This is a genomic window from Sphingobium sp. B10D7B (assembly GCF_025961955.1).
GTDB lineage: Bacteria > Pseudomonadota > Alphaproteobacteria > Sphingomonadales > Sphingomonadaceae > Sphingobium.
In genome coordinates, this window is the sequence record NZ_JAOQOQ010000001.1 from 733,507 (window position 1) to 848,134 (window position 114,628).

Here is a 114,628-nt window from a genome sequence, read left to right on the forward strand (position 1 = left end):
GCGCGATGGTCGAGAACAAGTCCGGGCGCTTCGCTGTGCCGGCCGGCGTTGTCATCGACGCCACCGGCGATGGCGAACTGGCGATGCGGGCGGGCGCCGCCATGCGCGGGCTGGACGAGTCCGCCACCATCGCCATGAATTACCGGATCGGCGGCGTCGCGTTCGATGCGGTGCTGGCCGGACAAGCAACATGGTCTGCCCGCCTCGCCGAGGCGAAGGCGCGGGGCGTGCTGTCGCCCGATCAGCCGGACCGACTCGTGCTCTATGGGATAACGTCAGCGGGACGGGACAGGGGCGTGGCCTATGTGCGCGGGCCTTCCATGCGGGTCGAAGGGGCGACCAGCGTCGCGCGACTGGGCGCGCAGGAGGCGCGGGCGCGGACATTGATCCGCGAGATCCTGCCGCTCCTGCGGACCCTGCCTGGACTCGAAGCGAGCTTTCTGATCGACGTCGCGGGTGCCATGCAGGCCGCGCGCCTTCGCCATGTCGTGGGCGCGCATGTGCTCGGCGTTGAGGACGTGCCCCTGAAGGAGGATAGTGTGCTCATCGATGCGGCACTGCGCGCCCGAGAGTTGAGCGGGCTGTTCGTCACGGGGCGGGCTGTCTCTGCCGATCCGCGCGCCTGGGCCGCGCTGGGCACGGGCGGATCGTTACAACTCGGCGAGCGAGCAGGCGCGCTTGCGCTTGCGCATCAGGCAGCGCGGTCCGCTGCCTGATCGCGGCAGAACTCGGCAATGGCGTCAGCGCTGAAGATTTCGTAGAAGACGCTCCCCCGGCAGCGCGGGGTGTGGGGCGGAGCGTCTTCTTTTTCATGGATCCATCGACCAACACCGATCGCGGCTCTGGCGCCCGCATGATTGCGCTGCTCAAACTGATCGGCGAGAGCGACGGGGATTGCGCGCTCAAGGATCTTGCCGCGGGCACTGGGATGCCGGCCAGCAGCGTGCATCGGCTGTTGCAGATGCTGATCCGCGGCGGGTTGGTGGAGCGGGGCGACGGCACATCCTATCGGGCCGGGCGTGAACTGTTCAGGCTGTCCGCCAACATTCTGAGCCGCAGCCATTATGTCGCGGCGGTGCGGCCTTTCCTGCGCACCCTGTGGACGGGTTGGCAGGAGACGGCGGTATTCTGCACCTATGATGCCCCCCATCACCGCGCCATCGTCTCCGAACGAATCCTCACGCCACACACGCTGCGGCATGTGCTGGAGCCCTATACCGATCTGTCGCTGACCTGGGGCTCGCTGGGCCGTGCCATTCTCGCCCATCTGGAGGCGGAGGATCTAGCGGCGGCGCTCGTGCAGAGCCCGGTGGGGCCATTGACTGGCGCCCCGACGCCGCCGCCCGAGGTGCTGGTGGAGGAACTGGCCGCCATTCGGGACCGGGGCTGCGCGATCTTCTACAGTCAGGAGGCCGATGTGGCGGGCATCGCGGCGGCGGTCTTCCGCAGTGGCAATGCGGTGATCGGATCGATCGGCCTCACGATGCCGGCCAAACGCTTCGGCACGATGGACCGCGAGCGCATGGCGAGCGACGTCATGGCGGCGGCGCGCACGCTCAGCGCTACCTTCGGTCACGCCTTCGCCAAGGCCTGACGTCCGCTCTGGCGGGGCCAAGGCGGATCGTCAGCGTTAGGCGGGATCAGGCTGGCGGGAGGTGGAAGACCTGCGCGGCATTGCGGTGGCAGATCGCCTCGCGTTCTTCTCCGTCAAGCGGCGCGTGGTTGATGAAGGTGACGGAGGGCTCCATCTCCTCATAGGGATAGTCGATCGCCCAGAGCACGCGGTCTACACCCAGTACGTCGATCGCGTAGCGCAAGGCCGGGCCATGCTCCACGCCGCTGGTGGTGATGTACACGTTGCGCTTCATGACTTCGGAGGGCTTGAGCTTGCTGCTATAGGCATCGCGCCGGCGCTCGAACCAATGGTCTGTGCGCCACAGGTGGAACGGGATGTTTTCACCCATATGGCCAATCACGATCTTGAGGTTGGGCAGCTTGTCGAACACACCGCTGAGGATCAGCCGCATGGCATGGGTGCCGGTTTCGGCAGCATAGCCCCAGATCGCCGATTGCAGGCGATGATCGCGGAACGGCTCAGCCATGCCGTCTGACGGGCAGCGGGGATGGATGTAGATTGGCCGGTCGAGCGCGGCGGCGGCCTCCAGGATCGGCATGAACTTGGGATCGTCCAGATACTCGTTATTGGTGTGCGAGTTCACGATGAAGCCGCTGAAACCCAGCTTATTGACGGCGCGCTCCATTTCCTTGGCAGCCCGGGCCGGGTCTTGCGGCGCGAAGGACGCAAGGCCGGCGAAGCGCTTCGGGTGGGCGCGGACCACTTCGGCTAGGCGATCATTGGCAAGCTCGGCCATGGCGACGGCCTGATCGGCGCGGAACATCTGCACGCCCGGCGAGGTGAGCGAAAGGATCTGCATGTCGACACCGAGGCGGTCCATTTCCGCGAGCCGCTCCGTCACGTCGCGCAGGCGTCGGGTGAGGCGATCGGGTCCACGCGAACCAAGCGGGTTAATCAGCTGCGCGTCCAGATTGGGCCATGTTCCGGTGGCAAGGGCGGCCAGCGCGTCCTGATGCTCGGCAATCGTCCAGGCTTCCTCGACGGCGATCCTTCGCGCGGGTGCCGCGGCTGGGGGCGGTCGCATCGTGCGCGCGGCTGCGGTGCCGCTCATTGCGCTCATGGCGCCGCCAGCGGCAAGTCCGCCCGCCAGAAGCTGCCGTCGATCGAACTCTGCCATTCATCCCTCCTCATTTTTCTTGGGCGGAAGCTACGGCGCCGCGGCGACAAGTCAAGTCGATAGTTCCAATATACGGAACAAGACTTCTGCAATATGGAATAAATTTGACATGCACGCCGAGCGTCGCCATGGTCCCGCCCGATAACAGCCCGAGGTACGGGCGTTCTGACATTGGAGGAGAGCGATGATGAAGAAGGCAGATCTTTTGTTGCAGGCCGCGAGCGCACTGGCGCTGGGCGCCGCAACCCTGGCGACACCCGCCATGGCGCAGAATGCCCCCGCTCCCCAACAAAGCGCTGCACAGCAGGCCGATGCCGATGACATCGTGGTGACCGCGCAGTTCCGCTCGCAGCGTCTGCAGGATGCGCCGCTGGCCATCACCGCCGTCTCCGGCGACATGCTGGAAGCGCGCAGCCAGACGAGCATCGCTCAGGTCGCCGCACAGGCACCCAACGTCAACCTTGCCGAGGCGCCGGCCACCTACGGGCCTTCGATCCAAGCGTTCATTCGTGGCGTCGGCCAGTCGGATTCGACGTTCGCGCTGGAGCCGGGCGTCGGCCTCTATGTCGATGACGTCTATTACTCGACGCTGCAGGGCTCGATGCTCGATCTGCTGGACCTCGACCGGGTGGAAATCCTGCGCGGGCCGCAGGGCACGCTTGCCGGGCAAAATTCCATCGGCGGCGCGATCAAGCTCTATTCCAAGAAGCCGGACGGTTCGGGTGGCGGCTATGTCCAGGCAACCTACGGTAGCTTCAACCGCACCGAGGTGCGCGGCGGCCTGAACCTGACCGTCGTGCCCGATCAGCTCTTCCTGCGCGTCTCCGGTGCCGGGGTGAAGAAGGACGGCTACGTCACCCGCTACGATTATCGCTGTACGCATCCGACTTCGCCGGTGCGCACCTTCGCGATTTCCGACAATTGCAAGCTCGGCACCGAGGGCGGCAAGTCCTATGTCGCCGGCCGCGGGACGTTGCGCTGGACGCCCAATGACGCGGTCGACATTTCGATCATCGGCGACATCACCCGCGATGACAGCGAGTCCGCGCCCTCCACGCTGCTCTACGTCGGCACGCTGACGGGGCCGGGGTCGAGCGCGACTGCCCCTTATGTCATCGACGGCGTCCGCTATGGTACGGCCACCGGCTCGCCCTTCATCAGCTATTCGCCCTATGGCAACTTCGCGCAGGATACGTTCACGACCAGCCCGTTCGTGAGCTATGAGAATTACCTCAACTACGCTCCGCGTGATGGCACGGCGCCTTATGCGGCGCCAGCGCGTAACTCGCTCGATACCTGGGGCCTCTCAGGCAACATCACCATCGATGTCGGCGATCTGAGCATCACCTCGATCACGGCCTATCGCAGCTACAATTCGGTGTTCACATCGGCCGAGTCCTCGCCGATCAACATCGCGCTGACGGCCAATGACGTGAACCACAATCAGTTCAGCCAGGAACTGCGCGCCAGCGGTGCGATCGGTACGCTGCTGAACTATACGGTGGGCGGCTATTATTTCGAGGGCACCAGCGACGGCGGCTCGCGCGTTCAGCTTCCCACGCTGGAATTCCGGCAGAACGACCATGTCGAATCCCAGACCATCGCCGCCTTCGCCAATGCCGAACTGCATCTGACCGAGAAGCTGACGCTGATCGGCGGCCTGCGCTACACGGACATCACCAAGAGCTTCCAATATGCGCGCAAGGGCAATCCGGGGAACATCTATGGCGGAAATGCGCCGCCGTCGCTCGCCCCGCTCGATGGGCTGGTGCGGACGTTCAAGGGCGATCGTCTCGATTATCGCGGTGTCCTCCAGTATCGCTGGACGCCCGATTTCATGACCTATGCGCAGATCGCGACGGGCTTCAAGAGTGGCGGCGCCAACCCGCGGCCGTTCTTCCCGGCGCAGGCGCTGACGCATGATCCCGAGACGCTGACCGCCTATGAAGTCGGTTTCAAGAGCGACCTGTTCGACCGGCTGCTGCGCCTGAACGTCTCCGGCTTCCTCAACAAGTATAACGACATTCTGGTCAGCGTCTCGACCTGTCCGACGGTGCCGGCCGCGCCCTGCGCATTGCCGCTCAACGCCGGCAAGGCGGATGTGAAGGGCTTCGAGGTCGAGGCGACGCTGCGCCCGGTTCGCGGCCTGCTAATCGATGCCTCGCTCGGCTATCTGGACTTCGACTACAAGTCGATTTCCGCCATCGGCCAGAGCGCCGGCATCACGCTCGATATGGACGCGCCCTTCGTACAGGAATGGCGCTGGAGCGTCGGCGGGCAGTACAAGATCGAGCTGGGTGATGCCGGCTCGCTGACCCCGCGCATCGACGTGAATTCGCAGAGCCCCTATTTCTCGACGGCGATCAACCGCGCGCCGTTCAACCAGGTGGAAGGGCGCACGATCGTGAATGCGCGCCTCACCTACCGAGATGTCGCCGAGGATTGGCAGCTGTCGCTGGAAGTCACCAACCTGACCGATCGGCTCTATTATGACGGCCTGTTCGACAATCGCGGATCGACCCAGTCCATCCAGGGGCGCCCGGCGCGTCCGCGGGAATGGGCTGTCACCATCAAGCGCAATTTCTGATAGATGATGACCCCGGCCGGTCTTGCGCCGGGGTCTTGGAAGAGGAGCTTCGAGATGAACATCCAGGTGTCTCACAAGGGGCAGGCCGCCGATCAGGCGACCGGCACGATCGTGGCGGGTCTGCCCATGCCCGAATTCAAGCGGATCACCGTCGAGCCGATCTCCGGCGCGTGCGGCTGCGAGATCAGCGGTGTGGACCTGCGGGAGCCGCTGGATGACGAGACGCTCGCCGAAGTGATGAAGGCGTTCGAGCATTTTCTGGTCATCGTGTTCCGCGACCAAGATCTGACGCCCGAGCAGCACAAGGCGTTCACGCGCTACTTCGGTCCGATCACCGAGCTGCCGCAGGCGCCGACCTACGGCGAGCATCAGGATATGCAGGAAGTGCGCCGCGAAGCGCATGAGCCGGAGAACGTCGTTCCCTCTTTCGAGCACTTCCACACGGACAGCCCGTTCCTGCTGCAGCCGCCGCTCTGCGTGGTGATGCGCGCGCTGGAAGTGCCCAAATTCGGTGGCGATACCGCCTTCTCGAACGGCTACCTCGTCTATGAGCATCTTTCCGATGCCATGAAGGAACTGCTCGACGGGCTCGAGGTCGTTTACTCAGGCAAGGAAATCTGGGCGCGCAATGAGAAGCTGCCGCCCGAGAAGCGCCTGCGCCTGCGTGAATCGCACGGGTTCAGCGAAGATGAGCTGGAGAATATCCACCCCGCGGTGCGCGTTCACCCGGTCACCGGCCGCAAGGCCCTGTTCGCGACCACGGCCTATTTCAAGCGCTTCGTCGGCTGGACGGAGGCGGAGAGCCAGGCGCTGCTCGGCTATCTCCAGAGCCTTGCCCAGCACCTGCATTATCATTGCCGCGTGAAATGGAAGAAGGACACATTGATTGTCTGGGACAATCGTTTCTTGCTTCATCGTGGCGTCCATGATTTCAAGTACGAACGTCGGCATCTCATCCGCACGACGGTCATGGGCGAGAGGCCGATCGGCCCGAAAGGCCCCAGGAAGGATTGAAATTACCCCATGAAAGTCAGTGCTGCCATCGCCAACATCCTCAAGCGTGAGGGTGTAGACGTCATTTTCGGTTATCCGCGCAACGCCGTGCTGGAGGATGCCGCCGCAATCGGCATCCGCCCGGTCATCGTCCGCCAGGAGCGGACGGGCGTTCACATGGCCGATGCGCTGTCCCGCCTGACGCGGGGCAAGCGCATGGGGGTGTTCGCCATGCAACATGGACCGGGGACGGAAAATGCCTATGGCGGGGTGGCACAGGCTTACTCCGAATCCGTGCCCGTGTTGGTGCTGCCGCAGGGCTATGCCCGCCGCATCGCTTTCGTGCCGGACAATTTCAATGCCAGCGTATCGATGCGGGATGTGACCAAACATGCCGAGCCGATCACGGTTGCGGCGGAGACGCAGAACATCATGCGCCGTGCCTTCACGCAGCTGCGCAATGGCCGTCTGCGCCCGGTGCTGGTCGAGATGCCCTGGGACGTGCTGGGCGAAGAGATCGACGCGCCCGAGAGCTATCAGCCGGTGGTCACCACCCGCTACGCCCCCGAGCCGGACGCGGTGAAGCGCGCGGCCGAGGCGCTGGTCGCCGCCAAGCGCCCGGTAATCTATGCCGGGCAGGGCGTGCATTGGGCCGAAGCCTATGACGAACTGAAGGCGCTGGCCGAACTGCTGGCTATCCCGGTTTCCACCAGCCTTGAAGGCAAAAGTGCATTCGACGAGACGCATCCACTGGCGCTCGGTTCGGGCGGTGCGGCTATTTCGGGCCAATTGCGGCATTTCCTCGATGAGGCGGACCTCATCTTCGGCATCGGCTGCAGCTTCAGCGAGACGGCGTTCGGCGTGAAGATGCCGCAGGGCAAGCGGGTGATCCATTCGACGCTCGATCCGGCTGACTTCAACAAGAACGTGCCCTGCGAGATGGCGTTGGCCGGCGACGCCAAGCTGACGCTGGGGATGCTGCTCGAGGCGTGCCGCGCGCTGGTGTCAGCGCCCCGCGACGCCGGGCCGGTGGCCGCGGAAATCGCCAAGGTCGAGAAGGAGTGGTTGGCGAACTGGCTGCCGCTGCTAGAGAGCGACGATGCGCCGATCAGCCCCTACCGCGTGCTCTGGGATCTCCAGAAGACCGTGGACGTTGCCAACACCATCATCACCCATGATGCCGGCAGCCCGCGCGATCAGCTGACGCCCTACTGGAAGTCGATCACGCCGCTCAGCTATATCGGCTGGGGCAAGTCCACGCAGCTTGGCTATGGTCTTGGCCTCGCCATGGGCGCCAAGCTCGCCTGCCCGGACAAGCTGTGCATCAACGTATGGGGTGATGCCGCCATCGGCTTTACCGGCATGGACTTCGAGACGGCGGTGCGCGAGCGCCTGCCCATCCTGTCAATCCTGCTCAACAATGAGGCCATGGCCATCGAGCTGCCGGTGATGCCGGTGGCAACCGAGCGCTATCGCGCCACGGATATCTCCGGCCATTACGCCGATTTCGCCAAGGCGCTTGGCGGCCATGGCGAGCGCGTCACGCGCCCGGAAGAGATTGTCCCGGCCATTCACCGCGCGCTGGCCGCGATCGAGGCGGGGCAACCTGCGCTGATCGAATTCATAACCGCGAAGGAAACGCGCGCGTCCCGGCTGTAAAACCGGGCGACGATAAAACTAGGCGACGATAAACTGGGAGAGATGCGATGGCCGAAACGACGGCGCCCCCGACCGGGCCTGGCTCTGGCCCTGAGGGGGGCGTGAAGGATTGGAACTTCAGCGCCGTCTACGGCCTCGGATTCCTCACACTGGTTTCGGCCTTCAACTATCTCGACCGCTCCTTGCTGGGGCTGGCACTGCCCTCCATCAAGTCGGAGATGCACGTCTCGGACACCGCCCTCGGGCTGGTGTCCGGCCTGGCCTTCCTCCTGTTCTACTCCATCCTCGGCGTACCCATTGCCTGGGCGGCGGATCGCTATAACCGGCGCAATATCATTGCTGTCGGCTTTGCCTTCTGGAGCCTGATGACGATGGTGACCGGCTGGGTGGCCAACATCTGGCAGCTCGCCATCGCGCGCTTCCTCATGGGTGCGGGCGAGGCGTGCGGCATTGCGCCGTCCAATTCGATCATATCCGACCTGTTCCGCGCGGAGCGCCGCCCGCTGGCCTTCTCGATCTTCGGCACGGCCGTCTCGATCTCATCGATCCTCTTCTTCCCTATCGTCGGCTGGGTGGGCCATGAACATGGCTGGCGCGCGATGTTCGTCGTGGCGGGCATGCCGGGCGTATTTCTGGCGCTGCTGTTCTTCCTCACCGTCAAGGAACCCGAACGCGGTGCGTCCGAAGCCAAGCGCATCGAGCGTGCGGCGCGGGAAAGCTTCAAGGCGAGCATGGCCTTTCTCGCCAAGCAGCGTGCCTATGTCTTTTTGGTCATCGGCGCCACGCTGATGGGGCTGAATGTCTTTGCCGCAAGCGTGTGGACGCCGACATTCCTGACGCGCGTCCATGGCCTGACATTGGTGGAAGTGGCTGCGACCATCGGTCCGATCCGGGGTGTGTTCGGGGTGGCCGGCGTGGTGCTGGGCGGTCTGCTGATCGACCGGTTGAGCCGCAAGGCCAGCCACTGGCGCATGACCTTGCCGGCGATCACCTGTCTGCTTGCCGCGCCTGCTGAGCTGATCTTCCTGCTCGCCGAGGATACGGCGGTTTGGCTGGCGGCTTATGCGGCCTCGGCGTTCCTCCTGCTGATCCATCAGGGCCCGGTGTTCGCGGCGGTCATGAGCGTGGCGAAGCTGAGGATGCGCGCTGTCGCAACGTCCATCCTGCTGTTCAGCGCTGCGCTGATCGGGCAGGCGCTCGGCCCGCTGGTCGTGGGCTATCTGAATGACGTGCTGCACCCCACGCTGGGTGATGTGGCCGTGCGCTATTCGATGCTGGTCATCGTCGTGACGGCGCTGTTGGCGGGGGTGATGTTCCTGCTCGCTGGGCGGTCGCTGGAGGCAGACGCGAAGCGGGCCTTGGCGGACGCCTAAGAGGCGAGAAGGGCAGACGCTCGCTCCTCGCTAGATTAGACTGCAGATCACGGACGGGAGTTGGTGGCCGGGTCAGACCCAAGGCTGCCAACTCCCGCGTCGTTTCTGATCACAGACCAGTCGCCGCTCGGCCCAACTGCGGCACCAAGCGCGCATAAGGACTGCCGATTCAGCACACGCAAGGGAAGTCGCGGTCATCCACGTTGCAGAACCCAAAAGTTGTAAATCTCAACACTGACCGCAAATCATGTGTTGCAAATCACTCGCAATATCCTAATTGGTGCGACCGACTCGCAATAGCGATCGATGACACCAACTGGGGAACGCCGCATGAGTAAATCCGCCAATCTCACTTCCTTTCTCGCGCTTGGCTGCGTCAGCGCCGTCGCGTTTGCAGCGCCGGCTGTCGCGCAGGATGGCGAGCAGGGGCGCCGTCTGGGCGGGATGACCGTGACCGAGACGGCCATCGATGAGTCCGAGATCAAGGTCGAGCGGGCGGAGTCGCCCAAATATACGCGTCCGCTGCTGGATACGCCGCAGACGGTGACGGTGATCGGCGCCAAGACGCTGCAGCAGCAGAACCTGCTCACGCTGCGCGAAGTGCTGAGCACCGTGCCCGGCATCACCTTTGGCGCCGGCGAGGGCGGCTTCGGCTATGGCGACCGCATCAACCTGCGCGGCTATTCAGCCAACAACGACATCTCGGTCGATGGTGTGCGCAGCGGCGCGATCATGAACCGCAACGAGACCTATAATATCGAGCAGGTCGAGGTCGCCAATGGCGCGAACTCGGTGTTCAGCGGCGCGGGCTCGGTTGGCGGGTCGATCAATCTAGTGACCAAGAAGCCGCTGGCGGACGACAAGATGTCGGTTCAGGCCGGCGTCGGCACGGACAATTATTATCGCGGCACCGTCGATCTCAACAAGCGCGTGAGCGACATGATCGCGGTGCGGCTGAACGCGGTCTACCACAAGAACGACGTGCCCGGCCGGGACGTGGAGTTCTACGAGCGCTGGGGTGTGGCGCCGGCTGTCACCATCGGCATCGACGGGCCGACCAGCCTGACGCTGCAATATGAGCATCTCGACGACAAGGGCATGCCGCAATACGGTTTGCGCTACTATGCGGCTCAGGGCGGCTATCTGCCCGACTTCAACCAAAGCGCTTATTACGGCTTTGCCAATGTCGACACGCAGCAGTCAGTCACGGATTCGGTACAGGCGATTTTCTCGCACGAACTGAGCGACACGGTGAAGGTGCGCAATCTCACCCGCTATGAGAATGTCAGCCAGTACACCGTTACCAGCCAGCCCACGGGCACCTTCTGCCTGGCGAACGGTCTGCAGCCGGATGGCAGTGCCTGCACCGTCGCGATCGGCAGCAGTACGCTGGTCGTCCCGGCAGGCTATTATCTGCCGACTGGGGGCCGCGGCACGGCGCGCCACATCCGCAACGAAACCGCCTATAACCAGCTCGACCTGAGCGCTGAGTTCGCGACGGGCGGCATCGAGCACACGCTCGTTCTCGGCGGGTCGCTGCTGTGGGAGCGTTATACGCTGAACAACGGCAGCATCCTGCGCGCTGCCGACGGCAGCAATCCCTTTGCCGCCCCGAGCTACTATCCGCTCACCAACATCGCCAACCCCGGCGCCGTCCTCACGGGACCGGCCGCCCCGGCAGGAACGCTGGCGCGCGTCTATGGCAGCAACATCTATACCGGTCCCCAAAACTACATTCAGACCGGCTACAATGTCGGCGAGCAGACCAGCTATGCGGCCTATCTGTTTGACACCATGAAGCTTTCGGACATGTTCGAGATCAACGGCGGCGTGCGCTATGAGCGCTTCGAGGGTTCGACCCGGACGCGCAACGTGACCACCGGCGTGGTGACCGGCCCGTTCGAGGCGAAGGACAATCTCTTCTCCTGGCGTGTCGGCGCGGTGTTCAAACCGATGCCAAACGTCAGCGCCTATGTGGCGGTCGGCAATTCGCGCACACCGTCCAAGGGTTCGGTTGATGGCAGCTGCGCTGTCAACACCTGCAACGTCGAACCGGAATCGGCGAAGAATTACGAAATTGGCGTGAAGGCCGATCTGTTCGACGCCAAGCTGCAACTCGCAGCGGCGGTGTTCCGCAATGAGCGCGACAAGTATCGCGTGGCCTCGGGCGATCCCACGATCCCCGATCAGGTGCTCGATGGCCGCTCGCGGGTGAACGGCGTGTCGCTGAGCGCCACGGGCAACATTACCGAAGCTTGGTCGATCTTCGCCAACTACATGTATCTGGATAGCAAGCTGATCCAGGGCGTGTCCGACTTCTGTCTGGCCAATCCGGTAAGCTGCGGCAACACGGTGGCCAATCCCGATCCGACGGCCGGCACGGCGCTCTCGGCAACGCCTAAGCATTCGGGCAGCCTGTTCACCACCTACAAGTTCCCGTTCGGTCTCGAAGTGGGCTATGGCCTGACCTATCAGGGTCGCCACTCGATGAACCCGACGGCGACGCCGGTCTATTATGTGCCGGCCTATACGCTGCATCGGATCATGCTGGCCTATCCGGTCACCGAGAGGCTGCTGGCGCAGGTGAACGTGCAGAACGTGACGGATGAGGACTATGTCACCACCGTGCGGACCAATGTGAACAACAGCTGGGCGCAGCCGGGGGTGGGGCGGTCCGCCGTATTCAGCCTGACCTACAGCTACTGAGTGTGGGGGGCAGGGGCGAACCGACCCAAAGCGGTTCGCCCCTGATCCACATCAATGATCCGGCGCACGTCCGGTAATATTGATTCGCATTATTGACGGAATGGGCCTGCTCGTCGATAGCGGCAGGCGAAAAGGGGTGTCCGCGGTGATCATTTCACACTCGGCAAGTCAGGGGCGCTATGGGCAGGGCCGGCGGTTCAATCCGCTGGTCGTGCTGCTCGTCATCCTGATCCATGCTGGGTTGTTCGCGCTTGTCACCCGCCTCGGGCCCAGTTTCAAGGTGGGTGAGGCGCCCAAGGTCTTCACGGTCAATCTGATCTCTTCGCCGCCGCCTCCGCCGCCCGTCGACGCGCCGCCCCCGCCGCCCGCCGCGCCGGAGGTGGTGGTGCCGCGGCCACAGATCGACATTCCACGGATTGATCCGCCGATGGTGGCCGCAAGGCCGGATATTCCAGTTGTCCCGGTCATGGCACCGGGGCCGCCGGCGCCGCCCCGCCCGGCCGCCGCACCGGTCTCAGTGCCCTCGGTCACCGACGGCGGCGACCTGGGCACGCAAATGGTGGCCGGCAAGGCGCCGCGTTACCCCATTGAGAGCCGCCGCAAGCGGGAGCAGGGCGTGGTCCTGCTGGCCTTGACCGTGGGCCTCGATGGCTGCGTGGAAGATATCAGGATCGCGCGCAGCAGCGGTTTCACTCGGCTCGACAAGGCCGCGCTCGATGCCGTCAAGCGCTGGCGCTGGCGGCCCACCTTGCGTGATGGCCAGCCGGTTTTCGTGAAAGGCGTGGTGGAAATCCCCTTCGTCATTCAATCCCAAGACAACGCATAAGGCGCTTCATGCTGATCCCCATTCCAGAGGTGCTCGACGGGCCGACGCTCGCCAAGGTGCGTGATCTCATCGATTCCGCCGCGTGGGTAGATGGCAACGTCACCTCGGGCCATCAGTCGGCGCTGGCCAAGAACAACCTTCAGTTGCCAGAGGAGGCGCCGCAGGCCCAACAGGCCGGCGAGATCATCCGCGACGCGCTGGGCCGCAATCCTTTGTTCATTGCCGCAGCGCTGCCGCTCAAGATCTTTCCGCCCCTGTTCAACAGCTATGCGGGTGGGCAGTCCTTTGGCGTGCATGTCGACAATGCCGTGCGGATCCAGGCCGGCACCGGCTTTCGCGTCCGTTCGGACCTGTCGATGACGATCTTCCTCGAGCCGCCCGAGGCTTATGATGGCGGTGAACTGACAGTCGAGACGCAATTCGGCGTGCAGCAGGTCAAGCTGCCGGCCGGCCATGCCGTGCTCTACCCGTCATCCTCCCTGCATCGGGTGGAGCCGGTGACGCGCGGCCGCCGGGTGGCGAGCTTCTTCTGGCTGCAATCGATGATCCGCGACGACGGTGAGCGGCAGATCCTGTTCGATCTCGACAGCAGCATCCAGCAACTGGCCGCCACGCTGGGGCAGGGTCATGCCGAAGTGATCCGCATGACCGGGGTCTATCATAATCTGCTGCGCCGCTGGGCGGACGCTTAGGCCAGCGACCGCCCTCCGGCTCGCTCAGCCTTTCGGCGTCAGCTTGAGCATCCGGCCCTTGGGGCTGTCTTCGAGCAGCCAGAGCGCGCCATCCGGCCCGACCCGCACGTTGCGCAGCCGCATTCCCATGCGCCAACGGTCGGCCTTGGTCGCCGTCTCGCCGTCAAGTGAGATGCGAACAAGCGCCTGACCGGACAGGCCGGTGATGAACAGCGAGTTCTTCCAGTCCGCGAACAGGTCGGCATTGTAATAAGCCAGCGAGGACGGCGCGAGCGAAGGGTTCCAGTAGAGCTTGGGCTTCTCGAACCCGTCATCGGCGCTGTGGTCCGGGATGGGGCGCTTGTCATAATGGTCGCCGTAGGAGCGGATCGGCCAGCCATAATTGGCGCCGGCCTTGACGAGGTTCAGCTCGTCGCCGCCCAGCGGGCCCATTTCCACCTGCCACAAACGCTCATTCGCATCGAAGGCGAGGCCGGTCAGGTTGCGCTGGCCATAGGTCCAGATGGCGGGATGGAAGCCCTTGGCCGCCAGCGGATTGCCGGCGGCGGGTGTCCCGTCGAGATTGAGATGCAGCACCTTGCCGAGCGTCGACTTGGGGTCCTGCGCCGGATCGAACTTGGCGCGCTCGCCATTGGTGAAGAACAGGCTGCGCTTGTCCGGCGCGATGGCGATGCGGCCGGAATAATGGGCGCCGCTCACCATATTGGGCGTGGCGCGGAAGATGATCTTGACGTCCTTGAGGGCGCCGCCGGCTTCATCGAGCGTGGCGATGGCCAGCGCAGTGCCGGTTTCCTTGCCTTCGCCGGGTTCGGAAAAGCTGAAATAGATCTGGCGACTGGTGGCGAAGTCCGGCGCGAGCACCACGTCCATCAATGCCGCCTGGCCCTCACTGACGACAGTCGGCGTGCCCAGCAGTACCGTCTTGTCGCCCGTGCGCGGATCGAAAAGGACCATCGCCCCGCGCTTCTGGGTCACGAGCTGTTTGCCGTCCGGCAGGAAGGCCATCGACCAGGGATAATCGAAGGTTGCGACCTCGGTGATCGTGAAGGGCAATTGGGAGAGGTCGACCTTGGCCGGGGTGGGGGCCGCAGGCGGTATCGCAGGGGTGGTCTGGGCGAGCGTGGGCGATGCGACGCCCAGGGCCAAAGCCGCTCCCAGGGCGATGCGGTGCGGACGGAATGACATAGGCGCTCTTCTCCAGTCGGTCTTTTGTTCCGCCGGCCCATAAGCGGTGGGCCGGCCGGGAGCAATGACCGAGGCCGCGCGCGCCTTGACCGAGCGCGAAGCGGCGCGCGGCTGGATCAGGCTGCGGGCGTCAGCTTGAGGAGGCGGCCATTTTCTCCGTCCTCAAGCAGCCAGATCGCGCCGTCCGGTCCGGCGCGTACCGCGCGGATGCGCGCGCCCATGTCCCAGTGATCGACCTTGGTCGCGGTTTCGCCATCAAGCGCGATGCGGTCGAGCGACTTGCCGGAGAGGCCGGTGATGAACAGTGAGTTCTTCCACTGCGGGAAGAGGTCGGCATTGTAATAGTCCAGCCCGCCGGGCGAGATCGCCGGAACCCAAAAGACCTTCGGCGCTTCATAGCCGTCGCCCGGCTGATGGTCCGGGATGGCCTTGCCGTCATAATGATTGCCCATGGAGGCATTGGGCCAGCCATAGTTGAGGCCGGGCTTGATGAGGTTGATCTCATCGCCATGGCGCGGCCCCATTTCCATTTCCCACAGGCGCCCATCGGCATCGAAGACAATGCCGAGCAGATTGCGGTGGCCATAGGACCAAACGGCCGGGTGGAAGCCCTTCGCCGCGAGCGGATTGCCGGCTGCCGGGCTGCCATCAAGGTTGAGGCGCAGGACCTTGCCGAGCGTCGCGCCCGGCTCCTGCGCCGGCGTCATCAACTGGCGGTCGCCAGCGGTGAAGAAGAGACGGGTCTTGTCCGGCGAGAAGGCGATTCGGCCGGAATAATGGCCACCCTTGTCGGAGCGATCGTCGCCCCGGAAGATCACCCGCACGTCGCTCATTGTCGCTGCTGTCGGGTCCAGCTTTGCGGTCGCCAGAGCGACGCGGCTCTTCTTGCCCTCGGCGGCTTCCGAAAAGCTGAAATAGATCGTCTTGCTGGTCGCATAATCCGGGGCGAGCCGCACATCCATGAGCGCCCCCTGATCGTCGCTCTTCACGCTGGGCGTGCCGCTCACCGTCTGCTTGCGGCCGCTTTGCGGGTCGAGCAGGATCAGCACGCCTTCCTTCTGCGTGACCAGCATGTGCCCGTCCGGCAGGAACTCCATGGCCCATGGCGAGGCGAACTGCGCGACTTCCGTGGTCTGGAACGGTGCGCCGCTTGCCGCCTTGACCTCATCGGGCGCGGACGCACTGCCGCAGGCGACTATGGCGAGGCTGACGGCACAGGTCAGGCCGAGCTTACGGACATTCATGGGGCGGATCTCCGGCGAAGGGTGGGATATCCGACCATAGCGACAAGAGCGGCTTGGCGGTAGACCGTTCTATAACAAGAGCTTGGCGCGCGCCGCCCGCCAGAACGCAGCTTGAGTGGCGGGCCTCACCCACGCCCGAGATGCTGACAAAAAAGGGGAGCCGAAGCTCCCCTTTCTCATATCGACTTTTCCTGAACGATCAGGCGAAGCTGATGGTCGCGTTGGTCTTGCGGCGACGCATGGCGTAGCCGGTCACGGCCAGACCGCAGATCATCATGCCCCAGGTGGCCGGCTCAGGAACCGGAGCCGACGTCTGCGTGACGGCGTAAGTGATACCGTTGACCTTGAAGCTGTCGTTGCTCTGCCTGTCATTGAAGGCGGCAGCCACGTAGAACAGGTTGCCGGACAGATTGTTCGGATTGATATCACGGTTCTGGTCCTGACCGTTGCCGCTCGAGTAAATCGAGGTGCCGAACAGCGACGTGAACGTGGAATAGTTCGCGATCGTGAACGTGCTGTTGAAGGCCACGTTGGTGCTGCCGATAGCATAATTGATGTCGGTGTCGCCGAAGCTCACGAGGCCGATCTTATCGACGGTGACCATCTTGTCGAACTGGAACACCAGGATGTCCGTATAGCCGTTATTGTCGACCGTGTGCGAGTCGTCGTTGGGGCCATTGAGGACACCGAGGCCAGGCGTGTAGGCGCCGACGGCAGCCTTCGACAGGGTCGTGTCGTTGAGGCTGTAAGCCGTGACTTCCAGCTTGGTGCCGTCCGACCCGGTGTAGGTGCGCACGTTGCCGATGGAGCCATCGCTATTGCCGCCGCTGGTCAGCAAGAAGGTGGCTGCCGAGGCGGACGCCGGCAGCATCGCCGTCGCGGCAATGGTCGCAGCCGACAGCAGTACGGCTTTCCTGAAAGACTTGTGAAACATGATCTATAACTCCCACAGATATTAACTTTCAGGTTTTGCCCCGGAAATGCGTGCGCCCATGACGGGAGTCCGGTAATCCGGGCCCATCTGGCGCTTTGCATCTGTCAAAGGTCACCCCACCTGAGGTCTTGGAGATATCTGTTCCGTTTCAGTCCTGTCAAAGATGTTGATGATCGGTTAACCATCCAATGTGACCCGAAATTGAACAGTTCACTGGCGCGAGGGTGGCGTTCGACTACGAAGAGCGCGTCTAAACCTTTCAATCTTAGGGTTTCTCTGCAAATGGGCTCGTGGCGTCATGCGCGATCAAAAAGTTCCCTCAAATACCGTCGGACGGCATCTTCGCCGCCCGAAGTAGCGTTGCCGGGGGCAATCGGCCCGGACGGGGCCGGCACCTGAGGCAGCGACAGAGTCAGGCGCTTTCCACCGGGTGCAAGTTCCGGTGAGGTTCGCCTGCCTCTTCCCTTGAAGCTTCAAGGTGCGGCTCGCTGCAATCCCGCTCGCGGCGTTTGCCATGCAGCTTGCCTTCAACTGCGACTCCGCCTATATGGCCCTTGCTTTCCTGACATCGTTGCGAAGTTGGGGTCGGCGCCGAGAGGGGCCGGCGGCGAAACCCTGTCGCGTGTCCATGTCCGGACGAGGCGCAGGCATAGGGAGTGCGAATGAGCGATATTGCGCGGATCGAGACGGTTGTGGCGTCGGAGGCGAAGGCTCTGGGGCTCGATCTCGTGCGCGTGCTGCTCTTCGGCCAGGGCGATGATCGGACGCTGCAGATCATGGCCGAGCGGCCCGATACGCGCCAGCTCAACATCGATGATTGCGCCAGCCTCTCGCGCCGCATCTCGGACAAGTTCGATGCGCTGGAAGAAGCGGGCGACGTGCTCATCGAGGACGCCTATCGTCTGGAGGTCAGCTCGCCGGGCATCGACCGGCCGCTCACCCGCCTCAAGGACTACAGCGACTGGGCCGGGCATGAGGCACGCGTTCATTTCGTGACGCCCATGGAGGATGGCCGCAAGCAGGTGCGCGGCATTCTTGCGGGCATCGAGGGCGAGCAGGTGCTGGTCGATGATCCCAAGGCTGGCCGCATCGTCGTGGACTTTGCCAATATCGACAGCGCCAAGCTGATGCTGACCGATGCGCTGATTTCTGCTACTGTCCCGCTCTCCACCGAGGGCGCGGACGAAATCGTCACCCAGGAACAGGAAGACTGACTCTCATGGCCAACGCCATTTCCGCCAACAAGGCCGAGCTGATTGCCATTGCCAATTCGGTGGCAAGCGAGAAGATGATCGACAAGGCCATCGTCATCGAGGCGATGGAAGACGCGATCCAGCGGTCCGCCCGGGCGCGCTACGGTGCCGAGAACGACATTCGCGCCAAGCTCGATCCCGAGACCGGCGACCTGCGCCTGTGGCGCGTCGTCGAAGTGGTCGAGGTGGTCGAGGACTATTTTAAGCAGGTCGACCTCAAGGCTGCGCAGAAGCTCCAGAAGGATGCCGTGATCGGCGATTTCATCGTCGATCCGCTGCCGCCCGTCGACCTCGGTCGCATCGACGCACAGAGCGCCAAGCAGGTGATCTTCCAGAAGGTGCGCGATGCCGAGCGCGAGCGCCAGTTCGAGGAATTCAAGGATCGCGTGGGTGAGATCATCACCGGCGTCGTCAAGTCGGTCGAGTTCGGCCATGTGGTCGTGAACCTTGGCCGTGCCGAGGGTGTGATCCGCCGCGACCAGCAGATCCCGCGCGAAGTCGTGCGCGTCGGCGATCGCGTCCGTGCGCTGATCCTCAATGTGCGTCGCGAGAACCGTGGCCCGCAGATCTTCCTCAGCCGCGCGCACCCCGACTTCATGAAGAAGCTGTTCGCGCAGGAAGTGCCGGAAATCTACGATGGCATCATCACCATCATGGCCGCCGCCCGCGATCCGGGTTCGCGCGCCAAGATCGGCGTGATCAGTCGCGATAGCAGCATCGATCCGGTCGGCGCCTGCGTCGGCATGAAGGGCAGCCGCGTGCAGGCCGTCGTGCAGGAAATGCAGGGCGAGAAGATCGACATCATTCCTTGGAGCGAGGACACGGCGACTTTCGTCGTCAACGCCCTCCAGCCCGCCCAGGTCGCCCGCGTGGTGATCGATGAGGAGGAAGAGCGCATCGAGGTTGTCGTGCCTGACGATCAGCTCAGCCTCGCCATCGGTCGTCGCGGCCAGAACGTCCGTCTTGCCAGCCAGCTCACCGGCAAGGCCATCGACATCATGACCGAGGCGGACGCGAGCGAGAAGCGTCAGCGCGAGTTCGTGCAGCGCTCCGAAATGTTCCAGAACGAGCTGGACGTGGACGAGACGCTCTCGCAGCTGCTGGTTGCCGAAGGCTTCACCGAGCTGGAGGAAGTTGCTTATGTCGGCATCGACGAGCTGGCTTCCATCGAGGGCTTTGACGACGAGCTGGCGCAGGAGCTGCAAAGCCGCGCGCAGGAAGCGCTGGACCGCCGCGAGGCCGCTGCGCGCGAAGAGCGCCGTGGTCTTGGCGTCGATGATGCGCTGGCCGAGATGCCGCACCTCACCGAGGCCATGCTGGTTACGCTGGGCAAGGCAGGCATCAAGACGCTGGACGATCTCGCCGATCTCGCCACCGACGAGCTGGTGGCCAAGAAGCGCAACGACCCGCGTCGTCGCCGCGAAGTCTCCGAGGACAAGGGCGGCATTCTCGCCGAATATGGCCTGAGCGAAGAGCAGGGCAACGAGATCATCATGGCGGCCCGCGCGCACTGGTTCGAAGACGAGCCGGCTGCAGAGGGCGCCGCTGAGGATGAAGTGGAAGGCAACGCCTGATGCCCTACGTGAAGATCGAGGTGATCGAAGGCGTGACGCGCGAACAGAAGGCGGCTCTGGTCGCCGATGTTACGCGTTCGCTGGTCGATCGCCTCGGCAAGCGGCCCGAGCAGGTGTTCGTCGTCATCGATGAGGTGTCGGCGGACAACTGGGGCGCTGCGGGCATCCTCGTTTCCGAGCGGGAAGCCGCGCAAAGGGAGGTCGCCGATGCTGCGAATTCCTCCCAATGAGAGGCTGAGGCTTCCAATCATCGCTGCGCGCCCGGCTGCTCCTGCGGAAGCGGGGGGCTGGGCTAAGCTAAACGAGAAAATGCTCATCCATCCCGTTCGTGTCGAGCGAAGTCGAGACACGATAGGACTGCGCTCGCGTGTCTCGACTTCAGCCTTTCGGCTGAAGTTTATCCTGAGCGCCCGCCTGCGGGCAGTCGAAGGGCTCGACACGAACGGAAGTTTGGAGGCGATGGTCTTAGACGGGCAACTCACAGGAGGTGCCCATGTCTGAGCGTCGCTGCATTCTCTCCAGCACCCACGCCGGCCCGGCGGCGCTGATCCGTCTGGCCATTTCGCCCGATGGCGACGTGTTGCCGGACGTCCGCGCGCGGGCGCCGGGGCGCGGCGCCTGGCTGGGTGTCGATCGCGCGACGCTTGAGGAGGCTATGGTCAAGGGCCGGCTGCGCGGCGCATTGGCGCGGGCGTTCAAGGGTGAGCCGCTTACCGTGCCCGACGATCTGGCCGAGCGGATCGCGGTTGCGTTGCGCGATGATTTCATGGCGCGGCTGGGGCTGGAGGCCAAGGCTTCCAATCTCGCCACCGGTTTCGACAAGATCGATGTCGCGGCCCGGCGTGGACAGGTCCGCATGCTGCTGCACGCGGCGGATGCCGGCGATGACGGGGTGCGCAAGCTGGATCAGGCCTGGCGGGTCGGCGAGGAGCGGGAAGGCGAGGAATTTGCCGGTACACGCTTGCCGGTGGACCGCGACGCCCTATCTATGGCATTGGGCAGAAACAATGTCGTCCATATCGCGGTGACAAACGCTGCTGCGGCAGGCCGCCTCTCCGGTCTGCTCGGTCGCTGGCAAAACTATCTGGGATGCGCTAACGCGGCGCCGAGCTCCGGTTCGGCAGTCGTCAGGCATATGGACGATGATCCCGCGCCTCTGGCGTGAGGACGAACGACTCGGGTCACCTCTGCGGGGGTGCGCCGGATGGAAGATGAAGGGTTAGATTGCGTCGATGAGTGACAATAGGGAAGACAAGCCGACTCTGGGCCGTAAACCGCTTGGTCTCAAGCGGACGGTCGAGGCCGGCCAGGTGCAGCAGAGCTTCAGCCACGGCCGGAAGAATACGGTCGTCGTTGAGGTGAAGCGCCGTCGCGTCATCGGCAAACCCGGTGAGGCTGAGACGGCGCGCGCCGTGCCCGAGCAGGCCGCGCCCGTCGCGCCGCCGGCACCGCCGCCGCCGCCCGCCGCTCGTCCCGCGCCGACCCCGGCGTCGGCCCCGCGCGCCTCCTCGACGGATAGCCTGATGAGCCGGCAGGAACTGCAGGCCAAGCTGCTGCGTGAGGCCGAGGAAGCCCGCATGGCCGCGCTGGAAGATGCGCGCCGCCGTGAAGAGGCCGCCCGCCTTGCCGCGACCGAGGAAGAGAAGCGCCGCGCTGAGGACAATCGCCGCGCGGAGGAAGAAGCCGAGCGCCAGCGCCAGGAAGCCGAAGCGAAAGCGGCTCAGGCGCCCGCGCAAGAGGCTGCTCCGGCGGCACCTGTGGCTGCAGAGACCGCGACACCTGCCGAAGAGGCTCCCAAGGCCGCGACTGGCGCGACGCCCGAGCGTCCCGCGCCCCGTCGTTTCACGCCTGTGGCCGCCCCGGTCATCAAGCGTCCGGAACCAGCCAAGGTCGAGCGCAAGAAGGGTGGCGACGATCGTCGTCAGGCCGGCAAGCTCACCGTCAACCGTGCGCTCGCCGATGATGACAGCGCCCGCGCGCGCAGCCTCGCCGCGCTGCGCCGTGCCCGCGAGAAGGAGCGTCGTTCGCACTTCTCCGGCTCGTCACAGCCGCGCGAGAAGCAGTCCCGCGATGTCATCGTGCCGGAGGCGATCACCGTTCAGGAACTCGCCAACCGTATGGCCGAGAAGGGCGCGGACCTCGTCAAGTCGCTCTTCAAGCTGGGCATGGCGGTCACCGTCAATCAGACGATCGACCAGGATACGGCTGAGCTGCTGGTCGAGGAATTCGGCCACCGCATCCAGCGCGTATCCGATTCCGATATCGAGATCGATACCGCGAGCGACGTGGATGCTGCGGAATCGCTGGTCACGCGTCCTCCGGTCGTCACGATCATGGGCCATGTCGATCACGGCAAGACCTCGCTGCTCGATGCCCTGCGCGGCACCGATGTGGTGGCGGGCGAAGCGGGCGGCATCACCCAGCATATCGGCGCCTATCAGGTGAAGACCAAGGGGGGTGAGATCATCACCTTCCTCGATACGCCGGGTCACGAAGCGTTCACCGAGATGCGTGCACGCGGTGCCAACGTCACTGACATCGTGATCCTCGTGGTCGCGGCGGATGACGGGCTGATGCCGCAGACAATCGAGGCGATCAACCACACCAAGGCTGCCGGCGTGCCGATGATCGTGGCGATCAACAAGGTCGACAAGCCGGATGCCAATCCGCAGCGCGTGCGCGAGCGTCTGCTCGAGCATGAAGTCATCGTCGAGGATATGGGCGGCGACACGCAGGACGTGGAAGTCTCCGCGCTTAAGCGCACCGGCCTCGATGACCTGATCGACAAGATCCTGCTGCAGGCCGAACTGCTGGAGCTGAAGGCCAATCCCGAGCGCGCCGCTGAAGGCACGGTCGTGGAAGCGCAGCTCGACAAGGGCCGTGGTCCGGTCGCGACGATCCTCGTGGGTCGTGGCACGCTCAAGGTCGGCGATATCTTCGTCGTCGGCGAGCATTCGGGCAAAGTCCGCGCCATGGTCAACGACAAGGGTCACCAGGTGAAGGAAGCTGGGCCTTCGGTTCCGGTCGAGGTGCTTGGCCTTGCCGGCGTGCCGATGGCGGGCGACCAGCTCAGCGTGGTCGAGAGCGAGGCGCGGGCCCGCGAGGTCGCGGCCTATCGTCAGGAGCTGGCGACGCGCAAGCGCACCACGGCGGCCCCGACGAGCTTCGAGCATATGTTCTCGGCGCTCAACACGCAGGTCATCGAATATCCGGTCGTCATCAAGGGCGACGTGCAGGGCACGGTGGAAGCGATCATTGGATCGCTCACCCGCGCCTCCACGGATGAGATCAAGGTGCGCGTGCTCCACTCCGGTGTGGGCGCGATCACCGAGAGCGACGTGACGCTGGCCGCCGCCAGCCGTGCGCCGCTGATCGGCTTCAACGTGCGTCCCAATGCCAAGGCGCGTCAGCTTGCCGAGCGCGACAAGGTCTCGCTGCGTTATTATGACGTGATTTACGACCTCATCGAGGAAGTGAAGCGCGAAATGGCCGGCCAGCTTGCGCCAGAGCGCATCGAGACGGTCATCGGTGCCGCACAGGTCCTGCAGGTCTTCCCGGCCGGCAAGAAGGACAAGGCGGCCGGTTTGCTGGTGCAGGATGGTGTCATCCGCAAGGGCGTCAACGCACGCCTCACGCGCGACAATGTCATCGTCTCCGCCACCACCATCGCCTCGCTGCGGCGCTTCAAGGACGACGTGTCCGAAGTGCGGGCCGGTATGGAGTGCGGTGCGGTGCTCGAGAACACCAACGACATCAAGGTCGGCGATACACTCGAGCTCTTCGAAGTCGAGGAACGCGCACGGACGCTCTGACGTCCGGCGCGCCGCGAAGGAGGTAAGTCATGAGCGGTTCGGGGGAACCTTCCGTCCGGTTGCTGCGGGTGGGGGAGCAGGTGCGCCATGTGCTGGCGGACGTGCTCCAGCGCGGCGATGTGCATGACGATGTGCTCGCCAGTCACGTCGTGACGGTAACGGAAGTGCGCATGTCGCCCGATCTGCGCCATGCCACGGTGTTCGTGAAGCCGTTGCTGGGGCGGGATGAAGAGGTGGTGCTCAAGGCACTTCGCACCAACACCGCCTATCTGCAGCGCGAGGTCGCCAAGCGCGTGAAGATGAAGTTCGCCGCCAAGCTCAAATTTCTCAGCGATGAGAGCTTCGAGGAAGGCAGCCACATCGACGCGATCCTCCGCTCGCCCAAGGTGGCGCAGGATTTGGACGAGGATGAAGAATAATATCCGGGTTTAATTGACTCGATTAATATCCGGGTATAAAGGCGACTCCGAACAGGAGTACAGCCGATGAAAACCTATACCGCCTTTGCCGGCGACCTCTGGATCGCAAGCGGCCCCCGCGATCATATCGCTGAGACGATCCGAACGCTGGCGCCGATGCCGCGCGCCTCTGACCTGTTGATCTTCGACGATGAAACCGGGGCTCAAGTGGATGTCGACATCAGCGACACAGCGCTCGCTGCTGCCCCTGCCGCCACAGAGGCGCGGGGCCGCGGTCGGCCAAAGCTCGGCGTTACGGCGCGCGAAGTGACGCTGCTGCCGCGCCATTGGGATTGGCTGGCCCAGCAGCGCACAGGCGCATCGGCGGTGCTGCGGCGGCTGGTCGATCAGGCGATGAAAGCGCAGCCCCCGGCCGAAGCAGGGCGGGATGCGGCCTATCGCTTCCTCTCGGCCATCGCCGGCGACAAGCCGGGATTCGAGGAGGCCATTCGCGCGCTCTATGCAGACGATCTACCGCGTTTCACGGCACTCGCGGCCGATTGGCCCGTGGGCATCCGGGATCACGCGATAGGGCTTGCCTGGCCGGGCTGATGATCGGGGGTGCAGTCTGCCCGAGAGGGGCGGACTGCTCCACGCCCTCACTTGGTGGCGTATTGCCCCGGCTCGGCCTTGAACGTGTCACGCGCGAAGGCGCGGGCTTGCGTGGCCGTCGTGAAGGTCTCGTCCTGCAGCGTGGAGGTGACCAGCGGATAGCCCTGCGAATTATAGCGCGTCTCGCGCACCGTCAGGCGGAAATTGCCGCCATCGTCCTTGGTGATGAGGAAGGGTTTGATCGTCTCGCGGCTCATTATCGGCTCCCGGCGGAAAGGGGGGTGAGTGAAGTCTGCGCGGAGCGGAACCGCGCAGGCCCACATCTTATCGGTTCTTGCGCGCGAGGTAGCGCGCGTCGCGGGCGGCCTTGCGTTCGGCTTCGGTGAGTTCGGGCTTTTTCTTTGCCTCTTTGGCTGCCTTTGCAGCGGCGGCTTCCTCAGCCTTGGCCTGCTTGGCGGCCTTGCGCTCTTGCGCGGCCAGCCGGGCGAGGCGATGCTTTTCCTGCTGGGCAGCTTCCTGTGCCTGTGCGGCGGCAGCGCGGGCAGCAGCGACTTCCGGATCGACGGGCGCGCGCGTGCGCAATTTTGCCATCACCTCGTTGCGGGCATCGGCTGCGGCAGCAATGCGTGATTGAAAGTCCGGCTCTTTGTATTTTTTCATGCGTAGAATTCAGCTCCGTTTCGCCACTTCGGGCGAGGAGGCCGGGCGACGATGCCGCCCGGCCCTGTATCTTCAAACTGCCCGGTCGTCGGGCAGCCCTTTTCTTCAGACAGCCTGAAGGTTCACGGCCGAAGCCTTGCCGCGCTTGTCATTTTCCAGCTCGTAGGAAATGCGCTGATCCTTCTGCAGGGTGTGCATGCCGGCGCGCTCGACAGCCGAGATGTGCACGAAGGCGTCATTGCCGCCGTCTTCCGGCGCGATGAAACCATAGCCCTTGTCGGCATTGAAAAACTTGACTGTTCCGATGGTCATATTGGGTATCCTTGTTCCCAAATGGTAATCGGGCACGCGCGATGCATTCGCGCGTCCCGGCTTCGTGAGGCTAGATGGGGACAAAGGGGGACGCTGAAGCGGTCCGATATCCGTCAAAGGCGACGTTAAGCCCGCATGGTGTAGCACGATGGCGTTGGAATAGAAAGCGAAAGGGCCGGTCATGGCCGGGCGGGGCCTGCGCGGGGTCTCCCCGCTTGTCGAAAAGGCGCCGCGCAGGCAAAGCTGCGGCATGGCCAAGCTCTATTTCTACTACGCCTCGATGAATGCGGGGAAGTCCACCAATCTGCTGCAGGCGGACTTCAATTATCGCGAGCGGGGCATGGCGACGATGCTGTGGACGGCGCAGGGGACAGCGCGGGAGGGTGATAATGAAACAGTGGACAGCATCGGCAGCCGGCTTGGGCTGCGCGCTGCCGCCCACAGCTTCGATGCCATGACCGATCTGCACGGGCGCATCCAGGCGGCGCATCTTGAAGGGCCGATTGCCTGCGTGCTGGTCGATGAGGCGCAGTTCCTCTCGCCGGAGCAGGTCTGGCAGCTCGCCCGCGTGGCCGACGAGCTCGGTATTCCCGTCCTGTGCTACGGGCTACGGACCGATTTTCAGGGCAAGCTTTTCCCGGGCTCGGCGGTGCTGCTCGGCATTGCCGATACGCTGGTCGAGCTCAAGGCGGTTTGCCATTGCGGACGAAAGGCAACGATGAACCTGCGGGTGGACGAGCGCGGCGAGGCGGTCCGGGAAGGCGCGCAGACGGAGATCGGCGGCAATGATCGTTATGTGGCGCTGTGCCGGCGGCATTTCAGCGACGCCATGCGGCGATTCTAGAGTTGCGATGAAGCGATATTACGCAGCGCCGAACGGTTCATCGCCGCTTCACGCGCGTCATGCTATCGTAACGCCATGATCCGGACTCACATCATTATCGGAAGGATGCACGCCATGACCCATTTCAGAAAAGCGATGCTGGCAAGCGCGCTGCTGCTGGCTGGTGCGCCCGTCATTGCCCAGCCGGCCGCGCAGGGCGGCGCCGGCAAGGAAGCGTCGATCCCCTTTGTCGACCAGCGCGGCATTCGCGATTGGCAGGCGGTCAGTGACGATCAGATTTATGTGCAGGCCAGTGGCGGGCAATGGTATCTGGCGACGTTGATGACCGGCGCACCGGACCTGCCCTTTGCTCAATCTATCGGCTTCGAGACCAAGGGCCTGGATCGGCTCGACCGGTTCGGCGCGATTGTCGTGGCTGGCACGCGCTACCCGCTCAAATCGCTTGTCGAGAGCGGGCCGCCCCCGAAGAAGAAGTAAGCCCGCTCGTTCACCGGCGCGGGATGCGGGAGCGGAGAGGGGCTGCCCCTCCGCTCCGCGCCAATGTTCAGGTCGCGTTTTCAGGCGGCCGTCTGGTGAATGTACACCGCGCGTTCGTGGCTGAAGGCCTTGAAGCCGAAATAGCCATGATAGCTGCCCATGCCGCTGCCATTGACGCCGCCGAAGGGCAGGCGGTTCTCCAGATAATGCGAGAAGACGCCGTTCACGGTCACGCCGCCTGACGAGGTGCGGTTGAGGATCTTTTGCACATTGGCTTCGTCATTGCTGTAGACATACAGCGCGAGCGGCTTGTCGCGCTCCTCAATGTAGCTGATCGCCTGATCGAGATTGTCGTAAGTCATCACCGGCAGGATGGGCGCGAAAATCTCTTCCTGCAGGATTTTCATCTGCGGATTGACGTCGGTCAGCATGGTCGGGTGGATGGTGCGGTCTTCCGCCTCCAGCACGCCGCCCGCGGCAACGGTGGCGCCCTGCGCCACGGCATCGTCGAAGAGGCCCTTCACGCGATTGAAGTTGGCCTGATTGACGACCTGGGCGATGCCTTCCTTCTTGATCTGGCCGTTCTCATAGAGATTCTTCTCGACGTTCGCCTTGAAGCCCTCGACCAGCTTTGCCTTCTGGTCTTCCTTCACGAACACATAGTCCGGGCAGATGCAGGCTTGGCCGCCATTGAACTGCTTGGCGCCGGCGAGATCGGCCGCGATCTTCTCGACGTCCGCGCCCTCATCGATGATGACTGGCGACTTGCCGCCCAGCTCCAGCGTGACGCTGGCGAGATGCTTGGCGGCGGCGGTCATCACGATCTTGCCGACCCGCGTGCTGCCGGTGAAGAAGATGTGATTGAACGGCAGGTCGAGCAGTGCGGTGGCGACGCTGACATCGCCCTCGAACACGGCAACCTCATTCTCCTCGAAGACCGACTTCACGATCTTCGCAGCAACCTTCTCGGTGGCGGGGCAGAGATCAGTGAGCTTGAGGATGCAGCAATTGCCGGCCGCGACGGCAGCGGCAAGCGGGCCGAAGACGAGGCCGAGCGGGAAGTTCCACGGGCCGAGGATCAGGCAGACGCCGCGCGCTTCATAGATGATCTGGGCGCGGTCGGTCTCCACCTTGGAAGGCGTGACTTCGGTCGGCTTCATCCAGTCATCGAGATTGTCGAGAATGAGCTGGATGTTGCCGAGGATGTTCAACACTTCCGTCACGCGGATTTCCGGCTCGGGCTTGCGGGTATCTTCCAGCACCGCCGCGACGATCTCGTCGGCGTGGGACGCGACGGCATCCTTGAGCTTGGTCAGCTTGAGGCGACGCTCGGCAGCGGTGGTGGCTTTGACATTCCACTGGTTCGCCTTTTGCAGGGCAAAAACGCGGGCAATGTCATCGGAGATCTGGGAAGCAGTCTGCTGGGTGCCGGTCATGGATCACTCGCCTATATTGGATTGTGGAAGGAATGGCGCCTTGTAGAGGCTTCACGCGCTGCAAGACAAGGCGCTGGTGGCGTCCGCAAGATTTTTTGACAGAGTCATTTCCGGTCGATCACGGCCTGCCTGCGGCGCCGGCAGGACGCTGCTCGTATGAGATTCGGATGCGCACCCATTGGCCGACCAGTACCTTGCCACCGACACGGGGCGGGCGCACGCGGAACTGCCATGCGGCGGCCAGAATCGCGCGGTTGATGTCCGATCCGTTGGGATATTCTGCCACCGGCACGCAATCGGCCACCCGATAGTCGGCAACCGTGCGGCAGGCAATCATGCCCCAGCCCTGGCTACGCGCGGTCGAGAGATAGCCACGCAATTCCTCGGGATAGGGCTCGCGATACCAGCTTGCCGCGTAGAGCGGTTCGCCATTGGGGCCAGTGCCGTCGACCAGCGGTGTATCGGCTGGTTGTCCGGTGTTCGGTGGTCCCATGGGCGTTGCCGGGCGGGCGGGGGCCGGCGGGGCGGGGGCGGCCGGGCGGATCGCGCGAAGATCGACAGCCGCCATCTGGTCCGGCTTCATCTCGATGAAGGCTGGCTTGCGCGGCGCAGGCGGTGTGACGATCGGCTTTGGCTCGGGCTGCTTGGGCGGCTGCGGTGGCTCGGGGACCGGCTCGGGTTGTTGCTCCGGTTCGGGCTTGGCCTCCTCGGGAACCGGCTCAGGTTCAGCCTGCTCCGGCTCGGTCCGTTCAGGTTCGGGCGCAGGGTCGGGCGGGATCGCAACGTCGAATGTCAGGACATTTTTGTCGGGCGCTTCGCGGGCTTCGAAAGGGGAGGGAGCAAAGGCGATAAGCGCCAGCACGATCAGCCCCTCCACCGCTAATGCGAGGAGAAATGCCGTCGCGCGCTCGCCGAATCGGGTCCGGCCGGTCAAACGCTGGAAGCCGGAGCGGATGCTGTAAATCAACGGACCTCAACTGCATTGGCACCGGACTGGGCGTGGTGGGCGGGGGCGCAACCCACCCTTGCGCCTAGAAGAAAGCCTATGGCTACAATATGAACAGATCAAGGCAGCGCGGCGGCCCTTGCGGTCAGCGGGGCCTGACAGGCGCTATATGCCTCGCTATGGGCAGCCGATGACTGCTCCCGACACCATGCCTGAGACCGGGCCCGCGCCGCTGCATGGCTGGCTGATCCTCGACAAGCCGCTTGGCCTTGGCTCCACCCAGGCGGTGAGCGCCGTCAAGCGCGCGCTGCGCGAGGCCGGCCTGCCCAAGGCGAAGGTCGGCCATGGCGGTACGCTCGATCCGCTGGCGACAGGCGTGCTGCCGGTGGCGGTGGGAGAGGCGACCAAGCTGGCCGGGCGAATGCTGGACAGCGACAAGATCTACGACTTCACGATTTGCTTCGGCGCGCAGACCGACACGCTCGATCTGGAGGGCGCGGTAATCGCGACCTCCGACGTGCGGCCCACCCTCGCGCAGGTGGAAGCGGTGCTGGCCCAGTTTACCGGCCCGATCGAGCAGGCTCCGCCCGTCTACAGCGCGATCAAGGTGGACGGCCAGCGCGCTTATGATCGCGCGCGGGCGGGCGAAGAGGTGCAGATGAAACTGCGGGCGGTGATTGTTCACGCTCTCTCGGTTAACGCCGCCCCCTCCGTTCGTGTCGAGCGAAGTCGAGACACCGCTGCGTCGCTCGCGGGCATCTCGACTTCGCTCGATGCGAGCGGACGAGGAGAAATGGCGGACGAGGGCGAAACCCTTGAAGCCGTCACCTTCACTGCCCATGTTTCGAAAGGCACCTATATCCGCAGCCTGGCGCGGGACATCGCGCTGGCGCTCGGCACGGTCGGGCATGTGACGATGCTGCGCCGGGTGAGGGCCGGTCCGTTCACCCTGGATCGGGCTATTTCACTGGACATTCTGAGCGATGCTGGTAAAGGGCGCGCCATTGCGCAGCATATGCTGCCATTGACGGCAGGGCTGGACGACATCCCGGCTCTCCCCGTCACCTCGCAGCAGGCGATGGCCTTGAGACAAGGCCGGACACTGCCCGGGGACCCTCGCAAGCAAGGGCTCATGCTGGCAGCCGAGGGCGATACGCCTGTGGCGCTGGTGGAGGCTTTGGGCCCGGAAATCCGGGTCGTGCGGGGCTTCAATCTCTGATTTTGGAAAGGAATGACGATGTCGATTACGGCTGAACGCAAGGCGGAACTGATCAAGGACAATGCCCAGCAAGAGGGCGATACCGGTTCGCCGGAAGTGCAGGTTGCGATCCTCACGGAGCGCATTTCCAACCTCACCGAGCACTTCAAGGGCCACCACAAGGATAATCACAGCCGCCGCGGCCTGCTGATGATGGTCAACAAGCGTCGTTCGCTGCTCGACTATCTCAAGAAGAAGGATGCGGGGCGCTATACCGCTCTCATCGCGAAGCTCGGCCTTCGCAAGTGACCCAATCGTTCGGCCCGCTTCGGCGGGCCGTTTACGTATTGCGTCATCCCTGCGCAGGCGGGGATCCAGCACGAGACAGGCGCGGGAGCGCCGTCCAAGGCTGAGATGACAGAACTGGACTCCCGCTTTCGCGGGAGTGACGAGGAGGGGATGGCACTTCGGCCAACCTCTTTGTGGGACGCAAGACTAGTCCCGAACCGCCGCGGGCCGGCTTAGCCCGCACTGCAGCCCCGCCGCGCAATAGGGCCGGTGGGTGGAAGGAAAACCAATGTTTGATGTGAAGACAGTAGAAATCGAGCTGGGCGGAAAGACCCTCAAGCTCGAAACGGGCCGTATTGCCCGTCAGGCAGACGGCGCGGTGCTCGCGACCTATGGCGAAACGGTTGTGCTGTGCGCTGTCACCGCCGCCAAGTCGGTGAAGGAAGGGCAGGATTTCTTCCCGCTCACCGTTCACTATCAGGAGAAATTCTCGGCTGCCGGTCGTATTCCGGGCGGCTTCTTCAAGCGCGAGCGCGGCGCGACGGAAAAGGAGACCTTGGTCTCCCGCCTGATCGATCGCCCGGTGCGTCCGCTGTTCCCGGAAGGGTTCTACAACGAGATCAACGTGATCGCGCAGGTTCTCTCCTTCGATGGCGAGACCGAGCCCGATATCGTGGCGATGATCGCGGCTTCTGCTGCGCTCACCATTTCCGGCGTGCCGTTCATGGGCCCGATCGGCGCCGCGCGCGTCGGCTACAAGGATGGCGAGTATCAGCTTAACCCGAGCCTCGATGAGGTGAAGACCGGCGAGCTGGATCTCGTCGTCGCCGCGACCGACACGGCCGTGATGATGGTGGAATCGGAAGCCAAGGAGCTCTCCGAAGACGTCATGCTCGGCGCCGTCATGTTCGCGCATGATGCCTCGCGCAAGGTCGTCGATGCGATCATCCAGCTGGCCGAGAAAGCCGCCAAGTCGCCGTGGGAGATCGACCTCTCCGACAATACGGCGGACATGAAGGCCAAGCTCAAGAAGCTGATCGGCAAGGACATTGCCGCCGCCTACAAGCTGACCGACAAGTCGGCACGCTCCGGTGCCCTGAACGAAGCCCGCGCCAAGGCGAAGGAAGCGTTCGCGGCTGAGGGCGCGCAGACCCAGATGGTCGCCAACAAGCTCATGAAGAAGCTGGAAGCGGAAATCGTGCGCGGCGCCATCCTCAAGGACGGTCAGCGTATCGACGGTCGCACGACCACGCAGATCCGCCCGATCGAGGCGATGGTGGGCTTCCTGCCCCGCACGCACGGCTCGGCGCTGTTCACGCGCGGCGAGACGCAGGCCATCTGCACGACCACGCTCGGCACGAAGGATTCCGAGCAGATGATCGACGGTCTGACCGGTCTCTCCTACGAGAACTTCATGCTGCACTATAACTTCCCGCCCTATTCGGTCGGTGAAGTGGGCCGCTTCGGCGCGCCCGGTCGTCGTGAAGTCGGCCATGGCAAGCTCGCCTGGCGCGCGCTGCACCCGGTGCTGCCGAGCAAGGACGAGTTCCCCTACACGATCCGCGTGCTCTCCGACATTACGGAGTCCAACGGTTCCTCCTCGATGGCGACCGTCTGCGGCGGTTCGCTCTCGATGATGGATGCAGGCGTGCCCCTGAAGCGTCCGGTCTCCGGCATCGCCATGGGCCTGATCCTGGAAGGCAAGGACTTTGCGGTCCTCAGCGACATTCTGGGTGACGAGGATCACCTTGGCGACATGGACTTCAAGGTCGCCGGTACCTCCGAAGGCATCACCACGATGCAGATGGACATCAAGGTCGCCGGCATCACGCAGGAGATCTTCGAGGTCGCGCTGCGTCAGGCCAAGGACGGCCGTGCCCACATTCTGGGTGAGATGAGCAAGGCGCTGGGCGAAGTCCGCACCGAACTCTCGGCGCATGCCCCGCGCATTGAGACGCTGCAGATCGACAAGAGCAAGATCCGTGAAGTCATCGGTACCGGCGGCAAGGTCATTCGCGAGATCGTCGCGGAGACCGGCGCCAAGGTCGACATTGACGATGAGGGCCTGATCAAGATCAGCTCGTCCGATGTGAACCAGATCGAGGCGGCCAAGGCCTGGATCCTGGGCATCGTCGAGGAAGCGGAAGTCGGCAAGGTCTATAACGGCAAGGTCGTCAATCTGGTCGACTTCGGCGCGTTCGTGAACTTCATGGGCGGCAAGGATGGCCTCGTCCACGTCTCGGAAATCCGCAACGAGCGGGTCGAGAAGGTGGCGGACGTCCTCAAGGAAGGCCAGGAAGTCAAGGTCAAGGTCCTCGAGATCGATCCGCGTGGCAAGGTGCGCCTCTCCATGCGCGTCGTTGATCAGGAAACCGGCGAGGAGCTGGAGGACACCCGTCCTGCTCGCGAACCGCGCGGTGACCGTGGCGACCGGGGTGATCGCGGCGACCGTGGTCCGCGTCGTGACGGCGGTGGCCGTGGCGACCGTGGTCCCCGTCGGGATCGCGGTGGTGACCGTGGCGGCGAGCGCGGCGAACGCGGCCCCCGCCGCGAGCGCAGCGATGATGACGGTCCGGCGCCCGAGTTCGCCCCTGCGTTCCTGAAGCGCGACGACGACTGATCGCCTTCAAAGCGAGATTGAGAGAAGCCCCGCAGCGATGCGGGGCTTTTTTCATGTCTGCGATCCGAGCGGGCGTTGCAGCTCTGCAAAGACTCCGAGCCGTTCGAGACAAGCGGGCGCCGCCGGCCTGCGCACAGTGGCTTTTTGCGCACCGGTGCAGCGGATCGAACAGGGCGGTTAGTGGACAATTTCGTAGACTATGCGCTGCAGCGGGCCGCGCAGGGCCGGGGCCTGTTGGGAACATGGGTCAAGCTGCCGTCGTTGGCGACGCTGGAGCTGATCGGCCATGCCGGCTTCGATGTCGTGGTGATCGACATGGAGCATGCCCCGCACACTCTGGAGCGCGCCTACACGCTAATCGCAGCCGCGCAGGCGATGGGCATGGCCGCGCTGGTGCGGCTGCCCGATCACAGCGCATCGACGATCCAGCCGCTGCTCGATGCTGGTGCCGACGGTCTGCTGGTGCCGCGCATCACCGTTCCTGCCGATGCCCTCGCGGTGTGCCGCAAGATGGTGTTCAGTCCGGCTGGCGAGCGGGGCCTCGGCCTCACCTCGCGCGCTGGTCGCTGGGGACTGGCGCCGATCCCGGACTATGTCGCGCGGGGCGACGGGCAATGCCTGCGCATGATCCAGCTTGAGGACTGGGCCAGTCTGGAGCGGACCGCGGAATTTGCGGCGGTCGAGCATGTGGGCGGCATTTTCATCGGCCATGGCGACCTGTTTCTCTCCAGCGGCAAATCGGCCGCGCATCCCGATGTTGAGGCGCTCACCGCCGCCATGCTCGCCGCGACCAAGCAGGCGGGCCTGCTGTCTGGCGTGGCCGTCGGCACCGCGCAGGAAGCCGCGCCATATCTGGCGATGGGCTTCTCGCTGGTGATGGTGAGCAATGATGCGATGATGTTCGCGCACGCTGCGGCGCAAACGGTGCAGGCGGTGCGGGGAGGGCTGGATTGAGGCGAGCGAGGCGCAGCCCAGCCTGCGCTATTTGTCCTCGACGGAAGCCAGTTTTTCCTCGCGCGGCATCAACGCGCATTTGAATTGCGGCCCGCCAGCGTGCGCGCCTAGCGTGAACGAATAGGGCCGGGCCAACAGGTTGCGGTGTTGAGGAGGGACGACGGTGCGCACAATCAGTAACACTCTCGCAATGGCGGCCATGCTCGCAGCCGGCGCGCTCATTCCCGCGAGTGCTACGGCCAAGGAGGAGGGAAAGCCGGGGCCGATTGCCGTGTACGGTAATATCCAGACCTTCGAGATCGCACCGGTGCTCCTGGCGGCCAAGACTTTCTATCCCGATGTCGCCACCGTGAAGATGGGCGGCATTCCCAATCTGGTTGGAGAGCCGATCATTGCCGGGTTCGGCGAGGAAGGCGTGGCGGATGTCGCCACGCATGCCGAAACGCAGGCGCTGCGCTACTCGGTCAAGCATCCCAATCTCCGTATCATCCTGCAGGTGACCGAGGGGCAGTATCGCATTGTTGCGCGGAAATCGGCGGGGATCGCGACCGTGGCCGATCTCAAGGGCAAGCGCGTCGCGTCGATCCCGCAGACGTCCTCGGGCTATTTCTTTCACAAAATGCTGGCCCAGGCTGGCCTGTCCTATGACGATATCGAGGTCGTCCGTACGCCCGGCCCGCTCAGCGAGATGACCAAGGCGCTCGCCGAGCGGCGCGTCGATGCCGTGATCATCTGGGAGCCGGAGAGCGAGAACAGCGCGCGCGCCTTGGGTAACGACCTGATCGAGTTCAGCGGCGATGGCGTTTATGCCGAGCAGTTCAACCTCAACAGCACAGCTGAAAATCTCGCCGATCCGATCAAGCGCAAGAAGATCGTCCGCTTCGTCCGTGCCGTGATCGATGCGGCGGCGGCGCTCCGCAAGGACCCTGCAGCGGCGCAGGCCCTGGTGGTGGAGCGGGGTGGCCATTCGGTGGAGGAAGTGCAGACGGCGTGGAAGCACCACGCCTTCAACGCTGATTATCCTGCCGACCTGCTCGATATCATGACTGAGGAAGAACAGTGGCTGGCAGAGCGTGACAAGCGGCCAGCACGGTCGCGTGCACAGCTTGCGAGGCTGATCGACCGCAGCGTCTACGAAGAGGCGCTGGCGCTGGAGCCGACGACGTGAGCGAGCCGGGGCGCATGATCCTCTCGCGACGCGCGATCCTGCTCGGGAGTGCGGCCACGCTGCTGGCGGGCTGCGCAACGTCACGGATGGCGTCAGCGGGGGCGGGCAGTGACGCTGCGGATCTGACTGCGTGCCTCGCGGATGTCCGCGCGATCCGCGAGATCAAACGCCTCCAGCATGTTTGGGCGCATTATGCGCAAGCCGGCCAGTGGCCCGACATGGCGCGTCTGTTCGCCGCTGACGGCCTATGGACCGACGGCACGCAATCCGTGACAGGCCGCACACCCATCGAGGCGCATCTGCGCAGCACGATGGGCGGCGACAGTCGCGGACTGCCGGCAGGGCATCTCAATCTGCGCCTGTTCCTCAGCCCGGTGATTACCCTCGCGCCCGACGGCCAGTCCGCGCGCGGACGCTGGCATGAGGTGGCGATGACGGGCGTGAACGGCCAGTCGGCTGGCTGGGCCGGCGGCATTCACGTGATCGATTATGTCCGCGTCTCCGGCGACGCTGGCGGCATGGGTGGCTGGGCGATTGCGCGGATGCACTATCACCCGCAATTTGCCGGCCCTTATGACAAGGGCTGGACGCATGTTGCGCCCAGCGTGCCGATGGTGCCGTTCCACTATACGCCAGATCAGGCCGGTAATCCGTGGGGCGCTAAGCGTGCCGCACCGAGCCCGCTGCCGGTCCGCGAGATCGCAGGGCAGGCCGATCTGCTGGTCTCGCAGGGGCTGGTGCAGAATCTTCAGGCCGCGTTCGGCTTCTACCTCGACCGCAAGATGGACGACGATATCGTTGATCTGTTCACCGAGGACGCGTTTGTCGACATTGCCGGCACCGGGCAGTTTGTGGGCCATGCCGGCGTCCGCCGTGCGCTCGCGCTGTTCGGCGAGGCCGGTCTGAAGACCGGCGAATTGAACGACCGTCCCCAGCTCATGCCGGTCGTGACGATGGATGCGGGCGGACGTAGCGCCACGGTGCGCAATATCGAGATCGGGATGACCGGTCAGCATGGCGGTGAGACCTATTGGTCGGCGACGATTCAGGATTTCACCTGCGCGCGCGGAGACGATGGCCGCTGGCGTATCACGGCGCTGCGCCGCGTGCCGGTGATGCGCGCGGCTTATGCAAAAGGCTGGCAGACGCCGCTTGCGGCTGGCTTGCCGAGCGTGGCTGCGGCGAGACCGGACCGGCCCTCGCAACTGGCCGACGCCTCCTATCCCGGCCATCGACCCGCAATGGCGCGCTTTGCCGATGCGCTCGCGCCTGCGCCATCCTTTGCCAGCACCGGAGACGCAGCGACACTGCTCGCCCGCGCGGCCGCCTTCGATGGCGCGGAAAACATCGCCGATGCCTATGGCTATTATATCGACGAGTTCCGCTGGGACGACACGGCCGATCTCTTCGCGACCGACGGCTGGAAAGAGCTCTCCTATATCGGCACCTATGTCGGGCGGGAGCGTGTGCGGGGGTCGCTGTTCGGGCGCTATGGCAATGCCGGGCGCTCGGCGGCGTTCATGGCCATCCACCAGAAGACGCAGCCCTATGTGACCGTTTCGGAAGACGGGATGCGCGCCAATATCCGCCTGCGCTTGTTCCAGTTCAACAGCGCCGCCAAGGGGCAGGGGTCGTGGATTTCGGGCATCTACGAGAATCAGGCGGTGCTCGAAAACGGCGTCTGGCGCATTCACGGCATGGATCTCGATTATGTCTGGCTCGCCGATTACGCCGGCGGTTGGGCCGCGATCGTGCCGGGCGCCAGCGAGCGCTATCGCCCCAAGCCCGAGGATGTTGCCAAGAACCCGCCGGATGGCCCGCTGCGCGGCGTCACCTTCGCGCCTTATCCCGCCATCGCCCCGATGGGCTTCCATTTCGCCAATCCGGTGAGCGGCCGCGCTCCCGAGACCTTCCTGCACTGGTCGGACGGCCGCCGCGCCGCCGCCACGGAGTAATTCATGTACGAATCCGACGATCCCCGTTCCCGCCTCTCGACTGCCGCAGCCGGGGGAGCCGCGCCGGCCAGCGCCTTCGGGGCCTCCACTTACGCCCGCTTCTATGAAGAAGCCCCACAGGAGACGGCGCCCGGCCTCAAGACCTGGCTCACGCGTGGGCAGAATTTCGTCGTCGCTTACTCGCAGGCGGAAGAAGGTGCGGTGTTCGAGCGAGCCGGCCAGATCGACGAATATGTCCTGCTGCTGCCGGATGCCCAGAGCGCGCTGACCATCGAGATCGACGGCGTGGCGCACGAGATTGCCGGCAACAGCATCAACTTCGTGCCGCCGGGCGATAGCCGCATCACGGTCCGCTCGGCTGGCCAGATCGTCCGGCTGTTTTCGCTGGAGGCGCAAGATCTGCTTGCGCGGGTCGTCAATCCGCAGGCCTATGCCGGGCCGCATCCGCAGATTTCGCCGTTCCAGCCGTGGCCAGATCCGGTCGATGGGTTCAAGCTGCGCAGCTACAGCCTGGACGTGCCCGACGAGCCGGGGCGCTTCGGCAAGATCTGGCGATGCACCACCTTCATGGTCAACGTCTTCCCGCCGCAGGGGCCGCGCGATGTGACCAAGCTCTCGCCGCATCATCACGATGATTTCGAGCAGTGCTCCCTGGCGCTGCAGGGCGACTATATGCACCATCTGCGCTGGCCATGGACGGCTAACCAGCATGACTGGCGCGACGACGAGCATGAGCGCTGCGGCGCGCCGTCGGTGTGCGTCATTCCGCCCCGCGTCATCCACACCTCCGCGCCGTCCGCGCCCGGTCGTAACGTGCTGGTCGATATCTTCTCGCCCCCGCGTGCCGATTTCTCGGACATGCCCGGCTGGGTGCTGAACGCGGATGAGTATCCGCGCGCGCAATGATGCAGTCGAGGAGGGGGACGAGATGACATCCTTGACCGATGACGCGGTGCGCAATCCTATCATCGATTGCCATGCCCACATCTTTTCGGCGGACATGCCCGTCACCAGCGGCGCGTGGATCACGCCGGACTATGCCTTTACGGCGGATGACCTGCTGGCGCGGATGGACGCGCATGGCATCCATTTCGCGGTGATTTCGGCGCTCAGCATTTCGGGCAGCTACAATGACTATCTGATTTCCGAACTGCGCCGCCATAAAAGGCTGCGCGGCACTGCCATCGTCCCGCCGGGCACGGATTTCTACGTGCTGGAGCGGATGCGCGACGATGGCATCATCGGCATCCGGTTGCAGCTCGCCCGCGCCGAATATCATGCCGATTATCGCAGCGACGAATATCGGCTGCTGTTCCGCCGCGCCCGCGATCTTGGCTGGCATGTCCATGTCGCCATCGAGGGACAGAACCTGCCGCCGGTGCTCGATGCGCTGGTGGAGAGCGGGGTCGACATCGTGATCGACCATTTCGGCCATCCCGATCCGCAGGCGCCGCTCGATTGCGTCGGCTTCCGCGCGATGCTCGATGCGGTCGACAAGGGACATACCTGGGTCAAGCTCTCTGGCGGCTTCCGCCTGCCGGGGCCGGAAGCGTGGCGGGACGACCCCGATGGCGATCTCGAAAGCCTCGCCCAGCATGTCGCGGAACATCTGGTGGCGCGCGTCGGCACCGATCGCCTGCTGTGGGGCAGTGACGCGCCCTTCGTCGGCTACGAACGCCGCATCGGCTACGAGCAGGTGCTGGCCAGCTACCGCCGCTGGGTGCCCAATCCGGCCCAGCGCGCCCAGATTTGCCGGACTGCACTCAAGCTCTATTTTTCCTGATTGGAGACCATGATGACCAACACCCAGCTTTCCCGTCGCGGCTTCATCGGTGCGAGCGGCGGCGCCATCGTCGGCGCGGCCATGGTGCCCGCCGCTCTTCAGGCCGCCGAAGTGCCAGTGCTCCATGCCGATGGCATCCATGATGATACCGATGCGCTGGAGGCGCTGTTCGCCGGTCGGCAGGTGCGGGTCGTGCAGAAGGACGTCGTGGCGCGCTACGAAAACGGCACGGTCCGGCTGATCAATGGCCGTTACCTCATGAGCCGGCCCGTGCGCGCGCATGGCGACGCCGCGGTCTATACCGGTCACTGCACCTTCCGCATCGGAGAGGGACCGGCGCTGCCTTATCCGGAACTGCAGCAGTTCGCGTGATGAACGCGGGTTCGTAAACGGCATATGCCGGGCAAGGCGTCGTTCAGTGCCGCATCCGGCAAGATTGGATGATGGAGCCCCTCTAGTGCTCCCCCCGAGGCCAGACATGGCTGCACCAATTCGGGAGGGGATCAGATGAAGAGGACTTTCGGCAAGCTTTCAGCGTCCGCGCTGGCGCTGTGTATAGCGCAGACCGGCCATGCGCAGGTCACTGAGGCGGACGGCGTTTCCGAGCGTGGAACCGGGATCGCGGACATCGTCGTCACGGCGACCCGTCGCGCGACCAACCTGCAGGATACGCCGATTGCGATCTCGGCGCTGCCGGCAGACGCGCTGATGGAGCAGGGGCTGACCAACGTCGCCGAAATGTCGCGCGTCGTTCCCAACGTCTCCTTCGAGAAGTCGCAGGCGGCATTCGGCCCCGGCATGAGCGCCTTCATCCGTGGCATCGGCTCGAGCGAGACCAATTTGTCGGGTGAAGCGGGCGTCGCCTTCTATATCGACGATGTCTATTATCCGCTTGTCTTCGGCTCCATGTTCGATCTGCTTGATCTGGAGCGGGTCGAGGTGCTGCGGGGCCCGCAAGGCACGCTGTTCGGCCGCAACTCGCTGGCCGGCGCCGTCAACCTCACTACCCGCCGCCCGGTGCTGGGCGAAGCTTCGGGCTATGGCGAGTTCACAGTCGGCAGCTATGACCGCCGCGAGATGCGCGTCGGTATCAACCTGCCGCTCGGATCGACCATGTCGCTCTCTGTCTCCGGTCTGGTCAAGAAGATGACTGGCTACCAGCGGCAGCTCGATTTCCGCTGCGAAATGATCCGCCGGGGCACGCCTCAGCTGGCCGGTCTGTTCCCGACTGCGGATGCCGGCCTGCTCAACAATTCCGACATCAATCCGCCCAAGGATTGCACCATCGGCCATCTGGGTGGTGAGGATGTGCAGGCCATCCGTGGCCAGATCTACTGGGAGCCCACGCCGCGCCTCAAAATCACCGCCGCGCTGGATTATCTCCAGGACAATTCGGAGGCGGCCATGGATAGCGTCGTCGCCATCAACCCGGCCGTCGCAGCCGGCCGCTCCGCGGTCTCGACGCTGTTCAACCGCTGGACGGCACCGGGCGGCCCGACCTTTGCTTATGATAGCCGCTTCATTACCGGCGACCCTTATACGACCTTCGCGACTTTTGCCGATCCGATTGCCGCCGGCACCGCGATTCCTGGCAACACATTCTACAATGGCTCGCCTTTCCGCGGCGGCATTACGCACCCCAGCAACGTTCCGCAGACGAACTGGGGCGGCAATGCACGGATCGAGTATGAGATCAGCGACAATATCGATGTCGTCGGCATCGTCGGCTATCGCCGCTATGATGGCGTGTTCGGGTTCGATGTCGATGGTTCGCCCGTCGCCATGGAAAACAATCGCAATGATGTGTTCCAGGATGACTGGACCGGCGAAATCCGCCTGATCGGCAAGACCGGCTGGGCCGATTGGGTCGTCGGCGCCTTCTATTATTGGGCGGATGGCGAACAGCGCTTCTCCGGCACGTCGCCGTTCAACAACACGCAGCGTTACCTGTGGAGCCGTTACACGCCGGAGAGCAAGGCGGTCTTCGCCAACGCCACGCTGCGGCCCTTCGGCGATCGCTTTGGCCTGACGCTCGGTGGGCGTTTCTCCAAGGACAAGAAGGGTGTCGATTATCGCAGCGTGCTGGACGGCACGACGGCCACCTCGACGCAGTTCACCATCTCGCCGGCCGGCCAGACCGTCTTCAACTTCGACATCAAGGATGAGCGGTTCGACTGGAAGGTCGGTGCGGACTACAAGCTGAGCGAGCGCACGATGATCTACGCGTCCGTGGCCACCGGCGCGCGGCTGCCGGGCTTCAATGCCCGTCCGCTGCAGCCGAGCCAGGTCGCGCAATATCCGGGTGACGAAACCCAGTCGTACGAACTGGGCGTGAAGACCGATCTGTTCGACCGCATGCTGCGGATCAACGCTGCGGCCTTCTATACGGACTACAAGACGCGGCCGACAAGCGTCTCCGGTCAGGAGTATCAGCTCGGGGCGAACGATCAGCCTTTGCCGGGCGGATTCATAGAGATTCCAAATCCGGTCAATGCCGAATTCACGACCTGCCGTCCGTTGACGCAAGCGGAGATCAACGCCGGCACCCCGGGCTATGCCTGCGTCGGCCGCACCTTCTACCAGAACACGCCAGGCAAGGTGAAGGGCTTCGAGCTGGAGCTGGATTTCCGTCCGGTCGAGGGCTTGGCGGTCGGCGGCTCGATCGGCTACCACAAATTCTCGTCGGCCGATCTGGATGCCCGCCCGGCCGGCCAGAACCGGCGCCCGGTGGCGATCCCGGAGCTCAAGGCCAATGCCGGCATCCAGTATGAGTTCGATGCGCCGGCTCTGCAGGGCACGGTCACGCCGCGTGTCGACTGGTTCTACACCGGCAGCCAGGTCTACAGCCCGGACCGCGTAGAGTATAATCAGGACGGCTATTCGCTCGTCAACGCGCGCCTGACCTACGCGAACAAGGAATATGATTTCTCCATCGCGGCGGGCGTCACCAACGTCTTCAAGCAGTTCTACTGGCGCAACTACTTCATCTACCAGGCCATCGGCTATCCGCAGATCAACGGCCAGCCGGGCACCCCGCGTGAGTGGTATCTCACCCTGAACAAGCGGTTCTGACCGGAAGGCGGGCGCTGGCCCGCCACCGACCATCAAGCATAGGCGAGAGGAACAAGGTACATGCAGATCATCGACGGTCAGATCCACGAACCCCATATCGGCGGCGGTATGCGCGCCGCCAAGCCCGAAGGCGAGACGATCACGCCGCAGCTTGAAGAGTTCATCAATGTCGAACTGGCGCGCGAGGCGATCGATTGCGTCGGCGTCGACAAGGCGATTATCTATGCGGGCCGGGCCTTTAATGAAGCCGCGGTGCGCTACTATCCGGACCGGTTCGGAGCGGTCGAAGTGTTCGACCATGCGGCGCCGGACCTGGAGCAGCAGATGGCAGCTTTCAAGAAGAAGCCGGGGATGCTCGCCACGCGCGTGCTGTTCACCAATTACGGGCAGGTCTGGCGCAAGCCGGGCGCGCAGATCGCGGTCAGTCCGCTGGTTAAGCAGGGCGCGTTCGACCGCTATTTCGCTTATGGCGCCAAGTATAAGATCCCGATGTTCGTCGGTGCCCATGAGTTCGGTCACGAGGCCGCGATCTATGCCGAGCGTCACCCGGACATGACGATCATCATCGATCACTACGGGGTCACCCAGTCGATGATCGCGCCGCCCAAGGATCGCTGGGCGAACCTGCCCAAGCTGCTCGATATGGCGCGCTATCCCAATGTCTATGTGAAGCTGTGCGGGATGCCGATCATCTCCAAGGAGGCCTATCCCTATCACGACATCTGGCCATACATTCACAAGATCCTGCACGCCTTCGGCCCGGAACGGTGCCTGTGGGCGAGCGACATGACCCGGCAGCGCTGGGGCACGGAAACGCCGCCGGGTCCCAATGGCTTCCCGCTCCGCAAGGACTGGAAGCCCTATGCGGACGCGCTCTACAGCCTTCTCCACACCAATGAGATTTCGCAGAGTGACAAGGAGTGGATTTTGGGCGGCACGATCAAGCGCGCGCTCAACTGGGCGTAAGAGCACCGCAGCACACCGATGACATCGGAGCCGGACGATACCGTCGTCTGGCTCTGTTTGTGCCGAATTCGGCATAAGCTGGATCACTTGGAGATAAGAAGCGGCCCGTTGCGCAATGCGATGGTTCGCATGAGATCGCGCCCGGCAAAGGTCGTGCGCGCAAATATACATAAGGGGGAGGCCGTACGAATGACTTTGAAAGCGAAGGGACGCGGGGGCGCGTCGCATCTGCTGTGGGCGGCGCTGCCCGCCGCTGCATTGCTGTCGATGCCGGTGCAAGCGCAGGACGGCGGCGGCGCGGAAAACGCGAGCGAGCCCTCGATCGTCGTCACGGGCACGCGCATCCGCAACAATGCCTTTAACGAGCCGACGCCCGCGACGGTGTTCGGCATCGAGCAGACTGAGAAGCTAGGCATCGTGAATGCCGGCGATATCGTCGAGCTTATCCCGCAGAACACGGCGTTCCAGTCGGACGCGACCGCCGGCATCACCGCGGGCGCGAATGTCGGCGCTTCCTATGCGAACCTGCGCGGGCTCAACCCGGATTCCGGCACGCGCACGCTCACGCTGGTCAATTCCCGCCGCTTCGTGCCGACATCGGATGGCGGTGCGGTTGATCTCAACCTCATTCCCACCGCGATGATCAAGCGCGTGGAGACGGTGACGGGCGGTGCATCGGCGGCTTATGGGTCGGATGCGATTGCCGGTGTCGTCAACCTCATCCTCGATACCGAGCTTGAGGGGCTACGCGGGCAGGTGGATTATGGCCAGACCTTCCGGGGGGATGGCAAGGGGCATCATGGCTCGCTCGTCTATGGCACGCGCGTCGGCAGCCGCGGCCATATCGTCATCGGCGGCGAGTATGAGAAGAAGGACGGCATCGGCGATTGCTCGCTCTCACGCGACTGGTGTGCGGAAAGCTACGACGTCTTCGTGAATGCCAACAATGTGCTGGCCAACGGCTCACTCTCGGGCTTCGATCGTCCCGGCACACCGGGCTATGGTCTGCCCAACTTCATCATCGGCCCCAATTCCAAGCAGGCGTTCAACGATGCGCGGGGCGTCGTCCGCAACCGTGCGCCCGCTGCGCCAGCGGCGCGCAACATCCGCTTCAATGACGACGGCACCGGCATCGTGCAGTTCGATCCCGGCACATACGTCCAATCGTCGCAGACCGGGCCGCGCCAGGGCGGCGACGGCGAATCGACCTATGCGGATTCCGACATCCAGACGCCGGTCGAGCGTTTCGTCGGCTACCTCTCCGGCAAATATGACCTGTCGGACACGGTCGAAGCCTATACCGAAGTCACCTACGCGCATCGCTCTGCCTCCAACAGCGGCGTGACAGCCGGCCCGCGCTCGACCTATTTCGTGAAGCCGGACAACGCTTTCCTGCCCGCCTCGCTGAAGACGCTGCTGGCCGGTACGCAATTCAGCCTCGGCAAGGATGTCGATGCGCAGATTCCGGCGCTCAACTCCGTCACCGCCGATGTATGGCGCGCCGTGTTCGGCGTCACCGGCGAGATTGGCGGCGGCTGGAACTGGGACGTCTATTACCAGTACGGACGCAACAAGCGGCACCAGTCCGCCCGCTATTCGCGCGTCAACACTGAGTTCCAATATGGGCTGGATGCAGTGGTCAACCCCGCGAACAATCAGATCGTCTGCCGCGAATTGCTCAAGGCCAATCCCGATCCGCGCGCCCAGGGCTGCGTGCCGATGAACCTGTTTGGCCTGGATAATCTCAGCCAGGCGGCCATCGACTACGCCTATCGTCCAGTGGTGGAGGACTTCCTCTATTCCCAGCATGTCGCTGCCGCCTCAATCAGCGGCTCGCTGTTCGATGGCTTTGGCGCCGGGCCGGTCGGCGCAGCCACGGGTGTGGAATATCGCAAGGAAAAGGGCGATGTGACCCATGGCGACATCCCCAATTACACTGACTACGCCTTCACCTTCGGCCTCGATTATGGCGGCACTATCGAGGTTCTCGAAACCTTCGGCGAAGTGAGCGTGCCGCTGCTGGCGAACCGGCCTTTCTTCGAAACGCTGGAGCTCAACGGCGCCGTCCGCTGGACGCGCAACAAGGCGTCGGATGCGTTCACCAGCGAGGAGAAGACGACCGAGGCGGTGAGCTACAAGCTCAGCGGCATCTGGGAAATCGGCGGCGGTGTGCGCCTGCGCGGCTCGCGCTCGCGTGATATCCGCGCTGGCGGCTTCCGCGAGCTTTTCCAGCGTCAGGTGGCGACGGAGGAAGGCTCCTCGCAGGGCATCGTCGACAACCCGAATATCGCGGGCGTCGGCAATGACGATCCGACCCCGATCCTGAATGGCGGCAGTTTTGCGTTGACGCCGGAAAAGGCGGATACGACGACGGCGGGCATCGTGTTCCGGCCCGGCTTCATCCCCGGCTTGCGCATGTCGGTCGACTGGTATCAGATCGCGATCGAGGATGCCGTCAGCCGGCTCGGCGGCCAGCAGATCGTCGATTTCTGCGATCAGTTCGACATCTTCTGCGATCGGATCACCTTCGTCTCGCCGACCAACATCTCGTACATCGACGCCCGGCAGGTGAACCTTGGCAGCATGACCGTGCGCGGCCTCGATTTCGAGTTCGACTATACGCTGCGCCTTTCCGACCTTTCGGCCGATTGGGGCGGGGCGCTCAACCTGCGCGTGCTGGCCAACCACCAATATGACTTCAAGGTGCAGGCCGATCCGACGACGCCGGTGATCGATTATGCCGGGCAGACCGGGCCGGTCAGCAGCGGCGGCAACTTCAACCCCGCGCCCTCGTGGATCGTCAACGCGTTCCTGAGCTATGACAGCGGGCCGTTCAACGCCACGGTGAGCATGCGCCGGATCAGCTCGGGCATCTACAATGTCGAGCGGGTTGGGCCGGAAGATGAAGGCTACGATCCGACGCTGCGCAACAGCATCAACACCAACCGCGTGAAGGGAGCGAGCTATTTCGGCCTCGCCATGTCCTATGCGATCCCGGTCGGAAATGGTGGGAACAGCATCGAGGTGTTCGGTGCAATCGACAATATCTTCGACAAGAAGCCGCCGATTGCGCCGGGTGGCGGCGGCCTGGGTGGCTCCAACTATCCAACCAACCCGGTCTATTTCGACACGTTCGGGGCGCGTTTCCGGACCGGCGTGCGGGTCAAATTCTGATCTGACGCCAGCGCTGCAGATGCGAGCCGGGCTTCCGAAAGGAGGCCCGGCTTTCCTTTGTCGAAATGCCCGCCCGGCCATTCAGGCCGGGCGGGCACCCAAAAGCGATGGACGTTGAAGGGAGGCCGAAGCCTCGGCTCAGAAGCCGACGGCGCCGCCGCCCTTGAGGCCCAGCAGCGCACGGGCTTCGGCAGGCGTTGCAATCTCGCGGCCCAGGGCTTCGATCACGAGGCGGATGCGCTCCACCTGCTGCGCGTTGGAGGTGGCGAGCTCGCCCTTGCCGATGAACAGGCTGTCTTCCAGCCCGACGCGGACATTGCCGCCGAGCAGCGCGCTCTGGGTGCAGAAGCCGAGTTGATGGCGGCCCGCCGCGAAGGCCGAGAACACATAATCCTCGCCGAACAGACTATCGGCCATGGTCACCATATGGGCGAGATTGCGCGGGTCCGCGCCGATGCCGCCCAGGATGCCGAACACGCCCTGGACGAGGAAGGGCGGGTCTATGAGGCCGCGGTCGGCAAAATGAGCGAGCGTGTAGAGATGGCCGATGTCATAGCATTCGAACTCGAAGCGCGTGCCGAACTCCCGGCCGACCTCCAGCATGATGCGCTCGATATAGGCATTGTCATTGTACATGATCCGCCCGCGCGCGCCTTCGACATAGGGCTTCTCCCAGCCGTGCTGCCACTGGGTGACCCGCTTGGCCGCCCCGGAGAAATCGAAGATCAGCGGCCCCATGTTGAGCGAGCACAGCTCGGGCCGGGCCTGCTTGGCGCCTTCCAGCCGGTCATCCAGCGACATGGTGGCGCTGCCGCCAGTGGAGATGTTGACCACCGCATCCGTCGCCTGCCGGATGCGCGGCAGAAAGGCCATGAAATCGGCCGCGCGGGGGCTTGGGCTGCCGTCTGCCGGGTTACGCGCATGCAGGTGCAGGATCGCCGCGCCGGCCTGCGCTGCGCCAATGGCGGCCTCCGCAATCTCGTCCGCGCTCACCGGCAAATGCGGCGACATGGAGGGCGTGTGGATGGAGCCGGTCGGCGCGCATGTGATAATGACCTTGGCGTGTTTGCGCATAAGTGGGTCTAAAGTCCTGCGTGACAGAGATATTTGAGGTTTTGATATTCGGCGAGACCGTGGTGCGAGCCCTCGCGCCCGAGGCCGGACTGCTTGACGCCGCCAAAGGGCGCATAAGGCGTCGAGATGAGGCCGGTGTTGATGCCGACGATGCCGCTCTCCAGATCCCGCCCTACGCGGGCGATCGTCGCCGGGTCGCTTGAGCAGAGATAGGCTGCGAGGCCAAAGGGCGTGTCGTTCGCCAGCCGCACGCCGTCCTCCACGCTGGCAAAGCCGATGACGCCGGCCAGCGGTCCAAAGGTCTCCTCCCGGGTCAGCAGCGCATCCGAGGCAACGTCGCCAATCAGCGTCGGCACCGCGATGCGCCCGCCCGGTGACGCGCCACCGGCGATGAGGCGCCCGCCATGGCGCAGCGCATCCTCGCGATGCTCGTCGATCTTGGCAATGGCGCGATCGTCGATCATCGGGCCGACATCGATGCCGTCCTCGAAGCCGTCGCCAGCCTTCATCGCGGCGACCTTGCTGCCGAAGGCGTCGAGGAAGCGGTCGCGGATGCCATTCTGCACATAGATGCGGTTCGCCGCGACGCAGCTCTGGCCTCCATTGCGGAACTTGGCGACCATCGCCGTTTCGACGGCGGTGTCGAGGTCGGCATCATCGAAGATGAGCAGCGGCGCATTGCCGCCCAGTTCGAGGCCGAGCCGCTTGATCGTCGGCGCGCAGGCTTCCGCCAGCATTGCGCCCACCGGGGTCGAGCCGGTGAAGGAGAGTTTGCGGACGATCGGCGAACCGGTCATCACCGGGCCGATGGTCTTGGAATTGCCGGTGACCACGCTGAACACGCCCGCCGGCACACCCGCTTCTTCACCCAGCTTGGCGAAGGCCAAAGCGGTGAGCGGCGTCAGCTCGGCCGGCTTGGCGACCATGGTGCAGCCAGCCGCCAGCGCCGGCCCGACCTTGCGCGTGAGCATGGCAAGCGGGAAGTTCCATGGCGTGATCGCCACGCACACGCCGATCGGCTCGCGCTCGACCATGAGGCGGCGACCGGTCACGGGGGCAGGGATGATCTCGCCCAACGAGCGGGTCGCCTCATCGGCGTAGAATTCGAGGAAGCCGGCGCCATAGTCGACCTCGGCGCGCGATTCCTTGAGCGCCTTCCCATTCTCAAGCGTGATGAGCCGGGCGAAGTCCTCCTTGTGCTGAATGACCAGCTCATACCAGCGCCGCAGGATCGCGCCGCGCTCCTTGGCAGGCCGCCGCGCCCATTGCGGGAAGGCGCGGTTCGCGGCATCGATGGCCTCAGACACTTGCGCTTCGCTGACGCGCGGCACCTGTCCCACGGTCTTGAGCGTATAGGGATCGTCGACGGCGATGGGGTCGCCGCTGCCATCCACCCATTCACCGGCCACATAGGCCTTGGAAAGCAGAAGATCCTTCTCGTCGAGTTCGCCGCGCTGTCTGCTCATGGGCCTGCTCACCTTGCTTCTTGATCGTCCAGGTTCGGATTTGTGATCGGAGTATCACTCTCGAACAAATGCTCGAACCGGCGATAGGTGCACAGCCAGCGCCCGCCGGCGCCGCGAACATAACGGTCGGTCGCCAGCGAGATCGTCACCGGCGGATGGGTGGGGAGGGGACGCACGCCATCGGCGGCATAGAGGAACAGGTAATTGGTCGCTTCCGCGCTGTCCGGCCCGGTGAACCATGCCCGGAAGTTGGTGAAGGCATGGACCGCGAGCCGCTCGCCGCGTTCGGCGCGCCAGTCATAGAATTGCTGGATCTTCGCGCGGCCGTTATAGGAGGCGAACTGGCCGTGGAAGACGGCATCCTCGGTATAATAATCCGAGGCCTTGCGCCCCTTGTTGGTATCGATCTCGTGCCAATATTCGGTCAGCTGCAGCGACAATATCTGGTTCAGATCAAGCACTTCCCTGGCAACCATTGCGTCTTCCGTCCTCCATGTCTCGCCTGTCGGCGTGGAGACCGGGCTGACATAGAGGTTGCGCCGCCGCTTGCCCGGGCGGGCAGGATGACTTGCTCAGGAAGGCGCCGGTCGGCTCGTCAGTTCGAGCCCGCCCGCCGGTAATCGCGCGGCGCCATGCCGAAATGCTCGTGGAAGGTGCGGGTGAAATGCGCCGCGCTGTTGAACCCCCAGGCGAAGGCGATCTCGGTCAGCGTATGGCCGGCCCAGGCCGGATTGCGCAGCTGCTTGCCGCACTCCTCCAGCCGCCGCCGCACGATGTAGCTCGACGCCTTCTCCCCGCGCGAGGCGAAGAGCGTGCGCAGGTAGCGCGGCGAGATGCGCAGCCCCTCGGCGACGCGTGCGGGCGTCAGTTCCGGGTCGCGCAGATTGTCCTCGATGTAGCGAATGACTTCGCTCTGCCGGCCGAGCATCACCGCCGAGCCTTCCGGCTGCTCGTCAAAGCCCATCGCATAGGCGGTGGAGAGCATTTCAAGCACATGGCGGGCGAAACGGCCATCATGATCGGAATGGAAGCCGCTCTGCACCTGCGTGTTCAGATTTTCGAGCATGGCGGACATGACCGCGGTCAGCCCCACCTCATGATCGAGCTTGAGGCCGCAGAAGCGCTCGGGCGTGGGCAGGTGCTTCTTGATGAGGCCGGCATCCACGCGCAGCATGATGATCATCGAATTGTCGCCGAGCGTGAAGCTGTGCGGTGCCGCGCTGTCGCACAGCACGAAATCGCCCTGATCGAGCTGGGCCTGATGCCCGCAATGGTCGAGCACGCTGTTGCCGCGCGCCTGCATGAGGAAAGAATAGAGACGCGGCGCGCCGGGGCGGATGTGGTTGCGCGTCCGCTCTATATGGCTGCGGTTGGCCGCGATGCTGGCGAGCTGGATCGGCCCGAAATGGCTGAGGCTGAGGCGCGCGGCAAACTCGTGCCGATCCGCGGGCGTGAAGTTCACGCGATTGAGCTGCTGCGAATAGAGCTTTGTCCATGCCGCCGCGCGCGTCGATATGGGGAAGGCTTCAGTGCTGTAGGATTCCATGTTTATCCTCTCCGCGTGCCCTCTGTCCTTCTATCGAGGCGTCCCGGCCGCTTTCCTTCAGGGTCAACCATTTCAAGGCGCTTTGCAAGTTTCCCATAGTCACACGCCGCCGGAGACGGCGAGGTTCGCGCCATTCACAAAAGAGGCCTCGGACGAGAGCAGATAGCGGACCGCCTGCGCGATCTCATCCGCCTGTGCAGCGCGCTGCATCGGCACGCGGGCAGCGCCGGCGGCCAGCCGCTCGGCGCTCAGCATTTCGGTAGCGACCGGGCCGGGGGAGACGCAGTTGACGCGAATGCCGTCGCCGCCGACTTCCCGCGCCAGTCCGGTCATCAGGCTGTCGAGCCCGCCCTTGGATGCCGCATACCAGACATATTCCCCGGCCGAGCCATAAGCGGTCGCCCGCGACGAAATGAAGACGATGCCGCCGCCCGCGCCGCCGCGCGAGAGGGCCATGCGCCGCACGGCTTCACGCGCGGCCAACATCGCGCCGGTGAGATTGACCGCCATGACGCGCTCGAGGGTTTCCGCCGAGACCTCCGCCAGGGGAGAGGCCTGGCCGGTGATCCCGGCGGAATAGACGAGCGCGCCGATCGGCCCCAGCGCCTGCGCTTCGTCGAACAGGGCAATCAGATCGGCCTCCCGCGCGCTGTCTGCCTGCACCGCGTGGGCCTGACCGCCGGCAGTGGTGACGCTCGCTGCGACGGTCTGCGCCGCCGCTGCGTCACGCGCGTAGCTGAACACGACATGGTAGCCGGACGCCGCGAGCAGCTGGACGATGGCGGCGCCGATGCCGCGGCTGCCGCCGATGACGATCGCAATTGGGGGCTGGCTCATGGAGCAGTTGCCTTTGCCTCAATGGGTTGGGGAGCTTCGTCCCGACCGAAATCATCCAGCGACTGCAGCGCGCGGCCGGCGGTCTCGGGCAGCATCAGCGTTGCGACGAGCGCGCACAGGATGCCGCCCATGCCCACGATGGCCATCGCCGCGCCCAGCGGGATGATGGCGGCCACCAAGGGCACGGTCATGATGAAGAGAGCGCTCGCCGCCCGGCCGAAATTATAAGCAAAGGCCTGGCCGGTGCCGCGCAGTTCGGTCGGGAACAGTTCGGTGAAATAGGGGCCGAAGCTTGCGTAGATGCCGAACTGGAAGAAGCCGTAGACGATGCCGAACGGCACGAGGAACCAGATATTCCCGCCCCATGGCCCGAACAGATAGATAGCGGCGGAGATCACGAAGCCGAGGCCGAACAGCCGGAAGGCATTGCGGCGCCCGACAAAATCGCTGATCGCGGCGTTGAACAGAAAGCCGAAGAAGCCGCCGACGCTGTTGAACATCACGCAGAGGCCGGCCATCGCGATACCGATGCCGCGCTCATTGGCGAGGAACACCGTCAGGTAGCTGCTCACCGCATAGCCCGCGCCCTGCGCGCCGACGGCCAGCAGCGATGCCAAAATGGTGATGCGGACAACCTTGGGCCGGAAGATGCTGGTGAGGCTGGTGCGCTGTCCGGTCTCCTGCGCACGCTGCTGAGCCTGCTTGAACAGATCGGAATCGTCGGACCCACGCCGGATGAAGAAGATCAAGGCGGCCGGAATGATGCCGACGAAGAAGGCGAGGCGCCAGCCGATCTCGGGATCGAAGGCGGAGGCGAACGGTCCGGCGATCAAGGCTGCGAGGCCTGAGCCGACTGCTGCGCCGCTGTGCAGCGTGCCCAGCGCCTTGCCGCGATGCTTGGGCGAAACGATCTCGCCGAGCAGCACCGCGCCGACTGCCCATTCCGCGCCGAAGCCGATACCCTGCAACACGCGCAGGATGAGCAGTTGCTCGAAATTCTGTGCAAAGCCCGAGGCGAAGGAGAAGAAGGAGAACCACAGGATGGTGAGTTGCAGAATGCGGGCGCGGCCATAGCGGTCGCACAACCAGCCGCCGATCCAGCCGCCAATCGCCGCCGCGAAATAATTGGCGCTGGCGATGGTTCCGGCCTCGGTCAGCGAGATGCCAAGACCAACGATGAGCAGCGGGATGAGATACTGATAGACCAGCCCATCCGCGCTATCCATCGCCCAGCCGGCGCTGCACGTCCAGAACACGCGGCGGGTTTTGCGGTCCGCGCCGCGATACCAGGAGAAGAGGTCGGCTTTCATTGGGTGTCGGTCCTATAGCGCAGCTTCGTAGATGGCGCGCGCATCGGATTCGGTGACCTCGCGCGGATTTCTGATGAGCAGTCGTTGCACGGTCATGGCGGCGGCAGCCATTTTGGGCACCGCGTTGGCGCCGATGCCGAAGGCGGACAAGTGCCGCTCGATGCCGATGGCAGCGGAAAGGTGCTCGATCTGCGCGATGCCGGTCAGCGCGTCAGCCTCGTCATTGCCGGTCCGCGCCACGCCTAGGGCGGCAGCGACCTCAGCATAGCGAGCGGGGGCGGCAGGCAGGGTGAAGCGCAGCACGTGGGGCAGCAGCAGCGAGTTGGCGACGCCGTGGGGAATGTGGAATTCGCCGCCGAGCGGATAGGCCAAAGCGTGGACCGCCGCGGTGTTGACCGGGCCAAGGCACATGCCGCCAAGATGCGCGGCGCGGAGCATAGCATCGCGCGCCTCCAGATCGGTGCCGTCCATGCAGGCCCGTTCGAGATGGCCGGCGATCAGGCGGATGCCTTCGAGCGCCCAGGCATCCACAACGGGGTGGGCAAAGCGGTTGGCATAGGCCTCGATGCAATGCGTCAGCGCATCCAGCCCGGTCGCGGCGGTGACGGCGCGGGGCATGGAGACGGTGAGTTCAGCATCCAGATAAGCGAAATCCGGCACGAGATGATCGCTGACTACGCCCTTCTTCAGTTCCGCCGCCACGTCTTCCAGAATGGCGATGGGCGTGACTTCGCTGCCTGTGCCGGCGGTGGTCGGGATGCAGGCGAGCGGAATGGCGCGACCTTGGAAAAGGCCTGTGCCGATGACGTCATCGATGCCCTGCGCGCCATCCATCAGCGCGGCGACCAGCTTGGCGACATCCATCGCACTGCCGCCGCCCAGTCCGATGATGAAGCCGGCTTGGCTCTCGCGCGCCGTCGCCATGGCAGCCTCGAAATCAGCGAAGGTCGGCTCGCCGGCGATGGCGTCGAAAATCGTGGCGGCGCAGCCGGCTTTGGTGAGTTCGGAGGCGAGTGCTTCGCTGAGTGCACGCAGAGGGCTGCCGGAGACGATCAGCGCGCTTGCGGCGCCGGACGCGACGACATCGGTTGCGCAGGCCGGCAGAAGACCGGCACCGATGCGCACCGTGCGGACATTGCGCAGGCTCAAAAGCTGTTCAGATTGCAAGGCTCACCTCTCCATCCCATCCCGTCTCTCTCTCGGTAGCGCGCGGCGTGCTGTCTTGATCTAGGCGGCAATATGCTTTGCCGCGCTCGTATCGGCACTTGGTGGCGGAGCCAAAGGGCGAAAGGGACAAGCCGGCTGAGTTAACGAGCGCATGCGGCGACAGTGCTAACCTCGTCGCGCCTTTTCGCCTCCGAAATGGAGGCAATTTACTAAATGCCGGGGGCGGACTGGGTTAGCGTCTCCTGCTCGATCGACAGGAAGGAACCCATGCCACGCTCCGGCACCTTGCAGGGCATAAGACCGGTGCCGCACCGCGCCATTGCAAGCCGCCCAATGACGTGTCCCCGTTGACCGTGGAGGGGCGGGGTGACGGAGCCAGATCGATCCGGCCAGGCGCGCCGTCATCGTGCGGCCCGGCTGATTCAGGAAGCTGCAGACCGCATCGAGGCCGCGCGCCATCTGCTTGAGATGGAGCAGGAGGTTGCGGAAGGGGCCGGTGCGAGGCCCCTTGCCGACGGTGCGTTGCCGGTTGGGCTGCTCAGTCACGCGAACGAGCCGATGGCAGTTGCCCATCTGAATGCGGCCCTGGCACTGCGGGGCCATATCTGTGCGCGCCTGCTCCTGCGCCTGATTGCCGAGCCTGACCGGCTGATCCCGCTCGATGAACTTGCGTTGCTCCTGGATCGCGGTGCGATGTCGCGTGCGGCGATCAAGGTTCACATCTCAACGCTGCGGGCTGCGCTCAGCGAAAAAGGCCTCGCCGGATCGGCGATCGAGACAGGCCGCCGTAGCTATGCCTTTCGCGCGGCGATGCTGCCGGCGCTGTCCAACATCCTCGAAGCGTGCCGTTTTGGTGCTGATTCCGGCAGGAACGAATCAAAACGGGACAGATGAGGTGGGCCCCCATCGCATCGCTCCATCGACCCGTCCTTTAGCGGTTGACTTCCCGTGATCACGGCGCACAAAGTGAAGCTCGCATAACATAATGTTGCCTTAGAAAGCCAAAAAGGCTTCTAAAATTGCAGGGTCGCACCAGATGACAATCGACTTCAAGACATGACGGGCCGCCGCTGACTGCCACGCGTTTGAGAATGATGTTGAGGCAGGGATAGGCGAGGAGACACGGGTTCAGTGTGAACCCCGCGAATATCCCAGGGACGGATCGTGATGTTCGATACAGCCAATAAGCCGCGCCCACCGGGCGTGGACGACGATGCGCGCGCTTGTCTGCCGGATGACCCGGTGATCGAGCGGGCGCGGCGTTTGCAGGCCCTTATGGGCCAGCGCAGTGCCCTCTTTCCAGAGCCGGTGATGGCCGATGACGCCATGGCGGCCATGCTGACGCTGTTCCTTGCCCAGAGCGAGGGGCGGACGGTCTCCCGGGCATCGTTGAACGGCGCGCAGGATCTGCGCAGCGATCCGCAAGACGAGGTGGTTGCAGCGTTGATCAAGGCAGGTCTGGTCCGCGCCGGGTCGGCGGGAGCGGGCGGGCCTGCGGTCGGGGAAGACGATGGGATCACCCTGACCCCGATGGGATCGGCGCGAATGCGCAGTTATCTCGGCGACCATCGCGGTATTGGGCAATGAGCGGTCAACCCGACCACCTCACGGGTCTTATTCCCGCCGCTCGGCCCGGTCCTCCCGGTCAGTGAGCGCGGCTGGTGACGATAGGCGCCCCCTGTCTGGTGGTTACGGGACATGCGCCGGCAGAGACGGTGGTCTATCCGCCGCCTCTTCTCACAGCGGCGGCGCATCTTTCGCGCGCGGGGTGTTTCCCGCGCGGCGAGGGTAGTCCGATGCCGAATCGAAAGTTTTTTGACGTGCCCAATATCGTGCAACGCGACGCCGCAGCCCGGCCGGACGCGCCGGCTGATCCTCGCTCCGCGGAAGCCTCGAGCGTTCTGCGGGCCAAGGCCGGCCGCATGCATATGCTCGGCCGTCTGCGCAGCAAGCATTTCTACACGCCCGTCATGGCCGATCGCGCCATGGACGTGATGCTCTCTCTTTTCGTTGGTGAACTGCAGTCCAGTCCGGTGAGCGACACGGCCCTGGCCGTGGGCAACATGCTCAGCCCGGCTGAGGCCGCTGCAGTGATCGACAAACTGGTCCAAGCGGGGCTGGCTGTCGTTGCGGGTGAAGAACCCGAGCGGCGGACGGTCGGGCTAACGCCCCTCGGGTCCGCGAGGATGCGGAGTTATGTCAGCGACCACCCGGACGTCTGACAGCTTCGCAGGTCGACGACCGGCCTGAACCGTGTGCCGCCATCCCCCACGCTGGCGTGCGCATTCCCCGGTTCGGGTCGGGCGTCGACCGTTTTCTGCTCCGCAAGGTGCAGGCCGCGTCGTCGCTTCCCACCTCCCACACAGAGAGCGGCGGCGCGGTTTGCGGGCGGTGCACCCGTATGGGGAGAGATTGCCGGCGCCCATTCAGCCGCTCTCGTTCAGCGTCGGTTCAACGGGCCGGTCCTTGTTTCGCGCGCCATGCATCATCTGTCTTCTGCCCGTGGCGCAAAGCGCTCATCATTCGCTTGGCGCGGTCCGGTTGCTCGGTTAAGAGGCTGCGCATGACCGTTACACCGCTGCGTCGTGGCCGGCTGATTGCCGCCAGCCTGATCTCACTCGCCTTGCTGGCCGGCTGCGCGCGCAGTTCGAACCGCGTTGATACGCGCTATGTCGCGCGCGACGTCAGCACGCTGTATCTGGCGGGCCAGCAGCGGCTCGACAATGGTCGCTTTGCCGAGGCCGCCGTGCTGTTCGACGAGGTGGAGCGCCAGCATCCTTATTCGCCCTGGGCCCGCCGCGCGCAGCTGATGAGCTCGTTCAGCTATTATGCCGCGCGCAATTATCGCCAGTCGATCCAGTCGGCCCAGCGCTTCCTTTCGATCCATCCGGGCAACCGCGACGCGGCCTATGCCTATTATCTGATCGCCTTATGCTATTATGAGCAGATCAGCGACGTGACGCGCGACCAGAAGCTGACGCTTCAGGCCCGCGATGCGTTGAACGAGCTGGTCCGCCGCTACCCCGATTCGCGCTACGCGTCGGACGCCCGGCTCAAGCTCGATCTGGTGAACGACCATCTCGCCGGCAAGGAAATGGAAGTCGGCCGCTTCTACCAGCGCCGCCGCGAGTGGATCGCCGCCGCGATGCGCTTCCGGCAGGTCGTCGACAATTACCAGCAAACCAGCCACACGGCAGAGGCGCTGCACCGTCTGGTCGAGAGCTATCTGGCGCTCGGCATGCCGGAAGAAGCCAAGCGCGCCGCTGCGGTGCTGCAGACCAACTATCCCGATTCGGACTGGTATCAGCGCTCCTACCGCCTGATGACTCAGCACGCTCCGAGCGCCTGATCTCTTTCCGGCGCGTTGCGCTGGCGAAGGCGGGTGACAGCATGAGGGCAATGGATTAGCTCTGCACCGCATATGCTGACCGGCCTCTCGATCCGTAACATCGTGCTCATCGAGGCGCTCGATCTCGTGTTCGAGCGAGGGCTGACCGTGCTCACCGGCGAAACCGGCGCGGGCAAGTCGATCCTGCTCGATGCGCTGGGCTTGGCGCTGGGGATGCGGGCCGATAGCGGCCTCGTGCGCGCCGGTGCCGATCAGGCCAGCGTGACCGCGACATTCGATCCGCCGGCGCCCGGTTCGGCCCTGGCCATCCTGCTGGCCGAAAGCGACGTTGCTCAGGAACCGGGCGAGCCGCTGCTGATCCGCCGCACGCTCAAGGCCGATGGCGGCAGCCGCGCCTTCATCAACGATCAGCCCTGCTCGGCGGCGCTGCTGCGCGATGTCGGCGCCTATCTTGTCGAGATTCACGGCCAGCATGATGAGCGTGGCCTCATCAATCCGCGCGGGCATATGGACCTGCTCGATGCCTTTGGCGGTCTGGATGCCGGAGCGGTACGCACCGCACACGGCGTCTGGCAGGCTGCGCAGGCGCGGCTCACCGAGGCCCGCGAGACGCTGGAGAGCGCCGCTCGTGAACGCGATTATCTCGCCCATGCTGTGGCCGAACTGACAGCCTTCGCGCCCGAACCGGGAGAAGAGGAGACGCTCGCCACCGAACGCGCCGACATGCAGAAAGGTGCGCGCCTCACCGAGGACATGGCCGCGCTCGACGATTTGCTCGGCGGATCGGACGGTGCGCTGGCCAAGCTGCGGCAGGCAGCGCGGCGGCTGGATCGGATCGGCGAGGAGCATGAGTTGCTCACGCAGGCGCTGGCTGCCTTCGATCGCGCCGTGATCGAGGCCAGCGAAGCGGAGGAGCATCTCGCGCGGGCTGGCGAGGCGCTGTCCGTCGATCCCACGCGGCTCGACGCGATCGAGACCCGCCTGTTCGATCTGCGGGCCTTGGCGCGCAAGCATCAGGTCGCGGCCGACGATTTGGCCGATCTGGCGGCGCGGATGAGCGATCAGCTCGCGCGGATCGATGCGGGCGAGGCGGGGTTGGCCGATCTTGAACGGGACGTCGCGGCCGCGCGGCAAGCATATGAAGCCGCGGCGCAGGCGCTCAGCGATGGCCGCCGGGAGGCCGCTGCCCGACTGGACGCGGCGGTCGCCGGCGAACTGGCCCCGCTCAAGCTGGATGCCGCGCGCTTCCGCACCGATGTCGAGCCGCTGCCAGAAGGGCAATGGCGCGCGTCCGGCAAGGATCGGGTCGAGTTCATGATCTCCACCAACCCCGGCGCGCCCTTCGCGCCGCTGACCAAGATCGCCTCGGGCGGCGAATTGTCGCGCTTCATCCTGTCCCTCAAGGTTGCACTCGCCGCGCAGGGCAGCGCGGGCACGATGATCTTCGACGAGATCGACCGGGGCGTCGGCGGGGCCGTGGCCGGCGCGATCGGCGAGCGGCTGGCGCGGCTCTCCGGTGGCGGGCAGGTGATCGTCGTTACTCACTCCCCGCAGGTGGCCGCACGCGGCGCAGCGCATCTGCTCATCGCCAAATCCTCGCAAGGCACCATCACCCGCACCGGGGTCCATCCGCTCGACGACGCCGAACGCCGCGAGGAAATCGCGCGCATGCTCTCCGGCGCCGAGATCACCAACGAAGCGCGTGCACAGGCCGAGCGGCTGCTGGAGGGGGTGTGAGGATGGTGTCGCCGTCCAGCACCACCCCCGACCCCTCCTCGGAAGAGGAGGGGAGATTGCGTCGCGCTGACAATCTGCACCTGGTCAGCCTACAGGCTGGCGTCACGCCGCAGCTTGCCCCCCTCCTCTTTAGAGGAGGGGCCGGGGGTGGTGAACGCCCATGAACCCCGATCGCCCCACCATGCTCGCGCGGGCTTCCCGGATGCGCCGCGAGCCAACCGAGCCGGAGCGCCGCCTCTGGCAGCATCTGCGCGCCTCACAACTCGGCCACAAGTTCCGCAGGCAAGCGACGATTGACGGCCGGATTGTCGATTTCTTCTGTCCGCAAAAAGGCTTGGTGGTGGAGGTCGACGGCCAGACCCATCTGCCTGAGCTAGACGCGGCAAGAGACCAACAAATGAGAGTGAACCAGGGTTTCTCCACCCTGCGCTTCAGTAACAGCGATGTGATGACAAACATGGATGGCGTTTTGGCCCACCTGCGCGCGAAGCTCGATATGCTCCCGGATCGATGGCAGGCAGGCACCACCCCCGGCCCCTCCTCTGAAGAGGAGGGGAGGAAAAGCGCATGACCGACCCCCACACACTCACCGAAGCTGAGGCCGCGAACCGCCTCATGCGGCTCGCGAAGGAAATCGCGAAGCACAACGCGCTCTATCACGCCAATGACGCGCCCGAGATCAGCGATGCCGCTTTCGACGCGCTGGTGCGCGAGAATAATGCGCTGGAGGCAGCTTTCCCGCATCTGATCCGTGCGGACAGCCCCAATCGGCAGGTGGGCGCTTCGGTGGCGACGTCTGCGCTCGCCAAGGTGCGGCACGAGAAGCGCATGATGAGCCTCGACAATGCCTTTGCGGACGAGGACGTGGCGGAATTCGTTGCGCGCGTGCGGCGGTATCTGGCGCTTGGTGAATACGAGCCGGTCATGATGACGGCGGAGGACAAGATCGACGGCCTGTCGCTCTCCATCCGCTATGAGGACCGCAAGCTCGTCCGTGCGGCGACGCGCGGCGATGGCGAGGTGGGCGAGGATGTCACGCCCAATGTTGCGCATATCGGCGATATTCCCCAGATCCTGCCCGTCGACGCGCCGGCCATCCTGGAGGTGCGCGGCGAGGTCTATATGGAGAAGTCCTCCTTCACCGCCCTCAATGCGCGGCTGATGGACGAGGCCCGCGCGACGGCCGAGGAGCGGGGCGAGGCATTTGATCCCGAGGGCGTCCGCCAATTCGCCAATCCGCGCAATGCCGCCGCCGGATCGCTGCGCCAGAAGGATGCGAGCGTCACCGCCAGCCGTCCGCTGCGATTTCTTGCCCATGGCTGGGGCGTGGTCAGCGATGATGGCCTGCCTGCGGATACGCAATATGGCGTTATGAAAGCGCTGGAAGGTTGGGGCATTCCAGTGTCGCGACATCTGGTGCTGTGCGATGGCAGCGCGGCGATGCTGGCGCATTATCGCGCCATCCAGCAACAGCGCGCGGACCTGAATTACGATATTGACGGCGTGGTCTACAAGGTGGACCGGCTGGACTGGCAGGCGCGGCTCGGCTTCGTCGCCAAGGCGCCGCGCTGGGCGATTGCGCATAAATTCCCTGCCGAACAGGCCGAGACGACGTTGGAAGCCATCGACATTCAGGTCGGCCGCACCGGTAAGCTGACGCCGGTGGGGCGGCTCAAGCCGGTGACGGTCGGCGGGGTGGTGGTCCAGAACGTCACGCTGCACAATCGCGACGAGATCGCGCGGCTGGGCGTGCGGCCCGGCGACCGGATTCTCGTCCAGCGCGCCGGCGATGTGATCCCGCAGGTCGTGGACAATCTGACGCGGGATGCGGAGCGGGCGCCCTATGTCTTCCCCGATCATTGCCCGGAATGCGGCAGCGAGGCGGTCGCGGAGGAAGGTGAGGTCGATGTGCGCTGCACGGCGGGCCTCATCTGCCCGGCCCAGCGCATCGAGCGGCTCAACCATTTCGTCAGTCGCGGCGCGATGGATATCGATGGCTTGGGCGACAAGACCATTCGCGAGTTCTTCGCGCTCGGCTGGCTGGAGCATGGCCCGGCCGACATTTTCCGGCTCAGGCAGCATCGCGCCCATCTGCTGGGCCGCGAGGGCTGGAAGGAGAAGTCGGTCGACAATCTCCTCAAGGCCATCGAGGACCGGCGCGCGCCCGATGCCGCGCGGCTGCTGTTCGGCCTCGGCATTCGCCATGTCGGCGCGGTAACAGCGCGCGATCTGATGAAGGCATTCGCGACCCTGCCGGTGCTGCAAGCGTGGTCGATGCTTGCCAATGCCGACCGGCTTCCGTTCGCATCGAGCGAGGTTGAGATGCTGATGCGCGAACGGGTCTCGACTTCGCTCGACCCGAACGGGGACGCTGTCCAACAGGCGAAGGCTACGCTCACCGCGATCGAAGGCATCGGTGGCGCCGTTGTCGAGGCGCTGGGCGACTTCTTCCATGAGGAACATAATGTCGCGGCGTGGGACGACCTGCTCTCGCAGGTTTCGCCGCCGCCTTATGTCGTGGATGTGAAGGCCAGCGCTGTCTCGGGCAAGACCATCGTCTTCACCGGCAAGTTGGAGACGATGAGCCGCGATGAAGCCAAGGCGCAGGCCGAGGCGCTGGGGGCCCGGTCCGCCGGATCGGTCAGCGCGTCGACCGATCTGGTGGTTGCGGGGCCGGGCGCCGGCTCCAAGCTCAAGAAAGCCGCCGACCTCGGGATCGAGGTGATCGACGAGGCCGCCTGGGCTGAGATCGTGCGGAGCGCCGGCTAGGGCGCCCCTGCGTCAGGCCAGCGCTGTGCGGTACATCGCAAGCAACGCGGCCCAGGCCTTTTCCGCCGCGTCATGGTTATAGGCCTGGCTGCCGGGCACGCACCAGCCATGGTCGGCGGGGTAGACCTCGACCGTGGCGGTCTTGCCCGCCGCATCGAACGCCTTGCGCAGGATCGTCTTGGATTCCGGCTCCTTGGCATCGTCATTCTGCGCCACCGCGACGAGATAGGCGGCATCGGTCTTGGGGATGAGCAGATGCGGACTGCTCGGCTGGTCGGTGGTCAGGCCTCCGCCATGGAAGCTGCCGACCGCGCCGATCCGCGCCGAAGCGACGGCGGCGGTGCGGAAGGAGAGCGGACCGCCCATGCAATAGCCCTGCACGCCGGCCTTGCGGTCCTTGTCAACCTGCGGCTGCGCGTCGAGGAAGCCGAGATAGGCCGCCGCGTCATGATCGACCGCGGCATCGCTCATGGCGGCGCGATAGCCGAACAGGATCTTGCGCGACTCCGGATTGCTGAAGTCGAATGTTCCGTCGATCACCGGCGCGACGGCGTTGCGGTAGAAGGGATTGGGGACGAGGACCACATAGCCCTCGGCTGCCAGACGCCGGCCCATCTCGCGGAACACCGGGCGCAGGCCCATGATGTCCGGCCACATCAGCACGGCGGGCCAGGGGCCTGTGCCGGCGGGGTGGAAGAGGGCGGCATCGGCAGAACCGTCGGGCGTTTTGATGGTCACATTCTTCTCAGTGACGTTGGCGACGGCCTGCGCGGTCGCCGCCCCGGCCAGACCGACGGCCGCACCGGTGGCCATGAACATGCGCCGGGTGACGCTCCAATCCTCGACCAGGCCCTGATGGATGTCATTGTCGCACATGCCGAATCTCTCCCTCGCAGCGTCAGGCGGGGATGGTCGGTCGGCGCGGGCGCCCTGTCAATGCGCAGCCGGTCTTACCAGCTGCCGAAGCCGGGCGCGGCGCCATGATCGCCCGTGCGCCAGCGCGTCGTGCGGCGCCAGCCGAAGCGATGGCGCTTGCGCAGCACCAGCGTGGGCCAATCGCCGTGATCGAACCGCCAGATCAGCACCATGCCCTGCGCGCGATAGGCAGCCTGCACGCGGCCGGCCTGACTATCCAGCAGGCCCGCCAGCATCAGCGTGCCGCCCTCGGCGACCTGTGCGGAGAGGCTTGGCGCCAACTCGATCAACGGCCCGGCGAGAATATTGGCGATGAGCAGATCATAAGGCGCAAGGCCTTGAATGAGCGGATGCTCGACCCCCGGCGCGGCGACCAACCGCAGCGCCCCCGCGCCGACCCCGAGCGGAACACCGTTCAAATCGGCATTTTCGGCCGAAACGTCCACCGCGACAGGGTCGATGTCCGAGGCCAGCACATGAGCGCGGGGCCACAGACGGTTGGCGGCGAATGCAAGCAGGCCGGTGCCGGTGCCGATGTCCGCAATATTGCCATAGCGCATACCCCGCGCCTTGAGGTCGGCCAGCGCCAGCAGGCAGCCGCGTGTCGTCTCATGCTGGCCGGTGCCGAAGGCGCGGCTGGCGGGGATGAGAAAATCGATGCGGTCGGCGCGCGGACTGTCCGCCCTGTCATGGCGGACATGGAAAGGCCCGGCGGTCATCGGCTCCAGACCGGCCTGGCTCTGCGTCACCCAGTCGGTGTCCGGCAATTGCGCGAGCGTGTAGGGGGTGGCGGCGCCATCAGGCATCAGCACCGCAATGGCGTCGACAGTCGCGCGCGTTGGCTTGGTTTCGAAGATGATGTCAAGCTGCCAGGCATCGGGCTGGCTTTCGTCCGGCTCGCTGGCCAGAATCGCGGGCGGGGAGGGCCAGTCGATGAACAGCGGCTCGGCCTCAAGCTCGAACCGCTCGGCGACGGCGCGCGTGCAGGAAAAGGTCATCTGCCAGGGCATCGCGGGCGTGACGCTGGCGGTGGAGGAACGCTTTGTCATACCCTCTCTCTAGCCGATTTGGCCGGCAAGGGGAGAGAGAATGGACCGTGTCGCCCCCCGCGGAGCGGATTTGTCAGACGGCGCGTCGGATTGGCGGATAAGCCGGCTGCGGCTCTGCCTGGGCGTCGGTCGCCGGTGCCATGGAGACCACGAAATTGGCCGAGCGCGTGCGCAGGGCGCCGAGCAGGTTGCGGACTTCGGTGAAGCCGCTTTCCAGCTCGTCGATCTCCGAGGCGACGATCTCCGTATCCTGCCGGATCGCCGAAATGTTCGATGACATGGAGTCGGCGGCAAGCGCCGTCTCGTCCACGGCAGCGGTAATCATCGTTACGGTTTGCGATTGCGCGTCCATCGCGGTGCGGATGCGCATGCCCATGGTCTGCACGTTGAGCACGGTTTCGCGGATGCGTTCGTTGGTCTCGACCGTATGCCGCGTGGCGTTCTGGATGGCGGCGATCTTCTGCGCGATGTCGTCGGTGGCGTGGGCGGTCTGGCTCGCAAGCGACTTCACTTCCTGCGCGACGACGGCAAAGCCGCGTCCGGCATCGCCGGCGCGCGCGGCCTCGATGGTCGCGTTGAGGGCAAGGAGATTGGTCTGCCCGGCAATATCGCGGATCAGGCCGAGGATCGATTCGATGGACTGGGCGTGATCGCTCAGCGCGGTCGAGACATTCACGGCCTCGCCGGCCTGCTCGGAGGCCAGGGCGGCGACTTCCGCCGCCTGGTCCACTTCGGTGCGGGCTTCCTCGATGGCGCGGATCAGGCCGGAGCTGGTGTGCGCAGCTTCGCGCATAGCGATGGCCGATTGTTCGGCAGCGGCGGCGACTTCGGAAGCCTTATCGAGCATCCCGCGCGTGGCGTTCGAAGATTCGCGGGCCTGTTCGCGCAGGCGCTCGCCCAGTTGCGCGGCCAGATCGATTTGGGTGTTGAGCAATTCGGAGAATTTGTCGCGCTGGCGTTGGCGCTCGATCCGGTCCTGCTCGCGGATCGTGTCGGCGTAAAAGGCGCAGCACACTTCCGCTTGCACCAGCGAGATGAACCGCATGGCGGCCAGCAGTTCCGAGCGCTCATCACGATCGGCTACAAGCTCCGTCAGGATATCACGGACCTTGTCGACCACGCGGTTGATGATGACGATCTGGGTACGGATGGAGACATCGCGCGCCAGCATCTTCATGACGCCGGTCCGCGCCATCTCCGTCCATTCTTCTCCGGCGAAATCGCTGAGCAGTGTTCGATGGAAGGTTCTTGCGCCCTGCCGTGTGGCTTCCAGCTCCGCCGGGCCGACCGCCGCAAGGTCGATGCAGTGGAGGTACACCGTCATGGCGGTGTCGCCCAATTCGTCGATGCGGTCTCCGAGATAAGCCAGGATCTGACGCGCCCGCCCCGGCAATGTCGCTTGGGGGTCGAACTCCTGCAGCCGTTCAGCCATTGAAATCGTGTCGCTTTTTCCTGCGATCATGGCCTCGGTGCCCCTTTTGTCCTGCCATTTGCCGGGTCGTATGGGGTGGCGTGATATCGGCCTTTCGTTAATCGAGGGCTAACACCCCCTGTTTTCCATGTTCATCGGGACCTCAGTCTGCACATTGGTGACATGGCGCCAGCGAGCGTTTGCAGTGCAGCAGCTTTGCGCTAAAGGGGCGCATTCTTTCACGAACAGGACTGCTCGATCATGGCGCAATCCGGGCGAAGGCCGCTTTCCCCGCACCTCACCATCTGGAAGTGGGGCCCGCATATGCTTCTTTCCATCCTCCACCGCGTGACGGGGGATGGCATGGCGATTCTGGGCGGCCTCGGCCTGACTTGGTGGCTGTATGCAGCGGCGAGCGGATCGGCGGCCTATGCGAACTTCCAATATTATGTCTGGCAAGCGGACGCCGGTGATCTGGCTGGCCTGATCGCCAATGTGATCGCGCGCATCGTGCTGATCGGCCTGACCTGGGCGTTCTTCCAGCACATGCTCTCGGGCCTGCGCCATCTGGTGATGGACATGGGCGCGGGCTTTGAGCTGACGGCGAACAAGCGGTGGTCGAAGGTCATTCTCGCCGCCTCGGCGCTGGCGACTGTAGCCTTCTGGGCGTGGATCTTCGTGGGGAGGGCATTCTGATGGGCAGCGGAACCAGACTGGGCCGCGTGCGTGGCCTCGGCTCGGCACGGAGCGGCACGCATCACTGGATCGCCCAGCGCTTCACGGCGATCGGCAATCTGCTGCTGGTGAGCTGGCTGCTGGCCAGCCTGGCGCTGCTGCCGGCGCATGACCATGCGGCCATCACCGGTTGGCTGACCCAGCCCATCGTCGCGGTGCCGATGATGCTGATGATTGTCAGCGTTTTCTATCACATCCGCCTCGGTCTTCAGGTGCTTATCGAGGATTATGTGCATGATGAGGGGCTGAAGTTTGCCACGCTCATCCTGCTGCATTTCTTCGTCATCGGCTGCGCCGCGGTCAGCCTGTTCTCTGTCGCGAAAATCGCCTTGGCCGGAGGGGCGCTCTAATCATGACGCAAGCCTACAAGATCATCGATCACACCTATGACGCCGTCGTCGTCGGCGCCGGCGGCTCGGGCCTGCGCGCCACCATGGGCATTGCCGAGAGCGGCCTCAAGACGGCCTGCATCACCAAGGTGTTCCCGACCCGCAGCCACACGGTCGCGGCCCAGGGCGGCATCGCGGCGAGCCTCGGCAATATGGGGCCGGATCACTGGACCTGGCACATGTACGACACGGTCAAGGGCTCGGACTGGCTCGGCGACCAGGACGCGATCGAATATATGGTGCGTGAGGCGCCGGCGGCGGTCTACGAGCTGGAACATGCCGGCGTGCCGTTCAGCCGCACGCAGGAAGGCAAGATCTACCAGCGCCCGTTCGGCGGCATGATGCAGAATATGGGCGAAGGCCCGCCGGCCCAGCGCACCTGCGCGGCGGCGGATCGCACCGGCCACGCCATGCTGCACGCGCTCTACCAGCAGAGCCTGAAGTATGACGCGGACTTCTTCATTGAATATTTCGCGCTCGACCTGATCATGGAGGACACGCCGGACGGCCCTGTCTGCCGTGGCGTCATCGCCCTCTGCATGGATGATGGGACGATCCATCGCTTCCGCGCCCATTGCGTCGTGCTCGCTACGGGCGGCTACGGCCGGGCCTATTTCTCGGCCACCAGCGCCCACACCTGCACGGGTGACGGCGGTGCCATGGTGCTGCGCGCCGGCCTGCCGCTGCAGGATCTGGAGTTCGTCCAGTTCCACCCGACCGGCATCTACGGTGCAGGCGTGCTCATCACCGAGGGCGCACGCGGCGAAGGCGGCTATCTCACCAACTCGGAAGGCGAGCGCTTCATGGAGCGCTATGCCCCGTCCGCCAAGGATCTCGCCTCGCGCGACGTCGTGTCGCGGTCCATGGCGATGGAAATCCGTGAGGGTCGGGGCGTCGGCGCGAACAAGGATCACATCCACCTGCACCTCGATCATATCGATCCCAAGGTGCTGGCCGAGCGCCTGCCGGGCATTACCGAGAGCGGCAAGATCTTCGCGGGCGTGGACCTGACCCGCCAGCCGCTGCCGGTGGTGCCGACCGTCCATTATAATATGGGCGGCATTCCGACCAATTATCATGGCGAGGTTGTCACCCGGAAGGGCGACAATCCCGATCATGTCGTGCCGGGCCTGTTCGCGGTCGGTGAGGCTGCCTGCGTCTCGGTACACGGCGCCAATCGCCTGGGCTCAAACAGCCTGATCGACCTCGTGGTGTTCGGCCGGGCGACCGGCAAGCGTATTGCCGAGATCGTGAAGCCCGATACGCCGCACAAGCCGCTGCCGAAGAGCGGTGACGAGCTGGCGCTGGGTCGTCTCGATCACTTCCGCAATGCCAAGGGCGGCACGCCCACGGCGCAGATCCGCCTCGACATGCAGCGCACGATGCAGGCTCACGCCGCCGTGTTCCGCACCGAGGAGCTGATGGCGGAAGGTGTCGAAAAGCTCGGCAAAATCTACGAGGGCATGACGGACATCGGGGTCACCGATCGCTCGCTCATCTGGAACAGCGATCTCGTCGAGACGCTGGAGCTGGACAACCTCATTTCGCAAGCCAGCGTCACCATCCACGGCGCGATTGCGCGCAAGGAAAGCCGTGGCGCCCATGCACGCGAGGATTATGCCGATCGCGACGATGCCAACTGGATGAAGCACACCCTTGGCTGGTTCGACGGCTGGGGTGGCAAGGGCGGCAGCGTGAAGCTCGATAGCCGTCCGGTGCATGACTACACGCTGACCGACGACATCGACTATATCGCGCCGAAGAAGCGCGTTTACTGATCGGGCTCCATCGCGATGGCGTGCCAACAGAGCGTCCCGCACGATGTGGCTCCGGCAGGCGTTTTCAGCTTGGTCGTTGGGGGATCGTCAGTCGTCTGACGATAGCCGGGCTGGCCAGAGCAGGGGCGACCAGCGCCCCTACCTGGCTGTCATAGCCCTGGCGCTCAGGTCGCTGCGGAAGCGAGTGCCTGCTTGATGCGCAACTTCTCTTTCTTGAGGGTGGCGAGCCGGTAACTGTCCGGCGCAGGACGGGTAATCTCGTCCTTGATCCGGGCCTCCAGCCCGGCATGCTTGGCGTGCAGTGCGGAAACGTGGCTTGTGTCCATCATGTCCTCCTTGGCCATTGCTTCAATGGAGGTTCAGTAGATCACCAATCGCGCCCGCTGTCTCTGGCAATTGCGCGAAGCTGCGATAAATCGAGACCCGTCATGCGGTGTCACGTTCTTTCGTTAAACATTCTTTCTGCGGGCAGACAGAAGCTTGCGGGCGCGCGAAAGAAAAGTCGCTAACCACCTTCTTTTGTTGCGCAGTTGCGCATTGCCGCGCCAAGGGTGCCCTGCCATGTAGGCGTGCCGTTCAGAACTGGGGGCGAATCGGTGTTATCGATCGAGGAAATCGAGCAGCGGCTGGAAGCCTTGCGTGTCGAGCATCGCGATCTCGACTGCGCGATTGCGGCTTTGGGCCAGCTTTCCTTGCCCGACCAGCTTCAGCTCGCCCGCCTCAAGAAGCGCAAGCTTCGCCTGCGCGACGAGATCACCATGCTGGAAAACAGCCTGATTCCCGACATTATCGCCTGACCGCCCACGGGTATAAGCGGCCGCCGGATCGACGGGAACACCCATCCAGATGGTATATTGAAGGTTAATCGACCTGACGTTCCGCCCGGCTTGTGGCAGCACAGGCTCATGAACGACTCGATGCCCCCGCACGTGCTTGACCGTCAGCTTGTCGACGCCCTGTATGTCGATGCCATGGTGCTGGCTGATGAGGCGCGCTCCTATTTCGATGATCGCGCCGAGGAGCATCGTCAGTCGCTGGGTCGCATCGGGTGGGTCGATTTCTCCTGCGAATCGATAAAGGTGACGACGCGACTGATGCACGTCATCGCGTGGCTGCTCACGCAGCGCGCGATTTTCAACGGCGAGATGCGCGAATCTGTGCGGGAGGAGGAGCGCTATCGGCTTGGCCCGGCCGCCCTCACGCCGCTCGACGTGTCCTGCCAGTTCAACGCAGAGATGCGCGCGCTCATCGCCAGCTCTGAGGAGCTGTACGCGCGAGTGGCGCGCCTCGAGCGCCAGTTCCTGGCCCGCAGGTCCCGCTTGTCGGCGATGCCGATCAATCCGGCGCATGTTCTGCTGACGCGGCTTGAACGGGCCTTCTGAGCCATCCGGCCGGACAGCCCGCCGCAAAACGGTGCGTCACGCGCGAATGCTGCTTGCAGTCCTGCGACAAGCTCATAGACAGGCCTGATGCTGCGGCGATCGCGTTTGGGCAGGTGTTCCCGTGCAGGTGGGACTTTCATGGCGATCCTGCTGGCGGCGCAGGGCGCGCTGACGTGCGACCGCGCGCTGGCGCAAACGTCGCCCGGTCAAGCCACCCCATCGCCCGACGCCGCGCAGGACGCGCTCGATCTCGGTGACATGCCCGACATCGGCCTCGACTGGCCGGACCTTGATCAGTCGGGGGAAACTCTGGCAGTGGAGGGCAGTGACGCCGGAGGAGAGGCCGAGCCCGCGCTAGCTGGCGGGCAGGGGACAGCAACGCCTGCAACTGAAGCTCCCGCCGGCACTGAGCCGGACCCCCTAGGCGGCACGGCGGGCGAAGCGGCAGCCCTTGCTGCGCTCGACCCCACCCAGCCGCTGCGTTATCAGCTCAATCTTGAAGGGCTGGATGATGCTGCCGATCCCATGTTCTACAGCCGGTTCGATGCACTATCGGCGCTGCGGACGGGGGAAGGCGACCGTGCCAGCATCGCGCAGATCCGGCGTCGGGCGCAGACCGATGAGGAACTGCTCGAAGATCTGCTGCGCACCCGGGGCTATTATGAGGGCCGGAGCCGTGCGCGCTTTGGCGTCAGTGGAGCAAGTGACCCCTATGTCCGCGTCGCGCTACGGGCCGTCCCCGGCCAGCGCTTCGCCCTGAGCGCGGTGGAGGTGTTCGGGCTGGACGGGACGATGGCGGACGGCAAGCCGTTGCGCTCGCTTTTCCCCGTGAAGGTGGGAGACCCGGCCGACACCGACACCATATTGGCCGCGACGAGCGCGCTGCGCGTCAGCCTCGAAGAGGGCGGCTATCCATTTGCGCAGGTGCGCGAGCCGGTGCTCACGGTCGACCACCAGCAGCGCCAGGCCCTGCTTAGCCTCAATGCCGATACCGGTGACTTTCTTCGCTTCGGCTCAATCCGTGTGAATGAGGGCGCGCCGTTCGATGCGCGGCACGTGGCCGTCATCAGCCGCTTTTCTCCGGGCGACCCGTTCAAGCAAAGCGAGCTTACCGATCTCAACCGGGCCATTGTCGCGACCGGGTTGGTCTCCCAGCTCACCATCACGCCCGAAGCGCGGCCTGACCGCGAGGCGGTGGACATCGTCGTGAACATGACCCGCGCGCCGCCACGGACGATCGCCGGGGAAATCGGTTATGGCACCGGCGAAGGCGCGCGCGTGGAAGTGCGCTGGCAGCACCGAAATCTGGTGCCGCCGGAAGGGGCGGTGACGCTGCGCGGCGTGATCGGTACGCAGGAACAGAGCGCGTCCGCGATCTTCCGGCGCAACAATCTCTGGCAGCGCGATCAGGCTCTCAATGGCGAGCTCAGCATCGCCAATGTCGATCAGCCGGCTTATGACGCGCTGACCGCAGGCATCGCCGCGAGCCTGGAAAAGCACACCAACCTGATATTCCAGAAGGAATGGACCTGGTCCGCCGGCCTTGAGTTGCGTGTCAGCGACGAGCGGCGCCTTTATGAGGGCTCGCCCGATCCGGTGCGGCGCCGCTATCTCATTCTCGCCCTGCCGACGAGCCTGACCCATGACGGCAGCGACGATCTGCTCGATCCGCGCAAGGGCTTCCGCCTCGGCGGGCGCCTGTCTCCCGAACTGTCCCTGCAGGATGGCGCCTTCGGCTATGTCCGCGCGCAGATTGATGGCAGCACCTATATTCCGGTCGGCGAGCGACTGACCATCGCCGGGCGCGCGCGTCTGGGCACCATCGTCGGCGCGTCGGCCGACCGCATTGCGCCGACGCGGCGCTTCTACGCCGGCGGCGGCGCCTCGGTGCGCGGCTATGCCTATCAGGCCATCGGCCCGCGCGATCTCAATAACGATCCGGTGGGCGGACGTAGCCTCGGCGAAATCTCGCTGGAAGCGCGCTATCGCTTCGGTAGCCTCAACCAGTTCGGCATCGTGCCGTTCATCGATGCCGGCACGATTTCGCCCGATCCCCTGCCGACGATCCGCGAGATGCGTGTCGGCGCGGGCCTTGGCTTTCGCTATTACAGCAACTTCGGGCCGATCCGGATCGATGTCGGCACCCCGCTCAATCCGCAACCGGGAGACTCGCGCATCGGCGTCTATGTGTCGCTGGGGCAGGCCTTCTGATGGCCGCGCAAGACGAGCCCGTGCCGGAGGGTGCCTCGGAGCAGGCGCCGCCGCCGCCCCGCCGCAAGCGTTCGCTGCTGCGCTCGGGGTTCAGCCTCTCGGTCATCCTGCTCATCGTGGCGCTGGTGGTGGCGCTCTGGGGTGGGGTGCGCTGGCTGGATAGCGAAGGCGGCCATCGCTTCATCATCCGCAAGATCGCGCAGTGGGAGGCGACCTCCGGCCTGCGCATCACCGTGGGCGCCATTGAGGGGCGCGTCTTCAACGACATGGTGCTGCGCGATGTGCGCTTTTTCGATACGCAAGGGCAGTTCGCCAGGGTCGATCGCGCCGATGTGAGCTGGTATCCGCTCGGCTGGCTCTCCAACCGGCTCGATCTTGATCGGCTGCATATCCATTCGGCCGACCTTTCCCGCCGGCCCGCGCTCAAGCCCTCGACCTCGCCCAAGCAGCCGCTGCTGCCGGGGTTCGACATTCGGCTGGCGGACCTGCGGGTGGACAGGCTGGGCATCGGCCCGGCGGTGCTGGGTGAGGCGCACGTCGTCCGCGCCATCGGCAATGCCGACGTGCGCTCCGGTCGCGCGGTCATCGACCTGCTGGCGACCGCACCGCGCACGGGCGATGTGCTGCGTGTGGCGCTGGACAGTCGCCCGGACGATCGTCGGTTCGATCTCGATGCGATTGTCGTCGGGCCACAGGGCGGCGTGATCGCGAGTACGCTGGATGCCCAGCAACCGGTTTCGCTTCGCATCCATGGCGATGGCGACTGGCGCCGCTGGAAGGGCCGGCTGACGGCGCTGACCGCCAACCGCCTCACCGCGAACGTCGCACTGACCGCAGTTGAGGGCCGCTATCAGGCGAAGGGCCCGTTGGCCTTGCTCGGCCCGCTCGAACCGCTGACCGTGCTGGGGAGCCAGCAGGCGCAGATCGAGACGGACCTGCGGTTCGACAACCGGCTGCTCTCGGGCAGCGCCTCGCTGGCGATGCCGGCGGCCAAGCTGACCGCCAATGGCGGCGTGGATTTCGGCCGCAATCGGTTCGATGAGCTGCGCGTTTCGGCGGTCGTCGCGCAGCCCGGCCAATTGGCGAAGGGCGTTGCGGGCCAGTCCGTCAATCTGCGCGCCCGGCTGTCCGGTGCATTCGATGCCATGGAGGTGGGGTATCTGCTGACCTCTGCCGAGCTGCGGCAGGGCGGGTTGGCGCTTCGTAACATCCGTCTGGAAGGCGAGGGCCGGCTGAACGGCCCGCGCGGACGCTTCCCCATCCGGCTGACGGCGCAGGCACTCACTGTCGGCCAGCGCGCTGTGGACGAGCGGCTGCGCAATCTCGTTGTTCAGAGCGTGCTGCTGAAGAATGGCGATGATCTGCGCATGGATCCCTCGGACGTGCGGGCGAGCGGTTTTCGCGGGCAGATCGAGGGGCAAGGCAATCTCGGCTCTGGGAGCTATCTCGCGAGTTTTCGTGGCGGCCTGAATGGACTGGAGATTGCCGGCCTGGGTCGGCTCGATCTCGATGCCGTGCTGCGGCTGGCCCGACCGCCGCAAGGGCAGAGCAGCTTTTCCGGCACTGCCCGCGCGACGATGCGGCGGCTCGACAATGGCTTCCTGCGTGGCCTTGGGGACGGGTTGCCGGTCATCACCAGCCAAGTCGGGCTGGCGTCGGGCGGCGGCATCGCGTTGCGCGATCTGCGGCTGGTGGCGCCCGCGCTCACCCTTTCCGGCCAAGGGCGGATCGACGGCGCTGGTCAACTCGATCTTCGCGGGCAGGGCGAGCATCGCGATTATGGTCCTCTGCAACTGGCGCTTGCCGGCAAGCCGGATCGCCCCCGGGTTGACATCACCCTTGCGCGCCCGCTGCCGGCAGTCGGCCTCGCCAATGTCCACGCGCTGCTGACCCCTGACGATCAGGGCTATGCCGTGACGGTCGAGGGCGGCTCGATGTTCGGCACCTTCGCCGCGACCGGCGCCATCCTGCTGCCGCGCGGTGGCGCCGCGACCATCTCGGTGGCGGATCTGGGGGTTAGCGGCGTCACGGTGCGCGGCGATCTGGTGCCGGTCGATGGCGGCTTGCAGGGCGCCCTGTCGCTCTCCGGTCCCGCCGAGGGCGCGGTGACGCTGGGGATGGTCGATGGCGTGCAGCGCATCGGCTTCGATGTCGACCTGAGCGGCGCCAATTTCACAGGCTCGCCGGGCATCGTCATCAATCGTGGCTCGCTGGAGGGCGAAGCGCTGCTCCGTCCTGGCGCGGTGACGATCAACGCCAATGCGCAGGGTCGCGGCGTGCGCGTTGGTGGCGTGCGGATCGGGCGGTTCGCCGGCGCGCTCAAGCTGGTCAATGGCGAAGGAACGGCCACCGTCTCCATGAACGCGCGGACGGGGCGCAGCTTCGATCTGCAGGCGCGGGCCGGCATCGCGCCGAACCGGATCAGCATCGATCTGGATGGCTCGCTGGATGAGTCGGCGATCCGGCTCGACCGAACGGCGGTGCTCAGCCGGGAAGGGGATGGCTGGCGTCTGGCGCCAGCGACCCTGCGGATGCAGCGCGGCGCCCTGCGCCTGTCCGGCTTTATCGGCGGAACGCGCACGGAGTTGGACGCCACAATGCAGGCCGTGCCGCTGCTGCTGCTCGATCTCGCCAATGACGATCTGGGATTGGGCGGCACCATGGACGGCACGGCGCATTATGTCGCGCCGGTCGACGGGCCGCCGACCGGCAAGCTCAACCTGCGCGTCAAGGGCCTCACTCGCTCTGGCCTGGCGCTCAGCTCAGCGCCGATCGATATGGGCCTTAATGCCGAGCTGGATACGCGCCGGCTGGCAGCCCGCGCCGTGGTGGCGCGTGGCGGCAAGGTGGTCGGCCGCGCGCAGGCGCTGGTGACGCCGCTCGGCAGCGGGTCGCTGAGCCAGCGGCTGTTCCGCTCGCCCTTGCAAGCCCAGTTCCGCTATGCCGGCGATGCCGACACGCTCTGGCGGCTCACCAATGTCGAGATCGTTTCGCTGGGTGGCGATCTTCGCCTCTCCGCCAGCGCCGGCGGCACCTTGTCCGATCCTCGGATCGAGGGGACGCTCTCTACCCGCAATGGCCGCATTACCAGCCCGGTGACCGGCATGGTGATCCGCGATGTGCAGGCAAGTGGCCGGTTCAACGGATCGCAACTGTCGATCCCCGACCTCCAGGGCCGGGCCGGCAGCGGCAAGGTCACCGGCACGGCCGTGTTCGATCTCTCCGCCGAGCGCGGCATCGGCATGGATATCGCGCTGCAGGCAGATCGCGCAGTGCTGATGGACCGCGACGATGTCGGCGCGACAGTGACCGGCCCCGTACGCATCGTCTCCTCCGGCAGCGGGGGCACGATCTCGGGCAATCTGGAGGCTGTCTCCAGCCGCTTCACGCTCGGGCGCGCCAGTTCGTCGACGGAAATCCCGCGTCTGCGTCTGGTGGAGATCAACCGCTCGGGCGATCAGGTGGAGCGGGCGCGGGCGGATGCGCCCTGGCGGCTCGACATTACCGCCAAGGCGCCGCGCGGGCTCATCGTTGAGGGGCTAGGGATGCAGAGCGAATGGTCGGCCGATCTCAAGATCGGCGGGCTGGCGACCGCGCCGGCCTTTTCCGGCGTGGCGACGCTGACGCGCGGCACCTATGATTTCGCGGGGCGCCGGTTCGACCTGCAGGAGGGCCGCCTGACCTTTACCGGCAGCACGCCGGTCAATCCGCGCCTCGATATCCGCGCGGTTGCGGACGTGCAGGATCTGAGCGCGACGATCAACGTCACTGGCACCAGCATGCGGCCGATCATCGCCTTCTCCAGCATTCCGGCGATGGCGCAGGATGAACTGCTCTCCCGCCTGCTGTTCGGCACCTCCATCGCCAATCTCTCGGCGCCTGAGGCGTTGCAACTCGCCTCGGCCGTGGCGGCATTCCAGGGCGGGGGTGGCGGTCTCGACCCGATCAACGCCGTCCGCCGCGCGACCGGTCTCTCGCGGCTGCGTGTGCTGGCGGCCGACACCACGACGGGGCGGCAAACGTCCATCGCCGCCGGCAAGAACATCGGCGATCATCTCTATGTCGAGCTGATTACGGATGGGCAGGGCTATAGCGCCACCAGCATCGAATATCAGATCACCCGCTGGCTGGCCTTGATCTCTACCGTGTCGACCATCGGCCGGCAGAGCGCGGCGGCGCGAATTTCCAAGGATTATTGAGCCGGAACGGGTGTGGTCAGTCGCCGGCGCCAGCTTCCGTGGCGGAACCAGTAGAGGCAGAGCAAGGCCGCCGCGACATTGGCAATCGGGTAGCTCCACCAGATGCCTGCGACGCCCCAGGGGGTGGCATAGGCGATCAGATAGGCGGCCGGCATCTGGAACCCCCATTGCATAATGATCGAGATGATCATGGAGTGGCTCGGGCTGCCCGCGCCCCGGAATGCCCCGAGCAACGCTTGCGGCACGGTGAGTACGCCCAGAAAGGGGAAGTAGACATAGGCGAAGGTCGAGGCGAGGGCGATCACATCCGGTTCGCCCGGCGCCAGTGTCGCCATGATCGCGGGCACGAACGGCAGGTTCATGAGGCCGATCAGCGTCATCCCGCAAAAGCCGAGCCAGGCCGAGAGGCGCGCAGCCTGCTCCGCGCGCTCGGTGAGGCCGGCGCCGATATTCTGGCCGACCACGGCGGCGGTCGCGATGGAGAGGCCGAGCATCGGCGTGAACCAGAAGAATAGCGGCCGCGTCCCCACGCCATAAGCGGCGAGGCCGAGCGTGCCGAAGCTGGCGGCCAGGGCCATGAGCAGCACCGAGCTGAAGGTGCGGATCGCCTGCTCGATGGAGGCCGGCAGGCCGAGCCCCAGCGCCAGGCGGATATGCGACCAGTCCGGCCGAAAATGCCGGGCCCGCACATGCAGGACGGATCGCCCTGAGAGCATGTGATGGAGCAGCACCAGCAGCGCGCCGATCTGTACGATCACCGTCGCCAGCGCAGCCCCGGCAATGCCCAGGGCGGGAAACGGCCCGATGCCGAAGATCAGCAGCGGATCGATCAGTGCATTGGCGATGACGCTGCCGATCTGCACGCGCATGGCAAAGCGCACCTCGCCGGCGGCCTGCAACATCGCCTGCATGGCCATGAAGCCAAACATCGGCACCATGCCGATGAAGCGGACGTGCAGATAATCGGTTGCCCGCGCATGGATCGCCGGTTCCACACCGATCAGGGTGAGCACGGCCGACGCCGACAAGGCGCCCGCGAGGGTGAAGGCCAGCGCGACGATGCCGACCATCAGCAGGGTCTGCGCCGCGACATGATCGAGCGCCTCTATGCGCCGCGCACCCATATTCTGCGCGATCAGCACGGCGCCGGCGGTCGATAGGCCTGAGCCCAGGCCGATCAGCACGAAGAACAGCGGGCCGCTGGCGGTCACCGATGCAATTGCGGCCTCGCCGAGCCGACCAACCCAGAAGGCATTGACAATATCGCAGCTGGCCTGCGCGAGATTGGTGACGGTGATCGGCCAGGCTACGCGCAGCAGCACCGTGAGCAGCCGCCCTTCCGTCATCGAGACGCTTCTGCCGCTCATTGTCGCGCGATCCTCCCCCAGCTTCGCTCAGGGGTAGAGAGCGGCCCTGCGGATGACAAGCGACGATGATTCGCGCGCCCTATGCGTGAAGTCGGCGTGGGTCATCGGCATTCACCCACAACAAAAGGCCCGGGATCTTTCGATCCCGGGCCTTCCGTTTCGCTTAATCCTGGGGATCAGGAGCTGTAGTACATGTCGAACTCGACCGGGCTGGGCGCCATTTCCCAGCGGTACACTTCCGGCCACTTCAGCTCGATATAGGCGTCGATCTGGTCCTTGGAGAACACGTCGCCCTTGAGCAGGAAGTCGTGGTCGGCTTCCAGGCTGTTCAGCGCTTCACGCAGCGAGGCGCAAACCGTCGGAACCTGGCTCAGCTCCTCGGGCGGCAGGTCGTAGAGGTTCTTGTCCATCGCCTCGCCGGGGTGGATCTTGTTCTCGATGCCGTCGAGGCCGGCCATCAGCAGCGCGGCGTAGCACAGATAGGGGTTGGCCATCGCATCGGGGAAGCGGAACTCGACGCGCTTCGCCTTGGCACCCGAACCGTAAGGAATACGGCAGGAAGCCGAGCGGTTGCGGGCCGAATAGGCCAGCAGCACGGGCGCCTCGAAACCGGGGACCAGACGCTTGTAGCTGTTGGTCGTCGGGTTGGTGAAGGCGTTGAGGGCCTTGGCGTGCTTGATGACGCCACCGATGAAGTACAGGCACATGTCGGACAGGCCCGCATAGCCGTTGCCGGCGAACAGCGGATTGCCCTTGTCCCAGATCGAGATGTGGGTGTGCATGCCGGAGCCGTTGTCCTGCGCGATCGGCTTGGGCATGAACGTGGCGCTCTTGCCATAGGCCTGGGCGACCATCATCACGACATACTTGTAGATCTGCATGCGGTCAGCGGTGGTGACGAGCGTGCCGAAGGTGAGGCCCAGCTCGTGCTGCGCAGCGGCCACCTCATGGTGGTGCTTGTCGCAGGGGAGGCCCATTTCGAGCATGGTCGTGACCATCTCGGCGCGGATGTCCGTGCAGGGATCGACCGGCGCGACGGGGAAGTAGCCGCCCTTAGCGCGCGGACGGTGGCCGAGGTTGCCGGCCTCATATTCGCGGCCGGTGTTGGTCGGCAGCTCGATGTCGTCGATCTTGTAGAAGGACTCGTTGTAGTCCGTGTTGAAGCGGACGTCGTCGAACATGAAGAACTCGGCTTCCGGGCCGACATACACAGTGTCGCCGAAACCGGCGGCCTTTACATAGGCCTCGGCGCGCACGGCGGTCGAGCGCGGATCGCGACCGTAGAGTTCGCCGCTCGAAGGCTCGACGATGTTGCAGAACAGGATCATCATCGGCGTCGCGCTGAACGGATCGACATAGACCGCGTCCAGATCGGGCTTCAGGATCATGTCGGACTCGTTGATCGCCTTCCAGCCCTCGATGGAGCTGCCGTCGAACATGAGGCCTTCCTCAAGCTCGTCCTCGCCCAGCACACCGGCGCACATGGTCAGGTGCTGCCACTTGCCCTTGGGATCGGTAAAGCGCAGATCGACCCATTCGATCTCCTTTTCCTCGATCATCTTGAGGATGTCTTTGGGCGTATTGGCCATGAGGATGTTACCTTCTCTTTGGTCTGAGTTGTTGCGGGTCTTCGGTCAGCGAACGGAAACGGTCAGATGGCAGCTTCGTCGAGCTCGCCGGTGCGGATGCGCACGGCCTTTTCGACGGGGATGACGAAGATCTTGCCGTCGCCGATGCGGCCCGTCTGTGCGGCGCTGGAGATGGCATCGACCACGCGATCGACGATCTCGTCCGCCACCACCACTTCGAGCTTCACCTTCGGCAGGAAGTCCACGACATATTCGGCGCCGCGATAAAGCTCGGTGTGACCCTTCTGTCGCCCGAAGCCCTTCGCCTCCGTGACGGTGATTCCGGATACGCCGACTTCGTGCAGCGCTTCCTTCACATCATCCAGCTTGAACGGCTTGATGATTGCTTCCACCTTCTTCATGTCAAACGCACCCCTTTGTTTCGCGGTTTGATTGCGGACCGCGACATGCTGCCCGGACGATTTCGACCCAGGCGACATGCGCGACCGCGCAGGAAATCGGACGCTACAGCGCCCGTTCGCGAATCACCAGCGAAGCATTGGACACTTTGCGGTGACTTGTCGATATTGCCCGGATTTCGGGCATTTTGGACAGCAGTTGCCCAAATAATAGGCACCGATCTGCGCCTGTCGAAACACGAGCTCCGGATAGCGGCCAGCGTCAATAAGGCGGGCGGTGCAAACCCTTGGGGCTGAGCGTGAAAATCTCGCAGCCATCCTCGGTAATGCCGATCGAATGCTCGAACTGCGCCGAGAGCGATCGGTCGCGCGTGACCGCCGTCCAGCCATCCTCGAGCATCTTCACGGTCGGCTTGCCGGCATTGATCATCGGCTCGATGGTGAAGATCATGCCCGGCCGCAATTCGGGGCCGGTGCCGGGCCGTCCGACATGGATCACCTCGGGCGCGTCATGGAACACCCGGCCGAGGCCGTGGCCGCAGAAATCCCGCACCACGCCATAGCGATGCCGCTCGGCATAGCTCTGGATCGCATGGCCGATGTCGCCGAGATGATTGCCCGGCTTGGCCTGCTCGATGCCCAGCATCAGGCAGTCATAGGTCACGTCGACCAGGCGCCGCGCCTTCACCGGTACATCGCCGACCAGGTACATGCGGCTGGTGTCGCCATGCCAGCCCTCGACCAGCGGGGTGACGTCGATGTTGACGATGTCGCCGTCCTTGAGCGGCTTGTCGCCCGGCATCCCGTGGCAGATCACATTGTTGAGGCTGATGCAGCAGCTATAGGCATAGCCGTGATAGCCCAGTGTCGCGGGGACGGCGCCGGCATCCAGCATCATCTGGCGGATGAAATCATCGATGTCGGAGGTCTTCGCGCCCGGCACGACCAGTGGTACGATCGCATCGAGAATCTCGGCGGCCAGCCGGCCCGCCTTGCGCATTCCGGCAAAGCCCTCCGGGCCATGCAGCTTGATGGCGGAGGTGCGGACGTTCTGGGTTTCGGCGGTCGGCGTGAGATAGGTCGTCATCCGCTCCATATAGGGGGAGGCGTGCGGAAAGGCGATAGGCTTGCCAGGGGAAGGGGGGACGCAATGCAGGACGCTGCCGAAATAGCCGGAGGGGACCTCAGCGGAGGCTGCGCGTGCGGCGCGGCGCGCTATCGCGTTTCGCGCGCGCCGATCTTCGTGAACAATTGCCACTGCCGGCGCTGCCAGGTGCAGACGGGGTCGACGTCGGTCGTCAACATGTTCTTGGAAGCGGAATGCGTGGACCTCTTGAGCGGAAGGCTCAGCGAGCATGTCGTAAAGGCAGGCAGTGGCGGCGACCACATCATCTGCCGTTGCACTGCATGCGGCACGGCGCTCTGGAGCTATTATCCCCGGCTGGGCAGGCTCGGCGCGGGGGTGCGGGTCGGCACGCTGGACGACCCTGCTCGGGTGAAGCTGGACGCAGTGATCTTCACCGCCAGCAAAATGCCATGGACGGCGCTGCCCGAGGATATCCCGTGCTTTGAGGCTACCTACAATCCGGCGGAACTCCTCCCGCCCGACCGTTTCTCGCGCCTTGAGGCGCTCATCGTCCAGCGCGCGGCTGGCGGCGGATGACAGCGCAGGGCAGAAATTTTCCGGTCTCGCTTGGCGCGATGCGGCGCCGGGTCTAAAGCCGGACCATGAGCGAACGCATCTGGACTGCCGCCCTTCTCGTGATCGGCGACGAGATTCTTTCTGGTCGCACGCAGGACCGCAATGTGGCGCAGATCGGCACCTGGCTGAACGTGCAGGGCATCCGCCTGCGGGAAGTGCGCGTGGTGGGCGATGATGCGGCGGCGATCGGCGAGGCAGTGAATATTCTGCGCGCCCGCAACGATTATCTCTTCACCACCGGCGGCATCGGCCCCACGCATGACGATATCACCGTCGATTCCATTGCGGCTGCCTTGGGCGTGCCCGTGGTCGTCCATCCCGAAGCGCGTGCAATTCTGGAAGCCTATTACGCCTCGCGCGGTGGCATCAACGAGGCGCGGCTGCGCATGGCGCGCGTGCCGGAGGGCGCCGCGCTGATCCCGAATCATTATTCCGGCGCCCCGGGTATCCAGGTCGGCAACATCTTCATCATGGCCGGTGTGCCGCACATCACAGCAGGCATGCTCGCGGAACTGACCGGCAAGCTGGAGGGCGGCGCGCCGCTGCTCTCGCGGACGATCGGCTGCAATGTCGCCGAAAGCGAAATTGCCGATCAGCTCGCCCAGATCGAGCGGCGGCACGAGGGGTGCCAGATCGGCAGCTATCCCTTCTTCCGCGAAGGCAAGGTCGGGGCCAATTTCGTAGTCCGCGCCACCGATCAGGCGCGGCTCGACGCCTGCGTGCACGATCTCAACGCGGCGCTGGTCGCGGCGGGTTTTCAGCCGGTCGACGGCGGTATCTGACACACAGAGGGCGGCCCGCGCCTGGCGGTGATGCGGGGGCGTGCTCTATCCCGCATATTCCGTCGCGCGAACGAACATCCGCACGAGACGCTGGCGAAGGGCCTGACGCTGGTCGAAATTGTCGATGGTAGCGGCGCGCGCGAGATCCCCGCAACGCCCCGAGAACTGCACTGCCCCGGTATCCTCGGCGCAGCGCGCGAGCCAGCCGGCCGATGTGGCAACGGCGCGGTCATGGATCGTCAGCGCGCGGGTGCAGAGTGCTGGCATGTCGTCGGTGCAGCCCATCGCGAAGGCCAGATAAGCGATATAGTCGGGCGCCCACAAATCGTCGGAGACGCCCATCGCATCAGCGTCGGGAATGTCGTCCGCAAGGATTTCGCAGCCATTTCCGTCGATGAACGGGCTGTCATTGTGTAGGAAGCAGGCGCGGGACAGGATGTTGAACGCCCTGTCCAACTGTGGTTGGCCGGCGAGGCCCCTGCGGTAGATGATCCCCAGATATTTGCAGGCATAGGGGCCGATCCCGATGTCGGATGAATCGCAGACGCGCGCCATTTTCTCCTTCGCGTCGCCATAGTCCCGCAGCGTGCTGTTCAGAAAATAGATCTTCCCGGCCTCATAGCAGCCGCCCACTTGAAAACCCGCGTCGCAGGATGCTTCATAGGCGGCGAGGGCGGCGCGTGCATCGCCCCGCCGTTCCGCCGCGACGCCAGCCTGCCAGCAACTGTCGACGTTCGAGTCTTTCACGCAGGCAGCGGAAGACGGCTCGCCCCCGGAGGAGGCCTGCGCCGGCTGGGCAGTCGCTGCGCTCGAGAGAAACATCGCGCCGATCATCATGACGAGGGCTGCCAGCGCTGATCGCATTCTTTGTCTCCCGAGCCGACGAATGGGCCGCATCAGTCAGGAAGCGGCCATCACGCGCTGAATCTGCCGACCTCCGCTGCGTGGATCAAGCGCAGTGGAGCGGCCACCCTCAAATGCACCGTGCGAGCGGGAAAATTCAACCGGTTCGGCGGCTTAATGCTGGTAGGAATTTCTGGAAATTGGAGCGGGTGAGGGGAATCGAACCCCCGTCGTCAGCTTGGGAAGCTGCTGCTCTACCATTGAGCTACACCCGCTAAGGTGCTGAGTAACAGAGGGAAATCCGGGATTTTAGGAAAGTTGTTCCGACTTTTTGCCGGTCGGAATCCCGACTCTGTTCTGAGGTTTCGCCTAAACTTCCGCTTCTTCGCCGTCAATGGGCTGGACGAAGCGTCGCGCCCGGGGGCGCAGCACACGTGTACGGGAACCCACATGGGCTGATGACGTTCAGATTCATGAAGCGAACGCTTTGTTCGGGCCACTAAGTGCTGCCATGCGAAATCTGGGGGAAGTAGGATCGTCACGAATATCCCTTATTGTGGCGCACCACCGGACCCGAGCCTGCTGCTCCTTAGCTGGAACTTCGATCCCTGGTTGTTGGCCGCCATGCTGGGCGGGACGATCCTGCTGCTCGCGACCGTCGGGCGACAGCAGCCCGGTCTCGTGGCCGCCGGTTGCGGCATCATGCTGGTCGCCTTCGTGTCGCCGCTCTGTGCGCTCGCAAGCGCATTGTTCTCCGCGAGAACCGTGCACCACATTCTGCTGGTCGTCTGCGCGGCGCCGGTCTTTGCGCTTCTTCTGCCGCGCGGGCGCTCCGGCAGCGCGGCGCTGCCCTTCGCTGTATCCACGGGCACGCTCTGGCTTTGGCACATCCCCGCTTTCTACACGGCAGCGCTCAATCATCATGCCCTGTACTGGCTGATGCAGATTTCCCTGCTCGGCACCGCCATCTGGTTCTGGCGCGCGATACTTTCGGCGCGTGCGGCATGGCCTGCCGCGATGGTCACGCTTGCCGCCGGGGTCGGGCAGATGGGCCTGCTGGGCGCCCTGATCACCTTCGCGCCCGGCGTGCTCTATCCCCATCATCGCATCGCGCCCCTGGCCTATGGGATCGATCCCTTGCACGATCAGCAGCTTGCCGGGTTGATCATGTGGGTGCCGGCGATGCTGCCTTATGCCGTGATCGCCGGATTGATCGCGCGGCGCGCCTGGAGCGATGGCTGGCGGTGGGCACCCGCGTGACAGCATGGATTCCGCTCATCAAGGGATTGCACATCGCCGCGATCCTGTTGTGGGCCGCCGGCCTGATCGCCTTGCCGCTGCTGTTGGCGCAGCATGAGCGCGGGCAGGGCCAGCAGGCTTATCAGCGCATCCGCCGGTTCTCCCATTATGGCTATACGCATTTGCTGACGCCGGCTGCGGTGGTCGCGGTTTCGGCCGGCACGGCGCTGCTGTTCCTGCGCGAAGTGTTCGTGCCGTGGATGTTCGCCAAGCTGCTGTTCGTTGGGCTGCTGGTCGGGCTGCACGCCTGGATTGGTAATCTGGTCGTGCGGATGGGCGAGCATGGCAATCAGCGCCAGCCCTCGCCGATCCTGCCGCTCGTGCTGCTCGCCCTCCTTCTGTGCGCGGCGATCTTTGCGATCGTACTAAGCAAGCCCTCCATCGACTTGACCATGCCGGACTGGCTGACGACGCCGCGCGGCCGTCAATTGCCGGTCGACGAGGTGCCGATTTGATAGTCAAACACCAGCTTGCCGCCATGCCACCCGGCAAAGGCCACGAAAATGGCCGACAGCACGGAGAGCAGCAGGCCATAAGGGAGCACGGCGGACTCATAACCGGACAGCCGATAGCCCCAATTGGCGCCGAGGACGGACAGCAGGGTGATCGCGACGATGAAGTGCGTCCAGCTTGCCGCACGAGCGCGAATACCCGGCACGCTAAGCAGCTCGACGGTTCCGGAAAGGCCGGCGAGCAGGCCCATCAGAAAGGCCATGCCGGTGCTCCACAGCGCCGCGCGCGCCCAGAAGCCGTCTCCGGTCCACCAATAGAAGAGATCGGCGCCCAGCGCGCAGGCCGCGAGGCCGATGGGGAACGAGACGAGCATGGCGTGAACGGGGTGGCCGGACACGGCGATTTTCGATTCCGCGTCATCGAACGAGGGGTTCGCGCTGATGGGGTCGGTCAGCGCATCTTCGCGCTGTTCGGTGCTGGGCATGGCCGTCCTTTACGCTGTCTGCGCTCTCGGGTCATAATGCCCGGCGCGGCCTTTTTCTCCAGCGGCTGTGCCGGCCGCTACTCGACGCTGGAGCCCGCAGGGCCGGCGGCGGATGCTATCGCGTCCTTGTGGTGGGTCATGCTGACCGGGGCGGTCGCGATCCTTGTGCTGGTCTTCGCGCTGCTCGCGCTCGCCTTTCGACGCGGCTCACTGGAGCGCCCGACCTCGGCCAAGCGGTGGATCATCGGCGGCGGGCTCATCTTCCCGTCCGTCGTTCTCGTCGCGCTGCTGGCTTATGGTCTGGTCATTGGCGAGCGGCTGCTGCCGCGCAACGATGCGCAGACCCTGCGCGTCATCGCCGAAGCGAGCCGGTGGCAGTGGACCTTCACGCAGCCCGGCCGCACCGGCGATGTCGTCACGCAGGATGTGCTCAACATTCCCGCCGGCCAGCCGGTTGATGTCGAACTGCGGACGCTCGACGTCATTCACGCTTTCTGGGTGCCGCGTCTCGCGGGCAAGATGGATGCCATTCCCGGCCATCGCAATGTCCTGCGCATCGAGGCCAGCGTGCCGGGCGTCTATCATGGCCTGTGCGCCGAGTTTTGCGGCCCGGGGCACACGGGTCACGCTTTCCGCGTCGTCGCGCATGATGGGGCGGGCTGGGCGCGCTTTGTGGCGGGGAACGAGCAGTGAAGGCGCTCCAGCTTCATCGTGCCCTAGAGCGCATCTGGGGAACGCCGCGCGGCTGGCGGGGCACCATCTCGACGGTCAATCACAGCGTGATCGGCGTGCGGTTGATGGTAACCGCCTTCATCTTCTTCCTGATCGGCGGCCTTCTGGCCATGCTGATCCGCGCCCAGCTGGCGACGCCGGGCAGCGCCTTTGTGGGGCCGGATATCTACAACCAGCTGTTCACGATGCATGGCAGCATCATGATGTTCCTGTTCGCGATTCCCATGTTCGAAGGGTTCGCGATGTACATGCTCCCGAAGATATTGGGCGCGCGCGATCTCGCCTTCCCGCGTATCACGGCCTATGGCTGGTGGTGCTATCTGTTCGGCGGCACGATGCTGATCGTGGCCATGCTGCTGGGCGTCGCGCCCGATGCCGGCTGGTTCATGTACACGCCGCTCTCGTCCAAACCCTATTCGCCGGGCATCAATTCCGACTTCTGGCTGCTTGGCATCACCTTTGTGGAGATTTCCGCGATGGTGACGGCGGTCGATATCGTCGTCTCGATCCTTAAATTGCGGGCGCCGGGCATGTCGTTGGATCGGATGCCGCTATTCGCCTGGTACATGCTGGTGACGGCGCTGATGATGCTGATCGGCTTCCCGCCGCTCATCCTCGGCTCCATCCTGCTCGAACTGGAACGCGCGTTCGGCTGGCCGTTCTTCGACGCGGCGCGCGGCGGGGACTCCCTGCTGTGGCAGCACCTCTTCTGGCTGTTCGGCCACCCGGAGGTCTACATCATCTTCCTGCCCGCAGCGGGCGCGATCTCGACGATCCTGCCGGTCATGGCGCGGACCCGCATCCTTGGATATGGCTGGATCGTGGCGGCGATCCTCGCGCTCGGCTTCCTGAGTTTCGGGCTGTGGGTCCACCACATGTTCAACGTCGGCATTCCGCATATGGCGCTGGCTTTCTTCTCCGCCGCCTCGACCCTGGTGGCGGTGCCGACCGGGGTGCAAATCTTTGCCTGGCTGGGCACGCTATGGGCGGGCCGGCCGCAGATGAAGCTGCCGATGCTGTACCTGATCGGCTTCTTCGTCACCTTCGTGATGGGCGGGCTGACCGGCGTGATGGTCGCCATGGTGCCGTTCAACTGGCAGGCGCATGACAGCGCCTTCGTCACCGCGCATCTCCATTATGTGCTGTTCGGCGGCTTCGTCTTCCCGATGCTGGCGGCGGCCTATTACTGGCTCGGGCATTTTACGGGGCGGCAGTATAGCTACACGCTCGGCAAGGCGGCCTTCTGGCTGATCTTCACCGGCTTTCACCTGACCTTTTTCCTGATGCATCTGGTCGGCCTGCTCGGCCAGCCCCGCCGCATCGACAGCTATCCCGAGGGGCTCGGCTGGACGGGCTATAATCTGCTCTCGTCGGTCGGCGGCTTCGTGATGGCGACCGGTGTGGCGCTGTTCGTCATCGACATTGCGCTGCAGATTTTCCACGCGCCGCGCACCCGCCGCAATCCTTGGAATGCGGGGACGCTGGAATGGGCGATGATGCTGCCGCCGCCATCCTACAACATCGCGAGCCTGCCCCATGTCGATGATCGCGAGCCGCTCGAAAAGGCGCCCGACCTTGCGCTTTCGCTGGCGCGCGGGGAGGGCTATCTCGCTGAGCCGCGCCATGGTTGGCGCGAGACGCTGGCCGTCGACACGGCAAGCGGGCGGGTGGAGCACATCGTCGTCCTGCCGGGCAACACGACGCTGCCTTTGTGGACGGCGATGGTCACCGGCAGCTTCTTCCTGCTGATGCTGTTCAAGCTCTACATCTTGACGCCGGTGCCGCTCATCCTGCTGGCGGCGCTTGGCTGGCGCTGGGCGTGGCTCCTTGGCGATAAGCAGGTTCGCGGCGCGCTGCCCATCGGACATGGGGTCGAGGCGCCGCCCCATGCCGAGATAGGCGGATCGCCCGGCTGGTGGGGCAGCGTGTTCCTGCTGTTCGCCAATGGCACCTTCTTCGGCGCGCTCCTTTTCGGCCATGCCTTTCTCTGGATCATCGCCCCGAACTGGCCCCCGCCGGCGCTCGTCCTGCCTTCCCTCCCGATTTTTCTGGCGGGGATCGTGGGGGCGGGGATGGCCACGCTGTTCGGCCGCCGCCTGCGCCATGTTGCCATTGCCGGGGGTGGACTGGCGACGTTGCTGGCTGCGTTGATCGTGACCGCCTGGCTGCTGGCCCCCGAGCCCACGCTGCATGCTTATGGGGCGGTGGTGGCCGTACTGCTCGGCTATGCCATGCTGCATGGGGCACTCGCTCTGCTGATCGGCCTGTTCGTCTGGCAACGGCGTCGGGCAGGATATGTGGCCGCCACCCATGGCGCCGAGCCCAGGATCGCGCGGCTCTGGGCGGATTATGCCATTGTCGTCTGCGCCGTCACGCTCATGTGCACCCATCTTCCCGGATTGCTGGCATGACCGCGTTGTTCCGAGCGATGGCAGGGCTGATCGCCTGGGCGGCGGCATTTGCGCTGCTATATGCCGTGCAGGGCCTCGCCTGCGCCTGGGGCTGGGACGATGCCCGACTCGCTAGCGTGAGCGCTGCGCGGGTGGTGCTGGTCGTCATCTACCTGGTTTCAGTCGGCGCGGCAGCATGGCTATGCTGGGTCTTTCGGCCCCGCACCGGTCGCATGGACCTGCTCGCCTGGCTTGCCTTTGCCAGCGCCGTTACCGGTCTGGTCAGCATCTTGTATACCGGCATACCGGTACTCACTGCGACCATCTGCACGTGAGAGCTCGCCTAGCCGGGAGGAAGGCCGTCGCCGGACGCGCTGTCGACGCCGGCCTCTCAGGGCGACCTTGATCGAGCCGGACATTCGCCGGGCTGATCTGGAAATCCGCGGCTTTTCCAACCTTCGGCGCGTGACAAGCGCGCGAAACGCCCCTTATGGTGGCCCCGCTCCGTAACAAGCGATCAGTGCAGGCATCGCTGGGCGGAAGGCGACAGGAGGGGAAATTCGTGAGCAACAGGGTTCACCGCTGGCACACGCGGCTGATGGTCGCGGCAGGCGCCGCGCTTCTGGCAACGACGGCGACACCAGCCATGGCGCAGGCCTTTGGCGAGCGCAGTGCGGTCAATATTCTCACGTGCAACCGCGACTGTCTGATCGGCTATGCGCGCGATTACATGGCGGCGCTGGCGAAGAAGGACCCCTCGTCCCTCAAGCTCGCGGCGGACGTGCAGTTTACCGAGAACAATGTCGTCATCCCGATCGGCAAGGGCCTGTGGCGCTCGATCAGCAAGGTTGCGCCGACGGGCCTCGAAGCCGCCGATCCGCTCACCGGGCAGGTCGCCTGGTTCGGCGTCGTGTGGGAGCATGGCGAGCCGGCTTATTATGCGATGCGGATGCGCGTGCAGAATGGCAAGATCGACCAGATCGAGACGGTCGTGCATCGCCGCACGGGTCTGCCGGCGCCCTTTGGCGATCCGGACAAGGTCGCGCATCACCCTGCCTTCAACGAGGTTCTGCCGCCCGATCAGCGCGTCTCGCGGGCGCGGCTGATTGCGGTGGCGCAGAGCTATTTCAACACCGTCGAGCGCAATGACGGCACCGTCTTTGCGCCGTTCACCGACGATTGCGGGCGGCTGGAGAACGGCATCAGCACGACCGCGCCGGGCAAGGGCGTTTCCGCCGAGCCGGGCGCGAATGGCAATGCGGCTTCGCTGGCCTCGGGCTGCCTCGAACAGTTCAAGCTCGGCATCTACTACATTAACAAGCGCATCCGCGAGCGGCGCTTCCCGCTGGTCGACGAGGAGCGCGGCGTCGTCATCGCCTCCGGCTTCTTCGATCATGACAATGAGGTGGACCGCTACAAGCTGACCGACGGGCGCGAGATGAAGACCGCGCTCAAATGGCCGAACTCGATCACGCTCTTGGAAGCCTTCCGCGTGAGAGACGGCGCGATTCAGGAGATCGAGGCCGTGTTCACCTATGTGCCCTATTTCATGCACAATCCTTGGGCGACCGGCCGCGAGCATGGGGAGCAGGGCGAATGAGGCGCGCGTTTCTCACCGCAGCCGCGCTCTGCGCGCTCGTCACCGCGCCGGCCATGGCGCAGACCACGGCACAATCTTCTGCGCCTTGCGACTCCGCCTGCCTCAGCCAGCTCGCGGGCAGCTTTATGAGCGCGATGGCCAAGGCCGATCCGGTCGGCGTGGCATGGGCCGATCCGGTGCTCTACGCCGAGAACAGCGTGCCGGTGCGCATCGGCGAAAGCTCCTGGGTCACGATCAAGGCGGTCGATGATGCGCCGCTGGTTGTGACGGACAGCCAGACCAGACGCGTGGTCTGGTTCGGCTCTGTCGAGGATCATGGCCAGCCCGGCTTCTACGCCATGGACATGGCGACGGAGGGCGGCAGGATCGCCGCCGTGCAATCCGTCATTCGTCGCAAGCAGGGGCGCCAGCCCTTCGGTGATCCGGTTACCTACGCGCCGGCCAAGAGCCTGACGAGCAGCCTCAGCCCGAAGGCACGTCTGCCGCGCGGTCAGATGACGGCGCTGGTCGACGCTTATTTCTCCTCTGTCGCCGCGAATGGGGAAGGACCGGCGGTCAGCTTCGACAAGGGCTGCACGACCATCGAGAATGGCGTGCCGGTGACTGGGCTGCTGGCCGCCAAAAGTGCAAAGGATGCCGGCTGTGCGGCGCCTTTGACGCGCGGCCTGTTCGGCGAGGTCGAGGCGCTGCGCCATGAGGTCGTGGCCATCAACGAGGCACGCGGGCTGGTCGCCGCGATCGGCTATCGCGACCTCTCCGGGGCGCAGATGCAGTTCACCGGACGGGACGGCCAGAGCTACCCGGCTGAGGCCCATTATGCGCGCACCGTCGGTTTCGTGAGCATCTTCAAGATCGCCAATGGCCGCATCACGCGGATCGAGACGATCTCCAACGAAGTGCCCTATCTCATGCCCGCGCCGTTTGCGAGGCCGCTGCCGAAGGACATCATCGTCGCGGACAAGGGCGTGTTCCCCGAGAATGCCGACGTCGATTCCAAGGGCAATTTCTACATCAGCAGCTTCAAGGGCAATATCTACCGCGCTGTGCCGGGTAGCGCGCAGGCCATCGCCTGGATCCGCCCGGACGAGAAGAACAAGCTCGCAGCAGTGCTGGGCGTGCTCGTCGACGAGCGGACCAACACACTTTGGGCCTGCTCGGTGCCGATGGGGCAGGCAGGGGCGGTGTCCGCGCTCGTCGCCTTCGACCTGGCATCGGGCGATCTCAAGAAGCGCTATGAGATGCCGGCCCCAGCCAGCGCCTGCAACGACATCGCGCTCGCCAAAGATGGCACGGCCTATATCGCCGAGACCACCAATGGGCGCATCTTCACGCTGGCGCCGGGTGCGCAGGCGGTGTCGCTGCTGGTCGAGGATAAGGCCATGCTCGGCGGTGTCGATGGCATCGCCTTCAGCGAGGATGGCACGCTCTACGTCAACAATGTCCGGCAGAACATAATGCTGCGGGTCAATCGTCGGGCGGACGGCAGCTTTGACGGCCTGACCAAACTCAATGTCTCGCAGCCGCTCAACGGGCCGGACGGCCTGCGGCCCGTTGGGGGGAATCGCTTCCTGCAGGCCGAAGGGCCGGCAGGGCGGATCAGCCTGCTCACCATCGAAGGAGATGATGTGACCGTGAAACTGCTCAAGGACGGCATGGACGGCGTGCCCGGCGTGACGCTTTTCGATGGCTTTGCCTATGCGGTGGAGAGCAAGGGCCGCTTCCTCTTCGACCCCGCTCTCAAGGGGCAGGACCCGGGCGCCTTCGCCTTGCGGGCCGTGCCGATGGGAGAATTGCGATGAGCCGCGCGGCATGGCTGGCGCTGGGGATGGGCGCGTTGCTCGTCGCGGCCGGGCCGGTACAGGCCCAGAGCGCTATCGATCGCGAGATAGACACGCTCACCACGCGCGTCGAGAAACTGGAGGGCGCCCGCGCGGTGATGAAGCTGCAGCGCGCCTTTGGCTATTATCTCGACCGGGGCTTGTGGCAGGACGCTGCCGATCTGTTTGCGGACAAGGGCAGCATCGAGATCGGCGCCGATGGCGTCTATATCGGCAAGGACCGCATCCGCGATTATCTGAAGGCCCTGCATGGCGGGCAGGATGGGCTGATCTATGGCCAGCTCAATGAGTGGGTGACGCTCCAGCCGGTCGTGGATGTCGCGCCCGATGGCCGCAGCGCCAAGGCGCGCTGGCGTGACCTCGGGATGCTCGGCCAGCACAAGCAGCACGCCGAGTGGCGCGACGGCATTTACGAGAATGATTATGTGAAGGAGGACGGCGTGTGGAAGATCGCGCGGTTGCACCTCTACATCAATTTCGTGGCGCCTTATGAAAAGGGCTGGGCTCGGCTCAAGCCCGGCGAAGGGCTGGTGCGCAGCGCGGCCAGCAAGGCGATGCCGCCGGATCGCCCGTCGACCAGCACGCGCGCCTTCCCGGATCGCACGCTCCCGCCGTTCCACGCGCCCAATCCCGTGACTGGCCAGCCCGTGTCGGAGACCGTGCAATGAGCGCCCGCACCAGCATCATGGCCGCGCTGATCGCCGGCCTTGTCATCACGGCGCCTGCGCCGGCCGCGGCCCAGAGTGACGCGTCCCTGCGCGGCAAGGTCGCCGCCTATCAGAAGCGGGTGCAAGCGCTGGAGGACCAACTCGCCATCGAGAACCTCACCGCGACCTTTGGCTATTATTTCGACAAGGGCCTGTGGAACCAGGCGGCGGACCTGTTCACCGCGCGCGGGCAGTTCGAATATGGGCAGCGAGGGGTCTATATCGGTCCGGCGCGCATCCGGCAGGCGATGCTGCTCTTTGGGCCGCAGGGCCTGAGCGCGGGCAGCCTCAATAATCACATGATGCTGCAGCCCGTTGTGGTCGTCGCGCCGGATGGCCGCAGGGCGACGGGCCGCTGGCAGGGCATGGTGATGCTCGCCCGACCCGGCGAGAACGGCCGTTGGGGCGTTGGCATCTACGAGAATAAATATGTGAAGGACGGCGGGGTGTGGAAGTTCGACACGCTGCACTTCTACGTCACTGCCATGACCGATTATGATCTCGGCTTCGCCAAATATGCAATCCAGATGGACGGGCCGAGCGCGTTGTTCCCGCCGGACAAGCCGCCGACGGAGGTCTACCGCTCCTTCCCGAACGCTTATCTCCCGGCGTTCAGCTACGATCATCCGGTCACTGGCCAGTCGCTCAAGGCGCTGCCGATGGAGGGCGATGACATCGTTGGCCGCCCGGATCGCGGCATGGAGAGCGGCAAGCGCGAAGAGAGCAGCGCAGCAAAGGGAATGAGGCAACCATGATGAACCGGACCCGCATCGTCGCGGCCCTGATCGCCGCATCCGCCCTGCTTCCTGTGGCGCAGGCCTCGGCGCAAACCGCAGCCGAACGCCTCGCCGCGCTGGATGAGCGCATCACCCGACTGGAAGACCTCAACGCCATCGAGAAGCTGCAGCGCAGCTATGGCTATTTCGTCGACAAGAGCCAGTGGCATCCACTGTCCGAACTGTTCACCGATGATGCCACGCTGGAGATCGGCGGCAAGGGCATCTTCCTCGGCAAGGCGCGGGTGCTCGAATATATGCAGAAGGCCTTCGGGCCGGACGGCACCAAGAAGGGTGCACTCGCCAACCACATGCAGTTCCAGCCGATCCCGGACATTTCCGCCGACGGCAAGACCGGCTGGGTGCGGGCGCGGGCCTTCGTGATGAGCAATGGCGGCTGGGGCCTGCCGCTCTACGAGAATGAGTATCGTAAGGAGAATGGCGTCTGGAAGATCAGCCGCCTGACCGGGCCCTTCACCATGTACACCAGCTGGGAAGGCTGGGGCAAATGGGCGATGAACAACACCTGGCCGGACAAGTTCGATCCGCCGCCGGACCTGCCGCCCTCGGTGGTCTACCTGACCTATCCCGCTTATTACATCGTGCCGTTCCACTACCCCAATCCGGTCTCCGGCAAGGTGTTCACACCGGATCGGGATGAAGTCGGCGCCTATCACCGCCCGCCGGGCACGAAGGCGCAGATGGATTCGCTCAAGGTCGGTCGCTGGGTTGATGGATCGCAGCCGATTGGCCAGCCGCCGAAGGACTGAACGCGATGATGGCGATGTGGAGACGGCCCGCCGGTGCGGTGGGAATTGCCGTGCTGGTTCTGGGCGCGCTGATGGTTGCGTTCATGGCGCAATTGCAGGCGAGCGGCCGGGCCGAGGTCGACAGCGCGCGGATGGCGGCGCAGGCGACCGACGGCACGGACTGGCTGCATGACGGGCGTACCTACAGCGCCCAGCGCTACAGTCCGCTCGACCAGATCAATGCGCAGAATGTAAGCCAGCTCGGCATCGCCTGGTATGACGATCTCGATACCTTCCGGGGTGTCGAGGCCACGCCACTTTATGCTGATGGCGTGCTTTACAACACGCTCCCGTGGAACATCACGATTGCCTATGATGCCCGCACCGGCAAGCGCCTGTGGAGCTATGATCCGCAGGTGCAGCGCGAGTTCGGGCGCTATGCCTGCTGCGAGCCGGTGGCGCGGGGCTTGGCGCTGTGGAAGGGCAAGGTCATCATCGCGACGCTGGACGGGCGGGTGATTGCGCTCAATGCGGCGGACGGCAAGCCGGTCTGGTCGGTGCAGAGCACGCCGAAGGACATGCCCTATACAATCACCGGCTCACCGCGCGTTTTCGACGGCAAGGTGGTCGTCGGCAATAGCGGCGGCGATATGGGCATTCGCGGCTTCGTCGCGGCCTATGATGCCGATACCGGCAAGGAAGCCTGGAAATTCTACCTGACCCCGGGCGATCCGGCCAAGGGACCGGATGGCGCCGCGTCCGACAATGTCATGGAGATGATCCGCAAGACATGGTCCGGCGACTATTGGAAGCTGGGCGGCGGCGCCAATGCGTGGGACAGCATCGGCTATGATCCGGCGCTCAAGCTCGTCTATATCGGCACGGGCAACGGGTCGCCGCTCTCCTGGCATTATCGCAGCAACGGCAAGGGCGATAATCTGTTTATCTGCTCCATCGTCGCGGTGAATGTCGAGACCGGCAAATATGCCTGGCACTACCAGATGGTGCCCGAGGAGGACTGGGACTACACCTGCACGCAATCCATCGTCACTGCGGACCTGAAGATCGGCGGACGGGACCGCAAGGTGCTGATGCAGGCGCCCAAAAATGGCTATTTCTACGTACTGGACCGCGCGACGGGCGCGTTTATCTCGGCCGGTCAGATTGCGCCTGCGAACTGGACGCTCGGCATCGATCCCAAGACCGGCCGCCCGAAGATGAACCCGGATGCGCATTATGGGCAGGATCCGTTTCTGGTGAAGCCGGGGCCGGGCGGCGCGCATAACTGGTTTCCCATGGCCTATAGCCCGCGAACCAAGCTGGCTTACTTCCCGCTCTATGAATCCGGCATGGTGCTGGCGCTCGATCCCGATTTCCAGCCCAAGCCGTTCCGCTCCAACGCGGGCTGGGGTGGATACACTGGCGAAGCGGCGAAGAAGCGTGGCGAGCTGATGAAAGAGGCCGTGGCCATGGACAAGGCCTATCTCCTGGCCTGGGATCCGGTGAAGCAGAAGGAGGCCTGGAAAATCCCGTTGCCGCGCCACGGCAATGGCGGCGTGATGGTTACGGGCAGCGATCTTGTTTTCGAGGGCACGACACGCCAGACCTTCGCGGCCTTCGATGCCCGCAACGGCAAGCTGCTCTGGGAAATGCCGGTGCAGAGCGCGCCGGTCGCCGGGCCGATCACCTATACGCTGGATGGCGTGCAATATGTCGCCGTCAACGCTGGTTGGGGCGGGGGCGCCGCCATGGTCGAGCGCGGGCAGGGCATCGAGATGCCACGTGCGCCGGCCCGGCTGATCGTGTTCAAGCTAGGCGGCACGGCGCAGTTGCCGGCCCTTCAGCCGGCCGCGAAAGCGCCGGAGCCGCCGCCGCTCCGCGCCAGCGAGGCGCAGGTCGCGCGCGGGGCGCAGCTCTTCGCCGAGACCTGCGCGGTGTGCCACGGCCAGCAGGCCATCGGCGGCGTCAAGGATCTGCGGATGATGACGCGCGAGACGCACGCCAAGTTCAACGACATCGTTCTCAAGGGTCTTTATGCCGACAAGGGCATGGCGAGCTTTGCGGACCTCATCTCGGCCGAGGATGCCGAGGCGATCCATGGCTATCTCATCGCGCGGGCCAATGAGGATTGGGGCGGCGTGTCGGACGGGAAGGGGCCGCACTAAGCGCCCCGACATACCTCAGCCATAAACAGCAACGCCGGGGTTTTGCCCCGGCGTTTGCGTTTGTGCCGCTATCGGAGAAGAGCTCAGCTCTCCTCTTGGGCCCCATCATCCTGCGAGCCGATGATGGTCGCGGCCACTAAGATGCCGGCGACGGTCAGCACCGGATTGCGGACCGCAAAGCGCAGACCGTAGTTGATGAGGCGCGGCGTCACCGCTGCGACCACCATCTTGGCGAGCGTGCGGTTATCCTCATGCTTGATCGATTTGACGATCGGTTGCGCCAAGCGCACGCTGGTCTTGCCAAGCGCGCGGCCGGTCTTGACCGCCTTGTCGGCAATCACCTGCGTCGTGCTTTTCTCATGCTCCACCACCACGGGCAGCTGACGCGGGTTCACGGCCTTGGTCCTCGCGCGGCGCGGGGTTGCCGATTTCGGCTTATCGGTTTTCGCTTGTCTCGTCATGATCTCGTCCCACGCCTGTTGTCTCTCATGGTCTAACGTCGGCGCGGGGTGCCCGTTCCCGTGCCCTTACCAGTCTTCCTGAGCACGGGTGATGAGATAGCCGTGGATGTCTTCGGCCTGCGCCTTGGTCAGCACCCCGCTGAAATTGGGCATGCCCTTGTGGAGCAGGGTTCCGTTCAGCACAATGTCGAGAAAGCCGTCATGCGCGTCCTTGCTCATCCGCCGCAGATCCTTGATGCCGCCGACGGCATTGTCGCCATGGCAGCGGTTGCAGGTCTCGCCATAGAGAGCCGCACCACGCGCGGCGACCTCGGCAGGGATGCGCTGGCGGGGCAGATAAGCCGTCTCGTCCTGCGTTTTCATCGGCGGCAGTGTCACGCCCTTGGCGTCCAGCTTGAACACCAGCAGCTTGGCGGTGGCGAAGCGGAAGGGGCCATCCTTGGCAAGATTATAGACCGGCGAGCCGCCCCAGCCGACATTGAGCGCGATATATTGCTCGCCATCGATCATATAGGTCATCGCGCCCGCGACGCCGGCCTGATCGACGTTCATTTCCCAGAGCTTCCGGCCGTTGTCCGCCCGGTAGATGGCGACGGTCTTGTTGATGGTCGGCTGCACGAGGATGTTACCCGCCGTGGTCAGCACGCCGCCTGAGCCGGGATGCGGATAGGGCACGCGCCAGGCCTCGCTCTGGGTTGCAGGGTTCCAGGCAAGCAGATAGCCTTTCTCGCTCGCCATGATCTCATTCATCAGCTGCTTGCGCAGCTCCGGCTGGTTGGCATGATCGAAGCCGGTGTTGTTGCGCCCGCGCACATATTGATACGCACCGTCCGGCTGGTTGGCGTAGATCGACCCCTGCTCCTGCGCCGAGAGATAGACCAGCCCGGTCTTGGGGCTGTAGCTCATCGGGTGCCAGGTGTGCGCGGCCATCCAGCTCGGGCTCATGATGTGCGGCGTGGTCGTGTTATGCGCGTTGGGCAGCACCACCGGGCGCCCCGTCTTCATGTCGACATGGCTGGCCCATGTGTTGACCGAGACATAGCTCTTGGCCGAGATCAGCGCGCCGGTCGCGCGGTCCAGCACGTAGAAGAAGCCGTTCTTCGGCGCCTGCATGGCGACCTTGCGCAGCTTGCCGTCGATCTTGAGGTCGGCGAGCACGATGGGCTGGGTGCAGGTATAATCCCAGTCCTCCTCGGGCACCATCTGGTAGTGCCATTTGTACGCGCCCGTGGTCGCATCCACCGCCACCATGGAGCAGAGGAACAGATTGTCGCCCTTGCTGTCGCTGCGATGATGCCAGCTTTGCGGGCTGCCATTGCCGGTGCCGATGTAGACGAGGTTCAGTTCGGGATCGTAGGCGAAGCTGTCCCACGCATTGCCGCCGCCGCCGGTCTCCCAGAATTTGCCATGCCAGGTCGGCGCGGCGATCTTCATCGCGCTGTCGGAGGCTTCGCCGTCCGGCCCGTTGGCGGGGTTGCCGGGGACAATGTAGAATTTCCACAGTCGCTTGCCGGTCTCGGCATCATAGGCAACCACGAAGCCGCGCGAGCCATAGTCCGCGCCGCCATTGCCGATGATGATCTTGCCGTCATAGACGCGCGGCGCGCCGGTGATCGAATATTGCTCCTTGCGATCGAAGGTCTGCGCGGACCAGAGCTCGGCCCCGGTCTTGCGATCGATGGCAATCAGCCGCCCATCGAGCGCGCCGATAATGATTTTGTTGCCCCAGGCCGCAAGGCCGCGCGAGGAGGGGCCGCAGCAGGCGAGGCCGGCCCATTCCTTGCCGACCTTGGGGTCATACACCCACAATTTCTCGCCGGTCTTGGCATTATAGGCCGTGACGACGTTGAAGATATTCTCATTGTAGAGCACGCCGTCGATCACCAGCGGCGTGGCCTGCACACCGCGATAGGTGTCGAGATCGTCGAACCAGGCGAGGCCGAGGCGATGGGCGTTGCTGTCATTGATCTGGTCGAGCGGGCTGTAGCGCTGTTCGTCCCAGGTCCGGCTGTAGGATGCCCATTGGCCGGGCTGATCGTCGGCCTTCACCATGTGCGTGTGGCCGATGCCGGCTTCCGTCGCCACCGAAGTGGTGGAGGTCGTCATCTGGCAAGCGCTGGCGCCCAGCAGCGCCGTTGCGGCCAGAATAGCAAGCCCGTGCGTCTTCATATCCTCTCCCGACGTTCGGCCGCCTGCGCGCGATGAGCAAGGCGGTGCCACGCCTTCAGGCTATGCCGCACCCGATGCGTGAATCCAACGCCGCTGGCTTGACCCGCGCGTCACACTTGTTGACCCATGTGGCTACCGGGTGGGGATTGAGATCAGAGTGCTGATCAGGCGACGCGGCGGGTGATTGTCTCGACAGCCTCATATTGGGAAATTTCGCCGCCCTGTTTGCTGGTGTAGAGCGCCTTGTCGGCAAGGGCGAGCAGGTCTTCGAGCGCTTCGTCCCGGCCGCGCGACACCACGAAGCCGTGGCCGGTCGAGATCTTGAGGGTCAGCGCGCCGATGCTGAACGGCTGGGTGATCGCCTCCCGGATGCGGGCGGCGAGCTGGGCGGCGTCGTCGGCGTTCACGATGTCATACTGGATGACCGCAAATTCGTCTCCGCCGAGCCGCGCGACGATATCGCTGTCCCTTATCGTCCGGGCGATGCGCTTGCCGGCAGCGGCGAGCAGGGCATCGCCCACCGGATGACCATGGCGATCGTTGACCGGCTTGAAGTCGTTGAGGTCGAGATAATGGACCGCGACCAGCTTGTTCTCCGCCCCGGAGGCGACCACCTGCTCCCACCACTCGCGCAGCGCGATGCGGTTGGGGAGGGCGGTCAGCGCATCCTTGCGGGCGAGGTGCGAGAAGGCGATGCGCAGCGCAATGTCGTCGGCCGAGCGGTTCTGCTTGCCGCGCAGGCTCTGGATGCCGCTGAGCAGGATCGCCGCCATCACGGCGCCGCTGAGCTTATAGAGAAAGTCGGGTTGCAGCAGCATCGCGGCGATGACTGGCCCGAGCGCCAAGATCATGCTCGGCACGGCGATCCACATCCGCGATCCCATGCCGACAGCGACGCCGGCGCAATAGCTGAGCGAAAGGGCCGCAGCCACCATATGGGTGTCCGCGGAGGGGAGCTGGAGCAGGCGAAAGCCGAACAGGCCAAGCACAAGGGAAAAGCAGAGATAGGGAATCGCAAAGAGCCGCTCGAGATATCTCGCCTGTTCGATCGTCACCCCTTCGGCATGGATGACCGGTGCGATCAGATGCGCGGACACGAGGCGGGCAACGGACGCAACCGCGCCCAGGATCAGCAGGACGAGCAGGATGCTGTCCCCGGTGCGGTTCAGGATGACCAGCCCCGCAGACAAAAAGCTGATCGTCATGACCAGCGCCGGCGCGAAGGCATGAAAGAGGCCACGAATCAGGTCAATTTCAACCGCTTCGGGGTGATGACGCAGGGGGCTGCCTCGGCCTTTGATGTTACCCACCGTCACATCTCACATCTTATTTCGGTCAATCACGGAGGGCTCGTCTCATCAAGCCGCGCCGCTCGCCGTGAGCACTTCATCTAGAGGGTGAAATGTCTCCAAATCTTTAAAGTTGTTATTATTTCCGGCGACCCGTTGTGCCGCGCCTCATCGGCACAGAGCACTGTAGCAGTGCTTAACGCCCGGTCCATTCCGGCCGGCGCTTTTCCACAAAGGCTGCCATGCCCTCCGCCTTGTCTTCGGTGGATGCGAGAAGCTGGAAGATGCGCCGCTCGCTGACCAGACCCTGGGTGAGTGTGGTTTCGAACGCGAGGTTGACCAGCTCCTTGTTGGCCATGACGGCCAACGGCGGCATGGCGGCGACCGCCTCGGCCGCCTTCAGCGCTTCGTCGAGCAGATCGTCGGCCGGCACGATGCGCGCGACGAGGCCAGCCCGCTCGGCTTCCTCTGCATCCATGCGGCGACCGGTGAGGCACAGGTCCATCGCCTTGGCCTTGCCGACCGCGCGGGTCAGGCGCTGGGACCCGCCCATGCCGGGCGCGACGCCCAAAGTGATTTCCGGCTGGCCGAACTTCGCCGTGTCCGCTGCTATGATGAAGTCCGCCATCATCGCCAGTTCGCACCCGCCGCCGAGCGCGAAGCCGGCGACCGCCGCGATCCACGGCTTGCGCGTCGCCGCGATGCGGCTGGTCCACTGCGCGAACATCTCGGCGCGGTACATGTCCGCTCCGGTCTTGTCGGCCATCTCCTTGATGTCCGCGCCGGCGGCGAAGGCTTTCTCGCTGCCGGTGAGGACGAGGCAGCGCTGCGCGTCGTCCGCATCGTAGCCCTCGAACACCGCGATCAGATCGGCCAGCACCTGGCTGTTGAGGGCGTTGAGCGCCTGGGGGCGATTGAGCGTGACCAGCGTGACGGCGCCGCGCTGCTCGACCAGCACTGTCTCATAGCTCATGCGCAATCGCTCCCTTAACGCCTCCGAGTCAGAGGATATATTTGCTCAGGTCCGTGTTCTTGGCGATACCTGAAAGCTGGCGTTCCACATAGCCGGCATCGATGGTGATCGTCTCGCCCGCGCGGGTGTCCGCCTCGAAGCTCACATCCTCCAGCAATTTCTCCATCACCGTCTGGAGCCGGCGCGCCCCGATATTCTCGACCTGCTCGTTCACGTCGGCGGCGATCTTCGCGATCGCGCGGATACCGTCCGGCGCGAGCTGGATGGTGACGCCCTCGGTCGCCAGAAGCGCGGCATATTGCTCGGGCAGCGAGGCCTTGGTGTCGGAAAGGATCGCGACGAAATCCTCCTCAGTGAGGCCCTTCAATTCCACGCGGATCGGCAGGCGGCCCTGCAGTTCCGGCAGCAAGTCGCTCGGCTTGGCGACATGGAAGGCGCCCGAGGCGATGAACAGGATATGGTCGGTCTTGAGCGGGCCATATTTGGTGGCGACCGTCGTGCCCTCGATCAGCGGCAGCAGATCGCGCTGCACGCCCTCGCGGCTCACCGATCCGCCGCGCACATCGCTCACCGCGATCTTGTCGATCTCATCGAGGAAGACGATGCCGTTCTGCTCGGCCGAGGCAATGGCGACGCGGGCGACATCATCCTGATCGAGCCGCTTGTCCTGCTCCTCCTCGACCAGCTTGTCCCATGCATCGGCCACGCGCATCTTGCGGCGCTTCTTCTGCTGCTGGCCGAGCGCCTTGGACATCATGTCCGACAGGTTGATCATGCCGATATTGCCGCCCATGCCGGGGATTTCCATCGGCGCGCTCGGGGCATCGGTCACCTCGACCTCCACCTCGACATCGTTCATCTGATTGCTTTCGATCCGCTGGCGGAAGGAGAGGCGGGTCGCCTCACTGGCTTCCTTCCCGGTGAGCGCATCGAGCAGTCGGCCCATGGCGGCCTCGCTGGCCGCGCCGCGCACGGCCTCGCGCCGGCGCTCGCGTTCGAGGCGCACGGCTTCCTCGACCAGGTCGCGCACGATCTGCTCCACGTCGCGGCCGACATAGCCGACCTCGGTGAACTTGGTCGCTTCCACCTTGATGAACGGCGCATCGGCCAGCTTGGCCAGACGGCGGCTGATCTCGGTCTTCCCGCAGCCCGTGGGGCCAATCATAAGGATGTTCTTGGGTGTCACTTCATCGCGCAGCTCGGCGGGCAGCTTCTGCCGCCGCCAGCGGTTGCGCAGAGCGACCGCGACAGCGCGCTTGGCCTCGGCCTGGCCGATGATGTGCGCATCCAGCGCGGTGACGATGGCTTTGGGGGTGAGATTGTCGTTCATAAGGGTGCTTTGAAATCCGTTCGTGTCGCGCGAAGTCGAGACACGTTGAGGCCGGTCTGTCCGTCTCTCGACTTCGCTCGAGACGAACGGGGTGAGGCGGGATGATGTGTCAGGTGGCGCTGTCCAGCGTCTCGACGGTCAGGCTGTCATTGGTGTAGACGCAGATTTCCGCGGCGATCTTCATGGCCTTGCGGGCCAGCGTCTCGGCGTCCTTCTCATAATCCTGCAGCGCGCGCGCGGCGGAGAGCGCGTAATTGCCGCCCGATCCGATCGCTGCGATGCCTTCCAGCGGCTCCAGCACATCGCCATTGCCGGTGAGGATCAGCGTCGTGTCCTTGTCCGCCACGATCATCATGGCTTCCAGATTGCGCAGATATTTGTCCGTCCGCCAGTCCTTCGCCAGTTCCACGGCGGCGCGCATCAGCTGCCCGTTGTGGCGCTCCAGCTTGCTCTCCAGCCGCTCGAAGAGCGTGAAGGCATCGGCGGTGGCGCCGGCAAAGCCGCCGATCACGCTGCCATCATGCAGGCGGCGGACCTTGCGGGCATTGGGTTTCATGACCGTCTGCCCCATCGAGACCTGGCCATCGCCGATGACGACGACCTTTCCTGAAGCGCGGACGGAGAGGATGGTGGTGCCGTGCCAGACCGGCATGGCGCTGTGCTGGGTGTCTGCCATGCGCCGCGATATGGGTGAGGGGAACCAGCCATGCAAGCGGCAGCAGGTCGGTCGAGCGCGCGCAGCGTGCGATGATCACCGGGCGGCCACCAGAATCGGGGATGACAGGGTTTGGGCGGCCCATTATCTGGCCGCCATGACACCTGCCGATCCCAACGCTCCGCTCCGTCCGCTGCCGCTGCTGATCTTCGGGTCGCGCTGGCTGCAGCTCCCGCTGTATCTGGGCCTCATCGTCGCGCAGTGCGTCTATGTGTTCCTGTTTATCAAGGAGCTGATCCACCTCGTCCTCCACGCCTACGAGTTTACCGAGCAGCAGATCATGCTGATGGTGCTCGGGCTGATCGATGTGGTGATGATCTCCAACCTGCTGATCATGGTCATCGTTGGCGGCTATGAGACCTTCGTGTCCCGGCTCGGCCTGCAGGGCCATCGCGACCAGCCGGAGTGGCTCAGCCATGTGAATGCCGGCGTGCTCAAGGTGAAACTGGCGATGGCGATCATCGGCATTTCCTCCATCCACCTGCTGCGCACCTTCATTGAGGCCGGCGCCATGGGCACGCCCGCGGCTCGCGTGACGAGCGAGGGGGTGATGTGGCAGGCGATCATCCACGGCCTCTTCATCATATCCGCCATCGGCATCGCCTATGTCGACCGGATGACGCAGACCAAGCACTGAGCCGAAGCGCGGCATCGCGCTGGTGGTCCCGATTAATCGCACGGAAGGCCGATACAGCGGCTTGACATGCCGCCCCTCAATCGCCAAAGCGCTCGCCTCCGCGATTGGATCGCCGGGCGCGTAGCTCAGTGGTAGAGCACACCCTTCACACGGGTGGGGTCGCAAGTTCAATCCTTGCCGCGCCCACCATTAAATGCCCTGATTTCAAGGGCTTTTAATGCATCATTCCCTCCGAATAGTATAGCCGCATTTGCGGAACATAGTAAAAACAAAGCCCGTTTTGAGCATGCCGCTCGTACAAATCCCGTACACGGATTTTTTCAGAAACAGCGACCCGCGCGCACGATGTTCGGAGCGGCGGCATGACCGCGCGCGCGATCGGGGGCGTCCTAGCGGGAAGGGTCAACGGCGAGCGTGCCCGGACATTTCAGAAGGTCTGGCGCGATAGCCGTCACCCTGGCGACTATGAATCGCGGCGCTGGGCGCGAGAGAACACGTTTCCGAGTTCGGAAAACAATGCCCGCATGACGCAGCTCGAACATCTGATGCTCTCGACCAAGCTGCCAGGGCGCAGGCGCGGGATTGTTGGAGATGTCGAGCTGGCGGTCTACCGGTTCCTCCTCCGCCGGCGCTGCCGGAAAACCGGTCGGCTGGATTATGCGATCAATTATATTTCGCAGGCAGTGCGGCGTTCGCGCTCTGCCGTGGTCACAGCATTGAAGAACTTGAAGGCCCACGGCTTCCTCGACTGGCAGCGCCGTACCGAACCGGTCGACGATTATCAGCCCGGCGGGCAATATGTTCGCCAGATCAGCAACGCCTATTTCCTGACGCTGCCCGGCAAGGTCGCCAACATCATCCGCCGCATTCTCCGTCGCCCGCCGGCCGGCCAGGCCGAGGCGGTCCAGGCCCGCAAGATCCGCGAGGCGTGGGAAGCATTGCCGCCCGAGGATCAGCTTGCCCAGGTCACCGATCCGTATCTCCGAAAAACGCTCGAACGCATGTCGCGCCTTTTTTCAAATAGGGCGAGTCCACCCGGCGGCATGATTGAGGCCGTTTCCGAATAAAGAGAGAAGGACTCGCTGCGCGAGGCGCACAATATCGGAGCCACGACCCCCGATCAGCCCATGGAGGCACCCTCACTCTGCGGACGCACCGTAGGGGGCGGACCGGCTTGCGCCGGTCCTGGGGGTATCCAGGGGGATACCGCGCAAAGGCCGTGCCATAATCAGCCGTCCGAAGTGGGGGCTGGGTGCGTCAAAATGCGTCGCCGGCGATCCGCCGCGCAGCGGTCTCAAATGCGGAGGACCGCCGATGAGACAAATGATTCCTGTTGCGTCATTTCCGGGACAAGAAGCGTGCAGGCGAGGGGGGGAGCTAAGCGCGGCGCGCGCGGGTCAGGTGGCAAGGATTTCAGGCGCCGGCCGCGCTCGGGCTGACGTGGCCGCCCAGCTGGCGCCCAACGCGTCGAGGCGCCGCCGGCTTGGCCGGGGCGCCTCGGGCTGGTCGTGTCGCTGTGGGGGCGTCAGGAGGGCATTCAGCCCGTGATGATCAACTCGCGCACGGCCTTGGCTTTGGCCTGGCCGCCGACGCTGTAGCTTGTGGCCGCCTCGTCGATCGTGAAGCGGGCGAACAGCTCGCGGATCTCGGGATGATCGTTGATGCTCATGATGAAGCGGCCTTTGATGCCGCCCAGCACGTCCGCCATCTCGGCGAACTCAGCGCGGCCGAACATGCCGGCGCCATAGTCGCCCTCGTTGCCGTGGTAGGGCGGGTCCAGGTAGAACAGCGTCGCGGGCCGATCCCAGCGCTCGATGAGCTGGCGCCAAGGCAGGCGCTCGATCGTCACCGCCGCCAGCCTTTCATGCACGGCCTCGATCATCGGCACGATCTTTGTCACGTCGAACCGCGCGCCCAAGCCGGGCGACGTGCCGAAGTTACGGCCATCGACCTTCCCGCCGAACGCCAGGCGCTGAAGGTAGAGGAACCGCGCCGACCGCTCCAGATCGGTCAGCGTGCGCGGATCCTGCGCCGCCAGCTTCTCAAAATTCGCGCGGGAGCTGATCTGAAAGCGGATCATGTCGACGAACGGCACGAAGTGCCGCTGCACCACGCGGAAAAAGGTCGACACATCCTCGCTCCAGTCATTGATGACCTCGCACGGTGGCCGCCGGTCACGGCGCAGAAACACGCCGCCCATGCCAACGAACGGCTCAACATAGCTGTCATGATCGACCTCGTTGATGCGGCCGATCAGACGCTTGGCCAGCTTGCGCTTGCCCCCGATCCATGCTGCCAGCGGACGCGCGGGCTGCACAGGTTCCATTTTCATCGCACTCGACTCCTTAACCTTCATTCCACATACGGCCCGCCGCCGTGCATGGCAGGCGGGACGAGTCGGGGGCGCATGCACCCCCACGGCTTGAGGCAAGTGAGTTTGCCTGGACGGGGCGTTACCGCGCCCCGTTCCCCGCCGTTAAGCGGGAGAACTGGCGGGCATCGCATTGCCCATGGGCCGGTAAGGCTCGAAGGCGATGGCCTCCTCACCGACCCGGTCGTTGACTTCGAGGAAGCGCATCTGCAGCGGCTCGATCTCGTTGGCGAAGAAGATGTCGTTGGCCTTGCCGACATCACCGAAGCCGCCATTATTCTGCGGCACCACGCCGAGGATCTGCGGCGGCACGCGATGCGCGGCGAGGATGTCATCGCGGGTGGTGCCCTTGATACCCAGAAACTCATCCTTGGCCGCGACCTCGCTGATCGGGATGATCTGGACGCCGTCCTTCTTCCCGCCCGGCGCGTTGATGAACAGATTCTTGAAGTTGCCGACGCCCTTGGCTTCGCGCAGGGCCTCGCGCACCATGTCGACATCCTTCTGATCCATGCTGGCCTCGCTCAGATAGAAGACGAAGCCGGCGTGGGCGCCGTTGATGTAATAGCGGCGGCGGAACAGCGTGGCGGCCTCGTTGAGGAAGGCCGATTGCATGGCCGAGAGATATTCCGGCAGGCCGTAGACCTCCTGCGCAACATCCGGTTCGGCGAGATGGATCAGCCGGCCCGCCTCATATTCATGGGGCAGACCGAAGCCGCCCCAGGCATGATCTGGCAGGAAGAAGGCGCGCCCGGCCTTGCCGACCCGGGTGCGCACGGCAAGGCTGTGGTCGAGGCGCATCGCGCGGCCGGCGATGTTGGGCACCTCCTCGAGGAAGGCATTGCCCATCACCAGATAGTCGAGGGCGAACTTGCCGAAGGCGGTGCGGCTGAGCAGGCGGGAGGGCTTGAAGTGCTTCACCAGCAGGTTGCGCTTTACGCGGATGGCGCTCTCATGATGGGGCTGCACATGCAGGGCGCGGCCGAGCAGCTTGAACGGCACCGGCGGCTCGAACCATCGGCCCTCGAACCTGCATTCGACATAATTGAGCAGATCGCGGCGATTGAGCACGCTCTCGGCATCGCCGAAGGAAAACATGCGCACGCCGGTGCTCGTCTCGACATCGATATCGGTGCCGCTCATCACATAATCTCCATGCTGGATTTTCCGCCGACACCGCCGTCCATCGGCTCGCAGTAGAGGACGTGCAGAAGTGCCCAGGCGAGATCGCCGTGCCCGGTGGCCTCGCTGCGCCGCGCCACATAGGTCATTTGCTTGCCGCCAGCGGTGAGCTGGGGGTGGATCGACATCAGCGCGGCGGCGAGATCGCGCCAGCCTGCGTCAAACTCGATGCGGCGCTTGCTGAAGACGTTCTTGCCCTTGAGCACCATCATCGTCTTGGTCAGCGCCGAGTAATCGATACGCCTGGCCATCGGGAAGAATTTGACTACCTGCTGATGCACCGCCGCGCCCATGCCGGTCGTGTCGATCGCGATCTCGGTGACGCGATATTTCGAGCACAGTTTCTTGATCTCGCCGGCCTGCGCCTCGAAGTCCTTGCCGCGCCACTGCAACTTTTCGAGCACGCGGAACTTGCCCTTGGGGCCGGTGGGCGGCGCCACCACGACGCATGCGGCGCTATCGCCGTCCTCGCTCTCCTGAGGATCATAGCCGATCCACACTTCGCCCTGGGCGAAGGGCTGGAGCGCATAGGGATCGAAGTCTTTCCAGACATCCCAGCTATCGACCATGCAGGGGCGCAGCATCGAGAGCGGGAAGCTCGACTTGCTGTCGTCGACAAACTCGCACAGGAACAGGTTCGAGAATTCATCGACCGAATATTCCAGCTCCAGCTCGGCGCGGTCGATGAGGTTGAAGCCGCCAGCGATGGCATCGTCCAGATTGACGATGTGGCGCCAGATCTGGTCGGCGCCCGTCGCGCCATGCACCGCCAGCGCGCTGTGGCTAATGTCGATCTTGATCTGATCTTTGCGCTCGCGTCGGCGGTTGAACCGCTCGCCCGTCCACATGGGATAGGCCTCGTGCGCGATCGTGGACGGCGTCGAGAAATAGGTCTTGTGATAGCGCTTTTGCGTCGCGATCGCCGACGCGACCTTGTTGATCTGCTCGAAGCCGAAGATCCAGAAGCATTCGTCGATATATACATCGCCGTGATAGCCCTGGGCCGTGCGGTAATTGGTGCCGAGGAAGTAGAGGGTGACAGGTTCGAGCTGCTTGCCGTCCTCATCCTCGCCGCGATCGATGACCAGCGGATCGCCCTTGAGCATCTTGCCGGTCTGCGCGAACACGAATTCGACGATGTACTGCCTGAAGATATTGGCCTGCGCCCGGCTCGCCGAAATGAAGATCTGATTGTTGCCGGTCTCCAGCGCGCGGATCAGCGCCTCTCGGGCGAAGTAGAAGGTCGCGCCGATCTGGCGGCTTTTGAGCAGGAAGCGCGTGCGGCGGCTGATGTTCTGCCACCATGTTTCCTGATGACCGAATAGCCCGTCGAGGAAGGCGGTCTTGAGCCGGCCGGCCTCGTCGCGCGTGATGAGGTTCTTCGGCGCCTTCTTCTTCGGCTTGGCGTTTCGTGCGGCAACCTTGGGATTGAGATCGCCCTCATGGCCGCCGGGTTCGCCATAGCGGCGGACGCGGGCCGTGCGCTCGATCACGCGGGCCAGCGCGTCGATTTCCTTATAGTCGTTGTTGTTCTTGTCTTCCTTGAAGATCAGGGCATTGAGCCGCATTTCGCAGCTGTCTTCGAGGCGCCGGATGACCGGATCGTCCTCCCAGCGGTCGCGGTCCTTCCACGCCTGCACCGTCGTCCGCTTGAGGCCAAGGACGGCAGCGATTTCCGTCACGCCATAGGCGCGCCAGTACAGGCTGCGCGCGACGCGGCGCACGTCATAAGGGACGGCCTGCCCATCGCTGCCGGTCAACATGCTCATAGCGGCGCGAGAATGGAGCAGGCGCCATCGCGGCGCCCGGTGCGCCACTTGTGAGAACGGTCCTCACAATCGGCACCGGTTGTCTCTCACCCCCCGGAAATGGCCAATGGCGGGACTGATTTTGAACCCGCAGTTCGAGCCGCAGGGAGCCGAGAATGGCCAAGACCAAGTTTTTCCGTGTCGCCGTCGAAGGGCAGACCGTCGATAACCGGGCGATCTCCCGCCAGATGATCCAGGAGATGGCGGACAGCTACAATCCGGCCACCTACGCCGCGCGCATCAACTGCGAGCACCTGCGCGGCTATTCTCCCGATGGCCCGTTCAATGCCTGGGGCACCGTCGACGGCGTGAAGGCCGAGCAGATCGACCTGCAGATTGGCGGCAAGACCGAAAAGCGCCTGGCGCTCTTCGCCTCGTTCGATGTCACGGACGAAGCGCAGCGGTACAATCAGGCGGGCCAGAAACTCTTTTCGAGCGTGGAGATCCAGCCCGACTTCGCCGGCACCGGCAAAGCCTATCTGGTCGGCCTCGCATTCACCGATTCCCCGGCATCGCTGGGCACCGAAGTGCTGAAATTCAGCACCCGCGATGACAAGCGGAAGGACAATCTATGCCAGATCGAGGAATTCGAGATGGCCTATGCAGAGGAATCCCCCGCTGTCGGCGGGCTGGCTGACTTGTTCAGCAACGCCAAGGCGTTCTTCGAGAGCTTCAAGGCCGCGCCGGTGACCACGGAAGTCGTCCCGCCCGTAAATCCTGCGCCTGCCGGCGCTGCCCGCACCGATCTGGACAAGTTCGCCGCATCCCTTGCCGGCATGTTCGAGAAAATGGGCGAGGGAGTCACTCAGGGCTTCACGGCGATCAACGCGCGCGTCGCCAAACTGGCCGAGGATCAGGCCGCCCTGGCAAGCACCATCGAGAAGACCCCCAGCCAATCCTACCGCTCGCGCGAACCCGCCAGCGGCGGCACCGGCGAGTTGCTCGCCGACTTCTGACACCCCTACCGATCCGCGCCTGAAAATTGATCATCGGAGCCAAAAATGCGTAACGAAACCCGCCTCAAATTCGACGCCTATCTTGGCCGGATCGGCGAAATCCATGGCGTGAACGACACCAGCAAGAACTTCTCGGTCGACCCGAGCGTCCAGCAGCGCCTGATCGGCAAGCGCCAGGAATCAATTGGCTTCCTCGGCAAGATCAACATCGTGCCGGTGCCCGAGTTGAAGGGCGAGATCATCGGTCTCTCGGTCGGTAACCCGATCGCCGGGCGCACCGACACGAGCGGCAATGGCGAGCGCACGACGACCGATCCGTCCGGCCTCGACAATCGCGGGTTCGAGTGCTTCCAGACGAACTTCGACACCCATCTGACCTATGCCAAGCTCGACATGTGGGCGAAGTTCGACGACTTCCAGCAGCGCATCGCCAACCAGATCGCCATCGCCATCGGTCTCGACAACATCCGCATCGGTTGGAACGGCGAGAGCGTCGCGGCCACGACGAACAAGGCCAACTTCCCGATGCTGCAGGACGTCAATAAGGGCTGGCTCAAGAAGCTGGACGAGGAGGCGCCGGCGCAGTTCATGAAGCAGGGCGCCGAAGCCAACAAGATCACCTATGGCGATGGCGGCGACTATGCCACGCTCGACGCGCTGGTCTACGACATGGTCAATTCGCTGCTGCCGCCATGGGCGTCCGAGGATCCCGAGCTTGTCGTCATGGTCTCGCGTGACCTGCTGCACGACAAATACTTCCCGATGATCAACGCGGCGATCGACCCGACCGAGCAGCTCGCCCGCGATGTCATCATGTCCACCAAGCGCCTGGGCGGCCTGCCGGCGACGCGCATCCCGTTCATGCCCGCCGGCACGATCGCGATCACCCGCTTCGACAACCTCTCGATCTACGAGCAGGAAGGCAAGCAGCGCCGCCACATCATCGAAAATCCGAGGAAGAACCGCGTCGAGGACTTCCGCTCTTCCAACGACGCCTATGTGATCGAGGATCTCGATTTCATGTGCGCTGCCAAGAACATTCAGGCGGTTGAGGAAGACTGAGAATAACCCCCGCGAGAAGGGGAGGGACAGCAGCGGTTCTGGCTTTGCGCCGAGCCGATGTTGACCGGGCAACCGGTCTAACCTCCCGCTGTCGTCGCCAGTAAGGAGCATCCGCAAATGGCCAAGCGCAGCTTTGCCGCCCTTCACCGTCAACGCGTCGCTGCCCAGCTGGCGGCCGAGGAGAGCCAAGCGGACGCCAGTCCCTCGGCGCAGCCGGTCAGCCTCAGTCCGCCCCCGAATTTTACGGCAGGCCTGCCTGCCGCGACGCCGGCCGCGAAGGGCAAGCCCAGCCTGGCCGCAGTCCACCGCCAGATGGTTCTCGCGGCCCAGGCGGCGAACAAGGCGCCGGTGGGCCTCGCCGCCGCGCGCCCGACCGATGGCCCCGCCGCCACCGAATATGAGCTGCTGCTCGCCGCGCTCGGCACGGACATCGCGAGCCTTCGCGCGATCCAGTCGGTCGAGGCAAAGATCGCCAAAAAGGCCGAGTTGATCGACGTCTATGATGCGCATGTCGATGCAACGCTGCTCGCTGCCACGGAAACCGGCCAGGCTCTGCAGGATGAGATCGTCGCGACCATGATGATCTGGCGCCTCGACATCGGCGATTTCGCGCGCGGCCTCGATCTCGCTGAGCATGTGCTGCACTTCGATCTGGCTCTGCCGCAGAACATCGTCCGCACGGCGCCGACGCTGATCGCCGAGGAAGTGGCAGAGGCGGCGCTCAAGGCCTGTCAGATCGACCAGCCCTTTGACCTCGATGTCGTGAATCGCACCATCGATCTCACGTCCGAGAAGGACATGCCCGATCAGGTCCGCGCCAAGCTCTACAAGGCGCGGGGCAAGCTGCTGCTGCGCGAGGCCGAGGCGGCAAAGGACAATGCAACCGCGCCGGCCGGCGCCGAGCAGCACGCTATGGCGAGCGCGCTTGCGGCCTTCCAGCGGGCGCTCGGGCTGCATGATAATTGCGGCGTGAAAAAGGATATCGAGCGGCTGACCGCAAAGGTCCAGACCGCCAAGGAATGAGCTTGCGCCCCGGCGCCGGGGGGCGGTGAAGAACCAGGCGAGGCCACGCGCCTCCGGTTGGTTCTGATCCCCACCCCCCGCTTGTTTTTGGACAGATCGAGCCATGAGCTTCGTGACTTCACCGCAGTCGCCGGCAACCCCCGATGATCATGTCATCGCATTCGGTGAGTTTTGGCCTGCCATCGACATCAACGCCTTTCGCAATGCCATGCGCATCGGTGGCAATCTGATCCCCGACGCGCGCGTCGTTGAAGCGCTGGTCGGCGGCCTGATCATCGTCGACGACAATCTCTCCGTCTGGCGCGATTCCCAGATCGCGGCGGGCCATGAAGCGCTGGCGCATATCCCCTCGACCGAGATCACGGTTGGGGCAGGGCAGGCGGCCGTCATCGAGCCGAGGCTTGTCCGCCTCTTCCGGCGCGCGGTCTATGCCTGGGCGACGGCCGATCTGATCGAAACGCACCGCGATGTCTCTGCCACGGCGAGCGGGGTGAAGGATGCCAATCAGGTCGAGCTGACGCCCGACGATCATCGCCGCAACGGCACCCACGCCATTCGCGCGATCCTCGGCACCTCGCGCACCGCCGTGGAACTGATCTGATGAGCGTGATGACAGCCCGCGCGTTGCAGGCCGAGACGCTGGACGCGCTGGTCTGGCGTGTCCTCGGCAAAGGGTCCGGCACCGTGGAGCAGGTGCTGGAAGCGAATCGGGATGTCGCCGGCGCCGGCACTTTGCTGGCCGAGGGGCAGGAAATCATTCTTCCGATCCTCACGCGCGAGTCCGCACCGGATCGCGATATCATCCAGCTTTGGGACTGAGCCATGTCGAAAGCCGACGCCCTGCGCGCCTTCATGATCGAGCAACTGCCCGAGCTGAAGCGCAATCCCGACGCCCTGCTGATCTACCTCACCGGCGGGCGCCTGGTCGCGCGCTATCATCCCGAAAATCTCGGCTTCGAGTATCGCGCGCGGCTCTCCATCGACGTGCTGGGCTTCCCCGGCGAGCCGGCGCAGTTCTTCCTGCCGCTGATCCTCTGGCTTCGCCGCCACGAGCCTGCCGCCCTGCAAAACCACGAGATTGCGGAACAGCAGATCGCCTTCGAGGTTGATATCCTCGACAATGGTCGCGTCGATATCTCGGTTTCGCTGCCGAGCGTGGAGGCGGTCGATGTGCTGCCGCAGCCCGGCGGCGGGTACAGAATGACGCTGCGCGAAGAGCCGCCGGCCGACGACATGCCGCTGTCCGACCCGGCCGCGCTGCTCAAACGCATCTTCGACCAGAGCGGCGCGCTCATCGTCGGCACCCCGGCGCCCTGATGGCTGACATCGGCGCCCATGACCTGGGCGAGCTGGAGAGCTTCGCAGGCGCGATCCTGCAGTCGTTGCGGCCCGCCGAACGGCGCTCGCTCTTTCGCAAGGTCGCCCGCACGTTGCGAACGAGCCAGCAGCGCCGCATCGGCGCGCAACGCAACCCTGATGGATCCCGCTTCGAAGCTCGCAAGCGCCCCAAAGACCCCGTGCCCGGCGCCTATGCCGTCAAATTCCTGTATCCCGAGGGCGGGAGCGGCAAGCCGCGCGTGGTGCTGATGCACTGCTGGGCGCGCCAAGGTCCGCTCATGACCGGCTTCGACGTGCGGGCCGGCGGGATCCGCAGCTTTGAATATGGCAAGGTCATCCGCTGGTTGCCCGTGCCGGACGGGGAGCAGAACGCGGGTGCAGGCAAGATGCGGCGTCCCTCAATCCGGCAGCGGGCTATGTTCCGCAAGATCCGACGCAGCGGCCTTATGAATGCCAGCGCCAGCGCACAGGAAGCCTGGGTTAGCTTCGCTGGCCGCGTCGCGGCTGTCGCGCGCATTCACCAGCTCGGCCTGTTCGACAAGCCATCGGCGCAGGGGCCGGAGGTGAAATATGCTGTGCGGCAGTTGTTCGGGTTTACCGCCGCTGATCGGTCAGAGATCCTCGATGCGGTTATTGCGCATGTAATGGAAGCTTCCGATCAAGACTGAAGCCAATGCAAGCGATTGATCCTGTTTTGAACAGGGCGGCCGTTCGCCCCGTAGCTCTGCGACATTCGGTGCCGCCATACACGGACGTTCCTATCTCTTAGCATTCCCCGTTTGCTAAGAACCGAACCACCAGACAAATCTTGACGGGAATTTTTGGAAGCCGCTGTAGGAACAGCACGCTAGTATATACTGGCACTGGCGTCCGAGTTCGATGCGTCAGTCGCCGGCTGACTACAAGGCCGCTGAGAAGGGCATATGGTAGGAAAAAAACGAGTTGACCGGAATAAGGCGGCGGAAAACAATTGCCGGCACGGCGCCAATTCTGAATTGTAAATCGTTGTGTTCAGTTGACCCGCACATTTAAGTCAATGCAAACGCTCTTTCCGATAAGGTTGGCATCGATTCCCAAGTGTGGATTGGATCTTCTGGCGGGGGTGAAATGGATAAGGTTAAGGCGGCAGTCTGGGAAAAGACGTTGGCCGGCACGGCGGTAGCTGGATGCACAGTCGAGAATTTGATCGATTTTGGTAAGTCAGCGGCAGTTTTTCGTGCAAGTCGCGGTGGCGAGACTGTCGCACTGAAGATATTTGATGACGAGCTAATTGAGCGATACGGAGATAAAACCCAACTGGCGCGCATCGATCGCGAGCTAACACTCGTGGGTAAAAGCCATCCGAATATGGTCGAAATCCTCGACGGAGGGTTCGACGCGCAGACGGGCAACCATTTCATCGTCATGCGGTATCTTCCCGGCCCCAGTCTAGAGAAATGTCTGCCGGAAATTCCCGAAGCGAACGTCGCTGGATTGATCGAGCAACTCGCTTCCGTCTGTGAATATCTCGAATCCTTATCGCTTGTGCATCGGGACATTAAACCTGCGAATATAGTTGTCTTGGATGACTTCAGTCGGCTGGTTTTATTGGATTTTGGTGTGCTCAAGCCCGTCGGTGAAATCGGAGTGACAGATGCCAATGGGATCCAGTCTTTCGTCGGC

The 114,628-nt window shown here is 64.6% G+C and carries 103 protein-coding genes and 2 tRNA genes (2 of these 105 running past the window's edge); 69 read left to right on the plus strand and 36 right to left on the minus strand.

Annotated features, from left to right (window positions below; all coding sequences use genetic code 11):
• Together M2331_RS03385 and M2331_RS03390 are read left to right on the plus strand one after the other, a co-directional pair.
• Positions 1-716 carry the 3' portion of an FAD-dependent oxidoreductase gene (locus M2331_RS03385; RefSeq protein WP_181558973.1) on the plus strand. 436 nt of this gene lie to the left of the window's left edge, so the window shows 716 of its 1,152 coding nt (coding positions 437-1,152); its start codon lies beyond the left edge, outside the window; the stop codon is at positions 714-716.
• Positions 717-811: 95 nt separating this feature from the next.
• Positions 812-1,594, plus strand: a complete 783-nt coding sequence (locus tag M2331_RS03390; RefSeq protein WP_181558974.1) for an IclR family transcriptional regulator — start codon at positions 812-814, stop codon at positions 1,592-1,594.
• A gap of 46 nt (positions 1,595-1,640) precedes the next feature.
• On the opposite strand, the gene M2331_RS03395 is transcribed toward M2331_RS03390, so the two are convergent.
• Entirely contained in the window at positions 1,641-2,753 is a 1,113-nt protein-coding gene (locus M2331_RS03395; RefSeq protein ID WP_264592277.1) for an amidohydrolase family protein, read from the minus strand.
• Between the two features lie 184 nt (positions 2,754-2,937).
• Here M2331_RS03395 and M2331_RS03400 point away from each other — a divergent pair, with 184 nt between their 5' ends.
• The 7 genes from M2331_RS03400 to M2331_RS03430 all read left to right on the plus strand — a co-directional run bounded on the left by M2331_RS03400 (position 2,938) and on the right by M2331_RS03430 (position 13,589).
• Positions 2,938-5,340 carry a TonB-dependent receptor gene (locus M2331_RS03400; RefSeq protein WP_181558975.1) on the plus strand — a complete coding sequence of 801 codons (2,403 nt, stop codon included), beginning with the start codon at positions 2,938-2,940 and terminating at the stop codon, positions 5,338-5,340.
• Between the two features lie 54 nt (positions 5,341-5,394).
• Positions 5,395-6,354 (plus strand): TauD/TfdA dioxygenase family protein, encoded by a 960-nt coding sequence (locus M2331_RS03405; RefSeq protein WP_181558976.1) that lies wholly within the window; start codon positions 5,395-5,397, stop codon positions 6,352-6,354.
• A gap of 9 nt (positions 6,355-6,363) precedes the next feature.
• Complete coding sequence (locus M2331_RS03410) at positions 6,364-7,992, plus strand: thiamine pyrophosphate-requiring protein (protein ID WP_181558977.1); 1,629 nt, start codon at positions 6,364-6,366, stop codon at positions 7,990-7,992.
• 47 nt (positions 7,993-8,039) lie between these two features.
• Complete coding sequence (locus M2331_RS03415; RefSeq protein ID WP_181558978.1) at positions 8,040-9,365, plus strand: spinster family MFS transporter; 1,326 nt, start codon at positions 8,040-8,042, stop codon at positions 9,363-9,365.
• Between the two features lie 330 nt (positions 9,366-9,695).
• Positions 9,696-12,071 (plus strand): TonB-dependent receptor, encoded by a 2,376-nt coding sequence (locus M2331_RS03420; RefSeq protein ID WP_181558979.1) that lies wholly within the window; start codon positions 9,696-9,698, stop codon positions 12,069-12,071.
• A 100-nt stretch (positions 12,072-12,171) separates the two neighbouring features.
• On the plus strand, positions 12,172-12,897 hold the full coding sequence (locus M2331_RS03425; RefSeq protein WP_181558980.1) for an energy transducer TonB: 726 nt from the start codon (positions 12,172-12,174) through the stop codon (positions 12,895-12,897).
• Between the two features lie 8 nt (positions 12,898-12,905).
• A complete protein-coding gene (locus tag M2331_RS03430; RefSeq protein ID WP_181558981.1) occupies positions 12,906-13,589 on the plus strand; it encodes a Fe2+-dependent dioxygenase in 684 nt (227 codons plus the stop codon).
• A 24-nt stretch (positions 13,590-13,613) separates the two neighbouring features.
• On the opposite strand, the gene M2331_RS03435 is transcribed toward M2331_RS03430, so the two are convergent.
• From M2331_RS03435 to M2331_RS03445, 3 genes are all read right to left on the minus strand, one after another.
• Positions 13,614-14,774 (minus strand): PQQ-dependent sugar dehydrogenase, encoded by a 1,161-nt coding sequence (locus M2331_RS03435; protein ID WP_181558982.1) that lies wholly within the window; start codon positions 14,772-14,774, stop codon positions 13,614-13,616.
• A 116-nt stretch (positions 14,775-14,890) separates the two neighbouring features.
• Positions 14,891-16,018, minus strand: a complete 1,128-nt coding sequence (locus tag M2331_RS03440) for a PQQ-dependent sugar dehydrogenase (protein ID WP_181558983.1) — start codon at positions 16,016-16,018, stop codon at positions 14,891-14,893.
• Between the two features lie 199 nt (positions 16,019-16,217).
• Positions 16,218-16,952: a PEPxxWA-CTERM sorting domain-containing protein gene (locus tag M2331_RS03445; RefSeq protein WP_181558984.1), complete on the minus strand. Its 735-nt coding sequence runs from the start codon at positions 16,950-16,952 to the stop codon at positions 16,218-16,220.
• Between the two features lie 662 nt (positions 16,953-17,614).
• On the opposite strand from M2331_RS03445, the gene rimP reads away from it, so the two are divergent.
• The 7 genes from rimP to M2331_RS03480 all read left to right on the plus strand — a co-directional run bounded on the left by rimP (position 17,615) and on the right by M2331_RS03480 (position 24,601).
• A complete protein-coding gene (gene rimP, locus M2331_RS03450; protein ID WP_181558985.1) occupies positions 17,615-18,166 on the plus strand; it encodes a ribosome maturation protein RimP in 552 nt (183 codons plus the stop codon).
• Between the two features lie 5 nt (positions 18,167-18,171).
• Complete coding sequence (nusA, locus tag M2331_RS03455; protein ID WP_181558986.1) at positions 18,172-19,779, plus strand: transcription termination factor NusA; 1,608 nt, start codon at positions 18,172-18,174, stop codon at positions 19,777-19,779.
• Positions 19,779-20,009, plus strand: a complete 231-nt coding sequence (locus M2331_RS03460) for a tautomerase family protein (protein ID WP_181558987.1) — start codon at positions 19,779-19,781, stop codon at positions 20,007-20,009. Before nusA ends, M2331_RS03460 begins: the two co-directional genes overlap by 1 nt.
• A gap of 263 nt (positions 20,010-20,272) precedes the next feature.
• Positions 20,273-20,944 carry a DUF448 domain-containing protein gene (locus M2331_RS03465; RefSeq protein ID WP_181558988.1) on the plus strand — a complete coding sequence of 224 codons (672 nt, stop codon included), beginning with the start codon at positions 20,273-20,275 and terminating at the stop codon, positions 20,942-20,944.
• A gap of 67 nt (positions 20,945-21,011) precedes the next feature.
• The gene (gene infB / locus M2331_RS03470; RefSeq protein WP_181558989.1) at positions 21,012-23,591 is read left to right on the plus strand and encodes a translation initiation factor IF-2; all 2,580 of its coding nucleotides are present in this window, start codon (positions 21,012-21,014) and stop codon (positions 23,589-23,591) included.
• A gap of 29 nt (positions 23,592-23,620) precedes the next feature.
• A complete protein-coding gene (gene rbfA / locus M2331_RS03475; RefSeq protein ID WP_181558990.1) occupies positions 23,621-24,010 on the plus strand; it encodes a 30S ribosome-binding factor RbfA in 390 nt (129 codons plus the stop codon).
• Positions 24,011-24,076: 66 nt separating this feature from the next.
• Positions 24,077-24,601: a DUF2239 family protein gene (locus tag M2331_RS03480; RefSeq protein ID WP_181558991.1), complete on the plus strand. Its 525-nt coding sequence runs from the start codon at positions 24,077-24,079 to the stop codon at positions 24,599-24,601.
• A 47-nt stretch (positions 24,602-24,648) separates the two neighbouring features.
• Here M2331_RS03480 and M2331_RS03485 read toward each other — a convergent pair whose 3' ends face one another.
• The 3 genes from M2331_RS03485 to M2331_RS03495 all read right to left on the minus strand — a co-directional run bounded on the left by M2331_RS03485 (position 24,649) and on the right by M2331_RS03495 (position 25,573).
• Positions 24,649-24,858 carry a hypothetical protein gene (locus tag M2331_RS03485; RefSeq protein ID WP_181558992.1) on the minus strand — a complete coding sequence of 70 codons (210 nt, stop codon included), beginning with the start codon at positions 24,856-24,858 and terminating at the stop codon, positions 24,649-24,651.
• A 67-nt stretch (positions 24,859-24,925) separates the two neighbouring features.
• Entirely contained in the window at positions 24,926-25,261 is a 336-nt protein-coding gene (locus tag M2331_RS03490) for a DUF6481 family protein (RefSeq protein WP_181558993.1), read from the minus strand.
• 105 nt (positions 25,262-25,366) lie between these two features.
• On the minus strand, positions 25,367-25,573 hold the full coding sequence (locus M2331_RS03495; protein ID WP_181558994.1) for a cold-shock protein: 207 nt from the start codon (positions 25,571-25,573) through the stop codon (positions 25,367-25,369).
• Between the two features lie 250 nt (positions 25,574-25,823).
• On the opposite strand from M2331_RS03495, the gene M2331_RS03500 reads away from it, so the two are divergent.
• Together M2331_RS03500 and M2331_RS03505 are read left to right on the plus strand one after the other, a co-directional pair.
• A complete protein-coding gene (locus M2331_RS03500) occupies positions 25,824-26,417 on the plus strand; it encodes a thymidine kinase (RefSeq protein ID WP_181561344.1) in 594 nt (197 codons plus the stop codon).
• Between the two features lie 114 nt (positions 26,418-26,531).
• Positions 26,532-26,894, plus strand: coding sequence for a DUF6491 family protein (locus M2331_RS03505; RefSeq protein ID WP_181558995.1), 363 nt, complete (start codon positions 26,532-26,534; stop codon positions 26,892-26,894).
• Between the two features lie 80 nt (positions 26,895-26,974).
• On the opposite strand, the gene M2331_RS03510 is transcribed toward M2331_RS03505, so the two are convergent.
• Both M2331_RS03510 and M2331_RS03515 read right to left on the minus strand, forming a co-directional pair.
• Positions 26,975-28,330 carry an aldehyde dehydrogenase family protein gene (locus M2331_RS03510; RefSeq protein WP_181558996.1) on the minus strand — a complete coding sequence of 452 codons (1,356 nt, stop codon included), beginning with the start codon at positions 28,328-28,330 and terminating at the stop codon, positions 26,975-26,977.
• A gap of 118 nt (positions 28,331-28,448) precedes the next feature.
• A complete protein-coding gene (locus M2331_RS03515; RefSeq protein ID WP_181558997.1) occupies positions 28,449-29,297 on the minus strand; it encodes a hypothetical protein in 849 nt (282 codons plus the stop codon).
• A 211-nt stretch (positions 29,298-29,508) separates the two neighbouring features.
• Between M2331_RS03515 and truB the strand changes: the two genes are divergently transcribed.
• From truB to M2331_RS03575, 12 genes are all read left to right on the plus strand, one after another.
• The gene (gene truB / locus M2331_RS03520) at positions 29,509-30,495 is read left to right on the plus strand and encodes a tRNA pseudouridine(55) synthase TruB (protein ID WP_181561345.1); all 987 of its coding nucleotides are present in this window, start codon (positions 29,509-29,511) and stop codon (positions 30,493-30,495) included.
• 18 nt (positions 30,496-30,513) lie between these two features.
• A complete protein-coding gene (rpsO, locus tag M2331_RS03525; protein ID WP_181558998.1) occupies positions 30,514-30,783 on the plus strand; it encodes a 30S ribosomal protein S15 in 270 nt (89 codons plus the stop codon).
• A 268-nt stretch (positions 30,784-31,051) separates the two neighbouring features.
• Complete coding sequence (pnp, locus tag M2331_RS03530; RefSeq protein WP_181558999.1) at positions 31,052-33,382, plus strand: polyribonucleotide nucleotidyltransferase; 2,331 nt, start codon at positions 31,052-31,054, stop codon at positions 33,380-33,382.
• Positions 33,383-33,562: 180 nt separating this feature from the next.
• Positions 33,563-34,336 (plus strand): HpcH/HpaI aldolase family protein, encoded by a 774-nt coding sequence (locus M2331_RS03535; protein WP_181559000.1) that lies wholly within the window; start codon positions 33,563-33,565, stop codon positions 34,334-34,336.
• A 163-nt stretch (positions 34,337-34,499) separates the two neighbouring features.
• The gene (locus M2331_RS03540) at positions 34,500-35,504 is read left to right on the plus strand and encodes an ABC transporter substrate-binding protein (protein ID WP_264592278.1); all 1,005 of its coding nucleotides are present in this window, start codon (positions 34,500-34,502) and stop codon (positions 35,502-35,504) included.
• Entirely contained in the window at positions 35,501-37,459 is a 1,959-nt protein-coding gene (locus M2331_RS03545; protein WP_181559001.1) for a nuclear transport factor 2 family protein, read from the plus strand. Before M2331_RS03540 ends, M2331_RS03545 begins: the two co-directional genes overlap by 4 nt.
• 3 nt (positions 37,460-37,462) lie before the next feature.
• Positions 37,463-38,365, plus strand: a complete 903-nt coding sequence (locus M2331_RS03550) for a hypothetical protein (protein ID WP_181559002.1) — start codon at positions 37,463-37,465, stop codon at positions 38,363-38,365.
• A 22-nt stretch (positions 38,366-38,387) separates the two neighbouring features.
• On the plus strand, positions 38,388-39,242 hold the full coding sequence (locus tag M2331_RS03555; protein WP_181559003.1) for an amidohydrolase family protein: 855 nt from the start codon (positions 38,388-38,390) through the stop codon (positions 39,240-39,242).
• 9 nt (positions 39,243-39,251) lie between these two features.
• Positions 39,252-39,614 (plus strand): twin-arginine translocation signal domain-containing protein, encoded by a 363-nt coding sequence (locus tag M2331_RS03560; protein WP_181559004.1) that lies wholly within the window; start codon positions 39,252-39,254, stop codon positions 39,612-39,614.
• Positions 39,615-39,749: 135 nt separating this feature from the next.
• Positions 39,750-42,314, plus strand: a complete 2,565-nt coding sequence (locus M2331_RS03565; protein WP_181559005.1) for a TonB-dependent receptor — start codon at positions 39,750-39,752, stop codon at positions 42,312-42,314.
• A gap of 60 nt (positions 42,315-42,374) precedes the next feature.
• Positions 42,375-43,280, plus strand: coding sequence for an amidohydrolase family protein (locus tag M2331_RS03570; protein WP_181559006.1), 906 nt, complete (start codon positions 42,375-42,377; stop codon positions 43,278-43,280).
• 189 nt (positions 43,281-43,469) lie between these two features.
• Positions 43,470-46,454 (plus strand): TonB-dependent receptor plug domain-containing protein, encoded by a 2,985-nt coding sequence (locus M2331_RS03575; RefSeq protein WP_181559007.1) that lies wholly within the window; start codon positions 43,470-43,472, stop codon positions 46,452-46,454.
• 138 nt (positions 46,455-46,592) lie between these two features.
• Here the strand turns inward: M2331_RS03575 and M2331_RS03580 are convergent, their stop codons facing one another.
• The 7 genes from M2331_RS03580 to M2331_RS03610 form a co-directional block, all read right to left on the minus strand.
• Entirely contained in the window at positions 46,593-47,528 is a 936-nt protein-coding gene (locus tag M2331_RS03580; RefSeq protein WP_181559008.1) for a 3-keto-5-aminohexanoate cleavage protein, read from the minus strand.
• An 8-nt stretch (positions 47,529-47,536) separates the two neighbouring features.
• Complete coding sequence (locus M2331_RS03585) at positions 47,537-48,994, minus strand: NAD-dependent succinate-semialdehyde dehydrogenase (protein ID WP_181559009.1); 1,458 nt, start codon at positions 48,992-48,994, stop codon at positions 47,537-47,539.
• An 8-nt stretch (positions 48,995-49,002) separates the two neighbouring features.
• Complete coding sequence (locus tag M2331_RS03590; protein ID WP_181559010.1) at positions 49,003-49,470, minus strand: nuclear transport factor 2 family protein; 468 nt, start codon at positions 49,468-49,470, stop codon at positions 49,003-49,005.
• Between the two features lie 119 nt (positions 49,471-49,589).
• Positions 49,590-50,540, minus strand: a complete 951-nt coding sequence (locus tag M2331_RS03595; protein WP_181559011.1) for a helix-turn-helix domain-containing protein — start codon at positions 50,538-50,540, stop codon at positions 49,590-49,592.
• Positions 50,541-50,639: 99 nt separating this feature from the next.
• Positions 50,640-51,377 (minus strand): SDR family NAD(P)-dependent oxidoreductase, encoded by a 738-nt coding sequence (locus M2331_RS03600; protein ID WP_181559012.1) that lies wholly within the window; start codon positions 51,375-51,377, stop codon positions 50,640-50,642.
• A complete protein-coding gene (locus M2331_RS03605; protein ID WP_181559013.1) occupies positions 51,374-52,687 on the minus strand; it encodes an MFS transporter in 1,314 nt (437 codons plus the stop codon). The genes M2331_RS03600 and M2331_RS03605 overlap by 4 nt, the downstream gene beginning before the upstream one ends.
• Before the next feature lie 12 nt (positions 52,688-52,699).
• A complete protein-coding gene (locus M2331_RS03610; protein ID WP_181559014.1) occupies positions 52,700-53,854 on the minus strand; it encodes an iron-containing alcohol dehydrogenase in 1,155 nt (384 codons plus the stop codon).
• Between the two features lie 366 nt (positions 53,855-54,220).
• Here M2331_RS03610 and M2331_RS03615 point away from each other — a divergent pair, with 366 nt between their 5' ends.
• The 7 genes from M2331_RS03615 to ligA all read left to right on the plus strand — a co-directional run bounded on the left by M2331_RS03615 (position 54,221) and on the right by ligA (position 61,709).
• The gene (locus tag M2331_RS03615; protein WP_181559015.1) at positions 54,221-54,748 is read left to right on the plus strand and encodes a helix-turn-helix domain-containing protein; all 528 of its coding nucleotides are present in this window, start codon (positions 54,221-54,223) and stop codon (positions 54,746-54,748) included.
• Positions 54,749-55,021: 273 nt separating this feature from the next.
• On the plus strand, positions 55,022-55,441 hold the full coding sequence (locus M2331_RS03620; protein ID WP_181559016.1) for a hypothetical protein: 420 nt from the start codon (positions 55,022-55,024) through the stop codon (positions 55,439-55,441).
• 335 nt (positions 55,442-55,776) lie between these two features.
• Positions 55,777-56,076 carry a hypothetical protein gene (locus M2331_RS03625; RefSeq protein WP_181561347.1) on the plus strand — a complete coding sequence of 100 codons (300 nt, stop codon included), beginning with the start codon at positions 55,777-55,779 and terminating at the stop codon, positions 56,074-56,076.
• A 341-nt stretch (positions 56,077-56,417) separates the two neighbouring features.
• Positions 56,418-57,203 (plus strand): outer membrane protein assembly factor BamD, encoded by a 786-nt coding sequence (locus M2331_RS03630; protein WP_181559017.1) that lies wholly within the window; start codon positions 56,418-56,420, stop codon positions 57,201-57,203.
• Positions 57,204-57,275: 72 nt separating this feature from the next.
• Positions 57,276-58,940, plus strand: coding sequence for a DNA repair protein RecN (gene recN, locus M2331_RS03635; RefSeq protein ID WP_181559018.1), 1,665 nt, complete (start codon positions 57,276-57,278; stop codon positions 58,938-58,940).
• A 160-nt stretch (positions 58,941-59,100) separates the two neighbouring features.
• Positions 59,101-59,511, plus strand: coding sequence for an endonuclease domain-containing protein (locus M2331_RS03640; protein WP_264592279.1), 411 nt, complete (start codon positions 59,101-59,103; stop codon positions 59,509-59,511).
• Complete coding sequence (ligA, locus tag M2331_RS03645; protein ID WP_181559019.1) at positions 59,508-61,709, plus strand: NAD-dependent DNA ligase LigA; 2,202 nt, start codon at positions 59,508-59,510, stop codon at positions 61,707-61,709. The genes M2331_RS03640 and ligA overlap by 4 nt, the downstream gene beginning before the upstream one ends.
• A gap of 12 nt (positions 61,710-61,721) precedes the next feature.
• Here ligA and M2331_RS03650 read toward each other — a convergent pair whose 3' ends face one another.
• From M2331_RS03650 to M2331_RS03660, 3 genes are all read right to left on the minus strand, one after another.
• Positions 61,722-62,585, minus strand: a complete 864-nt coding sequence (locus tag M2331_RS03650; protein ID WP_181559020.1) for a dienelactone hydrolase family protein — start codon at positions 62,583-62,585, stop codon at positions 61,722-61,724.
• A 74-nt stretch (positions 62,586-62,659) separates the two neighbouring features.
• On the minus strand, positions 62,660-63,673 hold the full coding sequence (locus M2331_RS03655; protein ID WP_181559021.1) for a 50S ribosomal protein L11 methyltransferase: 1,014 nt from the start codon (positions 63,671-63,673) through the stop codon (positions 62,660-62,662).
• Positions 63,674-63,746: 73 nt separating this feature from the next.
• A complete protein-coding gene (locus M2331_RS03660) occupies positions 63,747-65,105 on the minus strand; it encodes a methyl-accepting chemotaxis protein (RefSeq protein ID WP_264576289.1) in 1,359 nt (452 codons plus the stop codon).
• 240 nt (positions 65,106-65,345) lie between these two features.
• On the opposite strand from M2331_RS03660, the gene sdhC reads away from it, so the two are divergent.
• From sdhC to sdhA, 3 genes are read left to right on the plus strand one after another with little or no spacing between them, the layout of a single operon-like run.
• Entirely contained in the window at positions 65,346-65,780 is a 435-nt protein-coding gene (gene sdhC, locus M2331_RS03665; protein WP_181559023.1) for a succinate dehydrogenase, cytochrome b556 subunit, read from the plus strand.
• A complete protein-coding gene (gene sdhD, locus M2331_RS03670) occupies positions 65,780-66,169 on the plus strand; it encodes a succinate dehydrogenase, hydrophobic membrane anchor protein (RefSeq protein WP_181559024.1) in 390 nt (129 codons plus the stop codon). The genes sdhC and sdhD overlap by 1 nt, the downstream gene beginning before the upstream one ends.
• Before the next feature lie 2 nt (positions 66,170-66,171).
• Complete coding sequence (sdhA, locus tag M2331_RS03675) at positions 66,172-67,986, plus strand: succinate dehydrogenase flavoprotein subunit (protein ID WP_181559025.1); 1,815 nt, start codon at positions 66,172-66,174, stop codon at positions 67,984-67,986.
• A gap of 164 nt (positions 67,987-68,150) precedes the next feature.
• On the opposite strand, the gene M2331_RS03680 is transcribed toward sdhA, so the two are convergent.
• Positions 68,151-68,312 carry a YdcH family protein gene (locus tag M2331_RS03680; protein ID WP_181561349.1) on the minus strand — a complete coding sequence of 54 codons (162 nt, stop codon included), beginning with the start codon at positions 68,310-68,312 and terminating at the stop codon, positions 68,151-68,153.
• A gap of 243 nt (positions 68,313-68,555) precedes the next feature.
• Here M2331_RS03680 and M2331_RS03685 point away from each other — a divergent pair, with 243 nt between their 5' ends.
• The 4 genes from M2331_RS03685 to M2331_RS03700 all read left to right on the plus strand — a co-directional run bounded on the left by M2331_RS03685 (position 68,556) and on the right by M2331_RS03700 (position 75,778).
• Complete coding sequence (locus M2331_RS03685) at positions 68,556-68,783, plus strand: YdcH family protein (RefSeq protein WP_264588476.1); 228 nt, start codon at positions 68,556-68,558, stop codon at positions 68,781-68,783.
• 120 nt (positions 68,784-68,903) lie between these two features.
• Positions 68,904-69,368 carry a DUF1465 family protein gene (locus M2331_RS03690; RefSeq protein ID WP_264588477.1) on the plus strand — a complete coding sequence of 155 codons (465 nt, stop codon included), beginning with the start codon at positions 68,904-68,906 and terminating at the stop codon, positions 69,366-69,368.
• 138 nt (positions 69,369-69,506) lie between these two features.
• Positions 69,507-71,579: an autotransporter assembly complex protein TamA gene (locus M2331_RS03695; protein WP_181559028.1), complete on the plus strand. Its 2,073-nt coding sequence runs from the start codon at positions 69,507-69,509 to the stop codon at positions 71,577-71,579.
• Positions 71,579-75,778, plus strand: coding sequence for a translocation/assembly module TamB domain-containing protein (locus M2331_RS03700; protein WP_181559029.1), 4,200 nt, complete (start codon positions 71,579-71,581; stop codon positions 75,776-75,778). Before M2331_RS03695 ends, M2331_RS03700 begins: the two co-directional genes overlap by 1 nt.
• On the opposite strand, the gene M2331_RS03705 is transcribed toward M2331_RS03700, so the two are convergent.
• From M2331_RS03705 to map, 4 genes are all read right to left on the minus strand, one after another.
• Positions 75,772-77,145, minus strand: coding sequence for an MATE family efflux transporter (locus tag M2331_RS03705; RefSeq protein ID WP_181559030.1), 1,374 nt, complete (start codon positions 77,143-77,145; stop codon positions 75,772-75,774). The two genes, M2331_RS03700 and M2331_RS03705, sit on opposite strands and share 7 nt — an antisense overlap.
• A gap of 176 nt (positions 77,146-77,321) precedes the next feature.
• A complete protein-coding gene (gene glnA, locus M2331_RS03710) occupies positions 77,322-78,734 on the minus strand; it encodes a type I glutamate--ammonia ligase (RefSeq protein WP_181559031.1) in 1,413 nt (470 codons plus the stop codon).
• A 62-nt stretch (positions 78,735-78,796) separates the two neighbouring features.
• On the minus strand, positions 78,797-79,135 hold the full coding sequence (locus tag M2331_RS03715; protein ID WP_181559032.1) for a P-II family nitrogen regulator: 339 nt from the start codon (positions 79,133-79,135) through the stop codon (positions 78,797-78,799).
• A gap of 259 nt (positions 79,136-79,394) precedes the next feature.
• Positions 79,395-80,219, minus strand: coding sequence for a type I methionyl aminopeptidase (gene map, locus M2331_RS03720; RefSeq protein ID WP_181559033.1), 825 nt, complete (start codon positions 80,217-80,219; stop codon positions 79,395-79,397).
• 63 nt (positions 80,220-80,282) lie between these two features.
• Between map and M2331_RS03725 the strand changes: the two genes are divergently transcribed.
• Together M2331_RS03725 and M2331_RS03730 are read left to right on the plus strand one after the other, a co-directional pair.
• The gene (locus tag M2331_RS03725) at positions 80,283-80,795 is read left to right on the plus strand and encodes a GFA family protein (RefSeq protein WP_181559034.1); all 513 of its coding nucleotides are present in this window, start codon (positions 80,283-80,285) and stop codon (positions 80,793-80,795) included.
• 65 nt (positions 80,796-80,860) lie between these two features.
• The gene (locus tag M2331_RS03730; protein ID WP_181559035.1) at positions 80,861-81,616 is read left to right on the plus strand and encodes a competence/damage-inducible protein A; all 756 of its coding nucleotides are present in this window, start codon (positions 80,861-80,863) and stop codon (positions 81,614-81,616) included.
• A gap of 45 nt (positions 81,617-81,661) precedes the next feature.
• Here the strand turns inward: M2331_RS03730 and M2331_RS03735 are convergent, their stop codons facing one another.
• Both M2331_RS03735 and M2331_RS03740 read right to left on the minus strand, forming a co-directional pair.
• Positions 81,662-82,480: a hypothetical protein gene (locus tag M2331_RS03735; RefSeq protein WP_181559036.1), complete on the minus strand. Its 819-nt coding sequence runs from the start codon at positions 82,478-82,480 to the stop codon at positions 81,662-81,664.
• Between the two features lie 180 nt (positions 82,481-82,660).
• Positions 82,661-82,734 (minus strand) — tRNA-Gly (locus M2331_RS03740).
• Between the two features lie 349 nt (positions 82,735-83,083).
• Between M2331_RS03740 and M2331_RS03745 the strand changes: the two genes are divergently transcribed.
• Together M2331_RS03745 and M2331_RS03750 are read left to right on the plus strand one after the other, a co-directional pair.
• Complete coding sequence (locus M2331_RS03745; RefSeq protein WP_181561350.1) at positions 83,084-83,719, plus strand: cytochrome c oxidase assembly protein; 636 nt, start codon at positions 83,084-83,086, stop codon at positions 83,717-83,719.
• Entirely contained in the window at positions 83,704-84,213 is a 510-nt protein-coding gene (locus tag M2331_RS03750; RefSeq protein ID WP_264592280.1) for a CopD family protein, read from the plus strand. Before M2331_RS03745 ends, M2331_RS03750 begins: the two co-directional genes overlap by 16 nt.
• Here the strand turns inward: M2331_RS03750 and M2331_RS03755 are convergent.
• A complete protein-coding gene (locus M2331_RS03755) occupies positions 84,183-84,695 on the minus strand; it encodes a DUF2231 domain-containing protein (RefSeq protein WP_220128507.1) in 513 nt (170 codons plus the stop codon). The genes M2331_RS03750 and M2331_RS03755 overlap by 31 nt on opposite strands.
• Before the next feature lie 36 nt (positions 84,696-84,731).
• On the opposite strand from M2331_RS03755, the gene coxB reads away from it, so the two are divergent.
• The 9 genes from coxB (at position 84,732) to M2331_RS03800 (ending at position 95,652) form a co-directional block, all read left to right on the plus strand.
• Complete coding sequence (gene coxB, locus M2331_RS03760; RefSeq protein ID WP_220128508.1) at positions 84,732-85,388, plus strand: cytochrome c oxidase subunit II; 657 nt, start codon at positions 84,732-84,734, stop codon at positions 85,386-85,388.
• On the plus strand, positions 85,385-87,838 hold the full coding sequence (gene ctaD, locus M2331_RS03765) for a cytochrome c oxidase subunit I (protein ID WP_181559038.1): 2,454 nt from the start codon (positions 85,385-85,387) through the stop codon (positions 87,836-87,838). Before coxB ends, ctaD begins: the two co-directional genes overlap by 4 nt.
• Positions 87,835-88,152, plus strand: coding sequence for a hypothetical protein (locus M2331_RS03770; RefSeq protein ID WP_181559039.1), 318 nt, complete (start codon positions 87,835-87,837; stop codon positions 88,150-88,152). The genes ctaD and M2331_RS03770 overlap by 4 nt, the downstream gene beginning before the upstream one ends.
• A gap of 227 nt (positions 88,153-88,379) precedes the next feature.
• A complete protein-coding gene (locus M2331_RS03775) occupies positions 88,380-89,417 on the plus strand; it encodes a hypothetical protein (protein WP_181559040.1) in 1,038 nt (345 codons plus the stop codon).
• Entirely contained in the window at positions 89,414-91,216 is a 1,803-nt protein-coding gene (locus tag M2331_RS03780; protein ID WP_181559041.1) for an SMP-30/gluconolactonase/LRE family protein, read from the plus strand. The genes M2331_RS03775 and M2331_RS03780 overlap by 4 nt, the downstream gene beginning before the upstream one ends.
• A complete protein-coding gene (locus M2331_RS03785; protein ID WP_181559042.1) occupies positions 91,213-91,923 on the plus strand; it encodes a nuclear transport factor 2 family protein in 711 nt (236 codons plus the stop codon). The genes M2331_RS03780 and M2331_RS03785 overlap by 4 nt, the downstream gene beginning before the upstream one ends.
• A complete protein-coding gene (locus M2331_RS03790) occupies positions 91,920-92,717 on the plus strand; it encodes a nuclear transport factor 2 family protein (protein WP_181559043.1) in 798 nt (265 codons plus the stop codon). Before M2331_RS03785 ends, M2331_RS03790 begins: the two co-directional genes overlap by 4 nt.
• Positions 92,714-93,508 carry a nuclear transport factor 2 family protein gene (locus M2331_RS03795; protein WP_181559044.1) on the plus strand — a complete coding sequence of 265 codons (795 nt, stop codon included), beginning with the start codon at positions 92,714-92,716 and terminating at the stop codon, positions 93,506-93,508. Before M2331_RS03790 ends, M2331_RS03795 begins: the two co-directional genes overlap by 4 nt.
• Positions 93,509-93,513: 5 nt before the next feature.
• Positions 93,514-95,652, plus strand: coding sequence for a PQQ-dependent dehydrogenase, methanol/ethanol family (locus M2331_RS03800; RefSeq protein ID WP_264592281.1), 2,139 nt, complete (start codon positions 93,514-93,516; stop codon positions 95,650-95,652).
• Positions 95,653-95,735: 83 nt separating this feature from the next.
• On the opposite strand, the gene M2331_RS03805 is transcribed toward M2331_RS03800, so the two are convergent.
• The 3 genes from M2331_RS03805 to M2331_RS03815 form a co-directional block, all read right to left on the minus strand.
• The gene (locus M2331_RS03805) at positions 95,736-96,047 is read right to left on the minus strand and encodes a hypothetical protein (RefSeq protein ID WP_181559045.1); all 312 of its coding nucleotides are present in this window, start codon (positions 96,045-96,047) and stop codon (positions 95,736-95,738) included.
• 132 nt (positions 96,048-96,179) lie between these two features.
• A complete protein-coding gene (locus tag M2331_RS03810; protein WP_181559046.1) occupies positions 96,180-98,282 on the minus strand; it encodes a PQQ-dependent dehydrogenase, methanol/ethanol family in 2,103 nt (700 codons plus the stop codon).
• Positions 98,283-98,446: 164 nt separating this feature from the next.
• A complete protein-coding gene (locus M2331_RS03815; RefSeq protein ID WP_181559047.1) occupies positions 98,447-99,487 on the minus strand; it encodes a sensor domain-containing diguanylate cyclase in 1,041 nt (346 codons plus the stop codon).
• A 21-nt stretch (positions 99,488-99,508) separates the two neighbouring features.
• On the opposite strand from M2331_RS03815, the gene M2331_RS03820 reads away from it, so the two are divergent.
• On the plus strand, positions 99,509-99,676 hold the full coding sequence (locus M2331_RS03820) for a hypothetical protein (protein WP_184117297.1): 168 nt from the start codon (positions 99,509-99,511) through the stop codon (positions 99,674-99,676).
• Positions 99,677-99,767: 91 nt separating this feature from the next.
• Here the strand turns inward: M2331_RS03820 and M2331_RS03825 are convergent, their stop codons facing one another.
• From M2331_RS03825 to hslV, 3 genes are all read right to left on the minus strand, one after another.
• The gene (locus M2331_RS03825) at positions 99,768-100,544 is read right to left on the minus strand and encodes an enoyl-CoA hydratase-related protein (RefSeq protein ID WP_181559048.1); all 777 of its coding nucleotides are present in this window, start codon (positions 100,542-100,544) and stop codon (positions 99,768-99,770) included.
• Between the two features lie 28 nt (positions 100,545-100,572).
• A complete protein-coding gene (hslU, locus tag M2331_RS03830; RefSeq protein WP_181559049.1) occupies positions 100,573-101,874 on the minus strand; it encodes an ATP-dependent protease ATPase subunit HslU in 1,302 nt (433 codons plus the stop codon).
• Positions 101,875-101,983: 109 nt separating this feature from the next.
• Positions 101,984-102,526, minus strand: coding sequence for an ATP-dependent protease subunit HslV (hslV, locus tag M2331_RS03835; RefSeq protein ID WP_181561353.1), 543 nt, complete (start codon positions 102,524-102,526; stop codon positions 101,984-101,986).
• A gap of 160 nt (positions 102,527-102,686) precedes the next feature.
• Between hslV and M2331_RS03840 the strand changes: the two genes are divergently transcribed.
• The 3 genes from M2331_RS03840 (at position 102,687) to M2331_RS03850 (ending at position 104,293) form a co-directional block, all read left to right on the plus strand.
• Complete coding sequence (locus M2331_RS03840) at positions 102,687-103,226, plus strand: TIGR00645 family protein (RefSeq protein ID WP_181559050.1); 540 nt, start codon at positions 102,687-102,689, stop codon at positions 103,224-103,226.
• A gap of 114 nt (positions 103,227-103,340) precedes the next feature.
• Positions 103,341-103,415 (plus strand) — tRNA-Val (locus M2331_RS03845).
• Between the two features lie 173 nt (positions 103,416-103,588).
• A complete protein-coding gene (locus M2331_RS03850; RefSeq protein ID WP_181559051.1) occupies positions 103,589-104,293 on the plus strand; it encodes a hypothetical protein in 705 nt (234 codons plus the stop codon).
• A gap of 470 nt (positions 104,294-104,763) precedes the next feature.
• Here M2331_RS03850 and M2331_RS03855 read toward each other — a convergent pair whose 3' ends face one another.
• From M2331_RS03855 to M2331_RS03865, 3 genes are all read right to left on the minus strand, one after another.
• On the minus strand, positions 104,764-105,558 hold the full coding sequence (locus M2331_RS03855) for a DNA adenine methylase (protein ID WP_181559052.1): 795 nt from the start codon (positions 105,556-105,558) through the stop codon (positions 104,764-104,766).
• Positions 105,559-105,702: 144 nt separating this feature from the next.
• A complete protein-coding gene (locus tag M2331_RS03860) occupies positions 105,703-106,740 on the minus strand; it encodes a phage portal protein (protein ID WP_264592282.1) in 1,038 nt (345 codons plus the stop codon).
• Complete coding sequence (locus M2331_RS03865) at positions 106,740-108,548, minus strand: terminase large subunit domain-containing protein (protein WP_220128509.1); 1,809 nt, start codon at positions 108,546-108,548, stop codon at positions 106,740-106,742. Before M2331_RS03865 ends, M2331_RS03860 begins: the two co-directional genes overlap by 1 nt.
• A gap of 155 nt (positions 108,549-108,703) precedes the next feature.
• On the opposite strand from M2331_RS03865, the gene M2331_RS03870 reads away from it, so the two are divergent.
• The 8 genes from M2331_RS03870 to M2331_RS03905 form a co-directional block, all read left to right on the plus strand.
• Positions 108,704-109,543 carry a GPO family capsid scaffolding protein gene (locus M2331_RS03870; protein ID WP_181559054.1) on the plus strand — a complete coding sequence of 280 codons (840 nt, stop codon included), beginning with the start codon at positions 108,704-108,706 and terminating at the stop codon, positions 109,541-109,543.
• Positions 109,544-109,588: 45 nt separating this feature from the next.
• Positions 109,589-110,605, plus strand: coding sequence for a phage major capsid protein, P2 family (locus M2331_RS03875; protein WP_181559055.1), 1,017 nt, complete (start codon positions 109,589-109,591; stop codon positions 110,603-110,605).
• Between the two features lie 117 nt (positions 110,606-110,722).
• The gene (gpM, locus tag M2331_RS03880; protein ID WP_181559056.1) at positions 110,723-111,628 is read left to right on the plus strand and encodes a phage terminase small subunit; all 906 of its coding nucleotides are present in this window, start codon (positions 110,723-110,725) and stop codon (positions 111,626-111,628) included.
• A 103-nt stretch (positions 111,629-111,731) separates the two neighbouring features.
• Entirely contained in the window at positions 111,732-112,229 is a 498-nt protein-coding gene (locus M2331_RS03885) for a head completion/stabilization protein (RefSeq protein WP_181559057.1), read from the plus strand.
• The gene (locus M2331_RS03890; RefSeq protein ID WP_264592283.1) at positions 112,229-112,447 is read left to right on the plus strand and encodes a tail protein X; all 219 of its coding nucleotides are present in this window, start codon (positions 112,229-112,231) and stop codon (positions 112,445-112,447) included. Before M2331_RS03885 ends, M2331_RS03890 begins: the two co-directional genes overlap by 1 nt.
• A 3-nt stretch (positions 112,448-112,450) precedes the next feature.
• Positions 112,451-112,945 carry a phage tail protein gene (locus M2331_RS03895; protein WP_181559058.1) on the plus strand — a complete coding sequence of 165 codons (495 nt, stop codon included), beginning with the start codon at positions 112,451-112,453 and terminating at the stop codon, positions 112,943-112,945.
• Positions 112,945-113,634, plus strand: a complete 690-nt coding sequence (locus M2331_RS03900) for a phage virion morphogenesis protein (protein ID WP_181559059.1) — start codon at positions 112,945-112,947, stop codon at positions 113,632-113,634. Before M2331_RS03895 ends, M2331_RS03900 begins: the two co-directional genes overlap by 1 nt.
• 439 nt (positions 113,635-114,073) lie before the next feature.
• On the plus strand, positions 114,074-114,628 hold the start of the coding sequence (locus tag M2331_RS03905) for a protein kinase domain-containing protein (protein ID WP_181559060.1). The gene runs 819 nt beyond the window's last position; 555 of the gene's 1,374 nt are visible here — the first part of the coding sequence; it begins with the start codon at positions 114,074-114,076; its stop codon lies beyond the right edge, outside the window.

What these genes read in the sequence shown, in the direction of transcription:
- M2331_RS03390 (WP_181558974.1), top strand. Translation starts at nt 812, where the DNA reads ATGGATCCATCGACCAACACCGATCGCGGCTCTGGCGCCCGCATGATT.
- M2331_RS03395 (WP_264592277.1), bottom strand. Translation starts at nt 2,753, where the DNA reads ATGGCAGAGTTCGATCGACGGCAGCTTCTGGCGGGCGGACTTGCCGCT.
- M2331_RS03400 (WP_181558975.1), top strand. Translation starts at nt 2,938, where the DNA reads ATGATGAAGAAGGCAGATCTTTTGTTGCAGGCCGCGAGCGCACTGGCG.
- M2331_RS03405 (WP_181558976.1), top strand. Translation starts at nt 5,395, where the DNA reads ATGAACATCCAGGTGTCTCACAAGGGGCAGGCCGCCGATCAGGCGACC.
- M2331_RS03410 (WP_181558977.1), top strand. Translation starts at nt 6,364, where the DNA reads ATGAAAGTCAGTGCTGCCATCGCCAACATCCTCAAGCGTGAGGGTGTA.
- M2331_RS03415 (WP_181558978.1), top strand. Translation starts at nt 8,040, where the DNA reads ATGGCCGAAACGACGGCGCCCCCGACCGGGCCTGGCTCTGGCCCTGAG.
- M2331_RS03420 (WP_181558979.1), top strand. Translation starts at nt 9,696, where the DNA reads ATGAGTAAATCCGCCAATCTCACTTCCTTTCTCGCGCTTGGCTGCGTC.
- M2331_RS03425 (WP_181558980.1), top strand. Translation starts at nt 12,172, where the DNA reads ATGGGCCTGCTCGTCGATAGCGGCAGGCGAAAAGGGGTGTCCGCGGTG.
- M2331_RS03430 (WP_181558981.1), top strand. Translation starts at nt 12,906, where the DNA reads ATGCTGATCCCCATTCCAGAGGTGCTCGACGGGCCGACGCTCGCCAAG.
- M2331_RS03435 (WP_181558982.1), bottom strand. Translation starts at nt 14,774, where the DNA reads ATGTCATTCCGTCCGCACCGCATCGCCCTGGGAGCGGCTTTGGCCCTG.
- M2331_RS03440 (WP_181558983.1), bottom strand. Translation starts at nt 16,018, where the DNA reads ATGAATGTCCGTAAGCTCGGCCTGACCTGTGCCGTCAGCCTCGCCATA.
- M2331_RS03445 (WP_181558984.1), bottom strand. Translation starts at nt 16,952, where the DNA reads ATGTTTCACAAGTCTTTCAGGAAAGCCGTACTGCTGTCGGCTGCGACC.
- rimP (WP_181558985.1), top strand. Translation starts at nt 17,615, where the DNA reads ATGAGCGATATTGCGCGGATCGAGACGGTTGTGGCGTCGGAGGCGAAG.
- nusA (WP_181558986.1), top strand. Translation starts at nt 18,172, where the DNA reads ATGGCCAACGCCATTTCCGCCAACAAGGCCGAGCTGATTGCCATTGCC.
- M2331_RS03460 (WP_181558987.1), top strand. Translation starts at nt 19,779, where the DNA reads ATGCCCTACGTGAAGATCGAGGTGATCGAAGGCGTGACGCGCGAACAG.
- M2331_RS03465 (WP_181558988.1), top strand. Translation starts at nt 20,273, where the DNA reads ATGTCTGAGCGTCGCTGCATTCTCTCCAGCACCCACGCCGGCCCGGCG.
- infB (WP_181558989.1), top strand. Translation starts at nt 21,012, where the DNA reads ATGAGTGACAATAGGGAAGACAAGCCGACTCTGGGCCGTAAACCGCTT.
- rbfA (WP_181558990.1), top strand. Translation starts at nt 23,621, where the DNA reads ATGAGCGGTTCGGGGGAACCTTCCGTCCGGTTGCTGCGGGTGGGGGAG.
- M2331_RS03480 (WP_181558991.1), top strand. Translation starts at nt 24,077, where the DNA reads ATGAAAACCTATACCGCCTTTGCCGGCGACCTCTGGATCGCAAGCGGC.
- M2331_RS03485 (WP_181558992.1), bottom strand. Translation starts at nt 24,858, where the DNA reads ATGAGCCGCGAGACGATCAAACCCTTCCTCATCACCAAGGACGATGGC.
- M2331_RS03490 (WP_181558993.1), bottom strand. Translation starts at nt 25,261, where the DNA reads ATGAAAAAATACAAAGAGCCGGACTTTCAATCACGCATTGCTGCCGCA.
- M2331_RS03495 (WP_181558994.1), bottom strand. Translation starts at nt 25,573, where the DNA reads ATGACCATCGGAACAGTCAAGTTTTTCAATGCCGACAAGGGCTATGGT.
- M2331_RS03500 (WP_181561344.1), top strand. Translation starts at nt 25,824, where the DNA reads ATGGCCAAGCTCTATTTCTACTACGCCTCGATGAATGCGGGGAAGTCC.
- M2331_RS03505 (WP_181558995.1), top strand. Translation starts at nt 26,532, where the DNA reads ATGACCCATTTCAGAAAAGCGATGCTGGCAAGCGCGCTGCTGCTGGCT.
- M2331_RS03510 (WP_181558996.1), bottom strand. Translation starts at nt 28,330, where the DNA reads ATGACCGGCACCCAGCAGACTGCTTCCCAGATCTCCGATGACATTGCC.
- rpsO (WP_181558998.1), top strand. Translation starts at nt 30,514, where the DNA reads ATGTCGATTACGGCTGAACGCAAGGCGGAACTGATCAAGGACAATGCC.
- pnp (WP_181558999.1), top strand. Translation starts at nt 31,052, where the DNA reads ATGTTTGATGTGAAGACAGTAGAAATCGAGCTGGGCGGAAAGACCCTC.
- M2331_RS03550 (WP_181559002.1), top strand. Translation starts at nt 37,463, where the DNA reads ATGTACGAATCCGACGATCCCCGTTCCCGCCTCTCGACTGCCGCAGCC.
- M2331_RS03555 (WP_181559003.1), top strand. Translation starts at nt 38,388, where the DNA reads ATGACATCCTTGACCGATGACGCGGTGCGCAATCCTATCATCGATTGC.
- M2331_RS03560 (WP_181559004.1), top strand. Translation starts at nt 39,252, where the DNA reads ATGATGACCAACACCCAGCTTTCCCGTCGCGGCTTCATCGGTGCGAGC.
- M2331_RS03565 (WP_181559005.1), top strand. Translation starts at nt 39,750, where the DNA reads ATGAAGAGGACTTTCGGCAAGCTTTCAGCGTCCGCGCTGGCGCTGTGT.
- M2331_RS03570 (WP_181559006.1), top strand. Translation starts at nt 42,375, where the DNA reads ATGCAGATCATCGACGGTCAGATCCACGAACCCCATATCGGCGGCGGT.
- M2331_RS03575 (WP_181559007.1), top strand. Translation starts at nt 43,470, where the DNA reads ATGACTTTGAAAGCGAAGGGACGCGGGGGCGCGTCGCATCTGCTGTGG.
- M2331_RS03580 (WP_181559008.1), bottom strand. Translation starts at nt 47,528, where the DNA reads ATGCGCAAACACGCCAAGGTCATTATCACATGCGCGCCGACCGGCTCC.
- M2331_RS03585 (WP_181559009.1), bottom strand. Translation starts at nt 48,994, where the DNA reads ATGAGCAGACAGCGCGGCGAACTCGACGAGAAGGATCTTCTGCTTTCC.
- M2331_RS03590 (WP_181559010.1), bottom strand. Translation starts at nt 49,470, where the DNA reads ATGGTTGCCAGGGAAGTGCTTGATCTGAACCAGATATTGTCGCTGCAG.
- M2331_RS03595 (WP_181559011.1), bottom strand. Translation starts at nt 50,540, where the DNA reads ATGGAATCCTACAGCACTGAAGCCTTCCCCATATCGACGCGCGCGGCG.
- M2331_RS03600 (WP_181559012.1), bottom strand. Translation starts at nt 51,377, where the DNA reads ATGAGCCAGCCCCCAATTGCGATCGTCATCGGCGGCAGCCGCGGCATC.
- M2331_RS03605 (WP_181559013.1), bottom strand. Translation starts at nt 52,687, where the DNA reads ATGAAAGCCGACCTCTTCTCCTGGTATCGCGGCGCGGACCGCAAAACC.
- M2331_RS03620 (WP_181559016.1), top strand. Translation starts at nt 55,022, where the DNA reads ATGTTCGATACAGCCAATAAGCCGCGCCCACCGGGCGTGGACGACGAT.
- M2331_RS03625 (WP_181561347.1), top strand. Translation starts at nt 55,777, where the DNA reads ATGCATATGCTCGGCCGTCTGCGCAGCAAGCATTTCTACACGCCCGTC.
- M2331_RS03630 (WP_181559017.1), top strand. Translation starts at nt 56,418, where the DNA reads ATGACCGTTACACCGCTGCGTCGTGGCCGGCTGATTGCCGCCAGCCTG.
- recN (WP_181559018.1), top strand. Translation starts at nt 57,276, where the DNA reads ATGCTGACCGGCCTCTCGATCCGTAACATCGTGCTCATCGAGGCGCTC.
- M2331_RS03640 (WP_264592279.1), top strand. Translation starts at nt 59,101, where the DNA reads ATGAACCCCGATCGCCCCACCATGCTCGCGCGGGCTTCCCGGATGCGC.
- ligA (WP_181559019.1), top strand. Translation starts at nt 59,508, where the DNA reads ATGACCGACCCCCACACACTCACCGAAGCTGAGGCCGCGAACCGCCTC.
- M2331_RS03650 (WP_181559020.1), bottom strand. Translation starts at nt 62,585, where the DNA reads ATGTGCGACAATGACATCCATCAGGGCCTGGTCGAGGATTGGAGCGTC.
- M2331_RS03655 (WP_181559021.1), bottom strand. Translation starts at nt 63,673, where the DNA reads ATGACAAAGCGTTCCTCCACCGCCAGCGTCACGCCCGCGATGCCCTGG.
- M2331_RS03660 (WP_264576289.1), bottom strand. Translation starts at nt 65,105, where the DNA reads ATGGCTGAACGGCTGCAGGAGTTCGACCCCCAAGCGACATTGCCGGGG.
- sdhC (WP_181559023.1), top strand. Translation starts at nt 65,346, where the DNA reads ATGGCGCAATCCGGGCGAAGGCCGCTTTCCCCGCACCTCACCATCTGG.
- sdhD (WP_181559024.1), top strand. Translation starts at nt 65,780, where the DNA reads ATGGGCAGCGGAACCAGACTGGGCCGCGTGCGTGGCCTCGGCTCGGCA.
- sdhA (WP_181559025.1), top strand. Translation starts at nt 66,172, where the DNA reads ATGACGCAAGCCTACAAGATCATCGATCACACCTATGACGCCGTCGTC.
- M2331_RS03680 (WP_181561349.1), bottom strand. Translation starts at nt 68,312, where the DNA reads ATGGACACAAGCCACGTTTCCGCACTGCACGCCAAGCATGCCGGGCTG.
- M2331_RS03690 (WP_264588477.1), top strand. Translation starts at nt 68,904, where the DNA reads ATGCCCCCGCACGTGCTTGACCGTCAGCTTGTCGACGCCCTGTATGTC.
- M2331_RS03695 (WP_181559028.1), top strand. Translation starts at nt 69,507, where the DNA reads ATGGCGATCCTGCTGGCGGCGCAGGGCGCGCTGACGTGCGACCGCGCG.
- M2331_RS03700 (WP_181559029.1), top strand. Translation starts at nt 71,579, where the DNA reads ATGGCCGCGCAAGACGAGCCCGTGCCGGAGGGTGCCTCGGAGCAGGCG.
- M2331_RS03705 (WP_181559030.1), bottom strand. Translation starts at nt 77,145, where the DNA reads ATGAGCGGCAGAAGCGTCTCGATGACGGAAGGGCGGCTGCTCACGGTG.
- glnA (WP_181559031.1), bottom strand. Translation starts at nt 78,734, where the DNA reads ATGGCCAATACGCCCAAAGACATCCTCAAGATGATCGAGGAAAAGGAG.
- M2331_RS03715 (WP_181559032.1), bottom strand. Translation starts at nt 79,135, where the DNA reads ATGAAGAAGGTGGAAGCAATCATCAAGCCGTTCAAGCTGGATGATGTG.
- map (WP_181559033.1), bottom strand. Translation starts at nt 80,219, where the DNA reads ATGACGACCTATCTCACGCCGACCGCCGAAACCCAGAACGTCCGCACC.
- M2331_RS03725 (WP_181559034.1), top strand. Translation starts at nt 80,283, where the DNA reads ATGCAGGACGCTGCCGAAATAGCCGGAGGGGACCTCAGCGGAGGCTGC.
- M2331_RS03730 (WP_181559035.1), top strand. Translation starts at nt 80,861, where the DNA reads ATGAGCGAACGCATCTGGACTGCCGCCCTTCTCGTGATCGGCGACGAG.
- M2331_RS03735 (WP_181559036.1), bottom strand. Translation starts at nt 82,480, where the DNA reads ATGCGATCAGCGCTGGCAGCCCTCGTCATGATGATCGGCGCGATGTTT.
- M2331_RS03745 (WP_181561350.1), top strand. Translation starts at nt 83,084, where the DNA reads ATGCTGGGCGGGACGATCCTGCTGCTCGCGACCGTCGGGCGACAGCAG.
- M2331_RS03755 (WP_220128507.1), bottom strand. Translation starts at nt 84,695, where the DNA reads ATGCCCAGCACCGAACAGCGCGAAGATGCGCTGACCGACCCCATCAGC.
- coxB (WP_220128508.1), top strand. Translation starts at nt 84,732, where the DNA reads ATGCCCGGCGCGGCCTTTTTCTCCAGCGGCTGTGCCGGCCGCTACTCG.
- M2331_RS03770 (WP_181559039.1), top strand. Translation starts at nt 87,835, where the DNA reads ATGACCGCGTTGTTCCGAGCGATGGCAGGGCTGATCGCCTGGGCGGCG.
- M2331_RS03780 (WP_181559041.1), top strand. Translation starts at nt 89,414, where the DNA reads ATGAGGCGCGCGTTTCTCACCGCAGCCGCGCTCTGCGCGCTCGTCACC.
- M2331_RS03785 (WP_181559042.1), top strand. Translation starts at nt 91,213, where the DNA reads ATGAGCCGCGCGGCATGGCTGGCGCTGGGGATGGGCGCGTTGCTCGTC.
- M2331_RS03790 (WP_181559043.1), top strand. Translation starts at nt 91,920, where the DNA reads ATGAGCGCCCGCACCAGCATCATGGCCGCGCTGATCGCCGGCCTTGTC.
- M2331_RS03795 (WP_181559044.1), top strand. Translation starts at nt 92,714, where the DNA reads ATGATGAACCGGACCCGCATCGTCGCGGCCCTGATCGCCGCATCCGCC.
- M2331_RS03800 (WP_264592281.1), top strand. Translation starts at nt 93,514, where the DNA reads ATGATGGCGATGTGGAGACGGCCCGCCGGTGCGGTGGGAATTGCCGTG.
- M2331_RS03810 (WP_181559046.1), bottom strand. Translation starts at nt 98,282, where the DNA reads ATGAAGACGCACGGGCTTGCTATTCTGGCCGCAACGGCGCTGCTGGGC.
- M2331_RS03815 (WP_181559047.1), bottom strand. Translation starts at nt 99,487, where the DNA reads ATGACGATCAGCTTTTTGTCTGCGGGGCTGGTCATCCTGAACCGCACC.
- M2331_RS03820 (WP_184117297.1), top strand. Translation starts at nt 99,509, where the DNA reads ATGAAAGAGGCCACGAATCAGGTCAATTTCAACCGCTTCGGGGTGATG.
- M2331_RS03825 (WP_181559048.1), bottom strand. Translation starts at nt 100,544, where the DNA reads ATGAGCTATGAGACAGTGCTGGTCGAGCAGCGCGGCGCCGTCACGCTG.
- hslU (WP_181559049.1), bottom strand. Translation starts at nt 101,874, where the DNA reads ATGAACGACAATCTCACCCCCAAAGCCATCGTCACCGCGCTGGATGCG.
- hslV (WP_181561353.1), bottom strand. Translation starts at nt 102,526, where the DNA reads ATGCCGGTCTGGCACGGCACCACCATCCTCTCCGTCCGCGCTTCAGGA.
- M2331_RS03840 (WP_181559050.1), top strand. Translation starts at nt 102,687, where the DNA reads ATGACACCTGCCGATCCCAACGCTCCGCTCCGTCCGCTGCCGCTGCTG.
- M2331_RS03850 (WP_181559051.1), top strand. Translation starts at nt 103,589, where the DNA reads ATGACCGCGCGCGCGATCGGGGGCGTCCTAGCGGGAAGGGTCAACGGC.
- M2331_RS03855 (WP_181559052.1), bottom strand. Translation starts at nt 105,558, where the DNA reads ATGAAAATGGAACCTGTGCAGCCCGCGCGTCCGCTGGCAGCATGGATC.
- M2331_RS03860 (WP_264592282.1), bottom strand. Translation starts at nt 106,740, where the DNA reads ATGAGCGGCACCGATATCGATGTCGAGACGAGCACCGGCGTGCGCATG.
- M2331_RS03865 (WP_220128509.1), bottom strand. Translation starts at nt 108,548, where the DNA reads ATGAGCATGTTGACCGGCAGCGATGGGCAGGCCGTCCCTTATGACGTG.
- M2331_RS03870 (WP_181559054.1), top strand. Translation starts at nt 108,704, where the DNA reads ATGGCCAAGACCAAGTTTTTCCGTGTCGCCGTCGAAGGGCAGACCGTC.
- M2331_RS03875 (WP_181559055.1), top strand. Translation starts at nt 109,589, where the DNA reads ATGCGTAACGAAACCCGCCTCAAATTCGACGCCTATCTTGGCCGGATC.
- gpM (WP_181559056.1), top strand. Translation starts at nt 110,723, where the DNA reads ATGGCCAAGCGCAGCTTTGCCGCCCTTCACCGTCAACGCGTCGCTGCC.
- M2331_RS03885 (WP_181559057.1), top strand. Translation starts at nt 111,732, where the DNA reads ATGAGCTTCGTGACTTCACCGCAGTCGCCGGCAACCCCCGATGATCAT.
- M2331_RS03890 (WP_264592283.1), top strand. Translation starts at nt 112,229, where the DNA reads ATGAGCGTGATGACAGCCCGCGCGTTGCAGGCCGAGACGCTGGACGCG.
- M2331_RS03895 (WP_181559058.1), top strand. Translation starts at nt 112,451, where the DNA reads ATGTCGAAAGCCGACGCCCTGCGCGCCTTCATGATCGAGCAACTGCCC.
- M2331_RS03900 (WP_181559059.1), top strand. Translation starts at nt 112,945, where the DNA reads ATGGCTGACATCGGCGCCCATGACCTGGGCGAGCTGGAGAGCTTCGCA.